The sequence below is a fragment of the Bacillus sp. 0909A genome (assembly GCF_036765115.1).
GTDB lineage: Bacteria > Bacillota > Bacilli > Bacillales > Bacillaceae > Bacillus > Bacillus mojavensis.
On record NZ_JBAIZU010000001.1, the window covers coordinates 230,687 to 346,029 of the forward strand.

Here is a 115,343-nt window from a genome sequence, read left to right on the forward strand (position 1 = left end):
GTCCGGAGAAGTTTTTTTCAAGTATGATGGAAACATATGTGAAGGTCTGGGGGTTATTCTATGCATAAAAAAGATATTATCCGGCTGCTGGAAACCATTGCAGTCTACATGGAACTGAAAGGGGACAACCCGTTTAAAGTTTCGGCATTCCGAAAAGCAGCGGCAGCCCTGGAACAGGACGACCGCAGTTTATCAGAAATGGACGACATGATGTCGCTGTCCGGTATCGGGAAAGGCACGTACAGCGTCATAAAAGAATATATAGATGAAGGAAAGTCAAGTATGCTCGAATCTCTGCAGCAGGAGGTGCCGGAAGGACTGGTGCCTTTATTGAAGCTGCCGGGGCTCGGTGGCAAAAAAATCGCAAAGCTGTATAAAGAGCTCGGCGTACATGATGCAGAATCATTGAAGGAAGCCTGCGAACAGCAGAAAGTCCAAGGGCTTGCGGGATTCGGCAAGAAATCAGAAGAAAAAATATTGCAGGCGCTCGGGGAAGCCGGAAAACAGCCTGAACGTTTTCCGATTGGCTATGCGCTCCGGGTCGCGCGGGAAATTGAAGAGCATCTTTCTCGATTGACAGACATCATCAAATATTCCCGTGCCGGAAGTCTCCGCAGAGCACGCGAAACCGTCAAAGATCTGGATTATATTATTGCGACTGATCATCCCGCTGAAGTAAGAGAGCAGCTGCTTGCGCTGCCAAACATCAAAAGCGTCATTGCCAGTGGAGACACGAAAGTATCCGTCATTCTTTCCTTTGAATATGAAACCAGTGTCGATTTCCGTCTCGTGACGGAAGAACAATTCCCGACAACTCTTCATCATTTTACGGGATCGAAGGACCACAATATCAAAATGCGGCAAATAGCAAAAGAACGCGGCGAACGGATCAGTGAGTACGGTGTCGAGACGGTTGAAACAGGAGAAATCAAAACCTTCCCGAGCGAACGGGAATTTTACGCACACTTCGGCTTGCCCCTGATTCCGCCGGAACTCCGTGAAAGCGGACAAGAGGTGGAAACCTACAATGACAGCATTGAACTCATAGAGCACGAGCAAATTAAAGGCGATCTTCACATGCACTCCACATGGAGCGATGGTGCCTTTTCGATCAGGGAAATGGCTGAAGCATGCATGAAAAAAGGCTATCAGTACATGGCCATCACTGATCACTCCCAATATTTAAAGGTCGCCAACGGGCTGACTGCTGAAAGGCTCAAGCAGCAGGCGAAAGAAATTGACGCGCTGAATGCTGAGTTTGAGAACTTCCGTATTTTTAAAGGCGTTGAGATGGATATTCTTCCTGACGGCACACTTGATTATGATGACGAAGTGCTGGCGGAAATGGATCTTGTCATTGCATCAATCCATTCAAGCTTTAATCAGCCGGAGCACGTCATTATGAAGCGGCTTGAGACGGCACTGACCAACAAGCATGTCGACATTATCGCACATCCGACCGGACGCCTCATCGGCAGACGTGCCGGTTACGAAATCGATATCGACAAACTGATTGAGCTCGCGAAGAAAACAAATACGGCGCTTGAACTCAACTCTAACCCTGCGCGTCTTGACCTGCGGACAGAGCATTTAATCAAAGCAAATGAACAAGGGGTTACATTGGTCATTAATACCGATGCCCATAACATCGAGATGTTAAACGACATGAAAACCGGCGTCACTGCCGCGCGCAAAGGCTGGACGGAAACGAAAAACGTCCTGAATGCCCAATCGCTTGAAGACGTACAGGCATTCCTGAAGCGCAACGATTAAGTAAGGAGGCTCACACAACCGTGCAGCAAAAAGTATTATCATCTCTTGAATTCCAAAAAGTGAAAGAACAGGTAATCGAGCACGCCGCTTCTTCGCTCGGAAAAGAAATGCTTCTCCAGCTAAAGCCTTCTGCTTCGATTGACGAAATCAAAAAACAGCTGGATGAGGTAGATGAAGCCTCTGCGATCATCCGGCTGCGAGGCCAGGCGCCGTTTGGCGGTCTTACCGATATCAGAGGGGCATTAAGACGGGCAGAAATCGGCAGCGTTCTTAGTCCCTCGGAATTCACTGAAATATCAGGGCTGCTTTACGCAGTCAAACAAATGAAACATTTTCTCGGACAAATGGCTGAAGACGGAGTCGACATTCCGCTGATGCAGCAATATACTGAACAGCTCATTACACTGCCCGATTTAGAACGAGAAATCAATTCCTGCATAGATGATCACGGCGAAGTGCTTGACCACGCGTCAGAAACGTTAAGAGGTATCCGCACGCAGCTCAGAACGCTCGAATCGAGAATCAGAGACCGGTTAGAGTCAATTCTGCGTTCCTCTTCCGCTTCAAAAATGCTGTCTGATACGATTGTTACCATCCGAAATGACCGCTTTGTTATCCCGGTCAAACAAGAGTACAGATCGAGCTACGGAGGCATTGTGCATGACACCTCTTCTTCTGGCGCAACCCTGTTCATTGAACCTCAGGCGATTGTAGATATGAACAACTCGCTTCAGCAGGCGAAAGTGAAAGAAAAACAAGAAATTGAACGGATTTTACGCGTGCTGACAGAGCATACGGCAGAGCACACAGAGGAGCTTTTTCAAGATTTGCAAGTCCTGCAGACGCTAGACTTCATTTTTGCAAAAGCGAGATACGCAAAAGCGGTCAAAGCAACAAAACCGACCATGAATGACAGCGGCTTTGTCCGTCTGAAAAAAGCGCGCCATCCGTTGCTTCCGCCTGATCAAGTGGTCGCCAATGATATCGAGCTGGGCGGCGATTTTTCAACGATCGTGATTACAGGGCCGAATACCGGGGGGAAAACAGTTACCTTAAAAACACTGGGGCTGTTAACCTTAATGGCGCAATCGGGCCTTCATATTCCGGCAGATGAAGGATCGGAAGCCGCTGTATTTGAGCATGTGTTTGCTGATATCGGCGATGAACAGTCGATCGAGCAAAGCTTAAGTACATTTTCTTCCCATATGGTGAACATTGTCGGCATTTTAAAGCAAGTCAACGAAAACAGCCTTGTGCTCTTTGATGAACTGGGCGCGGGTACAGACCCGCAAGAAGGCGCGGCACTCGCCATGAGCATCTTGGATGAAGTCCACCGCACCAATGCCAGAGTGTTAGCGACGACGCATTATCCAGAGCTAAAGGCGTATGGCTATAATAGAGAAGGCGTCATGAATGCCAGTGTCGAATTTGACATTGAGACCCTTTCACCAACCTATAAGCTCTTAATCGGTGTACCGGGACGAAGCAACGCCTTTGAAATTTCTAAACGGCTCGGGCTTCCGGACCATATTATCGGGCAGGCGAAATCAGAAATGACGGCCGAGCATAATGAGGTCGATACGATGATTGCGTCTCTTGAACAAAGCAAAAAACGGGCGGAAGAAGAGCTTTCTGAAACAGAGTCGATCAGAAGAGAGTCCGAAAAGCTGCATAAAGAGCTGCAGCAGCAAATCATCGAACTCAACAGCAAAAAAGACAAATTGATGGAAGAGGCCGAACTGCAAGCGGCTGAAAAAGTTAAAGCGGCCACAAAAGAAGCTGAAGACATCATTCACGAATTACGCTCGATTAAAGAAGAACACAAATCCTTCAAGGATCACGAACTAATCAACGCGAAGAAACGATTAGAAGACGCTATGCCGACCTTTGAAAAGTCCAAAAAACCGGAAAAACCGAAAACGCAGAAACGCGTCTTGAAGCCTGGGGATGAAGTAAAAGTCCTTACTTTCGGGCAGAAAGGTACATTACTTGAAAAAACCGGCGGCAATGAATGGAATGTTCAAATCGGCATTTTGAAAATGAAAGTGAAAGAAAAAGACTTGGAATTTATCAAATCGGCTCCGGAACCAAAAAAAGAAAAACACATTACAGCGGTTAAGGGCAAAGATTACCACGTTTCGCTTGAACTTGATCTTCGCGGCGAGCGGTATGAAAATGCACTCAGCCGTGTTGAAAAATACTTGGATGACGCGGTGTTAGCGGGATATCCAAGAGTGTCCATTATCCATGGCAAAGGTACCGGTGCTTTAAGAAAAGGCGTGCAGGATCTCCTGAAAAATCATCGCAGCGTTAAAAGCTCCCGCTTCGGTGAAGCTGGTGAGGGAGGATCAGGCGTTACAATTGTTGAACTAAAATAAAAGGGAGTATGGCCATGAGTGATTTTTGGGAAAACGAGCTTGTGGAAATCGCGGCGTATTACAGTGTCGCGGTTCTCTGCCTCGTCCTCTTTTTGACTGTGTTTGAGCTGGTGACAGCTTATAAAAACTGGGAAGAGATTCAAAATGGAAATCTCGCTGTGGCAATGGCGACCGGCGGGAAAATTCTAGGGATAGCAAATGTGTTCCAGCACTCCATCTCTCAGCACAATTCTCTGCTGCAAATGATCGGCTGGGGTGTGTACGGGTTTGTTATGCTTTTGATCAGCTACTTCATTTTTGAGTTTTTGACACCGCGGTTTAAAATTGATCAAGAAATTGAAAACGATAACCGGGCTGTCGGCTTTATCTCATTTGTCATTTCTGTCGGGCTTTCATTTGTTGTGGCAGCCGGAATATAAGGGGACGGAGAATAGATGGAAAAGCTTGCAAAAATACTGCTCGCCGCGGCGGGAATCTTTTTGTTGATTGGTCTTATATATCTGTTCATATTTTGAGAAAAAGAAAGATTTTCCTTTCTTTTTCTTTTTTTTGCCGTCCATCTGCTATAATAATAGGGTGAACTCTAAAACTGAAAGGGGAGGTTTTATGCAGTCTCAAAAGCCGTGGCTAGCCGAGTATCCCGAAGATATCCCGCATGAGCTTCCGTTGCCGACCCAAACCCTGCAATCCATCCTGACAGACTCCGCCGCACGATTCCCTGACAAAACAGCCGTATCTTTTTTCGGAAAAAAACTCACCTTTCATGACATTTTGACGGATGCTCTTAAACTCGCAGCTTTTCTGCAGCAAAATGGCCTGCAAAAAGGAGACAGAGTGGCTGTCATGCTGCCCAACTGTCCCCAATCCATCATTTCCTATTATGGGGTGCTGTTTGCCGGCGGTATTGTAGTGCAGACAAACCCGCTCTACACCGAGCATGAGCTCGAATATCAACTGAGAGACGCAGAGGCCAGCGTGATCATCACCTTAGATTTGCTCTTCCCGAAGGCAATAAAAATGAAAACGTTATCAATTGTGGACCAGATTTTGGTGACGAGTATAAAAGACTATTTGCCGTTTCCAAAAAATATTCTCTATCCGCTTACGCAAAAACAAAAAGTGCACATTGACTTTGATGAAAACGACAATATTCATACCTTTGCTTCGAGCATGAAGCGGGAAAAAACAGAGCTGATCACAATTCCGGACATTGATCCCGAGCATGATATCGCTGTTCTGCAATACACCGGAGGAACGACGGGAGCGCCAAAAGGAGTCATGCTTACGCACAGAAATATTTTAGCCAATACCGAAATGTGTGCGGCATGGATGTACAACGTAAAGGAAGGCGATGAAAAAGTGCTTGGCATAGTCCCGTTTTTTCATGTCTATGGGCTGACAGCAGTGATGAATTATTCGATTAAACAAGGTTTTGAAATGATCCTGCTTCCCAAGTTTGATCCGCTGCACACGCTCAAAATTATCGATAAACAAAAACCGACACTGTTCCCAGGCGCGCCGACAATTTACATTGGCCTCTTGCATCATCCGCAATTACAGCAATACGATCTGTCATCTATCAAAAGCTGCCTCAGCGGATCAGCCGCTCTCCCTGTTGAGGTGAAGCAGCAATTTGAAAAGGTGACTGGCGGAAATCTTGTGGAGGGATATGGTTTATCCGAGGCATCTCCGGTGACACACGCTAATTTTATCTGGGGGAAAAACAAACCCGGCAGTATCGGCTGTCCCTGGCCGAATACAGACGCAGCCATTTACTCTGAGGAGACTGGCCATTTTGCCGCTCCGTATGAGCATGGTGAGATCATCGTAAAAGGCCCGCAGGTCATGAAGGGATACTGGAACAAGCCGGAGGAAACGGCTGCAGTCTTAAGGGACGGATGGCTCTTCACTGGGGACATGGGCTATATGGATGAAGAAGGATTTTTCTATATAGCCGACCGGAAGAAGGACATTATTATCGCAGGCGGCTACAATATTTACCCGCGTGAAGTTGAAGAAGCGCTGTACGAACATGAAGCGATTCAGGAAATTGTCGTTGCAGGCGTGCCTGATTCGTACAGAGGGGAAACGGTAAAAGCGTTTGTCGTGTTAAAGAAAGGCGCACAAGCCGATGCAGCAGAGCTGGACGCTTTCGCCAGAGCCCGTCTTGCACCCTATAAAGTGCCGAAAGCCTATGAATTCAGAAAAGAGCTCCCGAAAACAGCGGTTGGGAAAATTTTAAGAAGGCGTTTACTTGAAGAAGAAACCGAAAATCATCATATCAAGTAACAAATAGAGCCATGAAAAAGAGAACATTAATGAATAAACTTGACAAAGCGGAAAATCCTTCTTATCATAAAATTATGAATGAATAGTCATTCATTTATATGGGAAGGAACGATGAAAATTGAAGCAAAAACGGCCAAAGTATATGCAGATTATTGATGCAGCAGTTGAAGTCATTGCGGAAAACGGCTACCACCAGTCACAGGTATCTAAAATTGCCAAACAAGCCGGAGTAGCGGACGGCACCATCTATCTTTATTTTAAAAATAAAGAAGACATCTTAATTTCTCTGTTTAAAGAAAAAATGGGCCAATTCATTGAGCGGATGGAAGAGGACATAAAAGAAAAGGCAACAGCAAAAGAGAAATTGGCGCTCGTGATTTCAAAACACTTCTCACTTTTGGCGGGCGACCATAACCTCGCTATTGTCACTCAGCTTGAGCTCCGCCAATCCAATTTGGAGCTCCGGCAGAAAATTAATGAAATATTAAAAGGCTACTTAAATATTTTAGACAGCATTTTGACGGAAGGAATACAATCAGGCGAGTTAAAAAAAGGCCTTGATGTCCGTCTCGCCCGGCAGATGATTTTTGGAACGATTGACGAAACCGTGACGACCTGGGTGATGAATGATCAAAAGTATGATCTGGCTGCTTTGTCAGACAGTGTTTTAGAATTACTGGTATCCGGAATTCACAATAAGTAAAGGAGTTCTGTCCTATGAATGCAATATCACTCGCAGTTGATCAATTTGTTGCAGTTATGACCATTCACAATCCGCCGGCAAACGCGCTTTCCAGCCGTATATTAGAAGAACTGTCCTCCTGTCTTGATCAGTGTGAAACAGATGCCGGCGTGCGATGCATTGTTATTCACGGTGAGGGAAGGTTTTTCTCCGCCGGCGCTGATATCAAAGAATTTACATCACTGAGAAACAGTGAGGATTCCTCACTGCTAGCTGAACGAGGGCAGCAGCTGATGGAGAGAATTGAGAGCTTTCCAAAACCAATTATCGCGGCGATTCACGGAGCTGCCCTCGGCGGCGGGCTGGAACTTGCAATGTCCTGCCATATCAGAATCGCGGCGGAAGATGCCAAGCTGGGGCTTCCGGAGCTTAACCTCGGCATTATTCCCGGTTTTGCGGGAACACAGCGGCTCCCGCAATACATTGGTACAGCAAAAGCATTGGAACTCATTGGATCAGGAGAACCGATATCGGGAAAAGAAGCGCTTGACCTTGGACTTGTGACAATTGGAGCAAAAGATGAAGCAGAAGTGCTTGAAAAAGCGAAAACGCTTGCCGCCAAATTTGCAGAAAAAAGCCCGCAAACGATGGCGTCTCTGCTTGAGCTTCTCTATACAAACAAGGTGTATTCCTATGAAGGCAGCTTAAAGCTTGAAGCAAAGCGGTTTGGAGAAGCGTTTGAGTCGGAGGACGCCAAGGAAGGCATTCAGGCATTTCTCGAAAAAAGAAAGCCTCAGTTCAAAGGCGAATAAAAGGGGATATGATCATGAATCTATTTGTACTGATGAAACGGACGTTTGACACAGAAGAAAAAATTGTCATTGACGCGGGAAAGATCCAGGATGACGGAGCTGAATGGATTATCAATCCGTACGATGAGTATGCGATTGAAGAAGCTATTCAGCTGAAGGAAAAACACGGCGGCACCATCACTGTTGTCACTGTCGGCGGCGAAGAAGCCGAAAAGGAGCTACGTACAGCGCTTGCCATGGGATGTGACCAAGCCGTTTTAATCAACATAGAAGATGATCTCGAAGAACCCGACCAGTATTCCATTTCTCAAGTTTTATACCACTATATGAAGGATCAGGAGTTTGACCTCATTCTCGGCGGAAATGTCGCGATCGATGGAGGCTCAGGACAAGTGGCGCCACGTCTGGCTGAGCTTCTGGACATTCCGTGCATCACGACGATTACTAAACTCGACATCAATGGAAGTGACGCAGAAGCGGAAAGGGACGTTGAAGGGGATGTTGAAAAAATCAAAACGACTCTCCCTTTGCTTGTCACAGCTCAGCAAGGCTTAAATGAACCTCGCTACCCATCGCTTCCGGGAATCATGAAAGCCAAGAAAAAACCGCTTGAAGAGCTTGAACTGGATGATCTTGACTTGGATGAAGAAGATGCTGAACCAAAAATGAAAACAATTGAACGTTTTCTGCCGCCGAAAAAAGAAGCCGGGAAGCTTCTGCAGGGTGAGCCTGCCGAACAGGCAAAAGAGCTCGTATCATTGCTCCGCAGCGAGGCGAAAGTCATTTAGCGCTTGCACATTCAAAGAAACAGGGGGATGTTAGGATGGGAAAAAAAGTGATCGTACTCGGAGAAATGCGTGACGGAGAACTGCGGAATGTCACCTTTGAAGCGCTCTCCGCTGGAAGAACCATTTCAGGTGATGGAGAAGTAATCGGTGTTCTTATAGGAGAAAACGTATCACAGCATGCAGAGGAGCTTATCCACTACGGCGCAGACAAAGTTCTCACAGCTGAGGACCCAAAGCTCAAGGCATATACGGCAGACGGATACAGCCAAGTGATGCGAACCATTATTGAAAAGGAAACACCTGATGCAGTCGTATGCGGGCACACTGCAATGGGGAAGGATCTGTTGCCGAAGCTTGCAGCCCGGCTCCAAACAGGATTGATTTCTGACGCTACAGATGTAAGCGTTACCGGAGAAAACGTCGTTTTTACAAGACCGATTTACTCAGGGAAGGCATTTGAACGCGTCATTTCAACGGATCCGATGACGCTTGTGACGATTCGCCCCAACAACATTCAAGCGTTAGAAAAAGACACCAGCCGGGCAGGCAGCATTGAAAGCATCGAAGTTTCCCTTACAGATCTCCGTACCGTCATACAAGAGATCGTCAAAAAAACAGCGGACGGCGTTGATCTCTCTGAAGCGAAAATCATTGTGGCGGGCGGCCGCGGAGTAAAAAGCAAGGAAGGCTTTCAGCCGTTGCAGGAGCTTGCCGAGGTGCTGGGCGCAGCAGTCGGCGCTTCACGCGGGGCGTGTGACGCTGATTATTGTGACTATGCTCTCCAAATCGGACAGACCGGAAAAGTAGTCACTCCCGATTTGTATATCGCCTGCGGAATTTCGGGTGCTATCCAGCATTTGGCGGGTATGTCCAACAGCAAGGTGATTGTCGCCATCAATAAAGATCCAGAAGCCGATATTTTTAAAATAGCTGATTACGGTATCGTAGGCGATTTATTTGAAGTCGTCCCACTACTGACGGAAGAATTCAAACAGCTGAATATTCATTCATAAAGGGAAGCCCCGGACTGCAGAAGTTCGGGGTTTTTGAATACATACGTACAAATCATTATTAATAAAAAAAGTCGTTGACATGTACGGACATATATAATAAGGTTACTTTAAAAGCGCTTACATTCATGCTGACTCCTCAGTCCAAACACAAATCCTATATTTGACTGTGGTGCTTTTCATATTTGTATGAAAGGAATGATCAAGCATGTCTGAACATACAGCAGTGATACAAACGGATATTGTAAAAGGAACCATCAACAAAAATATATACGGTCATTTTGCTGAGCATTTAGGAAGAGGGATTTATGAAGGGATTTGGGTCGGAACGGAATCAAGCATTCCTAATATAAACGGTATAAGAAAAGATGTGTTAGAAGCGCTGAAACAGCTGCGTATTCCTGTCCTTCGATGGCCGGGCGGCTGCTTTGCAGATGAATATCATTGGGCCAACGGTGTGGGTGACCGCAAGACGATGCTCAACACTCACTGGGGCGGCACAGTTGAATCAAATGAATTCGGGACACATGAATTTATGATGCTGTGCGAGCTGCTTGAATGCGAACCTTACATTTGCGGCAATGTAGGGAGCGGAACAGTTCAGGAAATGGCGGAATGGATCGAATATATGACCTTTAAAGAAGGCACGCCAATGTCAGATTGGAGAAAACAAAACGGAAAAGAAGAGCCTTGGAAGCTGAAATATTTTGGAGTGGGCAATGAAAATTGGGGCTGCGGCGGCAACATGCACCCAGAGTACTATGCCGATCTATACCGCCGTTTTCAAACGTATGTCCTCAATTACAGCGGCAATGAAATTTATAAAATTGCCGGCGGAGCAAACGTTGATGATTTTAATTGGACGGACGTGCTCATGAAAAAAGCAGCTGGCCTGATGGACGGGCTAAGTCTTCACTACTACACGATTCCGGGAGATTTTTGGAAGGGCAAAGGATCGGCCACAGAATTTACGGAGGACGAATGGTTCATCACAATGAAAAAGGCCAAATACATTGATGAATTGATTCAAAAACACGGCACAATTATGGACCGGTACGATCCGGAGCAGCGGGTCGGACTGATTATTGACGAATGGGGCACATGGTTTGATCCTGAGCCAGGCACGAACCCAGGCTTTTTATATCAGCAGAACACCATTCGTGACGCGCTGGTCGCAGCTTCTCACTTTCACATTTTCCATCAGCATTGCCGCCGGGTGCAAATGACCAACATCGCGCAGACGGTAAACGTTCTTCAAGCTATGATTCTGACTGAGGGAGAACGGATGCTATTAACGCCGACATACCATGTGTTTGATATGTTTAAGGTACATCAGGATGCCTCTCTTTTAGATACTGAAACAACGTCCGCTGACTATGAATGGAAGGGAGAAACGCTGCCTCAAATCAGTGTTTCGGCATCAAGAAATGCGGAAGGCAATATAAACGTCAGCATCTGTAACATTGATCATCAAAATAAAGCAGAGGTGGAGATTGAGCTGAGAGGTCTTCACAAGACTTTGGATCATTCTGGCGTTATCTTGACTGCGGAGAAGATGAACGCCCATAACACGTTTGATGACCCGGAGCACGTAAAACCTGAATCGTTCAGCCGTTATTCTGTAAATAAAAACAAATTGAAAGCAAAGCTGCCGCCAATGGCAGTTGTCTTACTCACATTACGGACTAATTCTTAACCAAAAAAAGGAGCGCCGATCCATTAGAGGACAGCGCTCTTTTTTTGTTTTGAAACAGCTCCGAAAGGGCATGGTAAAGTATATGACGGTTATAGAAGGGATGTTGTCCTATGCTTCGTACAATCTTAATGATCATCGGCGCAATTGTGGTGATCGGAGCGATTATCAGATTCGTGTTTTAATTTCGAAATGCCCCATTCTATGAGTAAACCGATTGTGATCAGGAAAAAATAATTTATAAGCATTTAAATAGCGTGAACGAATGGGAGATGCTATACTAAAAATCATCATTTCACAATTGGAGGAATTCAATAATGGCTATCGTAAAAGCAACTGATCAATCTTTCTCAGCTGAAACAAGCGAAGGCGTCGTACTGGCTGATTTCTGGGCCCCTTGGTGCGGACCTTGTAAAATGATTGCACCTGTTCTTGAAGAATTGGATCAAGAAATGGGCGACAAACTAAAAATCGTGAAAATCGATGTGGATGAGAACCAAGAAACAGCCGGCAAATACGGCGTTATGAGCATCCCGACACTTCTTGTCTTAAAAGACGGAGAAGTTGTTGAAACATCTGTCGGCTTCAAACCGAAAGAAGCGCTTCAAGAGCTTGTAAACAAACATCTTTAATTTTCGGCTGCTTACATGCCAGAGCGATTCCAATTGAGGGATCGCTTTTTTTATTCGCCAATCGTGAATCATGGAGAAAAACACCTGTTCGTGTTAAACTGGAAAAAAAGGACTAAATATAAGGAAGGGTAACATATGAACAAACAACTGAAAGAAAAACTCGCCCTCCTTCCCGATCAGCCAGGGTGTTACTTAATGAAGGACCGTCAGCAGACAGTGATCTACGTAGGAAAAGCAAAAGTGCTGAAAAACAGAGTGCGCTCCTACTTTACCGGCTCTCATGACGCAAAAACACAGAGGCTTGTGACGGAAATCGAGGATTTTGAATATATCGTGACGTCCTCTAATCTTGAAGCGCTTATTTTAGAAATGAACTTGATTAAAAAGCATGATCCGAAATATAACGTCATGCTGAAAGACGATAAAACCTATCCTTTTATAAAACTCACCCATGAACGCCACCCAAGGCTGATTGTCACCCGCAACGTCAAAAAAGACAAAGGGCGCTATTTCGGACCGTATCCGAATGTGCAGGCCGCAAGGGAGACAAAAAAGCTGCTCGACCGTCTCTACCCTCTCAGAAAATGCTCCAAGCTCCCGGACAGAGTGTGCCTTTATTATCACCTCGGACAATGTCTCGCTCCGTGTGTAAAGGACATTTCAGAAGAGACAAACAGAGAACTGGTAGAGAGCATTACCCGTTTCTTAAGGGGCGGCTATAACGACGTCAAAAAAGAGCTTGAAGAGAAAATGCTTGAGGCGGCTGAGAACCTTGAGTTTGAACGGGCAAAGGAACTTCGTGACCAAATCGCTCATATCGATTCAACGATGGAAAAACAAAAAATGACCATGAACGACTTAGTCGACCGTGACGTATTCGCTTACGCTTATGATAAAGGCTGGATGTGCGTACAGGTCTTTTTCGTACGGCAAGGAAAGCTTATTGAACGTGACGTCAGCATGTTTCCGCTTTATCAGGAAGCAGATGAAGAGTTCCTTACCTTCATCGGGCAGTTCTATTCAAAAAACAACCATTTTCTGCCGAAGGAAATTTTAGTGCCGGACAGCGTTGATCAATCGATGATTGAGCAGCTGTTGGAAACAAACGTCCATCAGCCGAAAAAAGGGGCGAAGAAAGAATTGCTTATGCTGGCACATAAAAACGCAAAAATCGCGCTCAAAGAAAAATTCTCACTAATCGAACGTGACGAGGAGCGTTCATTCGGTGCTGTGCAGAAACTCGGAGACGCCTTAAATATTTATACCCCGCACAGAATCGAAGCGTTCGATAACTCGAATATACAAGGGACTAACCCGGTTTCGGCGATGATTGTGTTCATCGATGGCAAACCATACAAAAAGGAATACCGCAAGTACAAAATCAAAACTGTCACAGGGCCTGATGATTACGGCTCAATGAGAGAGGTTGTCAGACGAAGATATACGAGAGTGCTTCGTGAAAACCTGCCGCTGCCTGATCTGATCATTATAGACGGAGGGAAAGGCCAGATCAACGCGGCCCGTGATGTCGTTGAAAACGAACTCGGCCTGGACATCCCGATTGCCGGCTTGGCAAAGGATGATAAACACAGAACCTCCAATTTATTAATAGGTGATCCGCTTGAGGCGGTTTACCTTGAACGAAACAGCCAGGAATTTTACTTGCTTCAGCGCATTCAGGATGAGGTGCACCGGTTTGCGATCAGCTTCCACAGACAGATCCGCGGGAAAAGCGCATTTCAATCTGTTTTGGACGACATACCGGGTATCGGAGAAAAAAGAAAGAAAATGCTGTTAAAGCATTTCGGTTCCGTCAAAAAAATGAAGGAAGCAAGCCTTGAGGACATCAAAAAAGCAGGGGTTCCCGAAGCGCCGGCACAGCTGCTTTATGAAAAATTACAAAAATAATGTTGTCCTTTTGAAAAAGTTCTGATAAAATGTGAACTAATTTCATAATTAGATCGTGTAATATGGTGAAGATAGAGGTGCGAACTTCAAGAGTAAGCCTTTGGAGAAAGATGGATTCTGAGAAAAAGGCTGAAAGGGGAGCGTCGCCGAAGCAAATAAAACCCCATCGGTATTATTTGCTGGCCGTGCATTGAATAAATGTAAGGCTGTCAAGAAATCATTTTCTTGGAGGGCTATCTCGTTGTTCATAATCATCTTGATGATTAATTGATAAGCAATGAGAGCAATTCCTCTCATTGCTTTTTTTATTGTGGACAAAGCGCTCTTTCTCCTCACCCGCACGAACCAAAATGTAAAGGGTGGTTAACATGGGTCTCATTGTACAAAAATTCGGAGGTACTTCCGTCGGCTCAGTCGAAAAAATTCAAAATGCAGCAAATCGAGTCATTGCGGAAAAACAGAAGGGCCATCAAGTTGTCGTTGTCGTATCAGCTATGGGGAAATCCACTGATGCATTGGTCAGCCTTGCAAAAGACATCACTGATCAGCCGAGCAAACGTGAAATGGATATGCTGCTGGCAACAGGCGAGCAGGTCACCATTTCCCTGCTTTCCATGGCGCTGCAGGAAAAAGGCTATGACGCTGTTTCCTATACAGGATGGCAGGCGGGGATCCGTACCGAGGACGTCCATGGCAACGCCAGAATTACGGATATAAACACGTCTGTCTTAGAAAGCCAGCTTCAAAAGGGAAAAGTAGTTGTTGTGGCAGGATTTCAAGGCATGACAGACGACAGTGAAATCACGACTTTGGGCAGGGGCGGTTCAGACACAACAGCGGTGGCTTTGGCTGCCGCATTAAAAGCGGACAAATGTGATATTTATACGGACGTGCCCGGCGTGTTTACAACCGATCCGCGCTACGTGAAATCAGCGAGAAAGCTTGCTGGCATATCTTACGATGAAATGCTGGAGCTTGCCAATTTAGGCGCCAGTGTTCTTCATCCGAGAGCCGTTGAATTCGCGAAAAATTACCAAGTGCCGTTAGAAGTGCGTTCAAGTACAGAAACAGAAGCGGGAACATTAATTGAGGAGGAATCATCCATGGAGCAGAACCTTATCGTCAGAGGCATCGCGTTCGAAGATCAAATCACAAGGGTAACCATCTACGGGCTGACAAGCGGCCTGACCACTTTGTCTACCATTTTTACAACTCTTGCAAAACGAAACATTAATGTGGATATCATTATCCAAACGCAGGCGGGAGACCATGAGACCGGTATTTCCTTCTCTGTTAAATCAGAAGACGCGGACCAGGCTGTTGCCGTACTTGAAGAGTACAAAGACGCGCTTGAATTCGAAAAAATTGAGACAGAAAGCAAATTAGCCAAAGTATCCATTGTTGGATCAGGCATGGTATCAAATCCCGGTGTAGCGGCTGAAATGTTTGCTGTACTGGCGGAAAAAAACATATTAATCAAAATGGTCAGCACATCTGAAATCAAAGTTTCAACAGTAGTGAGCGAAAATGACATGGTAAAAGCGGTGGAAGCACTGCACGATGCGTTTGAACTCTCGAAACACCCTTCAGCTGTGTCATGACAACCAAAAAGGCGGGACTCATGCAGTCACCGCCTTTTTCATTAAACAGGGTCTTTCATATCCCATTTAACAGTCAGAACCACTTTATCGGCTCTCTTTTTTACTTGTTCGTATGATTCGGCAATCTGATCATTCATCAATTGAATTTGCTCGGCGATGAAGCCAGCTTCCAGCTGAAAGCAAGGTTCTTTCTGATATTTGAGCCGATTGGAAATGATCTGTCCTTCAAGCTCGAATTCTAGCTCCTGTTTCTTTGCGCTAACGTTTGTGAGGGTTCCCCAGCCTGCTTCTTCAAAGAAAGCCGGAAATTCCTCCCATGATTCAAGAGGAAACTTTCGGGCGAGATGTTTCCCTGCCCAATACATCATGGAAGAGTAATCTTGGCCAAGCATGTCTGGGAGAACAATCTCTCGTATCAGTTCATAGGCATAGGCGTTCATTTCAATTTCTTTTAGATTATGTATTGATGCTTCATATTTAGACTTCATATCTGTCTCCCCTCTCTCCTTCGTATATTATAGCCCAAACAGGGGGGAGGATTACAGAATGATCCTGTAATTCTCATGAAAAATTAAGAAAGAATTATATATTGATAAAATAAAATTTTTGAATCAACTAATCAATTCGGAAAATTAGAATTTATGTACGCGTTTTCTTGACGCCCTTTTGTGGTAGGAGTAAAATGAAATTGTCAATAAAACTTAATAAAGTGCTTACAATTGAAAGAAGTGGGGGAAGAGATTTAGCACATTTCGCACTTATCAAACAGGGGGTAAAGTAATGTCTGGGAACAGAGAGTTTTATTTTCGAAGATTGCATTCCTTGCTTGGCGTCATACCGGTCGGCATCTTTTTGATTCAGCATTTGGTCGTCAACCAGTTTGCCGCAAGGGGCGCGGAAGCATTCAATAATGCTGCTCATTTTATGGATAGTCTGCCTTTCAGGTATGCTCTGGAAATCTTTATTATTTTCTTACCTTTAATTTATCATGCAGTTTATGGTGTGTACATAGCGTTTACTGCGAAAAATAACGCAGGCCAATATAGCTATATGCGAAACTGGCTCTTTGTCCTGCAGCGTGTAACGGGTATCATCACCCTCATTTTTGTGAGCTGGCATGTGTGGGAAACACGCATTGCTGCACAGATGGGCGCTGAGGTTAATTTCGACATGATGGCGAATATCTTGAGCTCACCGGCTATGCTGGGCTTTTACATTGTAGGTGTACTATCAACCATTTTCCACTTCTCGAACGGTTTATGGTCTTTCGCTGTTACATGGGGCATCACGGTAACGCCTCGTTCTCAAAAAATTTCGACATACGTTACGCTGATTATTTTTGTTGCACTGTCTTACGTAGGCTTAAAAGCGATTTTTGCATTTGTATAAGAGAGTACTAGATTACTAGAGGGAGAGGGGCTATCATGAGTCAATCAAGCATTATCGTAGTCGGCGGGGGTCTTGCCGGCCTCATGGCGACAATTAAAGCAGCGGAATCAGGAATGGCGGTTAAGCTGTTTTCCATCGTTCCTGTGAAACGTTCTCATTCGGTTTGTGCCCAAGGCGGCATCAACGGAGCGGTCAATACAAAAGGGGAAGGTGACTCTCCGTGGGAACATTTTGACGATACTGTATACGGGGGAGACTTTCTTGCCAATCAGCCGCCGGTTAAGGCGATGTGTGAAGCGGCGCCGTCAATCATCCACTTATTAGACCGGATGGGCGTCATGTTTAACCGGACGCCTGAGGGGCTGCTTGATTTCCGCCGATTTGGGGGTACACAGCACCACAGAACAGCTTATGCAGGTGCGACGACTGGCCAGCAGCTGCTTTACGCTCTGGACGAGCAAGTGCGCAGATACGAGGTTGCAGGTCTGGTCACAAAATACGAAGGCTGGGAATTCCTTGGCGCTGTATTAGATGATGACAGAACCTGCCGCGGCATTGTCGCGCAAAACCTGACAAACATGCAAATTGAATCATTCCGTTCAGACGCTGTAATTATGGCGACGGGCGGACCGGGAATCATTTTCGGTAAATCCACAAACTCCATGATTAATACAGGGTCTGCTGCATCGATCGTTTATCAGCAGGGAGCGTATTATGCAAATGGAGAATTCATTCAGATCCACCCGACAGCCATACCGGGGGATGATAAATTAAGGCTGATGAGTGAATCTGCGCGCGGTGAAGGCGGACGTGTATGGACATACAAAGACGGTAAACCGTGGTATTTCCTTGAGGAAAAATACCCCGCTTATGGAAACTTGGTGCCGCGTGATATTGCGACACGCGAAATATTTGATGTGTGTGTGAATCAGAAACTCGGCATCAACGGCGAGAACATGGTATATCTCGATTTGTCTCATAAAGATCCAAAAGAGCTTGACATTAAGCTCGGCGGCATCATTGAAATTTATGAGAAGTTTATGGGAGACGATCCGCGCAAACTTCCGATGAAAATCTTCCCTGCGGTTCATTATTCAATGGGCGGCTTATGGGTTGATTACGATCAAATGACAAATATTCCGGGACTGTTTGCCGCTGGAGAATGTGATTACTCCATGCACGGCGGCAACCGCTTGGGAGCAAACTCCCTGCTCTCCGCGATTTACGGAGGAATGGTAGCCGGGCCGAATGCTGTTAAATATGTAAACGGCTTAGAATCTTCCGCAGAGGACATGTCTTCAGCGTTATTCGATGCCCACGTGAAAAAAGAAGAAGATAAATGGGCTGAGATTATGGATATGGACGGAAACGAAAATGCGTACGTCCTCCATAGAGAGCTCGGGGAATGGATGACGGCGAATGTGACGGTTGTCCGCCATAACGACAAGCTGTTGAAAACAGATGACAAAATTCAGGAGCTAATGGAGCGGTATAAAAAGATTAACATCAATGACACGACAAAATGGAGCAACCAGGGAGCTATGTTTACACGCCAGCTTTCAAACATGCTTCAGCTTGCCAGGGTGATTACACTGGGTGCATACAACCGTAATGAAAGCAGGGGCGCCCATTATAAACCGGATTTCCCTGAGCGTAATGACGATGAATGGCTCAAAACAACAATGGCTAAACATGTAAGCCCGTATGAAGCGCCGGAGTTTGAGTATCAGGATGTCGATGTATCACTGATAACGCCTCGGAAACGGGATTACTCGAAGAAGAAGGTGGCGAAATAATCATGAGTGAGAAAAAGACCATACGATTTATTATCACACGTCAAGATACACCCGACAGCACGCCTTACGATGAAGAATTTGAGATTCCATACCGCCCGAATCTGAACGTTATTTCCGCTCTAATGGAAATCCGCCGGAATCCGGTTAACGTGAAAGGTGAAAAGACGACTCCTGTTACTTGGGATATGAACTGTCTTGAAGAAGTATGCGGCGCATGTTCAATGGTCATAAACGGAAAGCCCCGCCAGTCGTGTACGGCGCTTGTTGACCAGCTTGAACAGCCGATCCGCTTAAAACCGATGAAAACATTCCCGGTCGTGCGTGATTTGCAGGTTGACCGCAGCAGAATGTTTAATTCGCTGAAAAAAGTAAAGGCGTGGATACCGATCGACGGCACGTATGATTTAGGGCCGGGACCGAGAATGCCGGAAAAACGCCGCCAGTGGGCATATGAATTATCAAAATGCATGACGTGCGGTGTCTGCCTGGAAGCCTGCCCGAATGTAAACAGCAAATCGAAATTCATGGGGCCTGCTCCGATGTCTCAGGTCCGTTTGTTTAACGCCCATCCGACAGGTGCCATGAACAAATCTGACCGGCTGGAAGCACTGATGGAAGAAGGGGGCCTTGCAGACTGCGGCAACTCGCAAAACTGCGTTCAATCCTGCCCGAAAGGCATTCCGCTGACCACTTCTATCGCTGCCTTAAACAGGGATACAAACTTACAAGCATTCCGCAATTTCTTCGGAAGCGACAGAGTATAAGAAGAAAAAACCTCTTCCGCATGGGAGAGGTTTTTTTAACAATAAGGAGATGAGTGAAATGAAGCTTCCTGCTTACATTGACATGCCGTTTCAAAAATGGAAAGAATCCTTTTCTTTTTTTAATGAAGTTTCTGTACGATTTTCTGAGACAGATATGTTTGGACATATGAATAATGTAATCCCTTTCATCTATTTTGAAGAAGCGAGGATATCTTATTTTAAACATTTGAATATGATGAAACAAAATAAGCAAACCATGACCGTCGTCGCCAGTCAGCAATGTGATTATCTGCGCCAAGTCATGCCTTATGAAGACTTGCGTATTTATGTGAAAACAAGCGCTGTCGGCAGTTCATCCCTCACCTTGCATTACCTCGGAGAAAATCGCGTAGGGGAGCCCTGCTTCACCGGAGCTGTTGTCATGGTTCAAGTGTCAAAGGAAAGCGGAAAGGCTGTCAGCTGGACGGATGAGGAGAAAGAAAAGCTTCTCCATACACCATAAACTAATTCTTCTGTAAACGTCACCTCCTGAGCCCTCCTGACATATGATATCTTGACTATATCAAAACCCATTCGTTTCAGATTCGCTCTCACCTTAGCAAGGAGGGTTACAATACTTGAAGGAGAAAGAATTTCAATCGAAGCCGCTGCTAACGAAAAGAGAAAGAGAAGTGTTCGAATTGCTCGTTCAAGATAAGACAACAAAGGAGATTGCAAGCGAGCTATTTATCAGTGAGAAAACCGTTCGAAACCATATTTCAAATGCCATGCAGAAATTGGGTGTGAAAGGGCGTTCGCAAGCCGTTGTTGAGCTTCTTAGAATGGGTGAGCTAGAGCTTTAATCCTTGCCGGTATTCCTTCTTTTCAGGAGGGAGCCGGTTATTGCTGTTTGTTTGAAAAGTTCCGAATTCCTATTTTAAACTAGGATGATACGACATAAAACGAGATTTCAATTTGCTTTCATTTGCCTAATGTCCCTCTATTTCTCGTCCCGCGAGTCTTGCATTTTCTATAAAAAAGAAGGAAAATAGACACGGAACGCTTTTGTGCGTAAGAGATCCTTGAGTGAGGGATGGACAAATGACATCAAAACCTTTGGAGCATGTTGCGGACATTGAAAAGTCGCTCCGCCACATTGCCGCGATCATTAAACAAAAAGGAAGAGAAATCCTAAACCAATACGCAATTACGCCGCCGCAATTTGTCGGTCTGCAATGGCTTTATGAATTAGGAGACATGACGATTGGCGAACTATCGGGGAAAATGTATCTGGCATGCAGCACGACGACGGATCTCATCGACCGTATGCAAAAAAATGAGCTTGTCGAGCGGGTAAAGGACCCGGCGGACAGACGTGTCGTCAGGATACACCTTCTGCCAGAAGGAGAACGCATTATCCAAGAAGTCATTACAAAAAGGCAGGAATACCTGCGTGATATGTTCGAAACGTTTACAGATGAAGAAATAGCCATCTTCGAAAAATCATTGATGAAACTGCAGCTAGAAATGAAGAGAAAATGAGGCGATTTTGTTGGAACAACCAATAGGAGTCATTGATTCCGGGGTTGGCGGTTTAACCGTTGCAAAGGAAATCATGAGACAGCTACCAAAAGAAAATATAATCTATGTAGGGGATACGAAACGGTGTCCGTACGGGCCGCGTCCTGAAGAAGAAGTGCTTCAATACACGCGGGAGCTGACAAATTATTTGTTGAAAAACCACCACATTAAGATGCTGGTGATCGCCTGCAACACCGCGACAGCAATTGCACTGGAAGACATCCAGCGCGACGTCGATATTCCGGTGGTCGGGGTGATTCAGCCTGGTGCGCGGGCAGCGATAAAAGTGACGGGAAATCAGCATATCGGTGTGATTGGCACAGAAAATACCATTAAGAGCAATGCTTATGAAGAAGCCCTTCTGGCATTAAATGCCGAACTGAAGGTTGAAAATCTTGCCTGTCCGCTGCTTGTGCCGTTTGTGGAGAGCGGAAAGTTTCTGGACAAAACAGCAGACGAGATTGTCAAAACATCACTATCTCCATTAAAAGATACATCGATTGACTCGCTGATTTTAGGCTGCACCCATTACCCTATTTTAAAAGACGCGATTCAAAGATATATGGGAGAGCATGTGAATATTATTTCGTCAGGCGATGAAACAGCCCGGGAAGTAAGTACGATTCTATCGTATAAAGGACTGCTGAATCAATCTTCGTTTACCCCGAATCATCAATTCCTGACTACAGGAGAACGGGATCAGTTTGCGAAAATAGCAGATGACTGGTTTGGCCATGAAGTAGGTCACGTAGAATGCATCTCTTTGCGAGAACCAATTAGAAGATAGTTTTGCCCCGCAACGGCGTGTTGCGGGTTTTTTGTGTTTTTAATGGAATTCATCGGTCTATTTCCCGCTGAGGCTCGTATACATAGTAGTACAAACAGCCTTAGGAGGGAAAAGTATGCTGAAAAAAGGACCTGCAGTCATTGGTGCCACTTGTCTCACCTCTGCCTTGCTTTTATCCGGGTGCGGTTTATTTCAATCCGATAAGACAGCTGAGGAAATCGATCCGCCTCAAGACGTTACATACGTAAATGATGAAGCGGGGACCGATTCAAATACAACAGCAGCCGAAAAAACAAAAAATGAAAAAAGTGATACCGAAAAAGCGAATCAGGACTCTTCTACAGTGATGAGGGAGCTTTATCTCATTGATAAAAACGGTTATGTCGTTGCGCAAACGATGCCTCTTCCGAAAAGTGAAGGAACGGCTAAGCAGGCGCTTGAATACCTTGTGCAGGGCGGGCCTGTGTCAGAGATTCTGCCGAATGGCTTCAGAGCCGTTTTGCCGGCTGACACAACTGTTAACGTAGACATCAAAAAAGATGGCACTGCTATAGCGGACTTCTCGAAAGAATTTAAAAACTATAAGAAGGAAGATGAACAGAAAATCGTCCAATCGGTGACGTGGACGCTGACTCAATTCAGTTCAATTGATAAAGTGAAGCTGAGAATCAACGGCCATGAACTGAAGGAAATGCCTGTAGGCGATACGCCGATCTCAGACGATTTAAGCCGTAAGGACGGGATTAATTTGGAAACTGCCGGCGTCAATGATCTCACTGCTACACATCCGCTGACTGTCTATTATTTAGCGGAAAACGATGACAGTGAATATTACGTGCCGGTAACAAAACGAATTGACAATTCCAAAACAGACGACATTACAGCGGCTATTAATGAACTGGCTGAGGGCCCGAGCAAGGCGAGCGGCCTGTTGACGGATTTCAGCGAAGATGTGAAGCTGGTCAGTAAGCCGAAAATCAAAGATGGACGTGTAACGCTAGATTTTAATCAATCCATTTTCGGAAGCGCCGATGAAAAGACGAAAATGATTTCTTCAGAAGTGCTCAACAGCATTGTGCTGACTTTAACAGAGCAGCCGGATGTAAAAAGCGTATCCGTTAAAGTGAACGGGAAAGCCGAGCTCGTGAACGAAAAAGGCGAAAAACTTTCAGAAGCGGTATCCAGACCGTCTCAAGTGAATACGGGTAGTTTTTAAATTGGGATTTTTGATATACTAGAAAGAAAGAGGTTAGCGTTCCGGCTGCCTCTTTCTTTATTCAATTCCGGGACAAAAATGGTTTATGTACATACAATCGGAGGTAAAACATGAGACATGACGGAAGACAACATGATGAGCTGCGTCCAATTACATTTGATTTGGACTTTATCAGCCATCCGGAAGGGTCTGTTCTAATAACAGCGGGAAATACAAAAGTAATCTGCAACGCATCTGTAGAGGATCGCGTACCACCGTTTTTGCGGGGCGGAGGCAAAGGGTGGATTACAGCTGAGTACAGCATGCTGCCGCGGGCTACAAATCAAAGAACGATCAGAGAATCTTCCAAAGGGAAAATTTCCGGCAGAACGATGGAAATTCAGCGTTTGATCGGCCGCGCGCTTCGGGCAGTCGTTGATTTAGAGAAACTGGGTGAACGTACGATTTGGATTGACTGTGATGTCATTCAGGCGGACGGAGGAACAAGAACGGCTTCCATTACCGGAGCATATCTTGCCATGGCAATCGCAATTGGCAAGCTGCTCAAAGCGCGAACGATTAAAACAAACCCGCTCACTGATTTCCTGGCAGCAATTTCTGTCGGAATTGATAAAGAGCAGGGAATTTTGTTAGATTTAAATTATGAAGAAGATTCTGCTGCTGAAGTTGATATGAATGTCATCATGACAGGCAGCGGCCGCTTTGTGGAGCTTCAGGGAACAGGGGAAGAGGCAACCTTTTCACGTGAGGATCTGAATGGGCTTCTCGGTCTTGCAGAAAAAGGCATTCAGGAACTGATTGACAAGCAAAAAGAAGTGCTGGGCGATTCTCTTCCAGAGCTGAAATAATGACAGAAAGGCTTGATCATCATGAAAGAAGCAATTATTGCGACTCACAATCCGGGAAAAGTGAAGGAATTTAAAGAAATCCTCGAGCCTAGAGGGTACGAGGTAAAATCATTAGCTGAAATCGGATTTACAGAAGAGATAGAAGAAACAGGCCATACGTTTGAAGAAAATGCGATTCTAAAAGCGGAAGCGGTGGCAAAAGCAGTGAACAAAATGGTCATTGCAGACGACTCGGGTTTGTCCGTTGATAATTTAGGAGGCCGCCCCGGCGTCTATTCAGCACGATATGCAGGGGAACAGAAAGATGACCAGGCGAATATCGATAAAGTGCTGAGCGAGCTGAAAGGCATCGAAAAAGAGCAGCGTACGGCCCGTTTTCGCTGCGCGCTTGCCGTGAGTATTCCGGGAGAGGAAACAAAAACGGTTGAGGGGCATGTTGAAGGGTATATTGCCGAGGAGCCGAAAGGAGAATACGGCTTTGGCTATGACCCCATCTTTATCGTCAAAGATAAAGATAAGACAATGGCAGAGCTGACAAGTGATGAAAAAAATAAAATCAGCCACAGGGCTGACGCACTTAAAAAGCTGTCGAAGCTGTTGGAGGCATAAGGGGGAGCGTATATATGAACGTGCTGATTATCAGTGACAGCCATGGGCTTGAAGAAGAACTCCAAACCATAGCGAAACGTCATGAAGCGGATGTTGATCTCATGATTCATTGCGGAGACTCCGAGCTTGAAACCGGCCATCCGGCGTTAGAGCCTTATTCCGTTGTAAAAGGCAATTGTGATTTTATAAGCGATTTTAAGGACGAGCTCCTGCTGACGGCCGGTTCCAAAAAAATATTGGTTACGCACGGGCACCTTCATGGTATTAAACAGACCTTGCTAAACGTATACTATCGTGCAGAGGAGCTTGGAGCGGAAATCATTTGCTTCGGGCATTCACACATCGCAGGAAGCGAAATGCTGCGCGGAAAACTGATGATTAATCCAGGCAGCATCCGCCTTCCAAGGGTGCGCAGCACAGAAAGCTATGCTATACTGTCTTTAGAAAATGATACAGCAACCGTGCGTTTTTATAACCAAGCAGGCGATGAAATCATTGATTTGCAACACCGTGTAACCCTATGAAATATCACATGAGGAAGAAAATTTTCTTCCTCATGAAAAAAATTCTAAAAAACCGTTGACTTATCATTGCAACCCATATATAATAAATCTTGTCGCTGATAGTTAAAGCGAAAACAAAAAAACAAACCGTGTCCCAGTAGCTCAGCTGGATAGAGCAACGGCCTTCTAAGCCGTCGGTCGGGAGTTCGAATCTCTCCTGGGACGTACCAAGAAAAAACCTCAAATCCTTTAAGGATTTGAGGTTTTTGTTTATGATGCTTATTTGTTATTTAACGTATCATCATCCAGGTCGCGGACATTTCCTTCTTTATTCAGACGAGGTTCTTCTTTTTTTACAGTTTCAGAAATATGCTCATTTTCTTCGACAGTCCGTTTCCCGATAACCACTTCATCCGTAACAACGGGTTTTTTGGTCACTTCAAGCTTTTCCTCAACGATAGGAACTCTGACCGTTTCTGAGTCATTTACGGGAGAAGCGTCTGCCGTGTTTTCATCCACCGGACGGCGTTCAACGTAAATTTCATCATGTCTTACCGGAACGTCTATATCTCTTTGTTCTGTTTTGACTTCTTTTCCGATTTCCACTTCACCGGTTTGGATATCTTCTTTATCCACTTTCAGCTGTTCTTCTCGAAGCGGCAGGGTCTTTTCTTCTTTTGTTGTATAATCCACTGTCTCATTTGCATTTGCAAAGCCGCCTGAAAGGGCATTGCCGTTATCAATAGGCGTATCTAAGTCTGCGTCTGTATCAACGGCTACGAGAAGTTTTCCGTCATCCAGGTCCTCTTGGTACTTGTCTATTTCGTCATTTGAGATATCCAGGTCTGATAATACTTTGCTGTGTGCGCCTGTATCATCCATTGTGAAATAATCTTTCAGTTTATCGAAAAAGGATTCAGAATCACTATCATTTGCTTCAAGGGCTTGATTTACTTCTGTCCCTGTACGAGATTCGAGATAATCGGTATCCCGGCGATTTGTGACAACAGAAATATCGTCAGAATCATACCCCTTTGTTAGTAAGCCTTCAATCACTGCAATGGTCTCTTGTGGAGTTTCGTATACACCAACTACACTTTTTGTCATATTAATCTCCTCCTTTATGAATTTGCATTATATCGTTCATGTCGTTTGTAATTCCCGCTGTTCTTTAAAATAAACAAGATTGAAAACATCCGAGTTTTTTTAGAGAAAACTCGTATTATAATTTCCTGAAAAATGAATATACAGGAAAAGATATGAAAGAAATCGTAGTCTTGCCGATATTTGTTATGTGAAACAATTAAATAAAGGAGTGTTTTCTTTTGAAAAAATGGTTCATTGTTTTTTTCTTATTCATGATTACGCTGTTTCAATCGCTCCAAACAGTTAGCGCGGAAACAGTTGAATGGAAAGAAAGAGCAGATTTGCCTGAGCCGCGTGTCGGCGCAAGCAGCGGTGTAGTTGATGGAAAGATATATGTGATAGGTGGCGGAACTGTAAAACCAGGTACTTATGGGAATCAAACGTTTGTCTATGATCCTAAAACAAATGAATGGACAAGAAAAGCCGACATGCCCACAGCGAGGGGGGGAGCTGCATCAGTTACTGTAGATGGGAAAATTTATGTCTTGGGCGGAATGTCAAACGATGGAGCTGTCAACACAATAGAAGTATATGATCCAAAAAAAGACACGTGGGAAAAATTAGATGATCTTCCTTTTGAAAGAAAGGTTCCAGCCTATCAAATATACGCTGAAGTTATAGGAAAGAAAATTTACGTGGTAGGCTTCGAAAATAGGTTTGATGGAACCACTTACAGTTATGATCTCGAAACGAAGAAATGGGAGAAAAAACAGATATTGAAAAATTATGAAGTAACTGGAGCTTCTACAGCAGTAATTGATAATAAACTATATTTACTTGGCGGAACGCATTATAATCCCCAAATCGTTTATGTTTATGATCCAGAAAAAGATACGTGGGTAAAAAATGGTACCGGATTCACAGCAGGGTATTATTCTGCTCTTGCTTACAAAGGAAAAATTCTGATGACAGGAGGTGTAAGCCGAATTAGAGTGTACGATCCTAAAAGTCAATCAGTTACATCAGTGACAAATCCGAAAGCTTTATACAGAATGGCGCATTCTTCTGCCATTATTGATGATACGCTTTACGTAATTGGTGGAAGAGAAGAAAACTCCAGTTTTGGTGGAAGTTTTGGTGATAATGCAAATTCTAACATTAAATCAGTTATATCTATTTCGTTAAAAGATTTAAACATACCATCCGATTCAGAGGAAACTCCGAGAGATAAGGATAAAGGATCAACAACAACACCTTCTGAGGATAATTCAGCAGAAGACGGAGACGCCCTCCTTGTTGTCACCATGGTAAACGGTTTGCAAAAAGAATATCAGCTGTCCATGAAAGAAGTGAACGGTTTCCTCAAATGGTATAAGCAGCGTGATGCTGGAGAGGGACCGGGCTTTTATGAAATTGATGAGCATGACAACAACAAAGGGCCTTTTGAAAGTAAAAAGGATTATGTTGTGTTTAAAAATATTTTGATGTACGAAGTGAATAAATATAAATAATAATTCAATCATCCAGTACAATGCTGGATGGTTTTTTTGTGTGATAAGCAATCGAGAAAGTTGTCTAGAGGAAAAACGTAGCAGATTGCTAATGTAGAATGCTGCCTAGATAGCAGAAGATGAATTGTAACCACAAAAAAAGACAGATAAGACAGAAACATAGTCCCGCACTTATCTATCCTTTATATTTCACAATTCCTTTGTCATAAACACGCTGTTCGGATCTTCCGTGTAGTCTGCAAACGGCTGGCAATACCGGAAACTGAAGCTTTCATAAAGTTTTCTTGCCGGCTCGAAAGAAGCCATCGACCCCGTTTCCAAACTCAAGCGCTGATAGCCGCGCCGCTTGGCTTCTTCTATAATGTGCTGAAGAACCTTGCTGGCGACGCCCTTTCTTAAATGGGAAGAAGAGGTTCGCATCGACTTAATTTCTCCATGCCGGCGGTCCAGTTCTTTTAGTGCTCCGCAGCCGGCCAATTCATTGTCGTCCCATGCGCTCCAAAATGTAATCTCAGGTTTTTTCAGCCTCTCTATGTCCAGGGCATGAATACTTTCAGCCGGAGACATGAGAGTCATGCTATGTAAATGCTCACTTACTAATTCGATCACTTGATGTCCGGTCAAATCATCTACTTTAATATGCAAAATGAATTCCTCCTCAAAAACCGTCACTCTGAACATACTTATCCTTTATCTTAAAATATATCCTTTTTGCTTCCAAATAGTAAGATAGGAAACCTCACATTCTATTAGCTTTATGTAAAGATGAATAAATTAATAAGTGCCGAACATAGATGTTCGGCACCTGATGATATTTAATATCGAAATCCTCCGTGTACACCAGATGCTCCGCTGAACCCTCCGGCGTGCGTCGCCGGGATACTAAAACCGCCGCCATGGCCACTATAGCCGGCACCTGAAAATTGCTGCCCGTAAAATCCTGAAGCATATGGAAATGAAGAGTACATAGCAGATGGGGTGCTTAGCGGGCTGTATGTCTGACTGAACGGCTGTCCGTATCCAAAGCCTCCAAACGGCTGGTGGCCTTGCTGATAAAAGCTAGGGGCTGCGGGATAAAATGGCTGGGGAAAGCTTGGAAAACCCACGGGAAATCCTTGGATGTCTGCAAATGATTTATTCATCGTATCACCTTTTCTTTGCAAGATAACACCAGTGTATGACGGAAAATAATGAAAGAGCCTATCCGAACTGAAATTGTTTTTTTGCGAGAAGATCTTTCATATAGACGTCTCATCGAAACAATAACACGTTATATTATGTGACATATTTATATGAAATTGAAAAATTCGAGTGTAAACTTGATAGATTAATAAAAAAATTACAAAAACTTTTATCTTTTGAAATGCCTTATATACCAATAATGAAAGCGTATACAGTATAGTTTGATTAATCTAAATTGTCTAATAATTTTAAAAAAGGCTGTTGACACTGCGTCCAAAGCGGCGTAATATGAGTTCAACAAAAGATAAACGCAAGTTTCACAAGCACAAATGATTGCAATAGGATACTAAAAAAATGAAAAAAAAACGATCTTCTTGGACGGCAGAATAGATGTTCAAGGGACTGAATATGAAAAGCGCAGATGAGGATAAGTAGCCTTGAAAAAGCTTTCCACAGAGAACCGGATTAGCTGAGAACCGGCGAAGCTTTACAAGGTGAACTCGCCTCAGAGTGCCAGTCTGAAATCACAGTAGGACTTGGCCGGGTGAACGATGATGTTTACTCGTTATTAAAACGGATAGGAATATCCATGAGACGGCCGTATCAAAGGCCGTAAACAAGGGTGGTACCGCGGAAAGAAGAGCCTTTTCGCCCCTTTTGGCTATCGCATTCACTGCGCAGCTGATTGTGGGCGGAAGGGCTTTTTTTATTGAATATTCAGCTATAAAGCTAATAATTGATGATCTTTAGAGGATGAAAATCCAAAAGGAGGAACTAAAAATGGGGACTAATGTACAGGTGGATTCAGCATCTGCCAAATGTACACAGACGATGAGCGGAGCGTTAATGCTGATTGAATCATTAAAGAAAGAAAAAGTAGAAATGATATTCGGCTATCCGGGCGGAGCTGTACTTCCGATCTACGATAAGCTGTACAATTCGGGAATGGTACATATCCTTCCCCGACACGAGCAAGGCGCTATTCATGCAGCGGAAGGATACGCGAGAGTTTCTGGAAAACCAGGGGTCGTTATTGCGACATCAGGCCCGGGAGCGACAAACCTTGTTACTGGACTTGCGGATGCTATGATTGATTCGCTGCCTTTAGTCGTCTTTACAGGACAGGTGGCAACCTCCGTTATCGGCACCGACGCTTTTCAGGAAGCGGACATTCTAGGAATTACAATGCCGGTTACAAAACACAGCTATCAGGTCCGCCAGCCGGAAGATCTGCCGCGCATCATTAAAGAAGCATTCCATATTGCAACAACGGGAAGACCGGGACCAGTACTAATCGATATTCCGAAAGATGTTGCAACAATTGAAGGGGAATTCAGCTATGATCACGAGATGAATCTCCCGGGATATCAGCCGACAACGGAGCCGAATTATTTGCAGATTCGCAAGCTTGTGGAAGCCGTAAGCAGCGCAAAGAAACCGGTTATCCTAGCGGGCGCGGGCGTATTGCACGGAAAAGCGTCAGAAGAATTAAAAAATTATGCCGAGCAGCAGCAAATTCCGGTTGTACACACGCTTTTAGGGCTCGGGGGGTTCCCGGCAGACCATCCGCTTTTCTTAGGAATGGCGGGTATGCACGGCACTTATACAGCGAACATGGCTCTTCATGACTGTGATCTTTTAATCAGTATCGGCGCCCGTTTTGATGACCGTGTCACCGGAAACCTGAAGCATTTTGCGAGAAACGCAAAGATTGCCCACATTGATATTGATCCGGCTGAAATCGGAAAAATCATGAAAACACAGATTCCGGTTGTCGGCGACAGCAAAGTTGTCCTGCAAGAGCTGATCAAACAAAACGGCAAACAAGGCGATTCAAGCGAATGGAAAAAACAGCTTGCCGAGTGGAAAGAAGAGTATCCGCTCTGGTATGTAGACAATGAAGAAGAAGGCTTTAAACCTCAGAAACTGATTGAGTACATTCATCAATTTACAAAGGGCGAAGCCATTGTCGCAACGGATGTCGGCCAGCATCAAATGTGGTCAGCACAATTTTATCCGTTCCAAAAGGCAGATAAATGGGTGACATCAGGCGGTCTTGGAACGATGGGTTTCGGCCTTCCGGCAGCGATTGGCGCACAGCTGGCCGATAAAGATGCAACCGTGGTGGCGGTGCTTGGAGACGGCGGTTTTCAAATGACGCTTCAGGAACTTGATGTTATTCGCGAATTGAATCTGCCGGTTAAAGTTGTGATCTTGAATAACGCTTGTCTCGGAATGGTAAGACAGTGGCAGGAAATTTTCTATGAAGAGCGTTATTCAGAATCTAAATTCGCTTCACAGCCTGACTTTGTCAAATTGTCAGAAGCATACGGCATTAAAGGCATCAGAATCTCCTCTGATGCAGAAGCGAAGGAAAAGCTGGAAGAGGCATTAACATCAAAAGAACCGGTTGTCATTGACGTTCGGGTTGCCAGTGAAGAAAAAGTATTCCCGATGGTGGCTCCGGGGAAAGGGCTGCATGAAATGGTGGGGGTGAAACCTTGAAAAGAATTATCACATTGACTGTGGTGAACCGCTCCGGCGTGTTAAACCGGATCACCGGTCTATTCACAAAAAGACACTACAACATTGAAAGCATTACAGTTGGACACACAGAAACAACCGGCGTTTCCAGAATCACCTTTGTTGTTCACGTTGAAGGAGAAAATGATGTTGAACAGCTGACAAAACAGCTCAACAAACAGATTGATGTGCTGAAAGTCACAGACATCACTAATCAATCGATTGTCCAGAGGGAACTGGCCTTAATTAAGGTCGTTTCCGCACCGTCAACGAGAACAGAGATTAATGGAATCATAGAGCCGTTCAGAGCCTCTGTCGTTGATGTCAGCAGAGACAGCATCGTTGTTCAGGTGACAGGCGAATCTAACAAAATCGAAGCGCTTATTGAACTGTTAAAACCTTATGGCATTAAAGAAATCGCGAGAACAGGTACAACGGCTTTTGCGAGGGGAACCCAGCAAAAGGCGTCATCCAATAAAACAATATCTATTGTATAAAACATAACAAGGGAGAGATTGAAATGGTAAAAGTATATTATAACGGTGATATCAAAGAAAACGTATTGGCTGGGAAAACAGTAGCGATTATCGGCTATGGCTCACAAGGGCATGCACATGCGCTGAACCTAAAAGAAAGCGGAATTGACGTGATTGTCGGTGTCAGACAAGGAAAATCTTTCACTCAGGCGCAAGAAGACGGACATCGAGTATTTTCAGTAAAAGAAGCTGCGGCTCAAGCTGAAATCATTATGGTTCTTCTTCCGGATGAACAGCAGCAAAAAGTATATGAAGCTGAAATCAAAGATGAGCTGACTGCAGGCAAATCATTGGTCTTCGCTCACGGATTTAACGTTCATTTCCACCAAATTGTTCCTCCGGCAGATGTTGACGTATTCTTGGTAGCGCCTAAAGGTCCTGGACATTTGGTTAGAAGAACATATGAGCAGGGAGCAGGCGTACCGGCGTTGTTCGCGATCTATCAGGATGTGACAGGTGAAGCGAAAGATAAAGCTTTGGCATATGCAAAAGGAATCGGCGGAGCAAGAGCAGGCGTTTTGGAAACGACATTTAAAGAAGAAACAGAAACGGATCTGTTCGGTGAGCAAGCTGTACTTTGCGGAGGATTAACGTCCCTAGTAAAAGCTGGTTTTGAAACATTAACTGAAGCTGGTTATCAGCCGGAACTTGCATACTTTGAATGTCTTCATGAGCTGAAATTGATCGTTGACCTTATGTATGAAGAAGGATTGGCAGGCATGAGATACTCTATTTCTGATACTGCTCAATGGGGAGACTTCGTATCCGGGCCGCGTGTTGTAGACGCAAAAGTAAAAGAATCAATGAAAGAAGTCTTAAAAGATATCCAAGACGGAACATTTGCAAAAGAGTGGATCGTAGAAAACCAAGTAAACCGTCCTCGTTTCAACGCAATCAATACGAGCGAAAACGAACATCAAATCGAAGTGGTGGGAAGAAAGCTTCGTGAAATGATGCCGTTTGTCAAACAAGGCAAGAAGAAGGAAGCGGTGGTCTCCGTTGCGCAAAATTAATTTTTTCGATACGACGCTTCGTGATGGTGAACAGTCCCCTGGAGTAAACTTAAATACACAGGAGAAACTTGCCATAGCAAAGCAGCTCGAAAGACTCGGGGCGGATATCATTGAAGCGGGATTTCCCGCTTCGTCCCGAGGTGACTTTTTAGCTGTGCAGGAAATCGCAAGAACCATTAAAAATTGTTCTGTGACAGGTCTTGCCCGCTGTGTAAAAGGTGATATTGATGCTGCGTGGGAAGCGTTAAAAGACGGTGCTCAGCCAAGAATTCACGTGTTCATTGCCACATCGGACATTCATTTAAAACACAAGCTGAAAATGACGCGTGAACAGGTCATTGAAAGAGCGGTTGAGATGGTGAAATACGCAAAAGAGCGTTTCCCGATTGTTCAATGGTCTGCTGAGGATGCCTGCCGAACTGAACTGCCGTTTTTAGCAGAAATCGTAGAAAAAGTGATCGATGCAGGGGCTACTGTCATCAACCTTCCGGATACAGTCGGCTATTTGGCTCCGGCTGAGTACGGGAATATCTTTAAATATATGAAAGAGAACGTTCCAAACATACATCAAGCAAAGCTGTCAGCTCACTGCCACGATGATTTGGGAATGGCAGTCGCCAATTCTCTCTCAGCGATCGAAAATGGAGCTGATCAAATTGAATGTGCGATTAACGGAATTGGTGAAAGAGCCGGAAACGCTGCCTTAGAGGAAATCGCAGTTGCCCTTCATACCAGAAAGGATTTCTATCAAGTCGAAACAGGCATTACGCTAAATGAAATAAAACGCACTAGTGATTTAGTAAGTAAGTTCACAGGTATGGTTGTTCCGCGAAATAAAGCGGTAGTGGGCGACAATGCATTTGCTCATGAATCAGGCATCCACCAGGACGGCTTCTTAAAAGAAAAATCAACATACGAAATTATTTCACCAGAGCTTGTCGGTGTAACGGCAGATGCGCTTGTCCTAGGCAAGCATTCAGGACGCCATGCATTTAAAGACCGGCTGACGGCATTGGGATTCCAATTTGATAGTGAAGAGATTAATAAGTTCTTTACGATGTTTAAAGAGTTGACTGAGAAGAAAAAAGAAATCACTGATGAGGATCTTGTCTCTCTTATTTTAGAAGAAAAAGTAACAGACCGCAAGATTGGGTATGAATTTCTTTCTCTGCAAGTCCATTATGGAACATCTCAGGTTCCTACGGCTACGGTTTCTTTGAAAAACCAAGAAAACGCCCAGCTTATTCAGGAAGCGGCTACAGGAGCCGGAAGCGTGGAAGCGATATACAATACCCTTGAACGCTGTATCGATAAAGATGTGGAGCTCTTAGACTACCGCATTCAGTCCAATAGAAAAGGCGAAGACGCATTTGCCCAGGTTTATGTAAGAGTAGTAGTAAACGGAAAAGAATCAGCAGGGCGGGGCATAGCGCAAGACGTATTAGAAGCTTCGGCGAAAGCCTATCTGAACGCAGTCAACCGTCAATTGGTTTTCCAGTCTAATATGAACGGACTGCAAAACCATACAGCTGTCGGATCATAAAAGAAAGGAGAACGGTTAATTTGAAGAAACGGATTGCTCTATTGCCCGGAGACGGGATCGGCCCTGAAGTATTAGAATCAGCGATAGACGTGCTGAAAAGTGTTGCCGAACGCTTCAGCCATGAATTTGAATTTGAATACGGCCTTATTGGAGGAGCGGCAATTGACGAACACAACAACCCTCTCCCAGAGGAAACCATTGCGATTTGTAAAAAGGCTGATGCTATTTTGCTTGGTGCTGTCGGCGGCCCGAAATGGGATCAAAACCCTTCGGAGCTGAGGCCCGAAAAAGGGCTGCTCGGCATTAGAAAACAGCTTGACCTGTTTGCGAATTTACGGCCTGTGAAAGTGTTTGAAAGCCTTTCTGACGCTTCGCCTTTGAAAAAAGAATATATTGATAACGTTGATTTCGTTATCGTTCGTGAACTGACAGGCGGTTTGTATTTCGGCCAGCCGAGCAAACGCTATGTAAACAGTGAAGGTGAGCAAGAAGCGGTAGACACACTGTTTTATAAGAGGGAAGAAATTGAACGCGTGATCAGAGAGGGCTTTAAAATGGCGGCTGCCAGAAAAGGCAAGGTTACCTCTGTTGATAAAGCGAACGTGCTTGAATCAAGCAGGCTGTGGCGCGAAGTGGCTGAAGACGTCGCAAAAGACTTTCCTGATGTGAAACTTGAGCATATGCTCGTTGATAACGCGGCTATGCAGCTGATTTATGCACCGAATCAATTTGATGTCGTGGTGACTGAAAATATGTTTGGTGACATTTTAAGCGACGAAGCGTCCATGCTAACAGGTTCTCTCGGAATGCTTCCGTCAGCCAGCCTATCAAGCTCAGGACTCCATTTGTTCGAGCCTGTACATGGCTCTGCACCTGACATAGCAGGGAAAGGAATGGCAAATCCATTTGCGGCTATATTGTCAGCGGCAATGCTTTTGAGAACATCTTTCGGGCTTGAAGAAGAAGCGAAAGCTGTAGAAGATGCGGTCAATCAGGTTCTTACCTCTGGAAAAAGAACAAGAGACTTGGCAAGAGGTGAAGAATACAGCAGCACTCAGGCCATTACAGGGGAAGTTAAGACAGCATTGATGAGTGAAAATACAATTTCTAACGTGTGACAGCTTATGGTGTAAGCGGTCTTAGTTCATAGGTAGAGGGAGGAAATAAAGATGATGCCTCGAACGATCATCGAAAAGATTTGGGATCAGCATATTGTAAAACATGGTGAGGGAAAACCGGATCTTCTCTATATTGATTTGCATCTCATCCATGAGGTGACATCCCCTCAGGCATTTGAAGGGTTGAGACAAAAGGGAAGAAAGGTCAGAAAACCGCAAAATACTTTCGCGACGATGGATCACAACATTCCAACCGTCAATCGCTTTGAGATAACGGATGAAGTTGCGAAACGACAAGTGACAGCGCTTGAGCGGAACTGCGAAGAGTTTGGCGTACGCCTTGCCGATCTTCACAGTGTAGATCAGGGGATTGTCCATGTAGTCGGGCCTGAGCTTGGCTTAACGCTTCCGGGAAAAACGATCGTATGCGGCGACAGTCATACTTCAACTCACGGTGCATTCGGCTCCCTGGCATTTGGAATTGGAACGAGTGAGGTTGAACATGTTCTTTCTACACAGACACTCTGGCAGCAGCGTCCGAAAACGCTTGAGGTGCGTGTAGACGGGACACTGCAAAAAGGGGTAACCGCAAAGGATGTCATTCTTGCTGTTATCGGTAAATACGGCGTAAAATTCGGCACCGGTTACGTCATTGAATACACTGGGGAAGTATTCAGAAACATGACGATGGATGAGCGGATGACCGTTTGCAACATGTCAATTGAAGCCGGAGCAAGAGCAGGTTTGATTGCGCCTGACGAAGTGACATTTGAATATTGCAAAAATCGCAAGTATTCGCCAAAAGGAGAAGAATTTGATAAAGCCGTAGAAGAATGGAAAGCGCTGCGCACTGATCCAGGCGCTGTTTACGATAAATCAATAGTGCTTGACGGCAATGACATTTCTCCTATGGTGACATGGGGTATCAACCCGGGAATGGTTCTTCCTGTCGATTCTGAAGTTCCGGCACCGGAAAGCTTTTCAGCGGAAGATGACAAAAAAGAAGCGATTCGCGCTTATGAATATATGGGGCTGACACCTCATCAGAAAATTGAAGACATCAAAGTGGAGCACGTATTTATCGGTTCCTGTACAAATTCACGCATGACTGACCTCCGCCAGGCTGCCGATATGATCAAAGGAAAAAAGGTAGCTGAAAGTGTTAGAGCAATCGTCGTGCCTGGATCTCAGAGCATAAAACTTCAGGCTGAAAAGGAAGGGCTTCATCAGATCTTCTTAGACGCTGGATTTGAATGGAGAGAATCAGGCTGCAGCATGTGTTTGAGCATGAATAATGACGTTGTTCCTGAAGGAGAGCGCTGTGCGTCAACCTCTAACCGCAACTTTGAGGGGAGACAAGGAAAAGGCGCAAAAACACATCTCGTCAGCCCTGCGATGGCTGCGATGGCCGCCATTCACGGCCATTTCGTGGATGTCAGGAAGTTTTATCAGGAAAAAACAGTTGTGTAAGGAGTGCACGAGATGGAACCTTTGAAAACACATACGGGGAAAGCGGCCGTATTAAATCGTATTAATGTTGATACAGATCAGATCATTCCGAAACAATTTCTGAAGAGAATAGAAAGAACGGGCTACGGCCGTTTTGCATTCTTTGACTGGAGATACGATGCGAATGGTGAACCGAACCCAGAATTTGAACTGAACCAGCCGGCTTATGAAGGGGCATCCATTTTAATAGCGGGAGAAAACTTCGGCTGCGGGTCATCGCGTGAACACGCTCCGTGGGCGCTTGATGATTACGGCTTTAAAATCATTATCGCACCGTCATTTGCCGATATATTTCACCAAAACTGCTTTAAAAACGGTATGCTGCCGATTCGCATGCCGTATGACAATTGGAAAAAGCTTGTCGGACAATACGAAAATCAGTCACTGCAAATGACAGTCGATCTTGAGAATCAGCTTATTCACGACAGCGAAGGCAATCAGATTACATTCGAAGTCGATCCGCATTGGAAAGAAATGCTGATCAACGGCTATGATGAAATTTCTTTAACGCTTTTACTTGAAGATGAAATCAAGCAATTTGAGTCGCAGAGAAGCTCTTGGCTTCAAGCTTAAAAAAGCTGCCCGGCAATTTGTCCGGCAGCTTTTTTTGCCTGGCAGAACCTTTCCTTTCTTGTTTTTGTGTACGGGTGTTGATACACTTGAACAAAATAAATGCCTGAAAGGAATATAGGTATGACGCATGACAAGAAAAACGCAAAAATTATTCCTTTTCCTCATTTGAAAGACCGTCTGGTGGAAAAAGGAATGTCCTCGCTGAAGGAGAAAAAGTATCAAGAGGCGCTGGAACTGTTTTCAGAAGCAATGAAATATGATGATACTGAATCAGATCTTCACTTGGGCATGGCCATTTGCTTTTTGGAGCTGGGCGAATTGGAAGAGGCAAAACGTGTATGCGAAAAGATGCTGAAAGAAGGATATGGCCAGTATTTTACGGTTTTACAAGTGTACATGACGATCTTAATACAGCTTAAGAAATACGAAGAAGTAAAACGCACGATTGAAGCCGTTCTTGAGGAAAATCAGCTGCCTGCGGAAAGCGCCGAGCAATTTTATAAACTGCTTGATTTCAGCCGTAAAATGACCGATCCAGAGCGAGAGGACGAGGCTTGGGCAGAAGAGTATGAAGATGTGATCGACACGGAGAAAGTGTTAGCCAGCCCAGAGGAACAAATGAATTTGATCCATTCATTGAAAGATCGCAATGTAGCGAAGTATACGGGGCTGTTAAAAACAATTCTTGAAGATCCCGCTGCTCACCCGATTATCAAGACGATGATCGTGATGTTAATGGCGGAACACGACTACAGCAAACCGGTCCACATTACAAAATTCGGAGACTCTATGACAATCGAGCCGAGCGAGACTGTCCCGCCTGATGCCTCCCCGATTTTGCACCGCGTTCTCCGGGTGCTGGATGAAACGCTTGGGAATGAAAATCCAACCCTGTATGCAGCGGTAGAAGAACTGTGGAGAAGACATTTGTACGTTTTATATCCATTTCAGCCTAAATTGCTGTCTGCTGATCTTTGGGCGGCGGCCCTGCATAAAGTCGGCTATGAAATGCATGGGATTGAGATTGAAAGCGAAGAGCTGCATATGATGTATGAATTTACCGACAGAGAACTTGATGAAGCGTGCACAATGATTAAAGATATTGAAGAAATTTCTTATTTGTAAATCACGCCATATAGTTGAAAGCGGTATGTGTTATGTTATAATATAATGGTTGTATTTGTGTATAACGGGTTATCAGAAATACGGTTGGACAGGCTTTACAGTTCATTATTAAAATGTATACATAATGATTCTGATCTTTGGCAGCTTCGTTTTTGTTGGACGAAGCCGAATGATTGCTTTAGAATGGAAGACCGACACAACCTGAATAGATTTTTGGAGGGAAACACATGTCTGTAAAATGGGAAAAACAAGAAGGCAACGAAGGCGTTTTAACTGTTGAAGTTGATGCTGAAACATTTAAAACGGCACTTGATGATGCATTTAAAAAAGTAGTTAAGCAAGTTTCAATTCCTGGATTCCGTAAAGGGAAAATTCCTCGCGGTTTATTCGAACAGCGCTTTGGCGTAGAAGCTCTTTACCAAGATGCTTTGGATATTCTTCTTCCTGTAGAATACCCTAAAGCGGTTGAAGAAGCTGGAATCGAGCCTGTAGACCGTCCTGAAATCGATGTTGAAAAAATCGAAAAAGGCGAAAGCTTAATCTTCACTGCAAAAGTAACAGTGAAACCTGAAGTGAAGCTTGGCGAATACAAAGGCTTAGGCATCGAAAAAGACGACACAGCTGTAACTGACGAAGATGTTCAAAACGAACTAAAAGCGCTTCAAGAGCGTCAAGCTGAGCTTGTTGTAAAAGAAGAAGGCGCTATTGAAGAAGGAAACACTGTTGTTCTTGACTTCGAAGGATTTGTTGACGGCGAAGCATTCGAAGGCGGAAAAGCTGAAAACTATTCACTTGAAGTGGGTTCTGGTTCATTCATTCCTGGCTTCGAAGATCAGTTAGTCGGCCTTGAAGCAGGTGCTGAGAAGGATGTTGAAGTAACATTCCCTGAAGAGTACCACGCTGAAGATCTTGCCGGCAAACCAGCTGTCTTCAAAGTGAAAATTCACGAAATCAAAGCGAAAGAGCTTCCTGAGCTTGACGATGAATTCGCAAAAGATATCGATGAAGAAGTGGAAACACTTGCTGAATTGACTGAAAAAACGAAGAAACGCTTAGAAGAAGCAAAAGAAAACGAAGCTGACGCTAAATTGCGTGAAGAACTTGTTCTGAAAGCTTCTGAAAACGCTGAAATCGATGTTCCTCAAGCGATGATCGACACTGAGCTTGACCGCATGCTAAAAGAATTCGAACAGCGTCTTCAAATGCAAGGCATGAACCTTGAGCTTTACACTCAATTCTCAGGTCAAGACGAAGCTGCGTTAAAAGAGCAAATGAAAGAAGATGCTGCAAAACGCGTTAAATCTAACCTGACTCTTGAGGCGATTGCGAAAGCGGAAAACCTTGAAGTAACAGATGAGGAAGTTGATGCTGAGCTTTCTAAAATGGCTGAAGCATACAACATGCCTGTTGAAAACATCAAACAAGCCATCGGTTCTACTGACGCGATGAAAGAAGATTTAAAAGTTCGCAAAGCAATTGATTTTCTTGTAGAAAACCGTTAATATGGTGCATAATAATAGTAATAATAAAACAGGGCGCGAATCATTCGTGCCTTGTTTTGTACAATTATGATATATCTCTTTTTCTTGGGGCAAGATAGTTAATGCAGGGCTGTTTTTTGTCATACATATAGAATGTGCAAGTCAGAAACACAATGTTACCGTCTTTTTGGAAAGTATGGTAAAATGCAATACATACTCGTTCGTTTCAAGAATCATTTTCTTTTGCTCTGCCGGTAAAAGAAAAAGTGAGACAAGATTAAGGGGTGAAAGAATGTTTAAATTCAACGAGGAAAAAGGACAATTAAAATGCTCGTTCTGTGGAAAAACACAAGATCAGGTTCGTAAGCTTGTAGCTGGACCTGGTGTATATATATGTGACGAATGTATCGAACTCTGCACTGAAATTGTGGAGGAAGAACTCGGAACAGAAGAAGAAGTAGAATTTAAAGATGTGCCGAAGCCGCAGGAAATCCGCGAAATTCTGAATGAATATGTCATCGGCCAGGATCAAGCAAAGAAATCACTCGCTGTTGCTGTGTATAACCACTATAAGCGCATTAACTCCAACAGCAAAGTGGACGATGTCGAGCTTTCGAAAAGTAACATTTCATTAATCGGCCCGACAGGAAGCGGTAAAACCCTTCTTGCCCAAACGTTAGCCCGTATTTTAAATGTGCCGTTTGCGATTGCTGACGCTACGTCCCTGACAGAAGCTGGATATGTGGGTGAAGATGTAGAGAATATTCTCTTGAAACTCATCCAAGCTGCTGACTACGACGTGGAAAAAGCGGAAAAAGGCATTATTTATATTGATGAAATCGATAAAGTGGCAAGAAAGTCTGAAAACCCGTCTATCACACGTGATGTGTCAGGTGAAGGTGTGCAGCAGGCATTGCTGAAAATTCTTGAAGGAACTGTGGCGAGTGTGCCGCCTCAAGGTGGACGTAAGCACCCTCATCAAGAGTTTATTCAAATTGACACAACAAACATTTTGTTCATTTGCGGCGGTGCCTTCGATGGTATCGAACAAATCATCAAACGCCGTTTAGGACAAAAAGTGATTGGCTTTGGTTCTGATAATAAGGTTGCAGATCTGGAGAAAGAAGACCTTCTTTCAAAAGTGCTTCCAGAAGACTTGCTCCGTTTCGGATTAATTCCGGAGTTCATCGGACGTCTTCCTGTGATTGCAAGCCTTGAAAAGCTTGATGAAGAAGCATTGGTTGCGATCTTAACAAAACCGAAAAACGCTCTTGTGAAGCAATTTAAGAAAATGCTTGAGCTGGATAATGTTGAGCTTGAGTTTGAAGAAGAAGCGCTGTCTGAAATTGCTAAGAAAGCAATTGAGCGTAAGACTGGAGCACGCGGACTCCGTTCTATCATTGAAGGTATTATGCTTGATGTGATGTTTGACCTGCCTTCCCGTGATGACATTGAAAAATGTGTGATTACTGGAGCGACTGTAACGCATGGAGAACCGCCTCGCCTTTTGTTAAAGGACGGTACTGAGGTTAGCCAAGATAAAACGTCTGCTTAAAAATGAAAAAAACCTCCTGAGTGGTAACATTCAGGAGGTTTTTTTGTTGTGTAAACTCTTCCGGAAAACGTTTATTCCCCTCTTCTGTGGGAGATACTAGCAATCAGAGGAATGAATTGGATACATAAATTGTTTTTCAGGAGGGACCACCATGAGTTGGACAGGGATCGCATTATTTATTCAGCTGTTTTTTGGGATCATCATTGGTTTGTATTTTTGGAATTTGCTTAAAAATCAGAGGACACAAAAAGTCACGATAGATAAGGAATCAAAGAAGGAGATGGAGCAGCTTCGCAAAATGAGGGCTATCAGCTTGTCCGAACCGTTATCTGAAAAGGTGCGCCCCAAAAGCTTTCAAGATATCGTCGGCCAGGAAGACGGGATTAAAGCGTTAAAAGCGGCGTTGTGCGGACCGAATCCCCAGCACGTCATTGTCTATGGACCGCCGGGAGTCGGAAAAACAGCTGCTGCACGGCTTGTGTTAGAGGAAGCCAAAAAACATAAGCAATCACCTTTTAAGGAGCAGGCTGTTTTTGTGGAACTCGATGCGACAACGGCTCGATTTGATGAAAGAGGAATTGCGGATCCGCTTATTGGATCTGTACATGATCCGATATACCAAGGCGCCGGAGCGATGGGACAGGCGGGTATTCCGCAGCCGAAGCAGGGGGCTGTCACTCATGCCCACGGCGGTGTATTGTTTATTGATGAAATTGGGGAGCTGCATCCTATTCAAATGAATAAAATGCTGAAGGTGCTTGAGGACCGGAAAGTCTTTTTAGACAGTGCTTATTACAGCGAAGAAAATACACAAATACCGAACCATATTCACGATATTTTTCAAAATGGGCTTCCAGCAGATTTTCGTCTGATCGGTGCGACAACAAGAATGCCAAATGAAATCCCTCCAGCAATTCGATCCCGCTGTCTAGAAGTGTTTTTCCGCGAGCTTGAGAAAGATGAGCTGAAATCAGTTGCCAAAACAGCAGTGGATAAGATTGAAAAGAATATTTCTGAAGAGGGGCTTGATTTGCTGACCAGCTATACACGGAACGGCCGGGAAGCAGTCAATATGATTCAAATTGCGGCGGGAATGGCGGTGACCGAGGACCGGAAGGACATCACCATTGAGGATATAGAATGGGTGATTCATTCCAGTCAGCTTACCCCTAAGCACGAGCAGAAAATCGGCTCTTCACCGCAAATCGGCATTGTAAATGGACTCGCAGTGTATGGCCCTAACAGCGGTTCGCTGCTGGAAATCGAAGTGAACGTAACACCGGCTCAGGATAAAGGTTCAATTAACATTACCGGAATAGCAGAAGAAGAAAGCATCGGCAGCCAATCAAAATCAATTCGCCGGAAAAGCATGGCAAAGGGCTCGGTTGAAAATGTGCTAACCGTACTGCGTACAATGGGAATGAAGCCTTCTGACTACGATATCCACATTAATTTTCCGGGCGGCATACCGATTGACGGGCCGTCAGCAGGTATTGCCATGGCGGCGGGAATTTTTTCAGCCGTTCATAAAATTCCGATTGACAACACGGTAGCTATGACAGGCGAGATCAGTCTAAACGGACTTGTAAAACCGATTGGAGGCGTTATTCCGAAAATTAAAGCCGCAAAACAGTCCGGTGCCAAAAAAGTCATTATCCCGTATGAAAATCAGCAATCAATTTTAAAACAGATTGAAGGAATCAAAATTGTGGCGGTGAAAACGTTCCAGGAAGTGCTTGATGAAATTTTAGTGAATCCGCCTACTGAACAAAAACCGTTAAACATGCAAATGAATAAAGAATCGGTCTGACCCTATTTTTAAAATAGGGTTTTTTTTATGAAGGACATCTTTTCCTTTTTCAGATCAGAAAGAAAGGGTATACTACGAGGAGACTGTGTTATAGAAAATCTGAACCATGCCGTTTATTGTACAAGGATGAAAAAGTTGTATTATAATGGTTCATACTAAAGTCACGGAGGTGTCAGTCACATGGCAGAAGAATTAAAACGCAGCATCCCGCTCCTCCCTTTAAGAGGTTTATTAGTGTACCCGACAATGGTTTTGCACTTAGATGTAGGACGTGACAAGTCGGTTCAGGCCCTTGAACAGGCAATGATGCATGATCATATGATATTTTTAGCCACTCAGCAGGATATTTCGATAGACGAACCGGGTGAAGACGAAATTTTTACTGTCGGCACCTATACGAAAATTAAACAAATGCTGAAGCTTCCGAACGGTACGATTCGTGTGCTGGTGGAAGGTATACAGCGCGCCCAGATCATTGAATACAATGAGCATGAGGATTATACGTCGGTGGACATTCAGCTGATCCATGAAGATGATTCAAAAGATACAGAAGACGAAGCGCTGATGCGGACTTTGTTGGACCACTTTGATCAGTACATAAAAATTTCTAAAAAAATCTCAGCCGAAACGTACGCCGCGGTTACTGATATCGAAGAGCCGGGCAGAATGGCAGACATTGTTGCTTCTCACCTGCCTCTTAAACTAAAGGATAAGCAGGATATTTTAGAAACGGCCGATGTCAAAGACAGACTGAATAAGGTCATTGATTTTATCAACAATGAAAAAGAAGTGCTTGAGATCGAGAAAAAAATCGGCCAGCGTGTCAAACGTTCAATGGAGCGTACGCAAAAGGAATATTATTTGCGCGAACAGATGAAGGCGATCCAAAAAGAGCTAGGCGATAAAGAAGGCAAAACAGGTGAAGTTCAATCGCTGACCGAAAAAATCGAAGAAGCGGGTATGCCTGACCATGTGAAGGAAACGGCTCTTAAAGAATTAAACAGATATGAAAAAATTCCGTCCAGTTCTGCCGAAAGTTCTGTTATCCGCAATTATATAGACTGGCTGGTTGCTCTCCCATGGACGGATGAGACAGAAGATAAGCTTGATTTAAAAGAGGCTGAACATCTTTTGGACAAAGAACATCATGGACTTGAAAAAGTGAAAGAACGTATTTTAGAGTATTTGGCGGTTCAGAAGCTGACAAAATCCTTAAAAGGCCCGATTCTCTGTTTGGCAGGACCTCCGGGGGTCGGAAAAACGTCCTTAGCCAAATCGATTGCTAAAAGTATGGATCGGAAGTTTGTCAGAATTTCACTTGGCGGGGTGCGCGACGAATCAGAAATTCGCGGGCACAGACGGACATATGTTGGGGCAATGCCGGGACGTATTATTCAAGGCATGAAAAAAGCCGGCAAGCTGAATCCGGTATTCTTACTGGATGAAATTGATAAAATGTCTTCTGATTTCAGAGGCGATCCGTCATCCGCAATGCTTGAAGTGCTTGATCCAGAGCAAAACAGCACCTTCAGCGACCACTACATTGAGGAGACCTTTGATCTGTCAAAAGTGCTCTTTATCGCTACGGCTAACAATTTGGCGACAATCCCAGGACCGCTTAGAGATAGAATGGAAATCATTAATATTGCGGGCTACACGGAAGTGGAAAAACTTGAAATTGTGAAAGATCACCTTCTTCCGAAGCAGATCAAGGAGCATGGGCTCAAAAAGAGCAACCTGCAGCTGCGTGATCAGGCCATTCTTGATATTATCCGTTATTATACGAGAGAAGCAGGTGTGAGAAATCTCGAGCGCCAGCTTGCTGCCATCTGCCGCAAGGCTGCAAAAGCCATTGTTTCTGAAGATAGAAAACGGATTACAGTTACAGAGAAAAATCTTCATGACTTTATCGGAAAACGAATGTTCAGATACGGACAAGCAGAAACGGAAGATCAGGTGGGCGTAGTCACGGGGCTGGCTTATACAACTGTCGGCGGAGATACGCTGTCGATCGAAGTATCGCTTTCTCCAGGGAAAGGCAAACTGATCCTGACAGGTAAGCTTGGCGATGTCATGAGAGAGTCTGCTCAGGCGGCTTTCAGCTACGTGCGTTCAAAAACAGAAGAACTTGGCATTGAACCTGACTTTCATGAGAAGTATGATATTCATATACATGTTCCTGAGGGTGCGGTGCCTAAAGATGGTCCGTCTGCCGGTATAACAATGGCGACTGCGCTTGTTTCTGCTTTAACAGGGCGGGCGGTATCGCGTAAAGTCGGAATGACTGGCGAAATTACACTTCGCGGGCGCGTGCTGCCGATCGGCGGACTGAAAGAAAAAGCGCTCGGGGCACATAGAGCAGGATTGACGACGATTATTGCGCCAAAAGATAATGAAAAAGATATAGAGGATATTCCAGAAAGCGTCAGAGAGGGGCTCACATTTATATTGGCATCCCACTTAGACGAAGTTTTGGAACATGCCTTAGTAGGAGAGAAGAAATGAAAGTCACAAAGTCAGAAATCGTAATCAGTGCAGTTAAACCTGAACAGTACCCTGAGGGGGGGCTTCCGGAGATTGCATTGGCCGGAAGATCGAACGTAGGAAAGTCATCTTTTATCAATTCATTGATTAATCGTAAAAATCTTGCGAGAACATCATCAAAACCGGGAAAAACACAAACATTAAATTTCTATATTATTAATGACGAATTGCATTTTGTTGATGTACCGGGTTACGGTTTTGCCAAAGTGTCAAAATCCGAGCGTGAAGCTTGGGGCAGAATGATTGAAACCTACATCACGACACGCGAGGAATTGAAAGCAGTTGTGCAGATTGTTGATTTGCGGCATGCACCGTCTAATGATGATGTGCAGATGTATGAATTCTTAAAGTATTACGGCATTCCTGTTATTATTATCGCTACAAAAGCGGACAAGATTCCGAAAGGAAAATGGGACAAACACGCGAAGGTTGTCCGACAGACATTAAATATTGATCCGGAAGACGAGCTGATTCTCTACTCCTCAGAAACGAAAAAGGGGAAAGACGAAGCTTGGGGAGTGATCAAAAAAATGATAAACCGGTAGAGATTGATCTCTGCCGGTTTTTTATTTATCGTATAGATTTTTTTCGTTTTATCAATAATAACAATAAACTGATTCCGATAAACACAAACGGCCAATACTCTTTCAGCAGGGTCGTGGGAATATGCGCAGACTCAAGCCAAGCCAAGCCATAATCTGTTTGAAAAAGTAAAGAAACAGGGAAAAACAAATCATCGAAACAGCTTCATATACATATTCTTTTTTCTGAACGGTTGAAACGAGAAGCGAGAAGCCGATCAAGAAGAGGAGCATTTCAAAATCATCCGGCCACCAAGTCCACTTCGGCTTAGCGAAAAAGTGCAAACCGATTCCGAAGAGAAGCAAGCCGATAAAGAAATGCGGGGAAACTGCTTCTTTTTTTCCTTGGTATATAAAGGCTGCGCCTAACAGCATAAGAAGAACAGGCCATTGATCCTGTCCTGAAAACAGTTCGGCTTGGCCGCTTTCAAGCCATGCGTATACGGAAGCGGCGAGCAGCAGACAAGGAAATAAAATTGATTTTTGTTTCATGCATATCACCTTCTTGTTATCTAGAGCTGATTCTTAGTAAATTTCTGCTGTTTTTGTTATTGTCAATAGGAACATATTTTGTTCGTGAAGCTTTTTCTAATATAGCACAAGATTTTTGAAATCTGTTCACATTTTGCGAAAGAAACTATGTTATAATTATTATAAATAATGAATTCTATGTTAGAATGATTATAAATAAAGTTTGGGTGTTGGGGGTGTAATAAAAGCTATGCATATACTTGTTGTGGGAGTAGATTATAAATCCGCCCCTATTGAGATACGTGAAAAAGTAAGTTTTCAGCCGAATGAGCTTGCAGAAGCGATGGTGCAGCTAAAAGCAGAGAAAAGCATTCTCGAAAATATCATCGTATCAACCTGCAACCGCACCGAAATTTATGCGGTAGTCGACCAGCTCCATACCGGCCGTTATTATATAAAGAAATTTTTAGCTGACTGGTTTCACTTAAGCAAAGAAGACCTGTCTCCGTTTTTAAGATTTTATGAAAGCGATGCGGCAGTTGAGCATTTGTTCCGTGTAGCCTGCGGATTGGATTCTATGGTGATCGGTGAAACACAAATTCTCGGCCAGGTGCGCGATAGCTTCAAAACAGCTCAGCAAGAAAAAACGATCGGCACGATTTTTAATGAGTTGTTTAAGCAGGCAGTTACAGTTGGTAAACGGACTCACGCCGAAACAGACATTGGCTCTAATGCAGTGTCTGTTAGCTATGCGGCCGTTGAGCTTGCGAAAAAAATCTTCGGAAACCTTTCAAGTAAGCATATATTAATCCTCGGTGCGGGAAAGATGGGCGAGCTTGCAGCCGAAAATCTGCACGGACAGGGGATCGGGAAAGTGACCGTCATTAACAGAACATACTTGAAAGCGAAAGAACTTGCAGACCGTTTCTCCGGTGAAGCGCGAAGCTTAAATCAGCTTGAAAGCGCGCTTGCGGAAGCCGATATTTTAATCAGCTCTACCGGTGCGAGTGATTTTGTTGTGTCTAAAGATATGATGGAAAACGCGAATAAGCTTCGCAAGGGCCGTCCTTTATTTATGGTGGACATCGCCGTGCCAAGAGACTTGGATCCCGCTTTGAACGATCTTGAGGGCGTCTTCCTTTATGATATAGACGATCTTGAAGGGATCGTAGAAGCGAACCTGAAAGAGCGGAGAGAAACCGCTGAGAAGGTGGAATTGTTAATCGAAGAAACCATTGTGGAATTTAAACAATGGCTGAATACACTTGGTGTAGTGCCTGTGATTTCCGCATTGCGTGAAAAGGCGCTGGCAATCCAGTCTGAAACGATGGACAGCATCGAACGGAAGCTGCCACATTTGACGACAAGAGAGAAAAAACTTTTGAATAAACATACGAAAAGTATCATTAACCAAATGCTACGCGACCCAATATTAAAGGTGAAAGAACTTGCGGCAGAGGCTGATTCTGAAGAAAAGCTGGCTTTATTTATGCAGATTTTTGATATTGAAGAAGCTGCGGGCCGGCAAATGATCAAAAGCGTTGAAGGCAGCCAAGAGGTCCATTCTTATAAGAAGGCTGAATCAAAAGCGGGCTTTGCCCCACTTGTAAGTGAGTGAATGCTGAATGATTGATACTGCAATGGCAAGACTTAATGAGGGAACAATCGTCATTTATGCATTAAGTGTACTCTTTTATTTTATAGACTTTCTTCAACACAACCGGAAGGCTGGAAAAATGGCCTTCTGGTTGCTTTCTATTGTCTGGACTCTGCAAACCGTGTATTTGGCCTATTTTATGTGGGTGACGGGGAGGTTTCCGGTACTAAATGTGACGGAGGCGCTTTATTTTTATGCTTGGGTGCTTGTCACACTGTCACTTGTGCTGACAAAGCTGCTGCGTGTTGATTTTATTGTGTTTTTTACAAATGTAATAGGGTTTGCTATGATCGCCATTCATACATTTTCACCGACCGAGCAGCAGTCAGCGGCTTTTTCGGGTCAGCTCGTATCAGAGCTATTAGTGATTCATATTACAATGGCGATTCTTTCTTACGGCGCTTTTTCCCTTTCATTTGTATTTTCTGTGCTCTATTTGTTTCAATATCATTTGTTAAAAAAGAAAAAATGGGGAAAGTGGCTGTTGAGAATAGAAGATTTGTCTAAGCTTGATTATATGGCGTACGTACTGAATGTCATTGGCGTCCCGATGCTCTTGCTGAGTTTGATTCTCGGCGTCATTTGGGCGTATGTGTCACTAGAAACGCTGTATTGGTTCGACGCCAAAGTGCTTGGTTCGTTTGTCGTCCTGCTTCTGTACAGCTACTATCTCTATATCAGGCTGATTAAAGAGCTTCAGGGGAAGGTCGCCGCACTGTGGAATACGGCTTGTTTTCTCGTGCTGATGATCAATTATTTCTTGCTCGGAAGCCTGTCTCAATTCCATTGGTTCAGTTAAATAATGTGCCCAAGCAGATTCGGGAGGAAAGAAAAAATGAGAACGATAAAAGTAGGTTCCAGACGGAGCAAACTCGCTATGACCCAAACAAAATGGGTCATCCGCAAACTGAAGGAAATCAATCCTTCTTTTGCTTTTGACATAAAAGAAATTGTCACAAAGGGTGACCGGATTGTCGATGTTACCCTGTCAAAAGTGGGAGGAAAAGGGCTGTTTGTCAAAGAAATCGAACAAGCGCTTTTAAACGAAGACATTGATATGGCGGTTCACAGCATGAAGGATATGCCTGCCGTTTTGCCTGAAGGTCTTGTGATCGGCTGTATTCCTGAACGGGAAGATCCTCGTGACGCTCTTATTTCAAAGAATCGTGTAAAGCTTTCTGAATTGAAGGAAGGTGCTGTCATCGGCACAAGCAGTTTAAGAAGAAGCGCACAGCTTTTGATTGAGCGCCCTGACATTACAATTAAATGGATTAGAGGTAATATAGATACGAGACTTCAAAAGCTGGAAAACGAAGATTACGATGCAATTATTTTAGCTGCGGCAGGGCTTTCCAGAATGGGCTGGAAGCAGGATGTCGTAACTGAATTTCTTGAGCCTGAGCGCTGTCTTCCGGCTGTTGGCCAAGGCGCTCTTGCAATTGAGTGCCGTGAATCGGATCAAGAGCTTTTAGCGTTATTTTCTCAGTTTACGGATGAATACACAAAACGGACTGTACTGGCAGAGCGTGCCTACTTAAACGCGATGGAGGGCGGCTGTCAGGTGCCGATCGCCGGCTACTCGGTGATAAACGGCCAGGATGAAATTGAATTGACAGGGCTTGTGGCTTCACCAGATGGAAAAATGACTTTCAAAGAAACCGTCACCGGAAACGACCCGGTGGAAGTCGGTAAGCGCTGTGCCGCTCTCATGACTGATAAAGGCGCTAAAGCTTTAATCGATCGCGTAAAACGGGAGCTTGATGAGGATGGTAAATGATGTTCCTTTGAAAGGAAAAACAGTGCTTGTCACCCGCAATAAGACGCAGGCAAAATCGTTTCAGCAGAAAGTGGAGAAGCTTGGCGGAAAAGCGGTATTGACCTCGTTGATCACGTTTCGCCAAGCTCTGCCGAATGATCTGGCGGAACAGGTGCGAATTGATCTTGCCGTACCCGGCTGGCTTGTGTTTACGAGTGTAAATGGAGCGGATTTCTTTTTTTCTTATCTAAAAGAAAATCAGCTAATTGTTCCCGGTTATAAAAAAATTGCGGCTGTTGGTGAAAAAACCGCACGCCGTTTGGAATCGTATGACGTATCGGTTGATGTAATGCCTCATGACTATATTGCAGAACAATTGGCGGACGCTCTTAAGCAGCATGCCGAACCGTCAGAACGGATTACGGTCATAAAAGGCAATTTATCTCGCGATGTGATAAAAAAAGAGCTTACGCCTCTTGGCTTTGTTGTGAAGGAATGGGTCGTATATGAAACCATTCCTGATGAAGATGGCATCAAGGAATTAAAAAATGCCGCGAATCAGCATTCATTTGATTTTGTGACATTTACAAGCTCATCAACCGTACATACATTTATGCATGTTCTGGGAGAAGGATTAAAAAAATGGCAGGCGCACCAAACGGCCTGCATCAGCATCGGACCATTAACGAGGGACGCTCTGCTGTCGTACGGAATCACGTCGTATATGCCTGATACATTTACAATTGACGGTATGCTTGATTTAATGTGCCGCATGTCTAGAAAGGAAGATACAATATGAGTCAATTATTTAACAGACACCGCCGTTTGCGGTCATCAAAAGCAATGAGAGAGATGGTAAAAGAAACCCGTCTGCATCCATCTGATTTTATTTATCCGATCTTTGTCGTTGAAGGTTTAGAAGGAAAAAAAGCTGTTCCTTCAATGCCTGATGTTTATCATGTATCTTTAGATCTATTAAAGGATGAAGTGGCTGAGCTGGTCAGTCTCGGAATTCAATCCGTCATTGTTTTCGGCATACCTGAAGAAAAAGATGATTGCGGAACGCAAGCATACCATGATCATGGGATTGTGCAAGAAGCAATTGCGGAAATTAAAAAGCATTTCCCTGAGCTGGTTGTCGTCGCTGATACATGCCTATGTGAATATACAGATCACGGACATTGCGGTCTCGTCAAAGACGGACAGATTCTGAATGATGAATCCTTGGAGCTATTGGCGCAGACAGCTGTCAGCCAAGCGAAAGCCGGAGCGGATATCATTGCGCCTTCTAACATGATGGACGGATTTGTGACGGTTATCAGAGAAGCGTTAGATAAAGAAGGATTCATCAATATTCCGATCATGTCTTACGCTGTGAAATATTCAAGTGAGTTTTACGGTCCGTTCCGTGATGCAGCAAACAGCACGCCTCAATTTGGCGACCGCAAAACGTATCAAATGGATCCTGCCAACCGTCTGGAAGCACTCCGTGAAGCACAATCAGATGTTGAGGAAGGTGCGGACTTCCTGATTGTGAAACCTTCACTTTCTTATATGGATATCATGCGGGATGTGAAAAATGAGTTCACATTGCCGCTTGTGGCTTATAATGTAAGCGGAGAGTACTCTATGGTGAAGGCTGCAGCTCAGAACGGCTGGATCAAGGAAAAAGAGATTGTCTTAGAAATATTGACAAGTATGAAGCGTGCGGGTGCCGACCTGATTATCACGTATCATGCAAAAGACGCAGCAAAATGGCTTGCGGAGTAATCTTATTCAGTTGACAGGAGTTGAGGCAGATGAGAAGCTATGAAAAATCAAAAACGGCTTTTAAAGAAGCGCAAAAACTCATGCCGGGCGGTGTAAACAGCCCTGTTCGCGCCTTTAAATCGGTAGACATGGACCCGATTTTTATGGAGCGCGGAAAAGGCTCTAAAATCTATGATATTGATGGAAATGAGTATATTGATTACGTCTTGTCATGGGGGCCTTTAATCTTAGGACACACAAATGACCGTGTTGTAGAGAGCCTTAAAAAAGTGGCTGAATACGGGACGAGCTTCGGGGCTCCGACTGAGGTGGAAAATGAATTGGCGAAGCTCGTCATTGATCGAGTGCCGTCACTAGAAATTGTACGGATGGTCAGCTCGGGAACCGAGGCGACCATGAGCGCGCTTCGTCTGGCAAGAGGATATACAGGCCGCAATAAGATTTTAAAATTTGAGGGCTGCTACCATGGACACGGAGATTCTCTGCTGATTAAAGCGGGTTCAGGAGTGGCAACACTCGGTCTGCCTGACAGCCCGGGCGTACCTGAAGGCATTGCGAAAAACACCATCACTGTTCCGTACAATGATTTAGAAAGTGTAAAGCTTGCATTCCAACAGTTTGGTGAAGATATTGCAGGCGTCATCGTAGAACCGGTTGCCGGAAACATGGGTGTGGTTCCGCCGCAAGAAGGTTTCCTGCAAGGGCTGCGTGATATGACTGAACAGTACGGCACGCTGCTGATTTTTGATGAAGTCATGACTGGCTTCCGGGTCGATTACAGCTGCGCACAAGGATATTTCGGTGTTACGCCTGATCTGACTTGCTTAGGGAAAGTAATCGGGGGCGGACTTCCTGTCGGCGCTTATGGCGGTAAAGCCGAAATTATGGAGCAAATTGCCCCAAGCGGTCCGATTTACCAGGCTGGTACGCTGTCAGGCAACCCGCTTGCAATGACGGCTGGACTCGAAACATTAAAGCAGCTCACGCCTGAATCATACAAGACCTTTATGAAAAAAGGCGACAGACTGGAAGAAGGCATTTCAAAAGCGGCAGAGGCGCACGGTATTCCGCATACCTTTAACCGCGCAGGTTCAATGATCGGTTTCTTCTTTACAAATGAACCTGTCATCAATTATGAAACAGCCAAAGCATCAGATTTGAAGCTGTTTGCCAAGTATTATAAAGGAATGGCAAATGAAGGTGTGTTCCTTCCGCCATCTCAATTCGAAGGGCTCTTCCTCTCGACGGCTCATACTGATGAGGATATTGAAAAAACAATTCAGGCAGCTGAGAACGTATTCGCTGAGATCAGCCGCGGATAAGTACTATCAAAACCGGTATCAAGGATTTCCTTGTACCGGTTTTTTCTGTGCATCCCCATTCATATTTTCTCCATTTCATACATACACCTTTAGTGACATCTAATTTTAAGGATTAGATGAAAGGAGGATATGAACTTGCCGCAAAATCATCGATTGCAATTTTCTGTAGAAGAAACGATCTGTTTCCAAAAAGGACAGGAAGTTTCTGAACTGCTTTCCATTTCATTAGATCCTGATATTAGGGTTCAGGAAGTGAATGATTACGTTTCAATCAGAGGATCGCTTGAACTTACAGGTGAGTACAACATAGATCAAAGCAAAAATGCTGAAGAGTTTTATACTGATAAGCGGTTTGTCGAGGAGGTTAGAACGAGAGAAGATGGAACAGCGGAACTGACTCATTGTTTCCCTGTCGATATTACCATCCCGAAAAACAAAGTCAGTCATTTACATGAAGTTTTTGTGTTTATTGATGCATTTGACTATCAACTAACAGACTCGCGCATCCTTACGATCCAAGCTGATCTAGCAATAGAAGGCCTTCTTGATGACACAGCGGACAGGGAGCAGGACATTCCTCTCTATGAAGCTCCTAGTGAAGGTTTTTCTGAGCCGCCAGAGTTTCTCAGCGAAGATATAAAGACGGAAGAAGCGCCAGCCGAGGCGCCAGAGCTTCATGTCTCGGAAGCGGGGTTTCGTGAAGAGCAGGAAAATGAAGAGGAAGAAGCTGAGCGGTCAGAGCCATTTGCTTTAGAGGCAGAGGACAGCGAAGATATAAAGACGGAAGAAGCGCCAGCCGAGGCGCCAGAGCTTCATGTTTCGGAAGCGAGGCTTCGTGAAGAGCAGGAAAATGAAGAGGAAGAAGCTGAGCGGTCAGAGCCATTTGCTTTAGAGGCAGAGGACAGCGAAGAAATAAAAGCGAATGAAGCGCCAGCCGGGGCGCCAGAGCTTCATGTCTCGGAAGCGGGGCTTCGTGAAGAGCAGGAAAATGAAGAGGAAGAAGCTGAGCGGTCAGAGCCATTTGCTTTAGAAGCGGAGGACAGCGGCGGTATAAAAGCGGAAGAAACGCCAGCCGAGGTGCCAGAGCTTCATATCTCGGAAGCGGGGCTTCGTGAAGAGCAGGCGAGTGAAAAGAAAGAAACTGTACGATCAGAATCATCTGCTTTAGAACCTGAGGGCAGCGAAGATATAAATGCGGCAGAAGCGAAGCAGCCGGAACTCATTCTTTCAGAGGCAGGGCTTCGTGAGGAAGTGGAGACAATAGAAGCAGAATCCCCAAAGGCTGCTTCAGGAATAGAGATCCGCGAAAAAGCAGAGACGGAAGAAGAACAGGCTGAACTGTCAGAACCGCTTGTTTTAAAGACGGAAAATTCACCTGCTGCAGAAGCTGAGCGTGGAGAAGAAAAAATAGAAAAGCCAGATTCTCCTATTCTTGAGCATGACCTACGTCAAGAATCCCAAAAAACAGAATCGGAGCTATCGGATCACATAGAGCCTGCACTCCGGCAGGATGCAGAACAACTGGAGGAAGTCCGGGAAACTGTACCTGAAAACCCTGAAAACGTAGTTTCTTTAGAGGAAAGCAGAGAGCAGGAGAAAGTGCCAGCTGCACTTTTAAAGGAAGAAGCAGCAGCTCCAACCCTGCATTTTAATCAAAAGGTAAGTGCTGAAGAGGAATCTCAGGAAGAAGAGCTCACTCCGGCCTATCGTACCTTCTTGCCGGAACAAGATTCAGAAGAGCATTCCTTCTATTCAGCGCCTAAGCTGCTGGAGGAAGAAGAGCAGAAGGAAGAAAGCTTTGAAATTGAAGTGAGAAAAACACCTTCACCTGAAGAACCTGAGGAAGAGACGTCTTTTCATTCTTACCAGCTGCCTGACACTTCCGACCCTGAAAGGAAGAAAACAGATGCTGTTGCTAGGGATGTTCCTGCTGCTCAAACGAAGGAACCAGAAACTAAGGAAAATCATAATTCTCTTTATCTAACAAAACTCTTTACGAGAGAAGAGGATGAGTTTTCTAGAATGAAAATATGTATTGTTCAGCAGGAAGATACCATTGAACGTTTATGCGAACGGTACGACATTACCTCCCAGCAGCTGATCAGGATGAATTCTTTGGCGCTGGATGATGAATTGAAAGCAGGGCAGATTCTTTATATCCCTCAATACAAAAGCAGCCATGCGTAAGCCGTAAGCGATCGGAAAATGTGGTGAATGGAATGGAAGATGTCCAATCGGTTCTTCAGGAATACGGACTGACGGCTCAATTTATTGAGCCAGTCAGTCCTCGTGTGTGGAAAGTGTATTCAGATTATGGGGTATTTGCGCTGAAAAAAATGAAATCGGTTCGCGGCAGACATTTTACAGATCAAATGGTAGCAATTGAGGAAAAAGGCTTTCATTCATTTGTGCCTATTTACAGAACAAATGGGGGGGAGTTTTTCTCCGGGGGCGTACAAACTGGAGACTTCTATTACTTAATGCCTTGGCTCCAATTTGACCAAGAGGAAGAGCGGGATCAGAAACATGGCTATCTATTTAGAGAAACAGCCCGCCTCCACGAAAGAACTGCGCAGGAAATCAAGGTCAGGCGTGAAGACATTGAACGCCACTATGAACAAACGAGAAAAAAGTGGGAAAATGAAAAGATCATTTATGAACAGTTTGTAGATAGAGCGGAGAAAGAATGGTACCTTTCTCCCTTTGAATTGCAGGCTGTAACCTATTTTTCAGAAACCATTTCCGCTGTAAACTTTGCGCTTGAGCGGATTAAGGATTGGTATGAAGCGGCAAAAGAAAAAGGTACCTCAAGGGTTGTCATTAACCACGGCAGCCTGTCTATTCACCATTTTCTGTACAATGATGCAGGAACCGGATATTTTACGAATTTTGAGAGAGCATCTGTGGGGCCGCCGCAAAACGACTTGCTCGGCTTTTATACACGAATGTTCAGCGGTTTTCCAAAAGCTTGTCCTGAGTGTGTCGATTGGTTTTATGCATATACGAAAGCATTTCCTCTGCATGAAGCTGAAATCAGTCTTTTTCTCAGTTACATGGCTTATCCGGCAGCAGTGTCCAAAGTGCTGAACCGCTATCAGACCGGGAAAAGGCAGCGTGAAAAAGATGAATGTATACACTTATTAAAGGCATACTGGCAAATGAAAAATATAGAGCCGTTTGTGATGAAAATTCATCAAATTGAACAAGAGAAAAAATTTCAGGCGGAAAACGAGTCCACGTCTTAATTGGCGCGGACTTGTTTGTTTATATCCATTCCAAATGAAGCGCACAGGCTAAAAAAATCAATAGTGCGAGCAGCAAGACATCAAAGGTTGTTGGAAAGAAAATGGTTCTGATACCTTGGAAAATCGTAATCGGAATAATCACTTGCGCGGATACAAGCCGAATTTGCCTGACCCACGGCGGCAGGGAATAAGAGCTGAAACGTTTCTTCACGGTGCATCCTCCTCTACGCATTTACAAGCATCATATGTATACTTGGTCAATAGGTGCCTGCCCATCTTGTATAAGAAGCAGTATTTTTGGAAAAGATGATTGACGAATCAAAAACACTTTTACTATAATAAAGAACATAAATAAAGAATATAATGAGCTGATAGATACACCTGCTTAGAACGGGAAGAGTACAAGAAAGACGCATGCAGAGAGAGAAGCCGCTTGCTGAAAGGCTTCTTATGTTGTCTGATTGGAAGGTCGCCCGGGAGCACAATTTCTTGAAAGAAGAGTAGAGAAATTCGGGAGACCCCCGTTATCCGTTGAAGCGCATGAACTGACAAGGTTCATGAAAAAAGGTGGTACCGCGAAAGAGCTTTTCGTCCTTTTCCCAAGGATGAAGGGCTCTTTTTTCGTTCTCAGCCATTTTACACATGCTGGAGGGTTATGATGGAAACGAATGAACAAACAATGCCGACAAAATACGATCCGGCTGCGGTTGAAAAAGACCGATATGATTTTTGGCTAAAAGGTAAGTTTTTTGAAGCGGGCAGTGACCAGACGAAAGAGCCGTACTCTGTCGTTATTCCGCCGCCAAACGTAACAGGAAGGCTTCACCTTGGCCACGCGTGGGATACAACGCTGCAAGACATTGTAACAAGAATGAAACGCATGCAGGGCTATGATGTGCTGTGGCTTCCGGGTATGGACCACGCCGGTATCGCGACACAGGCTAAAGTTGAAGCGAAACTTCGTGAAGAAGGCACAAGCCGCTACGATTTAGGCCGTGAGAAATTCCTTGAAGAAACGTGGAAGTGGAAGGAAGAGTATGCTGACTTCATTCGCAGCCAGTGGGCGAAATTAGGGCTTGGCCTTGATTATTCCCGTGAGCGCTTTACGCTTGATGAAGGCTTAAACCGAGCGGTTCGCGAAGTATTCGTTAAACTTTATGAAAAAGGCTTGATCTACAGAGGGGAATACATTATAAACTGGGACCCTGCAACAAAAACAGCTTTATCCGACATTGAGGTCATTTACAAGGACGTTCAAGGCGCATTCTATCACATGAGCTATCCGCTTGCTGACGGATCAGGTTCAATTGAAATCGCGACGACACGTCCAGAAACAATGCTTGGTGATTCAGCCGTTGCGGTACACCCTGAGGATGAGCGCTACAAGCACCTGATCGGGAAAACGGTTATTCTGCCTATCACAAATCGTGAAATCCCGATTGTCGGCGATGACTACGTTGATATGGAATTTGGTTCAGGTGCGGTGAAAATTACGCCTGCCCATGATCCGAACGACTTCGAGCTTGGCAACCGCCATAACTTAGAGCGCATTCTTGTCATGAATGAAGACGGCACGATGAATGAAAATGCGCTGCAATATCAAGGCATGGATCGCTTCGAATGCCGCAAAAAGCTCGTCAAAGATTTACAGGAGGCAGGCGTTCTCTTCAAAATCGAGGACCATCTGCACTCTGTCGGGCATAGTGAACGAAGCGGAGCGGTTGTTGAACCTTATCTTTCTACCCAATGGTTTGTGCGCATGCAGCCGCTTGCTGATGCAGCAATAGAATTGCAAGAGAAAGAAGAAAAAGTCAACTTTGTTCCTGACCGCTTCGAAAAAACGTATTTGCATTGGATGGAAAATATCCGCGACTGGTGTATTTCCCGTCAATTATGGTGGGGCCACCGCATTCCTGCCTGGTATCATAAAGAAACCGGCGAGTTATATGTCGGTCTTGAAGCGCCGGATGACAGCGAAAATTGGGAGCAGGATACAGACGTGCTGGATACATGGTTCAGTTCTGCGCTCTGGCCGTTCTCCACTATGGGCTGGCCTGATCTGACAGCTGAAGATTTTAAACGCTATTATCCGACTGACGTTCTCGTTACAGGCTACGACATCATTTTCTTCTGGGTGTCACGCATGATTTTCCAAGGAATTGAATTTACTGGAGAACGTCCGTTTAAAGATGTTTTAATCCATGGTTTAATCCGTGATGAGCAGGGCAGAAAAATGAGTAAATCTCTTGGCAACGGTGTCGATCCGATGGACGTGATTGACAAGTACGGAGCCGATTCCCTTCGCTATTTCCTGGCGACTGGAAGCTCTCCTGGCCAAGATCTTCGCTTCAGCTATGAAAAAGTGGAATCAACTTGGAATTTCGCCAATAAAATTTGGAACGCTTCTCGTTTTGCGTTAATGAACATGGACGGCATGACATATGATGAGCTTGACCTTACAGGTGAGAAATCAGTAGCTGACAAGTGGATTTTAACGCGTTTAAATGAAACGATCGAAAGCGTGACACAGCTCGCTGATAAATATGAATTTGGTGAAGTCGGCCGCCATTTATATAACTTTATTTGGGACGATTTCTGTGATTGGTATATTGAAATGGCGAAGCTTCCTCTATACGGAGAAGATGAAGCGGCTAAGAAAACAACCCGTTCCATCCTTGCTTATGTTCTGAATCAAACGATGCGCCTGCTCCATCCGTTTATGCCATTCTTAACGGAGGAAATTTGGCAGCACCTGCCTCACCAAGGAGATTCCATTACTGTGAGCACATGGCCTGTTGTTGTGCCTGAGCATACAGACACTGAAGCTGCTGCTGACATGAAGCTTCTCGTTGAACTGATCCGTTCTGTGCGTAATATCCGCAGCGAAGTAAACACACCGATGAGCAAGCAAGTTGAACTGTACATTAAAGCGAGCACGGACGAGGTCGCAGCCCGTCTCGAAGCAAACCGTTCATATGTTGAACGCTTTACAAATCCGAGCGTACTGAAAATCGGTACAGATATCGAGGCTGTTGATAAAGCAATGACGGCAGTTGTCACAGGTGCAGAGGTTATACTTCCGCTTGAAGGTTTAATTAATATCGATGAAGAAATCGCCCGACTGCAAAAAGAATTCGATAAGCTGACGAAAGAAGTCGAACGTGTTCAAAAGAAACTTGGAAACGAAGGATTTATAAAAAAAGCGCCTGCGCACGTAATTGATGAAGAGCGTGAGAAAGAAAAAGATTACGTGGCGAAGCGTGACGCTGTTCAAAAACGAATGGCTGAGCTTAAGGGCTAATGAAAAGCCAAGGCGGTTTCTTGAGAAACCGCCTTGGCTTATAAAAGAGGGGATTATCATTGTTTACTGCATATGAAGAAGCGCGCAGCTGGATTCACAGCCGTCTAAAATTCGGAGTGAAGCCCGGTCTTGATCGAATGAAGCAGCTGATGGAGCGATTGGACCATCCTGAAAAGAAAATCCGCGCGCTCCACGTGGCGGGAACAAACGGCAAAGGATCAACTGTCGCTTTTATCCGTTCTATGCTGCAAGAAGCGGGATACACTGTCGGTACGTTTACGTCACCTTATATCATTACATTTAATGAGCGCATCAGCGTAAACGGCACACCTATTACAGACGAGGAGTGGGTCACACTCGTCAATCAGGTGAAACCGATCGTTGAAGAGCTTGACCAAACTGAACACGGTCAGCCGACAGAATTTGAAATTATGACGGCTTGTGCATTTTTATATTTTGCTGCGTATCATCAGGTCGATTTTGTTATTTTTGAAACAGGTCTCGGCGGAAGGTACGATTCTACTAATGTTGTCGAACCGCTTTTAACTGTCATCACAAGCATCGGTCACGACCATATGAACATTTTAGGAAACACCATTGCAGAAATCGCAGGAGAAAAAGCCGGGATTATTAAAGATGGCATTCCGATGGTGACAGCCGTTACCCAGCCGGAAGCCTTACAGGTAATCCGACATGAAGCTGAACGAAAATCTGCTCCTTTTCAGTCATTGCATGATACATGCAGGATTTATAATGAAGAGGCTCTTCCAGCGGGAGAACAGTTTTCTTTAAAAACAGGAGAAAAGTGTTATGAAGATATTCGAACATCTCTCATCGGCACGCATCAAAGACAAAATGCGGCTTTGTCCATTTTGGCTGCCGAGTGGCTTAACAGGGAAAACATTGCTGAAATTAGTAAAGCTGCTATAAGAAGCGGGCTCGTTAAGGCTGCTTGGCCGGGCAGATTAGAGTTGGTTCAAGAACATCCGCGGGTATACTTAGACGGCGCCCATAATGAAGAAGGGATCGATAAGCTGACTGAAACAATGAAGCAGCGTTTCCCGGATTCCGACATTTGTGTGGTGTTCAGCGCGTTAAAGGACAAGCCGTATCATGACATGATTAAGAAACTGGAAACCATCGCGCACTCGATTCATTTTGCTTCTTTTGATTTTCCGCGTGCTTCACTTGCGAAAGACCTGTATGATGCTAGTGAAATCGGCAGCAAAAGCTGGAGTGAAGATCCGGAGCAAGTGATCAAATTAATAGAAAGCAAAAAAGGCTCAAATGATATCGTGCTCATTACGGGATCACTATATTTTATTTCTGACATTCGAAAAAGAATGCTGTAATGATGTTGTCCCGGCAGAATCAATAATGATATTCTGCCGGGATTTTTTCTGTCAAAATCTAAAATTGCTTATTATAGTTCAATATGCTAACCGTGCTACAATCCATGGCATAATCTAAAGAGAGTAAAGGTGTGTTGTCTATGATTCCGATTCTTTTTGTCCTCGGCCTTATCCTCGGTTCATTTTATTACACGGCAGGATGCCGTATCCCCTTACACATGTCCATCATAAACCCGCGTTCGGCCTGTTCTTTTTGCCGGAGAACCTTAACCCCGGCAGAATTAATCCCTGTTTTATCTTTTACTCTGCTAAAAGGCAAATGCAAAAGCTGCGGCCAAAAGCTCTCTCTTATGTATCCAGCGGCAGAGCTTACGACAGCGAGTTTATTTGCAGCCGCGGGATTTCGTTTTGGTTTGTCTTGGGAATTGATTGTTGCGTTGCTGTTTCTTTCTCTTCTTATCATTGTTTCTGTGACAGATATTCACTTTATGCTGATTCCAAATCGCATATTGCTATTCTTTCTTCCCTTTCTGGCGGCTGGCAGAATCATTTCTCCGCTTTATTCATGGTATGAAGGCTTCATAGGAGCTGCTGCCGGTTTTCTTTTGCTGTCCTTTATTGCCGTCATCACTCATGGAGGAATAGGAGGAGGGGATATTAAATTACTTGCCGTCATCGGCCTTGTGCTTGGTGTGAAAATGCTTGCTATCGCGTTTTTCTTTTCCGTACTTATAGGAGCATTGTACGGAACTGCCGCTGTACTGTTCGGAAGGCTGGGCAGAAAACAGCCGATTCCCTTTGCACCGGCAATTGCGGCAGGAAGCATTTTCGCTTATTTATACGGTGACGCTATCATTTCCTTTTATGTCAAAATGGCGTTAGGTGACTGATGAAAAATTTGACGAACGTTTTTTGGACAAGACGACAAAAGTCTTGTTCTTTTTTTTTTCGCCTGTGCTAAAGTGTGTAGCATGAAAAGCCACAAGAACGGTCACACAAATGAAGGGAGGAAGCAGAATTGAAAAAAAGGAAGCAAAAAAAAATCAGTAAAGCGGAAGAAAAAGCCCTTAAGGTGACGATTAATGGAAAAGAAGAAACCGTTTACGAGCAGGAGACACCGAAGACAGAGCAAGAAAAAAACATGACGTTTTCAAATTGGGAGGAAAAGAGAAAGGCGGAGCAGGAGGTTGCAGCATCCCATGAACATCCTGATGAAGATGAATTTAACTGGGATTCAGAGGAGGATAAGGTGTTTAAAGATGATCCCAAAGTTGTTCCGCCCTATCAAAAGAAAAAATCGAAGCTCTATTCAAAAGGAAAGACAGGGTCGGCAAAGCCGGTAAAAAGAGTGGCGGCAACGATCGCCTTTGCAGCGGTTTTAGGCACCGGCTTAGGGTTATTTGCATTAAATATATCAGGCAATAAAGAAGCGTCGGCGCCAGCCTCTTTAGATGACTCTTTAGGCAGCCAGACGGCAAAAGCAGGAGATACAGCTGCGGAGAAACAAAGCACCGCCGGAGAAAAACAAGCGGCACAAACGGAAGGTACATATAAAACATATGCAATACAAGCAGGAAAGTTTTCAAATGAAAAGGGTGCAGAGACGTTAACTGAACAGCTGACTGAAAAAGGATATTCCGCCGTTTCCCTGTCAAAGGATGACGGGTACACGTATGTCATCGCGGGCCTGGCAAGTGATAAGGCTGTATCACAGCAGGTAGGTCAGCTTTTAATCGACAGCGATTTTGAAGCCTGGGGGGGCAAGGAACTATCCTTATCAATAGAGTCAGATATGACAGGTCCTTTCAAGAAAACAGCGGAGCTCTCAGCGAAGGCGATCCTCGGAGAAGATATCACAAAAGCGAGTGTTGAAAAAATAAAAAATTCGCTCGGTGAAACAGAAGCAGCTGAAACGGGAGAGAAAAAAGCCATTTTGCAGGCGTTAAAGGAATTAGAGGACCCAAGTGCTGAAGCCGGATGGAAGGCTCAGCAGCAGCTTTTAGCCGTAATTAAATAATAGAAAGTGCCTGAGCCTTCGTCCTTAGTGACGGGCTTTTTTTATTTTGTCATGAAAAAGTTATTTTTCTGAAATTGTGGCGAGCCTCGTGATTTGGTAGGATAAATGAGTATCTTTTTTTCTTAAGCAAACCCTGAAAGGATGACGAACATGGCTAAGCCGCTTATACTTGCATCACAATCTCCGCGAAGAAAAGAACTCCTCGATCTGCTTCAGATTCCCTACACCATTATTGTCAGTGAAGTAGAGGAAAAATTAAATCGAAACTTTTCACCTGAAGAAAACGTCCAATGGTTGGCAAAACAAAAAGCTAAGGCTGTGGCCGATCTCAATCCGGACGCAATCGTAATCGGTGCTGATACAATGGTATGTCTTGACGGTGAGTGTCTTGGCAAACCGCAAGATCAAGAAGAAGCCGCTGCTATGCTCCGCAGGCTTTCCGGCCGGAGTCATACCGTGATAACCGCTGTCAGTGTTCAAACCGCAAATCACAGCGAAACGTTCTATGAAAAGACAGAAGTTGTGTTTTGGCCCCTCAGTGAAGAAGATATTTGGACTTATATTGAAACGAAAGAGCCGATGGATAAAGCAGGTGCTTACGGCATCCAAGGAAAAGGCGCACTTTTTGTAAAGAAAATAGACGGAGATTATTATTCAGTCGTAGGGCTCCCTATATCAAAAACAATGAGAGTTCTGAAGGATTTTGATATAGAAGCCTGACGGTTTTATAAACGGGAAGGGAAAGAAAAGGAGGGCTTGATCATACACGATCTGCCATTAAAACTCAAAGATTTCCCAAAGAAAGAAAAGCCTAGAGAACGGCTGCTGAAAGTCGGAGCCGAGAACTTAGCAAACAACGAACTTTTGGCTATTTTATTGCGGACAGGCACAAAGAACGAATCTGTTATGAACCTTTCAAACCGGCTTCTGCGCTCGTTTGACGGGCTGCGCCTGCTGAAAGAAGCTTCAGTTGAGGAACTGTCCAGCATCCCGGGAATCGGTCTGGTGAAGGCTGTGCAAATACTGGCAGCAGTTGAACTGGGAAGCCGTATTCATAAATTAGCCAATGAAGAACATTTTGTAATCCGCTCCCCGGAAGACGGCGCAAATCTGGTCATGGAGGATATGCGCTTTTTAACCCAGGAGCATTTTGTCTGTTTATATTTAAATACAAAAAACCAAGTCATCCATAAACGCACTGTTTTTATCGGAAGTCTGAATTCATCCATTGTCCACCCCCGGGAGGTGTTTAAAGAAGCGTTCAAACGATCTGCCGCTTCCTTTATTTGTATCCATAATCATCCTTCGGGGGATCCGACGCCGAGCAGGGAAGATATTGAAGTGACAAGACGGCTGTTTGAATGCGGAAACCTGATTGGCATCGAGCTGCTTGACCATTTGGTGATTGGCGACAAAAAATTTGTGAGTTTAAAGGAAAAAGGATATTTGTAACACTTTTTTTTTCGTCGAATTAAGCTATAATAGAGTTTATGAGTTTTTCCCTTTAGGGTATTTTTGCTTTAAGAAAGGAAGATACATACATATGTTTGGAATTGGTACAAGAGACCTTGGTATAGATCTTGGAACTGCGAATACGCTTGTTTTTGTAAAAGGTAAAGGAATTGTTGTGAGGGAGCCGTCAGTCGTCGCTCTGCAAACGGATACGAAATCGATTGTTGCTGTCGGAAATGATGCGAAAAATATGATCGGACGGACGCCTGGAAACGTAGTGGCTCTTCGCCCGATGAAAGACGGCGTTATTGCTGATTATGAAACAACGGCTACCATGATGAAATATTACATCAATCAGGCCATTAAAAATAAAGGCATGTTTGCCAGAAAACCTTATGTGATGGTTTGTGTGCCATCCGGCATTACTGCGGTTGAAGAGCGTGCTGTTATCGATGCGACAAGACAAGCCGGAGCGCGTGACGCGTATCCGATCGAAGAGCCGTTTGCTGCGGCTATCGGCGCCAATCTCCCAGTTTGGGAACCGACTGGAAGCATGGTTGTTGATATCGGGGGCGGAACGACAGAAGTTGCAATTATTTCCCTCGGAGGTATTGTAACATCTCAATCCATCCGCGTTGCCGGTGATGAAATGGACGATGCGATTATCAACTACATCAGAAAAACATACAACCTGATGATCGGGGACCGCACTGCTGAAGCGATTAAAATGGATATTGGCTCTGCTGAATCCGCAGAAGAATCCGATAAAATGGAAATCCGCGGCCGTGACTTGCTGACAGGTCTGCCGAAAACGATCGAAATTACCGGGAAAGAAATTTCTAATGCTTTGCGTGACACGGTGTCAACCATTGTAGAGGCAGTGAAAAGCACACTTGAAAAAACACCGCCTGAGCTTGCAGCAGATATCATGGACAGAGGTATTGTGTTAACCGGCGGCGGAGCGCTTCTTCGTAATTTGGACAAAGTCATCAGCGAAGAAACAAAAATGCCGGTCCTTATCGCTGAAGACCCGCTTGATTGTGTAGCGATCGGGACAGGAAAAGCACTGGAGCACATCCATCTTTTCAAAGGAAAAACTAGATAATCGGGAGTTCAATAGAAGAGGTGTAACACGATGCCGAATAAACGGTTAATGCTATTACTTCTGTGTATTATCATATTGGTGGCTATGATTGGATTTTCGCTGAAGGACGGCCGTAATACCACCTGGCCTGAGAAACTGATCGGTGATACGACGGGAGTATTTCAAAACATTTTTCATACGCCTGCCGAATTTTTTGCAGGGATATTTGAGAACATTAGTGATTTAAAAAACACATACGAAGAAAATGAGCGTCTGAGAGAAAAGCTTGACGGACAGACAAAATATGAAGCCAAGCTCCAAGAACTTGAAGACGAAAATAAATCCCTGCGTGACGAACTCGGCCATGTGAAATCAATAAAAGATTACAAGCCGATTTTGGCGACAGTCATTGCCAGAAGCCCCGATAACTGGGCGAAACAAGTGACCATTAACAAAGGGACACAGCAAAACGTAGCGAAAGATATGGCGGTAACGAACGAAAAAGGCGCATTAATCGGGAAGATTAAAAGCTCAGGCCTTAATAACTTTACGTCTACGGTCCAGCTTTTAAGCGATACTGACCGTAATAACAGAGTCGCAACAACCATTTCCGGGAAAAAAGGCAGCAAAGGCTACGGTTTAATCGAAGGCTATGATAAAGACAAAAAACGGCTTAAGATGACCATAATCGAACGCAAGGATAAACAAGACGTGAAAAAAGGCGATCTGATTGAAACGTCAGGCACAGGAGGCGTATTTCCAGAAGGGCTGACAATCGGTGAAGTGACTGAGATCGAGTCTGATTCTTATGGATTAACGAAAGTTGCCTATGTAAAACCTGCGGCTGATCTTTCAGATTTAAATAATGTGATCGTTGTTAATCGTGATGTGCCGACTGTCGATACAGAGGAGGAAGGATCGTGAAACGTTTCCTTCTCCCTTTCGTTATGATGTTGGTTTTTTCGGCGGAAAGCATCTTTACTGATCTGGTGCATTTCCCGTTTGTTACGGATGACCAGGTGCTCGTCCCGCGTTTTCTGATGCTTGTGCTGATTTTTATGTCGGCTTTTATCAATCAAAAACACGCGGTGATCTACGGTTTTATTTTCGGCTTTCTATATGATATGAATTATACAAGTCTATTAGGTGTTTATATGTTTGGCTTTGCGGGGCTAAGCTATTTGGCGTCAAAAGCGTTTAAAGTGCTGCACACAAACGCATTTGTCGTCATTCTGATTGCTGTTCTCGCTGTTTGTCTGCTAGAATTTTATGTGTTCGGTATTCAGTCGCTGATTCACAAAGACATTATGACGTTTAATGGGTTTGTGCTAGACCGGTTTATACCGACAGTTTTATTAAATATGATAAGCGCACTCATCCTGGTTCTCCCATTTAGATTATTTTTTATGAGTCTAAAGAAAGAATTGAGAGATGAGTAAAAAGGATTTTATCTTTTTTTGACGAAATGAGTATGTTGTTGAGGTGAATATTGTGAAGACCAAAAAGCAGCAATATGTAACGATAAAAGGAACAAAGAATGGTTTGACATTGCATCTTGACGATGCATGTTCTTTTGATGAGCTTCTCGATGGTCTTCAGAATATGCTGTCAATTGAACAATATACAGATGGAAAAGGCCAGAAAATCAGCGTTCACATTAAGCTGGGCAATCGATGCTTATATCAGGAGCAAGAGGAACAGCTGACCGAAATAATTGCGTCAAAAAAAGATTTGTTTGTTCATTCTATTGAGAGTGAAGTCATTACTAAAAAAGAAGCACAGCGTATGAAAGAGGAAGCGGAAATTATTTCTGTCTCAAAAATTGTCCGTTCAGGCCAAGTGCTCGAGGTGAAGGGCGATTTGCTTCTAATCGGAGATGTGAATCCGGGCGGGACAGTCAGAGCCGGCGGAAACATTTTTGTTCTGGGTTCGCTGAAAGGGATTGCCCATGCCGGATTTAACGGAAATAATCATGCGGTTATTGCTGCCTCTGAAATGCTGCCGACACAGTTAAGAATCAATCACGTGTTAAATCGCTCCCCAGACCACATTCAAAAAGGGAACGAAATGGAATGTGCTTATTTAGATACAGACGGAAATATGGTCATTGAACGCCTTCAACATTTGGCTCATTTAAGACCTGATCTAACAAGGCTTGAGGGAGGAATGTGAATTGGGTGAGGCTATCGTAATAACTTCGGGAAAAGGCGGAGTAGGTAAAACAACAACATCTGCTAACCTCGGTACCGCCTTAGCCATTTTAGGGAAGCGTGTATGTTTAGTAGATACTGATATAGGACTGCGCAACCTGGATGTAGTAATGGGTCTTGAAAATAGAATTATTTATGATCTCGTAGACGTTGTAGAGGGCAGATGTAAAATGCATCAGGCGCTCGTAAAGGATAAACGTTTTGATGATTTGCTCTATTTAATGCCCGCTGCTCAAACGAGCGATAAAACGGCTGTTGTTCCTGAACAAATCAAAACTATGGTCCAAGAGCTCAAGCAGGAATTTGATTATGTCATCATAGACTGCCCCGCAGGAATTGAGCAAGGATACAAAAACGCCGTTTCCGGGGCTGACAAGGCGGTAGTGGTCACAACGCCTGAGATTTCAGCTGTGCGAGATGCTGATCGCATTATAGGGCTATTGGAAAAAGAAGAAAATATTGAACCGCCGCGGCTCGTTGTAAACAGAATCAGAAATCACCTGATGAAAAACGGTGACACGATGGATATCGATGAAATCGTACAGCATTTGTCGATTGAATTGCTCGGTATCGTTGCCGATGATGATGAAGTGATTAAGGCATCTAACCATGGCGAACCAATTGCAATGGATCCGAAAAACCGCGCTTCCATCGCTTATCGCAATATTGCCCGCCGCATTTTAGGCGAATCTGTTCCTTTGCAGGTGCTTGAAGAGCAAAACAAGGGAATGATGGCTAAGATTAAGTCATTTTTCGGAGTACGATCTTAATTTCATAGAATAAAAGAGAAGAATCTGACAAAGCAAATGCTGTGTCAGGTTTTTTTGTTTCTGACTGCTCTGTGCTGAAGGTAAATCGAATAATTGCCGTGGACAAGACATATGATGTACAAACCCAACGAATGCAAAGGATGATGGCAATGAGTCACAGAGCAGATGAAATCAGAAAACGATTAGAGAAAAGAAGGAAACAGGTTTCCGGCTCAAAACGTTTCCCTACTCAGACAGGTTCCGAAAAGCAAAAACCGCCGTCTTGGGTCATGGTATCTGATCAGGAAAAACATGGGGCTATCCCGGTATATGAAGATGGCAATTCGAATTTCAGCGGAAGACACCCTTTGGTGAAAACAGACTCAATTATTCTGAAATGCCTTCTATCGGCCTGCCTTGTTCTGGTTTCTGCCATAGCCTATAAAACAAACATTGGACCCATCAGCCAGATCAAGCCGGTCGTTGCACAAACCTTCGAAACAGAATTTCAATTTGCTTCAGCAAGCCATTGGTTTGAAACGAAATTTGGCAGCCCGCTTGCATTTCTCGCTCCTGAAAAGAAAAATATGGAACAGCAGGTTGAAGTGAGTCATGATCTTGTTGCACCCGCATCTGGTAAAGTTCAGCAGGATTTTCAGGACAACGGGGAAGGCATTAAAGTCGAAACAAGCAGTGATACAATCGATTGTATAAAAGAAGGCTATGTTGTTGAAGTCAGTAAAGACGGTGAGACGGGGCTGACAGTGAAAGTGCAGCATGCTGACAATACCTACAGCATTTATGGTGAACTGAAAGACGTGGATGTCGCTTTATATGATTTTGTAGATAAAGGCAAAAAGCTCGGTACGATTAAACTCGATGATCATAACAAAGGGCTCTATTATTTTGCCATGAAAGACGGCGACAAATTTATTGATCCGATTCAGGTGATCTCATTTGAATAAATGGCTTGACCTCATCTTGAAAATTCATGTTCATCCTTTTCTTTGGATTATCATGGCGCTGGGGCTGGTTACAGGGCATATGAAAGCATTGCTATGTTTGCTTGTGATTGTCCTGATCCATGAGCTGGGGCATGCCGCTCTGGCCGTGTTTTTTTCTTGGAGAATCAAGCGTGTTTTTTTGCTGCCATTTGGAGGAACGGTTGAAGTGGAAGAGCACGGAAATCGGCCGTTAAAGGAAGAGTTTGCGGTTATTATTGCCGGACCTCTTCAGCACATTTGGCTCCAGCTTGCGGCTTGGATGCTTGCAGGCCTCTCAATAATTAATCACGAGACCTTTGAACTGTTTACATTTTATAATCTATCTATTTTATTTGTGAATCTGCTGCCGATTTGGCCGCTTGACGGCGGCAAGCTGTTATTTTTATTTTTTTCAAAGCATCTGGCTTTTCAAAAAGCGCACCGGCTGAATCTAAAGACATCACTTGTGTGCTGCCTGCTTCTCGCATGCTGGGTTTTATTTGCGGTTCCTCTGCAAATCAGCGCATGGGTTTTGTTTGTCTTTCTGGCTGTTTCTTTGTTTGAGGAGTACAGGCAAAGACACTACATCCATGTGAGGTTTCTCTTGGAAAGATATTATGGGAAAAACCGCGAGCTTGAAAAATTGCTTCCGCTTACCGTTAATGCTGAGGATAAAGTCTATCATGTCATGGCGGAATTCAAACGAGGCTGTAAGCATCCCATTATTATAGAAAAGTCAGGAGAGAAGTTAAGCCAGCTGGATGAGAATGAAGTGCTGCATGCCTATTTTGCTGATAAACGGACAAATTCCTCCATGGAGGAACTGCTGCTGCCTTATTAAAATCGATTGACAAACGCCTTGTATTTTGATATATTTTTTAATGTTATGGATGTAGCACCAATGCTACAACCGCTCAGTACAGGTGTTAAGAGTTGTTTTACAGCCCCCTGGTATCTGGCGAGTCTTAGTCTAATAGGAGGTGCAGAGAATGTACGCAATCATTAAAACAGGCGGTAAACAAATTAAAGTTGAAGAAGGCCAAACTGTTTACATCGAGAAACTTGCTGCTGAAGCAGGTGAAACAGTTACTTTTGAAGACGTTTTGTTTGTTGGCGGAGACAATGTGAAAGTCGGCAACCCTACAGTTGAAGGCGCAACAGTAACGGCTAAAGTTGAAAAACAAGGCCGCGCGAAAAAAATCACTGTTTTCAGATACAAAGCAAAGAAAAACGTTCATAAAAAACAAGGTCATCGTCAGCCTTACACTAAAGTGACGATCGAAAAAATCAACGCGTAAGCCATGATTCAGGCAACAATCAGAAGGTCCCGTGCTGACAAAAGCGTATTGTCTTTTGAAATGACGGGCCACGCGAATTTTGCTGAACATGGACAAGATCTCGTTTGTGCCGGAGTGACAGCTGTTGTGTTTGGATCCGTTAACGCGGTCATCGCGCTGGCGGGCTTCGAGCCGCTTCTTGATATAGGAGAAGATGGGGGTTATTTTTACTTTGAATTCCCTGAATCTCTCGATCCGGAGGCGCGCCAAAAAGCTCAGCTGCTGATTGAAGGCATGATTGTTTCGTTAGAGACAATCGAACGGGATTACAAAGATCACTTGCGTGTGACCACAAACATAATATAGGAGGTGAGCTACATGCTTAGATTAGATCTTCAGTTTTTCGCTTCTAAAAAAGGAGTAGGTTCTACAAAGAACGGACGTGACTCTGAGGCTAAACGTTTAGGTGCTAAACGTGCTGACGGTCAATTCGTAACAGGCGGTTCTATCCTTTACCGTCAACGCGGAACAAAAATTTACCCAGGTGAAAACGTGGGCCGCGGCGGAGATGACACTCTTTTTGCGAAAATCGACGGAACTGTTAAATTCGAACGTTTCGGACGTGACCGCAAAAAAGTGAGCGTATATCCTGTAGCTCAATAATGATTCAAAAACTCCGGTCGATAATGACTGGAGTTTTTTTTGCAATATGCGGAGTAAGCATCAAGAATGTTATGCAGAGTATGTGCGAGCAGACCCCGCCAAGAATGAGAACGAATGTCTCAAACCCACTGGATATGTTCCCCAAGCAGTAATACATAAAATGTTCTGCCTGGCTGAAAATCAACCGAAGCCAGAAAAAAGGAACATGATATTTCTGGGAAAAACAATTGTTTTTCTATCAAAGCCTTCTCTGTTATAATTCATAATACACACTTATACAGACTCCTAAATAAGAAATCAAATGATTGGGAGTGCGAAAATGAAGGATGTTTCAAAAAATCAAGAAGAAAATATAAGCGATACAGCTTTAACAAATGAACTGATTCATCTTCTCAGCCATTCTCGGCATGATTGGATGAATAAGCTGCAGCTTATTAAAGGAAACTTAAGCTTGCAGAAGTATGACCGCGTCTTTGAAATCATTGAAGAAATGGTGATAGACGCTAAACACGAATCAAAGCTCTCAAACCTGAAAACACCGCATTTAGCGTTTGATTTTCTTACGTTTAATTGGAAAGCCCAATGTATGACGCTTGAATATGAAGTTCTCGGGGAAATTAAGGATTTGTCAGCTTATGATCAAAAATTGGCGAAACTGATGAGAAAGCTGTTTCATCTGTTTGAACAAGCAGTTACTAGAGGCAGTGAAAATCATTTAACCGTTTCGCTTCAAACCGATCATCCTGACAGACAGCTGATACTGTACCTTGATTTTCACGGCACTTTTGCCAATATATCTGCCTTTGATGATTTTCGGCAAAATGGATATGAGGACTTTGATATCATGCGTTTTGGGATCACAAGTCACGAATGTCTAATTGAAATTGGGTTGAACTAGCGGTGTTTTTTAACGGTTTAGAACGGAGGACATTATGTTTGTAGATCAGGTGAAAGTGTATGTAAAAGGCGGCGACGGAGGCAACGGGATGGTTGCGTTTCGCCGTGAAAAATATGTGCCGAAAGGCGGCCCTGCCGGCGGAGACGGCGGAAAGGGAGGAGACGTCGTTTTTGAAGTGGACGAAGGTCTCCGTACTCTTATGGATTTTAGATATAAAAAACACTTTAAAGCGATTCGCGGCGAACATGGCATGTCAAAAAACCAGCATGGACGAAATGCGGAGGATATGGTCATTAAAGTTCCGCCCGGCACAGTTGTGACAGACGATGATACAAAGCAGGTCATTGCCGATTTAACCGAGCATGGACAGCGGGCAGTCATCGCAATGGGCGGAAGAGGCGGAAGAGGAAACTCACGCTTTGCCACACCGGCAAACCCTGCACCTCAGCTCTCAGAAAACGGTGAACCGGGAAAAGAACGCTATGTTGTTCTTGAATTAAAAGTGCTTGCAGATGTCGGGCTTGTCGGGTTCCCAAGTGTAGGGAAATCGACTTTATTGTCCGTCGTTTCATCTGCCAAACCGAAAATTGCGGATTATCACTTTACGACACTTGTTCCGAATCTTGGCATGGTCGAAACAGATGACGGACGGAGCTTCGTTATGGCTGATTTGCCTGGACTGATTGAAGGGGCTCATCAAGGCGTCGGGCTTGGCCACCAATTTTTGCGCCATATTGAGCGGACCCGCGTTATCGTTCATGTCATTGATATGTCCGGCTTGGAAGGCCGCGATCCATATGAGGATTATGTGACGATTAATCAGGAATTGAGCGAGTACAATTTGCGTCTCACGGAGCGCCCGCAAATTATTGTCGCGAATAAAATGGACATGCCGCAGGCGGCTGAAAATCTTGAAGGGTTTAAAGAAAAGCTGAAGGATGATTATCCGGTGTTCCCAGTCAGTGCAGTGACAAGAGAAGGTCTTCGCGAGCTTTTGTACGAAGTCGCCAATCAGCTGGAAAACACTCCGGAATTCCCGCTGTATGACGAGGAAGAGCTTACGCAAAACCGTGTCATGTACACGATGGAGAATGAAGAAGTGCCATTTAACATTACGCGAGAACCTGACGGAGTCTTTGTGCTTTCAGGAGACAGTCTTGAGCGGTTATTCAAGATGACTGATTTCTCACGTGATGAATCTGTTAAACGATTTGCAAGACAGATGCGGGGGATGGGTGTTGACGAAGCACTCAGAGAACGCGGGGCCAAAGACGGAGACATTATCAGACTTCTTGAATTTGAATTTGAATTTATTGATTAATGATGGGTGAGAGCCTGGATATCAGGCTCTCTATTTTCAAAAGGGGGGATGCAAGTGAAAGAGGAGACGTTTTATCTTGTCCGTGAAGATGTGTTGCCTGATGCGATGAGAAAAACATTGGAAGTCAAAAAACTGCTGGATCGAAAAAAAGCAGAATCAGTGGCAGACGCCGTTCAAAAGGTAGATTTAAGCAGAAGCGCATTTTATAAATACAGAGATGCCGTTTTTCCTTTTTATACAATGGTTAAAGAACAAATTATCACACTTTTCTTTCATTTAGAGGATCGCTCAGGCGCGTTATCTCAGCTCCTTCAGGCGGTGGCTGACTCTGGAAGCAACGTTCTTTCCATTCACCAGACCATTCCGCTTCAAGGGAGAGCAAACGTAACGCTGTCTATCAGTACGTCTGCAATGGAAGAGGACATTCATACATTAATGAACAAGATGAGAAAGTTTGACTTTGTAGAAAAGGTTGAAATATTAGGTTCAGGAGCGTAAGGGGAGAGAATATCGTCATGAAAGTCGGTTACTTAGGTCCAGCAGCTACATTCACACATCTAGCAGTCAGTTCTTGTTTTCTAAATGGCGCCGAGCATGTTGCTTACCGCACGATACCGGAATGTATAGATGCGGCAGTTGCAGGTGAGGTTGATTTCGCTTTTGTACCTTTAGAGAACGCATTAGAAGGATCAGTAAACTTAACAATAGACTATTTAATACATGAACAGCCTCTGCCTATCGTAGGTGAAATGACATTGCCGATACATCAGCACTTACTCGTTCATCCTTCCAGAGAGAATGCGTGGAAAGACCTGAACAAAATTTATTCGCACTCACATGCGATTGCGCAGTGCCATAAGTTTCTCCATCGGCATTTTTCTTCCGTTCCGTATGAATACGCCAATTCAACTGGAGCGGCGGCAAAGTTTGTCAGTGACCATCCCGAGCTGAATATCGGGGTGATTGCCAATGAAATGGCGGCTTCTACATACGGATTAAAAATCGTAAAACGGGATATACAGGACTATAGAGACAATCATACGCGATTTGTTATTCTGTCTCCTGATGAAAATATAACCTTTGAAGTGAATTCAAAATTGAATTCAAGACCAAAAACAACATTGATGGTGATGCTTCCTCAGGATGATCAATCCGGAGCGCTGCATAGAGTGCTGTCTGCTTTTTCTTGGAGAAACTTAAACCTGTCAAAAATCGAATCCCGTCCGACCAAAACCGGGTTAGGGAATTATTTCTTTATTATTGATATTGAACAGGCGTTTGATGAAGTATTAATCCCTGGAGCTATGCAGGAGCTTGAAGCGCTCGGGTGCAAAGTAAAGCTGCTTGGTACATATCAATCTTATCAATTATAAAAAGCCCTAATAGGGCTTTTTTTAGTCTTCAATCAAAATGCCGGCTTCCTCGAGCGCTTGACAGGCTTGATCGATGCGATGTTCATCCGGCGCTGTCAGTGTATGGAGATGCACACCATCTGTCAGCTGTGATAAATAGGCGGCATTTGTGGAATTGATCTTTTTGATGAAATGTTTGACTTCTTTTCGCGTGCCGACTTGGATCGCTGCAGTTAAATCGCCGTATACAGGGTGCTCAATTTTTACGTCTTTTACAGTTACCCCTTCATCCACGATGAGCTGCAATTCCTCTTCTGTCCGTTCAGGTCCGTGCAAACACGCTATGATTCTTTCTGCCTGCTGATGCTTTTGAGCGGCGGCGTCCAGATAGACATACCCTTGGCTTGTGGCGATAATCGGCTCATTTTTCGCTTTTAAAAGCGAGATATCCTGAACGATCACCTGTCTTGAAACATTTGCTTTTTTGGCGAGCTCTCCTCCTGTCAGCGGCGATTGGGATTCCTTCAGCCACAAAAGAAGCTGCTCACGCCTATTGGCGCCCATGAGCTTTAATTCTTCGGTCAATATGATATTCTCCTTTCCTTTGTTCCAAAAGCGCTGTAAACGTATGTAATAACATATCCAGCTGTTCAGTGGTTGTGTTTCTTCCGAAAGAAATCCGGATAAATTGCAAGGCTTCCTGTTCTGTTTTTCTTAACGCTTTCATCGTTTCAGACGGCCCGTGATAACCTGCAGAACAAGCGCTTCCCGTTGAAATGCAAATATTATTCCGATTACATTCTAACATAACATATTGTCCTTCAAATGAGCCAAAAAAACACCCGATAATATGGGGCAGACATTCTGTGTTTGTACCATCTGCCGCAAGGGTTACAGGGAGAGACCGAATACCGATTTGGTCTAAAAAGTATTGTCTCAGCATTTGATTGTGGGATATCTGTTTTTCCATTTCATTTGTGATCAGCTCCGCTGCCGCTGTAAAGGCTCCGATACCCGGTACGTTTACCGTTCCTGCTCGAAATCCATTCTCGTGAGCGGTGTCAGGGTATACTGGTTTCCAATTTACGTCCGGTCGAATATAGACGGCTCCGACTCCTTTAGGGCCGTGGATTTTGTGACTGGATACAGATAGAGCATCCACCCCCATTTCCTCCGTATTGATGGGCAGTTTGCCGAATGTTTGAACCGCATCACAATGAAGAAGAATTTGCCTGTTGTGAAGAAACGACGCCAGGTGTTTAATGGGCTGAATAATTCCTGTTTCTGAATTGGCATGCTGAATAGAAACCAGGCCTGTGTCCGGTCGAATATGGGCTGCCAATATTTCCTCGGTAATAAGTCCATACTCATTAGGCTTAATGATTGTCACGTCAAAGCCATGATTATGCAGAAAAGCAGCACAGTTATGGATTGATTGATGTTCCATGGCCGTCGTAATAAAATGTCTTTTTGTTTTTGGCAGGCCGTTTAACAATGATTGAATGCCAAGAAAATTGGATTCAGTGCCGCCGCTTGTAAAATATATCCCATCTGTTTCTCCGCCGATTATGGCAGCTAGTTTCCCCCGGCAGTACTCCAGTATATGCTTTGCTTTTCCCCCAGCATCATGCAAACTGCTGGCATTTCCGTACATTTCAATGCTGAGCTTCTGAAAAACGTCCAGAGCTTCCTCGCAAATTGGCGTGGTTGCTGCATAATCTAAATAAATCATCCGGTCTTTCCCCCATATGTTCTTCATAAAAAACTCTTGAGTTTATTTTATCCTTGTGTAAATATAGGTGTCAAGACAGGTGTAAACAACAGGAGGTGGCATATGTCTATAAAGACGATTGCGGTCATTGGTTCAGGAGCGGCAGCACTTGCCCTGGCTTCTGCACTTCCGCCATCATACCAGGTGACTGTCATCACGAAAAAAGGCATAAAAAACAGCAATTCAAGACATGCACAGGGAGGAATTGCTGCGGCTTATGCAAAAGATGACTCTATTGCGGCTCATATGGAGGATACGTTATATGCAGGCTGCGGACATAACGATCTAAACATCGTATCAGACGTTTTACTTGAAGGAAAAACCATTATCGAGAATTTTCTGGAGAATGACTTTCCATTTGACCGGAATGAACAAGGCCACGTCAGCCTCGGCAGGGAAGGAGCCCATACGAACAACCGCATTTTTCATGCAGGCGGTGACGCTACAGGCAGCATGCTCATTGATTATTTGCTCAAACAAATCAAAAGCCAAATCGAAGTAATCGAGAATGAAACAGCGGTTGATATGCTGATGAAGAATGGGCGCTGTGTTGGTGTCGTAACGAAAGACAGCCGCGGTCGGATCAATTTTCGGCATGCAGATGAGATTGTGCTGGCAGCTGGCGGATGCGGAAGCTTGTTTCAGCACCATACGAACGATCCATCTGTCACAGGTGACGGTCTTTCACTTGCTTATCGGGCCGGAGCGGAATTAACTGATTTAGAGTTTGCCCAGTTTCACCCTACACTGCTTGTCAAAAATGGCGTCTCGTGTGGGCTTGTTTCTGAGGCAGTCAGAGGTGAGGGCGGTTTTTTAACAGACCAAAACGGCCGCCGCATTATGGCCGGACGGCACCCGCTGGAGGATTTAGCACCACGGGACGTCGTCTCGCGGATCATTCATGAAGAAATAGCAAAAGGAAAACGTGTGTATATCGATTGCAGTGCTATTTCTGACTTCGAAGTGCGTTTTCCCACAATCACCTCTATTTGTGAAAAGGCAGGAGTCGATATTCGTAAAAGAAAAATACCTGTTGCGCCGGGAATGCATTTTTTAATGGGTGGCGTTTCAGTCAATCGGTGGGGAGAAACAACTGTGCCCGGGCTTTACGCGATAGGGGAAACAGCATGCACCGGCTTACATGGAGCCAATCGTCTTGCGAGCAATTCCTTGCTGGAGGCACTTGTGTTTGGGAAACGAGCAGCAGAACACATCATGAGAAAACCGGTTGATAACAGGTATAGTCAATTCACCAGTGAAGCCAGAGGAGTTTATGAGGTGCCGAATATTGAGCTTTCTGAACTGCAAAACAGAATGACAAGCGATATGTCCATAATAAGAGAAAAAGACAGACTGATTGAGATGAGCAATTGGCTATATGGGCTCCCTTCTCAGACGTTAAATGTGAAGGATATCACAATTCCGCAGCTGGAGCTTTCTCACTTGTGGCAGGTTGCAAAGCTGATGACCTCGTCTGCTCTATTGCGGGAAGAAAGCAGGGGGGCGCATTTTCGAATTGATGTCCCTCAGGCTGATGCAGGCTGGCAAGGACTCCAAATTGTCCATACAAAAAAGGGAACAAGAATGAGAAAAAACGAAGGGATTTGGAAAAATGAATCTTTTACAGCTGAAAAAATTGCTGAATCACTTTTTTCATGAGGATATAGGGACGGGAGATCTTACATCACAGTCCATCTTTGAAGGACAGAACTGTGAGGCCTCAATTGTTGCAAAGTCAGACGGCATTTTCGCCGGAGCTGCGGTGATTAAAGAAGGCTTTGCTTTATTAGATGAAAAGGTTCAGGCGTGTTTGCACAAAAAAGATGGAGATCATTTGCAAAAGGGTGATGTGATTGCCGTCTTACGCGGGCCGGCGGCTGCTCTTCTTTCTGGAGAGAGGGTAGTATTAAATCTTATTCAAAGGATGTCGGGGATTGCGACGATGACAAGACATGCTGTTGCACGGCTTGATGATGATCAAATTAAGATTTGTGACACAAGGAAAACGACGCCGGGGTTAAGAATGCTCGAAAAATATGCGGTCAGGGTCGGAGGAGGATATAACCATCGATTCGGCCTATACGACGGAATCATGATCAAAGATAATCACATTGCAGCTTGCGGTTCCATTGTAAAGGCGTGTGAAAAAGCGCGACAGGCGGCAGGGCACATGGTGAATATTGAAGTGGAAATTGAATCTGAGGAGCAGCTCAGAGAAGCCATTCTTGCTGAAGCGGATGTCATTATGTTTGACAATTGTCCGCCTGATACTGTCCGCCATTTTGCAAATATCACACCGGATCACATTAAAACCGAAGCTTCCGGAGGCATTACATTAGAATCTCTTCCCACTTTTAGAGGAACAGGTGTGAATTATATTTCTTTGGGGTTTCTGACTCATTCGGTCAAAAGCTTAGATATCAGCATGGATGTGGCGTTAACAAATCAGCCAGTGGAGGAGTGCGATTATGTCAATTCTTGATGCAATGAAGCAATTTGAAATGATGCCTGATCATTATAAAGGTCTGTCAATGGGGGAGATGGAGAGACGTGTTGCCGCCATTAAGGAAAAGTTCGGGAGCAGGCTGCTTATTCCAGGCCATCATTATCAAAAGGATGAAGTGATTCAGTTTGCGGACCAAACGGGCGATTCTCTCCAGCTTGCCCAAATGGCCGAAAAAAATAAGAATGCGGAATATATTGTATTTTGCGGCGTACATTTTATGGCAGAGACCGCTGATATGCTGACGGGTGCGGACCAAACGGTCATCCTGCCAGATATGAGAGCGGGCTGTTCCATGGCTGATATGGCTGATATGCAGCAGACGAACAGGGCGTGGGAGAAACTTCAGCATATATTCGGCGACACGATCATACCATTAACCTATGTGAATTCCACTGCGGAGATCAAGGCATTTGTCGGAAAGCACGGTGGAGCGACTGTAACCTCATCGAATGCAAAAAAAGTGCTTGAGTGGGCGTTTACACAGAAAAAACGCATTTTATTTCTGCCTGATCAGCATTTAGGAAGAAACACCGCTTATGAACTGGGTATCCCGCTTGAAGACATGGCTGTCTGGGACCCGATTCAAGATCAATTGGAGAACGAAGCAGAACAAAACGATATCAAGGTTATACTTTGGAAAGGCCACTGCTCTGTTCATGAAAAATTCACTGTGAAAAATATAAATGATTTGAGAGAACGAGATTCTGACATCCGGATCATTGTTCATCCCGAGTGCTCTCATGAAGTTGTAATGCAAAGTGACGACAGCGGATCAACGAAATATATTATTGATACCATCAGCCACGCTCAGCCGGGAAGCAAGTGGGCAATCGGTACAGAAATGAATCTTGTTCAGCGACTGATACAAGAGTATCCCGACAAACAGATCGAATCATTGAATCCGGATATGTGTCCGTGTCTGACGATGAATCGAATTGACCTCCCGCATTTGCTCTGGTCTTTAGAACAAATAGAAAAAGGAGAACCAGCAGGCGTGATCAAAGTGCCGAAAGTCATTCAGGACGATGCCCTTCTTGCGCTGAATCGAATGCTTTCCATTACGTAAATCAGAAATATTTCCCCTCCTGTACTCATAACTTCTTTTGAGCAGGCATATGTTGTGAAGAAACATATTGTAATCACACAACTGAACTGTTCACGTTTTGCATAGGAGGGGAAAACGTTGAAAATCCATATCGTTCAAAAAGGCGATTCACTCTGGAAAATAGCTGAAAAGTACGGAGTTGATGTTGAGGAAGTGAAAAAACTCAATACGCAGCTCAGCAATCCAGATTTAATCATGCCTGGGATGAAAATAAAAGTGCCGTCTGGAGGTGTTCCGGTCAGAAAAGAGATAAAAGCTGGCAAAAGCCCGGCGGCATCCGGGAATGAGATGAAAGAACACCCATATTCCAAGGAGAAGCCTAAATCCGTTGTCGACGTAGAAGACACAAAACCGAAAGAAAAGCAGTCAGTTCCTTTTGTCCCGCCGATGCCGAATTTGCATGATAATGTGTATCCTGAAGCTGATGTAAACGATTATTATGATATGAATCAGCTTTTTCAGCCTTGGTCACCCCCTAAACCGGAGGAGCCTAAAAAGCATCATGACGGAAATATAGATCATATGTATCACATGCAAGATCAATTTCCACAACAGGAGGCAATGAGTAATATGGAAAATGCAAATTATCCGAATATGCCTAATACGCCTAAAGCGCCAGATGTAGGCGGTCTGGAAGAAGAAAACATCCACCACACTGTTCCGAATATGCCGGCAGTTCAGCCATATTATCCGTATCCAACCCATTTTGTACCATGTCCGGTTCCTGTCTCACCGGTTCTGCCTGGATCCGGCCTGTGCTACCCATACTATCCTGCACATGCATTTCCGATGCATCAGCCTTATGGCTACCAGCCAGGTTTTGTATCACCTTCGCAATATGATCCGGGTAAATATGATAACCAGCATCATGAAAACAGCCATCACGGGCATTACGGATATCAGCCTTCGCACGGCGCGCCTCAATATGCATCGCCGGCTTATGGATCTCCTTATGGGCATATGCCATATGGTCCTTATTATGGCGCTCCTCAAGTGATGGGTGCTTATCAGCCAAATATGGCGCATGGTTATATGCCGCCATTTAAGGATCATGATGATTGCGGGTGTGACGATGATCAGCAGCCATACTTCTCAGCACCTGGTTATCAGGGAGGCGCATATGGAACGCCTTATATGCCTTACGGAGGAGCAAATCCGAATCCGTATGGAGCCGGAACATCCATGCCAAATCAGCCTTCAACAAATCAGATGTTTGGACGGCCGGAAGAAGAAAGTGAATGATTGCTCGGGACGATGTAAATCGTTCCTTTTTTTGGTTATTGTTTTGTATATGACGAATGGTCATAACTGACACGCTTAACATATCTCCCTGATGCGCATGATAAAAACGAGCACAACATGCTCAATCAGTCCTCAGGGGGGTTTTTCCATTGGGTAGAAAGTTAACAATTGCAGGCCTCATTTTGATGACAGCCGGATTAACAGCATGCGGCGCAAATAATGATGCCCTTAATGATACGCGTAATAATGGTAATAACGGTAATACCCGTCCAATCGGATATTATACAAATGAGAACGACGCTGACAGACAGGGAGACGGGATGGATCACGATGGCCCGGTCTCTGAATTGATGGAAGACCAAAACGGCCAGAACGGCCGTGACCGAAACACAACCAATGTAAACGACCGTGTTACTGCCGATGATCGCGTCCCATTGACAACAGACGGAACATATAACAACACTAATAACAGAAACATGAACCGAAATGGGACGAACAACAACGGGTATGACAACCAAGAGAACAGAAGACTTGCCGCAAAAATCGCCAATCGTGTGAAACAAGTCAAAAACGTCAATGACACACAAGTCATGGTCACGGATGACAAAGTCGTCATCGCAGTCAGAAGCCACGCTGATTTCACAAAGTCTGACAGACAAAATGTCACAAAAGCCGCACGAAACTATGCGGATGGCCGTGACGTTCAAGTATCTACAGATAAAGGTCTGTTCACAAGACTTCATAAAATGAACAGACGCTAGGACTAAGAAGGCTGCCGGAGAGTGATTCCCGGCGGTCTTTTTCTTTACAACGGATTGCAATACCCATTAAAGTGTACATAGAAATATCAAGGAAGGTGAAAGCATGGCTGGCCATTCTAAATGGAAAAACATACAAAAAAGAAAAAATGCGCAAGATGCAAAGCGCGGTAAAATATTTATGAAGCTTGCTAAAGAAATTTATGTGGCTGCGAAGCAAGGCGGAGCCGATCCTGAAGCAAATTCAGCATTGCGGCTTGTGATTGAAAAAGCAAAAGGCGCCAATATGCCAAATGAAAATATAGACCGTGCCCTTAAAAAAGCCGCAGGAAACCAGGACGGAAGCAGCTATGAGGAAATCATCTATGAAGGCTACGGCCCATCAGGGGTTGCCGTCATGGTGGAGTGCTTAACTGATAATAAAAACCGTACGGCGACAAATGTGCGGACAGCTTTCAATAAAAACGGCGGAAGTCTGAGAAAGCGGATGTGTAGCATTTTTATTTGAACGGAAGGGATACATTGCAATTGACCGTACAGAGCGGCAAATAGAAGAGGATGAACTGATGCTTGATGTCATAGAAGCGGGCGGCGAAGAGCTGCGGACAGAGGATGAATACTTTGAAGTATTATCAGCGCCTGAACGTTTTGAAAAGGTAAAAGCAGCAATTGAAAGGGATTATCCTGTCGATTCAGCTGAGGTGACCATGATACCGAAAACATATGCAGGCGCTGATGACGAGGCTGTTGAAAAACTGGAAAAATTGATCGATGCGCTTGAAGACGATGATGATGTTCAGGCAGTGTATACCAATTACCAGTAATATGAAAAGACCGGCGCGAAGTGATCTCAGGCCGGTCTTTTTTCACTTAAGAGACGTGCTCTTTTTCGTGGATGTATTCTTTCTCCCAGAAATCAGCGTTTTTGATGCCGAGAGTTTTAGGATCAAAGACTGGGTCTAACCCTTGTTTCTTCTGTTGCTCATAATCCTTTAACGCAATAAGCGCTGGCTTGGCGAGCAAAACAATGGCAATGACGTTCAGCCAAACCATAATGCCAAGTCCCGCGTCACCTAGAGCCCAAGCGAGTGTAGCGGTTTTGACCGCACCGTAGAATGTCGCGGCTAAAATGATCAGTTTTAAGCCAAGCATAGCCCACTTGCTTTCTCTGCCTCTCGCTAAATACGCGATATTTGTTTCAGCGATGTAGTAATAAGCCATGATGGTTGTAAAAGCGAAGAAGAACAAAGCAATAGCGACAAAGCCTGCACCAAAGCCGGGCAGCACACTGTCAATGGCGGCCTGAGTGAAGCCGGGTCCAGCTTCTACGCCTTTCAGGTGATTGACAATAAATGATCCGTCGGCAGCCTGTGTATTGTACATACCCGTAAATAAAATCATGAATGCTGTAGCGGAACATACAAATAAAGTGTCGATATAAACAGAAAATGCCTGAACCAATCCCTGCTTTACTGGATGGGACACCTCTGCAGCTGCAGCGGGATGAGGACCTGTTCCTTGGCCGGCTTCGTTTGAATAAACGCCTCGTTTGACGCCCCATGAAATGGCCATGCCGATGAGACCGCCGAATGCGGAATCTAACGCAAATGCACTTCTGAAAATCAAAGATATGACAGCAGGCAGTTCAGAAATATTCATCACAATGATGATCAGGGATAGCAGAATGTATCCGACTGCCATAAACGGGACAATCATTTGTGCTGCACTGGCAATACGTTTTACACCTCCGAAAATGATAAAACCTAATAAGAGAACAAGAAAACAGCCAGTAATGGCAGGAGATATGCCGAATGCATTTTGGACGCCCGCTGCAATGGAGTTGGACTGGACCCCTGGCATAAGGAGAGCCATTGCAATCAGGGCCGCAACCGCAAATAAAACAGCAAACCATTTAATACCTAATCCTTTTTCTATATAATAAGCGGGTCCGCCTCGATATTGGCCGCCTTGTTTCACTTTATAAATTTGGGCAAGAGTAGATTCAACAAAGGCGCTCGAAGCACCGATAAAAGCAATGGCCCACATCCAGAACACCGCGCCGGGTCCGCCGAAGGCAATTGCTGTTGCCACCCCTGCAATGTTCCCGGTTCCCACCCTGCCGGACAGCGCGATTGATAATGCTTGAAAAGAAGATACCCCTGCCTCTGAGCTCTTTCCTTGAAACATCAGCACAATCATTTCTTTGATGTGTCTGACTTGTAAAAAACGGGTCACAATAGAAAAGATCAAACCAATTCCTAATAAAGTATAAATGACGGGTGTACTCCATAAGACCGCGTTTAAACTAGCAACAAAATCTGCCATCAAGCTTCCTCCTCATGTCGTTTCGATTTCATTTTATAAAGAGGATTTTGGGCTAATTGAACTATTTTTACAATCGATCTGTCACATTATATAACGTGTAAATGATCATAAGAGGGGAGAATGGGGTAAAAAAAGCGCAGCGTATGAAGTACGCCGCGTTTCTGTTTAAAAAGGCAGGTCACCAATTGTGAAACAGTCCTAGAGAAATAAATAGCCAAGCTCTGCCGTTGCGCATATAAAAGGTAAGGCGATAGGATCTTTCATCATCTTACCTCACTGATGCTTGCGGCGGTTCCTCACGAATCCAATGATCATCCTTTCGCCAATCATAAGTTTCATCGATATCAAGATGTAAAGTCTGGCCGCCGATTTTTACTGTATTGTTGTTCAACCATTTAACAGCTGGTCTGCTGTCAGGATAATTCCAGTAGATTGTTTTTTTGACAAGTGTTTTTTCATTCACGAGTTCGCCTCTGGCGGCATCTAAGCCTAAGGTATTTTTGGATACATAAGTGTTTAGCGTATAGCTTCCGTCCGGAGATGCCACTGATTGTACGAGGCTGCCTTTCGGAACGTTTTTGAGTGAAAAAAACATCCAATAAACGGCACCGCCGAAGAACAGAAGACATGAGAATATAATAAGAGGGACTTTACTGCGTGTTTTGATGTGACTCTCTCCCTTTTTTTCTCTCATTTTACCATATCACGGATTTTATACGATCTTTACATTTCTTTAAAATTTCCTCAATAAAGTGCAGGTATGATAAAGGAAAGTAGATAAAGGGTGGGGGAGACAGAAATGGAAAACACATATTGTCATTCCAGCGAAAAGAACTCAGAAGCGGTTTATTTGAGTGTGAGAGGATATCGCATCAAGCTGTCGCCTGAACAAATGAAATTGATTTCTGCTCTCAGAAAGTAAAAATAAAATGATAAAGGCAGCCGCTTATGCGGCTGCCTTTTCTATGAAGAATATTTTCTTTTCCGTTGTGCTACGTGCTTCTGAAACCAATCTTTTTTATATAAAAAAGCAATAAGCTCAAGCCAAAAGCCCGGGATTTTTTTCGGGAAAATCGGCTTTTTATAAAGCGTATGATACGCCGTTTTTAAATCATCCCACTGTGTGCACGTTTTCGTCTGTTCAAATCTCGCGACATCAATGACCCGCACTGCTCCGGATTCTGTCAGAATCAGATTGCGCAAATGAATGTCTGACGGGTTGAGACCGGCTGCACGGGCGTCAGAAAGTGCGTCCTCTACCTGCTGAATCATATCGTCGCTGATCGCGATGCCTTTTTTCAGGCAGTTATAAAACGTATCGCCTTTAATATATTCCATTAAAATAAATGAATCACCAGTTTCATAAATGTCAGGGTAGAATGCGGATCCGGCTAATTTTTCATAAATCGCTGCTTCTTTGACGGCTGTCGCTTGATACTCCGGAAAAAATACCTTCAGCGCCATTTTTCGGTCACCTTCTGTTATGGCAAACACATAGGCGCTTCGTCCCTTGCCGATTAATGTCAATTCCTCGGGTTTCTCTTTGACTTTATCAAATCTGCTGTTTTGGCGGTATATGACTGAATGGGCCAGTGCCTCTGCTTTTGTCAGCATTTCATTCACCTTCTTTGCTCTATTTTATGCAGTTGTTTATAGGAAAATCCAAAACTGTTCAGGAAAAAGAGCCTAAATATAGTGTATCTGGTCTTGGGAAAGAAGGCTACCTATAAGCTTTGATTGTGATAAAAGAGACATGAAAACGTTTATTCCACTCCTTGAAAAGCGCTTACAAATGGGATACTATTAATTTGAAATAAAGCGCTTTCGTAAACTTTCAAGGGGGAACACGCTATGACGAAACAGATGGTGACAGGAATTATCGGTGCAGGGCGCATCGGCAAACTTCATGTTCAAAATATACATCGGATTCCTCATATGAAAATAAAAGCGGTTTCTGATATTTCTGCAAGCTGTTTACAGGATTGGGCCGCCAGTCACCACATTGAATACATAACCGCTGACTATAGAGATTTATTGCTTGATCCTGATATTGACGCTGTTTTTATCTGTTCGCCAACAAACACACATATCCAAATCATCAGAGAAGCAGCTGAGGCGAAAAAACATATTTTTTGTGAAAAACCAATCAGTTTTTCTCCCGATGAAACGAAGGAGGCACTTGCGGCCGTCCGGAAACATGGGGTTAAGCTGCAAGTCGGGTTTAACCGCCGTTTCGACCCTCATTTTAGGAAAATCAAAACCATTGTCTCAAATGGTGAAATCGGCACGCCTCATTTATTAAAAATTACGTCACGGGACCCTGAACCGCCGAATGTTGATTATGTTCGCACATCAGGCGGCTTCTTTATCGATATGTCGATTCATGATTTTGATATGGCCAGATACATCATGGGAAGTGAAGTGACGGAAGTGTATGCAAAAGGAGCGGCTTTGGTGAATCCGTCCTTTGCAGAGCTGGGGGACATTGATACGGCTGTCATTACCCTGACATTTGCAAATGGTGCCATGGGTGTGATAGACAACAGCCGTCAAGCTGTATACGGATATGACCAGCGGGTCGAGGTTTTCGGCACGAAAGGCTCGGCAGCAGCGGACAATAGCAGGCCGACTACGGTAGAAGTGTCGACCGCTGACGCTGTCATGAAGGATAAACCGCATTTCTTTTTCCCCGAACGCTATAAGGAAGCCTATGTAGAGGAGATTCTTCAGTTTGCAGAAGCCATCCAAACAAATCGAGAGACTGCCTGCACCGGCGATGACGGCTTTCAGGCGGAACGAATAGCAAGGGCGGCTCAGCAGTCGCTCGCTTTAGGCATGCCTGTCACCATTGAACATACTGAAAAAATTGTTTTTTAATATTCAGAAAGAAAGGATTACAATACAGCAAGCTTGGGTATATACATTCCATTGATACTTTATAAAAAGTAGGCGGTGGAAATCATGAATACAGCACATGCTAAAGGAAATGCTCTAAACAAAATTGGGATTCCTTCTCACATGATTTGGGGTTATATTGGTGTGGTCATCTTTATGGTTGGAGACGGACTTGAGCAAGGATGGCTGTCTCCTTTTCTTGTTGATCACGGTCTCAGTATGCAGCAATCTGCTTCTCTATTTACGGTGTATGGCATTGCGGTCACGATTTCGGCTTGGCTATCAGGAACCTTTGTCCAGACTTGGGGGCCAAGGAAAACGATGACGGTCGGTTTACTAGCTTTTATCCTCGGTTCAGTTGCTTTTATCGGCTGGGCGATTCCTCATATGTACTATCCGGCTCTCTTGGGCAGCTACGCGCTCAGGGGCTTGGGATACCCGCTGTTTGCATACTCGTTTCTAGTATGGGTATCATACAGCACCTCTCAGCAAATCCTTGGTAAAGCCGTCGGATGGTTTTGGTTTATGTTCACGTGCGGCCTGAACGTGCTTGGGCCGTTTTATTCGAGCTATGCGGTTCCGGCAATTGGAGAAATCAATACGCTTTGGAGCGCTCTCTTATTTGTGGCAGCAGGCGGAGTTCTCGCATTATTTTTTAATAAAGATAAATTTATGCCTGTACAGAAACAAGATCAGCCGAAATGGAAAGAGCTGTCGAAGGCATTTACAATTATGTTTGAAAATCCTAAAGTCGGCATCGGCGGCGTGGTCAAGACAATTAATGCTCTCGGACAATTTGGATTTGCGATATTTCTTCCTACATATTTGGCGCGTTACGGCTATTCTGTTTCAGAGTGGCTGCAAATTTGGGGAACGCTGTTTTTTGTCAACATTGTATTTAACATCATTTTCGGCGCAGTCGGAGACAAACTGGGCTGGCGAAATACAGTCATGTGGTTCGGCGGTGTCGGCTGCGGCATTTTTACACTGGCGCTTTATTACACGCCGCAATTAATCGGCCATCAGTACTGGGTGCTGATGATCATTGCCTGCTGCTACGGTGCGGCACTGGCCGGATATGTTCCGTTAAGCGCGCTTTTGCCGACGCTTGCGCCTGCTAACAAAGGTGCTGCCATGTCCGTATTAAATCTGGGCTCGGGGCTATGCGCCTTTATTGCTCCCGGCATCGTGAGCCTTTTTATCGGACCGCTCGGCGCAGGCGGCGTGATATGGATTTTTGCGGCATTATATTTTCTCAGTGCTTTCCTGACACAGTTTCTGACGATTTCGGAACGACACGCCGATATGTATCCAGAAGAACGGCTTGTCAGGAAAAATGTGCAAACAAATTTTGAGAAAACGGTTAAGCAGTAGCCTCTTTGGTCAGACTAGTCATAAACGTGTGCAAAGAGGTGTAAAAGGTGAAACGGTTTAGCACTGCGTATCTGTTGCTGGGTTTTTTTTGCTCAGCCGCAGCTTTTGTAATGGGTGCTCCCAGCGCAATAGGGGCAGAAGTGGAGCACTATGAACCGCTGCAGGTACATGTGCAGCTTGAAAAAGTGTATTTGGATGGAGAGGTCAGCATCGAGCATAAGCGTGAAAAGGTGCTCTCCATGGATGACTTTTGGGCGGATTATGCGGGATGGACGCTTGTCGAACAAAAAAATGGGTACGTTCTATTTCGGAAGCAGGTGGACGATATTTCTCCGCTCAGCAAGGTGAATGGGTATATCGGCGTTTCTGACAGTGGAGTGATTTCCACCTTTCATGGACGGCCGGAGTCGGATTCTGAACCCATTCAATCTTTTTTTCAAATTGACTTAGAAAGACTGGAGAGCCATATGCAAAAAAATCTCGAAAAAGGCATTCCGTTTCGGACGAAAGCGGAGTTTAAAGATGTCATAGAACATATCAAGACGTACAGCGGGTGACCACTGCTGATTGAAGACATGTGCTCATGTCTTTTTTTTCGTGGAACAACGAAAGACAAGCGAACATATGTTAACTTTTCTTTAAGCCTTTTGCTGTTTTTATGGTACAATGAAGAACAGTCAAAGAGGTGAATGTTCGTGATCGAATTTGTTAAAGGGACGATTGATTATGTTTCTCCCCAATATATTGTGATAGAAAACGGCGGCATCGGCTATCAGATTTTTACGCCAAATCCGTTTATATATAAGGAGAGAAGTCAAGAAACCATTTTTACGTACCATCATGTAAGAGAGGATGCGTTTTTACTATACGGCTTTTCAACAAGGGAGGAAAAAGCGCTCTTTACAAAGCTGTTAAATGTGACCGGTATCGGTCCAAAAGGGGCACTCGCCATTCTGGGATCAGGTGACCCGGGAGCGGTCATTCAAGCAATTGAAAATGAAGATGAAGCCTTTTTAGTCAAGTTTCCGGGCGTCGGCAAAAAAACTGCGCGCCAGATTATCCTTGATTTAAAAGGAAAGCTGGCTGACGTCGTGCCTGAAATGATTGAGAACCTGTTCAATCATGAAGAAAGACTTGATAAACAAACGGCAGAAACGGCGCTTGAAGAAGCACTCGAGGCCCTCAGGGTACTCGGTTATGCCGAAAAAGAAATCAAAAAGGTACTTCCTCACTTAAAAGAGGATATTGGTCTGACAACAGACCAATACGTAAAAAAAGCATTACAAAAACTATTGAAGTAAGGTGATGTTCATGGATGAACGGCTCGTCTCAAGTGAAGCAGACAACCATGAATCAGTGATAGAGCAAAGCCTGAGGCCTCAGCGCCTGGTTCAATATATCGGGCAGCATAAGGTAAAAGAGAATTTGCGTGTTTTTATAGATGCCGCAAAAATGAGACAGGAAACGCTTGATCATGTTCTTTTGTACGGTCCGCCTGGGCTCGGAAAAACGACGCTTGCATCCATCGTCGCCAACGAAATGGGAGTGGAGTTGCGGACGACTTCGGGCCCTGCGATTGAAAGACCGGGTGATTTGGCTGCGATCTTAACGGCGCTCGAGCCGGGGGATGTATTATTTATCGATGAGATACATAGGCTGCACAGATCGATTGAAGAAGTGCTTTATCCGGCAATGGAAGATTTTTGTCTTGATATTGTCATTGGAAAAGGGCCTTCTGCCCGTTCAGTCCGTCTTGATCTTCCGCCTTTTACATTGATCGGCGCCACGACAAGAGTAGGGCTTTTGACGGCGCCGTTAAGAGATCGATTCGGCGTTATGTCGCGGCTTGAGTATTATACACAAGAAGAGCTGGCTGATATTGTTACGAGAACGGCTGATGTGTTTGAGGTTGAAATTGATCAGCCGTCAGCGCTTGAGATTGCCAGAAGATCAAGAGGAACGCCGCGGGTGGCGAACCGCCTGCTGAGAAGGGTCCGGGATTTTGCACAGGTGTTAGGCGACAGCCGGATTACAGAAGAGATATCTCAGGACGCTTTGGAGCGGCTTCAAGTTGACCGTCTCGGCTTGGATCACATTGATCACAAGCTGCTGATGGGAATGATCGAAAAATTTAACGGCGGTCCAGTGGGGCTAGATACAATTTCAGCCACGATTGGCGAAGAACCGCATACGATTGAAGATGTGTACGAACCGTATCTTCTGCAAATCGGTTTTATCCAGAGAACGCCGCGGGGAAGGATCGTCACACCGGCCGTTTATCATCATTTTCAAATGGAGGCCCCTCGATATGACTGAATTTCCTAAGATCATTATGATTCTTGGTGCTGTTTTGCTTATCATCGGAGCAATTTGGCATTTTGTTGGCAAGATGCCGGGAGATATTTTTGTGAAAAAAGGAAATGTCACGTTTTTCTTCCCGGTTGTCACTTGTATTATCATAAGTGTGGTATTATCAATCTTGCTTAATCTTTTCGGCAGAATGAAATAACAAAAGACTAGAATAAAGGTGAAATTATGAAAGTTGATTTATTTGATTTTGAACTTCCGGAACGTTTAATTGCACAGGTGCCATTGGAACAGCGTGATGCTTCAAGGCTGATGGTGCTTGATAAACATACAGGAGAGCTGACAGACAGCTCATTTAAACAGATTATCAGTTTCTTTAAAGAAGGGGATTGTCTCGTCCTGAACAATACCCGCGTTTTGCCTGCCCGGTTATTCGGAACAAAAGAGGATACAGGGGCAAAAGTAGAACTGCTTTTGCTGAAACAGGAAGCCGGTGACAGGTGGGAAACACTCGTCAAACCGGCAAAACGGGTAAAAAAAGGAACCGTTGTAACATTTGGAGACGGTAGATTAAAAGCTGTCTGCACGGAAGAGCTGGAGCATGGCGGTAGAAAAGTTGAGTTCCATTATGACGGTATTTTTTATGAGGTGCTGGAATCACTCGGAGAAATGCCGCTTCCGCCATATATTAAGGAACAGCTTGATGACAGAGAGCGCTACCAAACGGTGTTTTCAAAAGAAATCGGATCTGCCGCTGCTCCTACAGCCGGCCTTCATTTCACGGAAGACATTTTACAGCAGCTAAAGGACAAAGGCGTTCAAATTGAGTTCATCACACTGCATGTCGGTCTCGGAACGTTTCGTCCGGTCAGTGCCGATGAAGTGGAAGAGCATAATATGCATGCAGAGTTCTATCAAATGTCAGAAGAAACGGCCGCGGCTTTAAACAGCGTAAGGGAAAAGGGCGGACGGATTATTTCTGTCGGCACGACCTCAACCCGCACGCTTGAAACGATTGCCGGTGAACATGATGGGCGATTTAAAGCATCAAGCGGATGGACATCTATTTTTATTTATCCAGGCTATGAATTCAAAGGCATTGACGGAATGATTACAAACTTTCATTTGCCGAAATCGTCATTGATTATGCTGGTCAGTGCGCTTGCAGGCAGAGAAAACGTCCTGCGTGCGTATAACCATGCGGTTGAAGAGGAATACCGTTTCTTCAGCTTCGGCGACGCAATGCTGATTATATAACTTGAGAACAGGAGGCCTCATAAAAAGTGGCTGAACAACCAATACGCTATGAATTTATAAAAGAATGCAAACAAACAGGGGCGCGCCTGGGCAGAGTGCATACTCCCCATGGCTCCTTTGAAACGCCTGTTTTTATGCCGGTCGGCACACTGGCGACAGTTAAAACAATGGCGCCTGAAGAGCTAAAGGCAATGGACGCTGGCATCATTTTAAGCAACACATATCACTTATGGCTCCGCCCGGGGCACGATATTGTAAAAGAAGCGGGCGGACTCCATAAATTTATGAACTGGGACCGTGCAATTTTAACAGATTCAGGCGGTTTTCAGGTCTTTTCATTAAGCAAGTTTCGTAATATAGAGGAAGAGGGCGTTCACTTTCGCAATCACCTAAATGGAGATAAGCTGTTTTTATCCCCGGAAAAAGCGATGGAGATCCAAAACGCACTCGGCTCTGATATTATGATGGCATTTGACGAATGCCCTCCATATCCGGCAGAATACGATTACATGAAACGGTCAGTTGAGCGGACAAGCCGCTGGGCCGAACGTTGTCTGAATGCCCATGCCCGTCAGGACGAGCAAGGCCTGTTTGGTATTGTTCAAGGGGGAGAATACGAAGATTTGCGTACACAAAGCGCGAAAGACTTGATTTCCCTTGATTTTCCGGGATATGCTATAGGTGGATTGTCCGTGGGTGAACCGAAAGACGTTATGAACCGGGTGCTTGAATTTACGACTCCGCTTTTACCGAAGGATAAGCCGAGGTATCTGATGGGAGTTGGTTCTCCAGATGCTCTGATTGACGGAGCGATCCGCGGAGTAGACATGTTTGACTGTGTGCTGCCTACCCGTATTGCACGGAACGGCACGGTGTTTACTGCTGAAGGCCGGCTCAATATGAAAAACGCAAAATTTGAGCGAGACTTCCGTCCGATTGATGAAGAGTGTGATTGCTACACATGCAAAAATTACACACGGGCGTATATCAGACACTTGATTCGCTGCAATGAAACGTTTGGACTCCGATTAACAACTTACCATAACCTTCATTTTCTGTTACACTTAATGGAGCAGGTAAGACAGGCTATTCGCGAGGATCGTCTGGGTGATTTCAGAGAAGAGTTCTTTGAGCGTTACGGCTATAATAAGCCAAATGCGAAAAGCTTCTAATATAAAAAGCCGTAATGGCAAGTTTGTTTCAGAAAGGGGGGAAAAAGATGACAGGTACTTTAGGTACAATAGTTCCTATTATTTTAATGTTTGCGGTTCTTTATTTCTTGCTGATCCGTCCGCAGCAGAAGCAGCAAAAAGCTGTGCGTCAAATGCAGGAGGAACTGAAAAAAGGCGATTCAGTCGTGACAATCGGTGGATTGCACGGTACAGTTGACTCTATCGACGAAAGCAAAGTCGTCATTAAGACTGGTGATAACACACGTCTTACTTTCGACCGCCGCGCGATCAGAGAAACTTCTGCTGCTGAATAACAGCAGGAGTTCATACATAGCAAACAAAAAAGAGCGGGTAACCCCCGCTCTTTTTTTATGAGGAAGATCTGCTACCTCTTAAATTCACTCCGAAAATGCCGCCAAGCATACATACGCCTAAAAAGCCAAGATGGAAGAGCAATTGTTCTGCTGTAAATGTTTTTCCGAATCCTAAATATTGAAACAGTAAAATAATCAAGGAAAAGCTCAAAGCAGTCAATGCCCCAATCAGCCAGCCTCTTTCCTTCCCTTTTCCGCCAGATATGAATCCGCCGATAAATAAAGAAAGGAATGATACGGCGGTGATCAGCCAGTTGAATGATGATTCTTCAAGCGAGGTTGCTGTCAGTAAAAGTGAAACGGCTAAACTCGTTAGGAGCATGGCTGAAAATATGGCAATTAAGCCGTAGAGTATGCCTTTTCCAACTTGTTTCGTTTCCTCCATGAATTTCTCCTCCCTGCCTATCTATAAAGGCTTCTGTTCTTATTAAACAAAGCTTCAGACATGCTGATGGCTCGTCTTTGTAAAAATGTATTCCCTAGATCCGTGAATTAGACGTAAAAGCTTTATGAAATACGATCACTTTTTCTTACATAAATCGTTTGTTTTGTTGCATGCTATGATGAGTTGGAGGTGCATCATGGAAGAGCTTCTTACTATAACGTTTCGCACAGTCATATTATATTTTGTGATCCTGATTATTTTTCGTTTCATGGGCAAGCGGGAAATCGGAGAGCTTAGTATATTAGATCTCGTTGTCTTTATCATGATGGCTGAAATTGCCGTCCTGGCCATAGAAAACGTAGATGACCATCTGTTTCATACCATTTTGCCGATGCTTGTGCTAATGATGATCCAAGTGACATTTGCATACCTATCCTTAAAAAATCGGCGGATTCGTCAGCTGCTTGACGGCAAGCCGACCATTATTATTAAATACGGAAAAATTGACGAAGACGCTATGAAATCACAGCGTTATAATTTTGATGATTTGATGGTTCAGCTTAGAGAAAATAATGTCGAAAGAGTAGCTGATGTATCATTTGCTATATTAGAGCCGTCAGGCAAATTGACTGTCGTAAAAAAACAAAAAGATGATGAACATAGACAGTTGGAGATGCCGCTTATCATTGACGGTGACATTCAAACTGAGAACCTGGCTCGGATCGGCAAAGATAGCAAGTGGCTTGAGGAGAATTTATTGAAACAGGGATACACGAGTCCTTCAGGTATATCATTTTGTTCGTTTACTGACGGTGAATTTTTTATTGATGAAAAAGATGGGCACCGCCCCTGATCTTCATCGGACGATCAGACGTCCGATAATAGGGATGCGGCGTAGCTCATCTTTTTTGATTAAACGGAAAACGAGCAGCAAGATGATATAGAAAACAGCACTTATCGCAATCCATCCGGCAACATTCACAGCCTCCGACTCTCCGAAGCGCACATATTGTTTGACAGCAGAGCTCAGGAACCCGCATATAAAAATAACCGCGAAGCAGAGCACGTACTCTTTTATTTTGATGCTGATTGGCAGCACCTTGCTCACTGTCGCTGCATGCAAAAGGGTGACGAGCACCATGCCCGTTACAATCGCTAATGCGGCACCCATGATGCCGAGAGACGGTCTCGTGGCAAGGACGAAAATGAGGCCTGTTTTCACAAGAGCTCCGATCAAGCTGTTCATCATTGCGGCCCCTGCTAAATTGAGCGCCTGCAGCACAGCCTGAAGCGGACCCTGGAAATAATAAAGCAGAAAAAACGGAGCCATGACTTTTATAAACACGGCTGCGCCTGAGGACCCATACATCACGCTCATCAGCTCATCCGCAAACACATATAAAATCACAACTGAAATGCCCCCGCTAAGCAGGCACAGACGCATGGCCTGCTCCAATCGATATTCAACCACCTGAAGTTTTTTCTGTTCCATTCCTTCACTTATCGCAGGAACAAGCGCGGTCGACAAAGAATATGTAATAAAGCTGGGCAGAGTCAGCAGCGTCATGGCAAAGCCGGTCAGCTCCCCGTATTGCTTTGTTGCCGCAACTGTCGCCACTCCGGCAATTGCAAGGCTTTGTGCTACAACAATGGGTTCAAAAAACCATGAAAGGTTGCCGATAAAACGGCTGCCGGTTGTAGGAAGGGAGACACTCATTAATTGGGAAAAGGTTTCTTTTCCATTTTTAATCGATTGGAAAAAATGTTTTCTGATTTTAATTGTCTTTTTAAATTTAAAACAAATGAATAAATAAACGAGTGACGCCAGCTCTCCTGCAACTGAAGAAAGCATGGCTCCCGCTGCGGCATATTCAATTCCGTAAGGGAGAAAAATTGTCGTGCATACAGCCACGAGAGAAATGCGGATGACCTGTTCTAGGACTTGTGAAACGGCAAGCGGGTTCATATTTTGTTTTCCTTGAAAATACCCTCTCAGCACACTGGATATGGCGATAATCGGCACAACCGGAGTAATGGCCAAGAGGGGGTACAGCGTCCTCTGGTCTGTCAGCATGGTTTCCGCCATGACCGGGGCGAAAAATAAAAACAACGGTGTGAAAATCAAGCTGAGAATCCCAGTGATGGTAAGAGACATGACTAAAATATTTTTCGTTTTTTGATGATCTCCGCGTGCGCTGGCTTCAGCGACTAGCTTACTGATCGCGACGGGAAGACCGAATTGAGTTAATGTAGTGGCTAAGAAAAAGGTAGGAGCCGCCATCATATAGAGCCCGACCCCTTCTTCGCCTATAAAACGGGCGATGACCACCCGGTTGACAAAGCCGAGCATTCTTGTGATCATCCCTGCTGCGATAAGGATAAGAGTGCCCTTTAAAAACGTCTGTTTCGCCATTTTTACCCCCTGCCTTCTCAAACTACCTGGAATCATATACAATAAAGATATGCGTATATATCGTCCAAGCATGACAAGTCTTCTTGAAAAACAATAAAAAGGAGCGTGGAATTCGTGGATAAGCATCCAGCGGATCTATATAAGGACCACGTAAGGCCGTTTCTTTACAGCAAACTGGAAGAGTTTAAGATTCTGGGATATGATGATGTTGAACTCGATAGTTTGTGGTCATACTTAAAAAACAAGAAGTGGAAAAAGAAATCGGAATTGCACATCTATGAACTGACAAGGGATATTTTATCAGTGAAAATTGGAGAATTTATGAACTATGCAACTGTTGAGTCATTTAAAACGTCTAATTGGCTGGGCAGTGAAGAAGGTCAGGAAGCATTAGAAGAACTACTGAGGTAGCAGTTGATCTGCATAGGTTTAAGGGAGGATATACATAATGAAAAAAGGACGCTTGATTGCGTTTTTCCTTTTCGTTCTATTGATTGGCACGGGCCTAGGCTACTTTACGAAGCCTGCCGCAAACAATATTACGTTAGGATTGGATTTGCAAGGCGGATTTGAGGTGCTGTATGACGTACAGCCTGTAAAAAAAGGTGACAAAATCACAAAAGACGTTCTGGTCAGCACAGTAGAGGCTTTGAACCGCAGGGCGAATGTCCTCGGTGTCAGTGAACCGAACATCCAAATTGAAGGAAATAACCGGATTCGTGTTCAGCTCGCTGGTGTGACAAACCAAAACAGAGCGCGGGAAATTCTGGCGACTGAGGCTCAGCTTTCTTTCAGAGATGCAAATGATAAAGAATTGCTGAATGGTGCGGATCTTGTCGAAAACGGCGCACAACAAACTTATGATAGTACAACAAATGAACCGATTGTCACTATCAAATTGAAAGATGCTGATAAATTCGGAGAAGTGACGAAAAAGGTCATGAATATGGCGCCGAACAACCAGCTTGTTATTTGGCTGGATTACGAAAAAGGTGACTCCTTTAAAAAAGAAGTTCAGAAAGAGAACCCTAAATATGTTTCCGCTCCGAATGTAAGCCAGGAATTAAACACAAAAGATGTAAAAATCGAAGGGCATTTTAAAGTCCAGGAAGCGAAAGATTTAGCCAGCATTTTAAATGCCGGGGCGCTGCCTGTTAAACTGACTGAAAAATACTCAACATCAGTAGGCGCACAATTCGGACAGCAGGCGCTGCATGATACGGTACTTGCAGGTATTATCGGAATTGCTATTATTTTCCTATTTATGCTTTTTTATTACCGCCTGCCAGGATTGGTTGCGGTGATTACGCTATCAGTTTATGTTTACATTACACTCCAGATTTTTGACTGGATGAACGCTGTTCTCACTCTTCCGGGAATAGCCGCACTCATTTTAGGCGTCGGGATGGCTGTAGATGCCAACATCATCACCTATGAGCGGATTAAGGAAGAGCTTAAGCTAGGAAAATCCGTCCGTTCTGCCTTCCGCTCAGGAAACAGACGGTCATTTGCGACAATTTTTGACGCGAATATTACAACCATTATTGCAGCGGTTGTGCTTTTTGTCTTTGGGACAAGCTCTGTTAAAGGGTTTGCGACAATGCTGATTCTGTCAATTTTGACAAGCTTTATTACCGCAGTCTTCTTATCAAGATTTTTGCTCTCACTACTTGTGGAAAGCAGATGGTTAGACCGCAAAAAAGGCTGGTTTGGCGTCAAAAAGAAACATATTGTGGACATACAGGACACAGATGAAAATACAGAACCGCATACGCCGTTCCAAAAATGGGATTTTACGAGCAAGCGAAAATTATTCATTATTTTCTCAAGTGCAGTTACCATTGCCGGGATTATTATTCTGCTTGTGTTTAAACTGAATCTCGGCATTGACTTTGCGAGCGGCGCCCGGATTGAAGTGCAAAGTGACCATAAGCTGACGACAGAGCAGGTGGAGAAGGACTTTGCATCACTTGGCATGGAACCTGACACAGTTGTCTTGTCAGGGGAAAAGAGCAATATTGGTGTTGCCCGCTTTGTAGGGGTGCCTGATAAAGAAACCATTGCAAAAATAAAAAATTACTTTAAAGACAAGTACGGAGCCGAGCCGAATGTCAGCACGGTGTCACCTACTGTTGGTAAAGAGCTGGCGAGAAATGCATTGTACGCAGTAGCCATTGCTTCAATCGGAATCATTATTTACGTTTCCATCCGTTTCGAGTACAAAATGGCGATTGCTGCGATTGTTTCACTGCTTTATGATGCTTTCTTTATCGTTACATTTTTCAGCATTGCAAGGCTAGAGGTAGATGTTACCTTTATTGCGGCTGTCCTGACGATTGTCGGTTATTCGATAAACGATACAATCGTAACATTTGACAGGGTTCGCGAGCATATGAAAAAGCGCAAGCCGAAAACGTTTGCCGATTTGAACCATATCGTAAACCTAAGCTTGCAGCAGACCTTTACTAGATCCATTAATACTGTATTAACTGTAGTGATTGTTGTGATAACCCTGCTGATTTTTGGGGCATCTTCTATTACAAACTTCTCAATCGCCCTATTGGTTGGGCTGTTAACAGGTGTTTATTCATCCCTCTACATTGCCGCGCAAATTTGGCTTGTTTGGAAAGGGAAAGAATTAAAAAAAGGTACGGAACAATAGAGTAAATGATCAGGCTGTCCTTTATGGGCAGCCTGATTTTTTGGCGTTTAATTGATCTTAAAATAGACATTTGCTATAATGACATACGCTTACAATTAAACATATAAATGGTATGAAGAGGATTTATGACAGGTTTTCATATATGTGGGAGGGTTTGGCTATGAAGGTTCGCGAGTCGGAGCTGCCGGGTATCGGGCAAAAAGTTGAGATTGTCACGAGAAACCAAGATAAAATATCAATTATTATTCATGACGACGGCAGAAGAGAGCTATATTATTTTGATGAAAATGATCATGAAGAATGTGTGACATCCGTACAGTTTGATGATGCGGAAGCAAGGCAGATTTCTGCGATTCTGGGCGGGATGGCATATAAACCGAAAGCGTTAGAAACCGTGGAAGTAGCTCTTGACGATTTGATCATAGAATGGTTTAAAGCAGAAGCAGGAGCACCAGCCGTTCACAAGACCATCGGTGATTTGGACGTGCGGCAGGAATATCAAGCGACTGTCATTGCGATATTAAAAAAGAATCAGGCAAAGCAATTGAATCCAGGGTCTGAAACAGTGATAGAAGAAGGAGATACACTCGTCATCTCTGGAGAGAGAGAAGGACTGAAGAGGCTGATCCGTGAAAAGTTAACCGCATTGGGGGCTTGACCTCTCGTCAAGCCATGTTTAAAACGAATGTGAATAGGGAAACTAACCTCAATAAGTGAAGTTTGGGGGGGAATCGAATGAACAAACAATGGACGATTATATTTGCACTTATTTTTACATTGCTTGTCGCTGTTTTCGCAGTCATTAATGTAAGATCCGTAGAAGTTGATTACCTGTTTGGCAGATCAGAGTGGCCGCTTATTCTCGTCATTTTAGGTTCAGTACTGATGGGGGCGCTGATCGTTTTTTCTGCCGGGATTTTTCAAGTCATGAAATTAAAGAGAGAAATAAAAGCGTTGCGGAAAGAAAACAAAACCGCACAGGACGTGATACATAACAAAGAGGATGCTCATTTGAATGATGCCCAAGCCGACACACAGGATGCATCCGCCATTATTGAGAAAAAAGACTAGTTTTCGAATTATATTTGAAACCCCTCAGCCTGCTCTAGTATAATAGGGTGGTTGAGGGGTGAATTTATGTTAGCGTCAAAAATGCGATGGGAAATCCAGAGACCAGATCAGGAAAAGGTCAAATCACTCACAGAACAATTGGACATAACACCTCTTGTTGCGTCGCTGCTTGTAAAAAGAGGCTTTGATACGGCAGAAAGCGCGAGACTGTTTTTACATACAAAGGATGCCGAATTCTATGATCCCTATGAGATGAAGGGGATGAAAGAAGCGGTTGAACGAATAAAACAGGCGATTTCACAACAAGAACAGATTATGATATATGGCGATTATGATGCCGATGGAGTTACCAGTACGTCAGTGATGCTGCACACTTTGCAAAAGCTGTCGGCGCAAGTTGATTTTTATATACCTGACCGGTTTAAAGAAGGCTACGGCCCCAATGAACAGGCGTTTCGTTCGATTAAAGAACGAGGCTTCTCACTCATTATTACTGTTGATACGGGGATTGCCGCTGTCCATGAAGCGAAGGTAGCAAAGGAACTTGGCTTAGATGTTATCATTACCGACCACCATGAGCCTGGACCAGAGCTTCCGGATGTTCATGCGATCGTTCACCCGAAGCAGCCTGGCTGCACCTATCCTTTTAAGGAGCTTGCAGGAGTGGGAGTGGTGTTTAAGCTTGCCCACGCATTATTGGGCGGATGGCCAGATGAACTTCTTGACCTGGCGGCAATCGGCACCATTGCCGATCTAGTTCCGCTACATGATGAAAACAGATTAATTGCAACATTAGGCCTCGAAAAGCTCCGGCGGACGAACCGGCTTGGCTTAAAAGAGCTGATTAAGCTCTCAGGCGGAGACATCGGAGAAGCGAACGAAGAAACCGTCGGATTTCAGCTCGCACCGAGACTGAATGCAGTCGGAAGAATTGAACAGGCCGATCCTGCTGTTCATCTGTTGATGTCAGAGGATCCGTTTGAAGCCGAAGAGCTTGCCGCTGAAATTGATCAGCTTAATAAAGAACGGCAAAAGATGGTCAGCAAAATGACGGATGAAGCAATTGAAATGGTTGAACAAGATGGGCTTAATCAAACTGCGATTGTCGTGGCAAAAGCAGGGTGGAATCCCGGAGTCGTCGGAATTGTAGCTTCAAAGCTTGTAGACCGTTTTTACCGCCCGGCCATTGTCCTTGGAATTGATGAAGAAAAAGGGATCGCCAAAGGTTCGGCACGAAGCATCAGGGGATTTAATTTGTTTGAAAGCCTTTCTGAATGCAGAGATATTCTTCCGCACTTTGGAGGTCATCCAATGGCGGCTGGCATGACGCTGAATGCCGAGGATGTGCCGGAATTGCGGAACAGACTGAATGAGATAGCTGACAAAACGCTTACAGAAGAAGATTTTATTCCTGTACAGGAAGTAGACCTCGTATGCAGCGTGGAGGACATTACGGTTGAAAGCATCACAGAGATGAATCTGCTTTCTCCCTTCGGCATGCTGAACCCGAAACCGCATGTGATGGTAGAAAACGCAGTGCTGGAAGATGTCCGCAAAATCGGGGCGAATAAAAATCATGTCAAAATGACGATTAGAAACGATTCCTCCCAGCTTGACTGCGTCGGTTTCAATAAAGGCGAGCTTGAGGAAAATATTGTGCCCGGTTCAAAAATTTCAATTGTTGGTGAAATGTCGATCAACGAATGGAATAACAGAAAAAAACCTCAGCTGATGATCAAGGATGCGGCTGTTGCTGAATGGCAGCTGTTTGACTTAAGAGGAAAACGCACGTGGAAAGATACGGTTTCCGCCCTTCCGTCTGATAAACGAGTCATTGTCTCCTTCAAAGAAGAAACGAAAGTGCTTCTTCAGTCTGAAGATTTTCGCCATGACGTGCACGTTATCAGTTCTGAAGACCAAGCGAAGGCATGTGAACTTGACAATGCATATATTGTATTACTGGATTCTCCGCCTTCGCTGGACATGCTCGCACGTTTGCTGGAAGGCAAAACGCCTGAGCGGATTTACTTCATCTTTCTCAATCATGAGGAACACTTTTTATCATCTTTTCCGGCAAGAGACCACTTTAAATGGTATTATGCATTCTTGCTGAAAAGAGGCACTTTTGACTTGAATAAACACGGCTCAGAGCTTGCGAGGCATAAAGGCTGGTCCGTTGAAACAATCAATTTCATGACAAAGGTGTTTTTTGATCTCGGTTTTGTTAAAATAGAGAATGGTGTGCTGTCTGTAATAAGCGGAGCGAAAAAACGCGATTTAACAGACTCGCAAACATATCAAGCAAAACAGCAGCTGATGGAGCTGGATCAAAAGCTGAATTATTCTGCGGCTGAAGAGCTGAAGGAATGGCTGAATAAGCTGATGAAACAAGATTCAGAGGCTTATGAAAGTACGAGGAGGACATAAAACAGATGGATTTAAAACAATACGTAACAATTGTACCGGATTACCCGAAAGAGGGCGTGCAATTTAAAGATATTACGACACTGATGGATAAAGGCGATGTCTATCGCTATGCAACAGATCAAATTGTTGAATATGCGAAAGAAAAACAAATTGATTTGGTTGTCGGTCCAGAGGCACGCGGCTTTATTATCGGCTGTCCGGTTGCCTACGCGCTTGGCGTCGGTTTTGCACCGGTGCGCAAAGAAGGCAAATTGCCGCGTGAGGTCATCAAAGTGGATTACGGTTTGGAGTATGGAAAAGACGTATTAACGATCCACAAAGATGCGATTTTACCGGGCCAGCGTGTGCTTATTACAGATGACCTGCTTGCGACAGGCGGCACAATTGAAGCAACAATCAAACTTGTTGAGGAGCTTGGCGGCATTGTAGCTGGTATCGCTTTCTTAATCGAGCTTTCTTACCTTGATGGCAGAAATAAACTTGATAATTATGACATCTTAACATTAATGAAATACTAAAGTTAACCTCATAAAGGAAAAAGCACTCGATACAGGGTGCTTTTTTCCTATTGTTTTGCATTTATTTGATATATTATTTGGTGATTTGAACTTCTGCTCTTTACATCTATCGTTTTTTTCTTGATAATAAACTACAATACAGTTTACATTTTAAAAAAGGTGATTCCATGGCGAACGAACAAGTATTGACTGCCGAGCAAGTTATTGATAAAGCGCGCAGTTATCTATCCGATGAGCATATCGCATTTGTCGAAAAAGCATACCTGTACGCTGAAGATGCTCATCGCGAGCAATACCGCAAATCAGGTGAGCCTTACATTATTCATCCGATTCAAGTTGCGGGAATTCTCGTTGATCTTGAAATGGATCCATCCACAATCGCGGGCGGATTTCTGCATGATGTAGTGGAGGATACTGATGTGACGCTTGATGACCTGAAGGAAGCATTCTCCGAGGAAGTGGCAATGCTTGTGGACGGTGTAACGAAGCTCGGTAAAATTAAATATAAATCTCAAGAGGAACAGCAGGCGGAAAATCATCGCAAAATGTTTGTCGCTATGGCTCAAGATATACGGGTCATACTGATCAAGCTGGCGGATCGTCTTCACAATATGCGGACGCTGAAACATCTTCCCCAAGAAAAACAGCGGAGAATTTCTAATGAAACGCTGGAAATCTTTGCTCCTTTGGCTCATCGCCTCGGGATTTCAAAGATTAAATGGGAACTGGAAGATACAGCGCTCCGTTATTTGAATCCTCAGCAATATTACAGAATTGTCAACCTTATGAAGAAAAAACGCGCAGAACGCGAGCTTTATGTCGACGAGGTTGTCAATGAGGTGAAAAAACGCGTCGAAGAAGTCAACATTAAGGCTGACTTCTCAGGCCGGCCGAAGCATATTTACAGTATCTATAGAAAAATGGTGCTGCAAAATAAGCAATTCAACGAAATTTATGATCTGCTTGCTGTCCGGATTCTCGTGAACAGCATAAAGGACTGCTACGCGGTGCTCGGCATTATTCATACATGCTGGAAGCCGATGCCCGGCAGGTTCAAAGATTATATTGCAATGCCGAAGCCGAACATGTATCAATCGCTTCATACAACAGTTATAGGGCCTAAAGGCGACCCGCTGGAAGTGCAGATCCGCACCTTTGAAATGCATGAAATCGCGGAATACGGGGTTGCGGCTCACTGGGCTTATAAAGAAGGAAAAGCAGCGAGTGAAAGCGCAACATTTGAGAAAAAGCTTTCATGGTTCCGCGAAATTTTGGAATTCCAAAATGAATCAACAGATGCCGAAGAATTTATGGAATCGCTCAAAATCGATTTGTTCTCGGATATGGTGTACGTCTTTACGCCAAAAGGAGATGTCATCGAGCTTCCATCCGGTTCTGTCCCAATTGATTTCTCTTACCGGATTCACTCTGAAATCGGCAATAAAACAATCGGTGCGAAGGTCAACGGAAAAATGGTGACCCTTGACCATAAGCTCCGGACAGGTGATATCGTTGAAATTCTCACCTCCAAGCATTCCTATGGCCCGAGTCAGGATTGGGTGAAGCTTGCTCAAACCTCACAGGCGAAGCATAAAATCCGTCAATTCTTTAAGAAACAGCGGCGCGAAGAAAATGTCGAAAAAGGCCGTGAATTGGTTGAAAAAGAAATTAAAAATCTGGACTTTGAAGTGAAGGACGTCCTGACACCGGAGAACATCCAAAAAGTTGCAGATAAATTTAATTTCTCAAATGAAGAAGACATGTACGCAGCGGTCGGCTACAATGGCATCACAGCCCTGCAGGTGGCGAACCGGCTGACGGAAAAAGAAAGAAAACAGCGCGATCAGGAAGAACAAGAAAAAATTGTTCAGGATGTCACTGCTGAGACTAAACCGTATCCGCAAGGAAGAAAGCGTGAAGCTGGCGTTCGCGTCAAGGGGATTGACAATCTTCTTGTGCGTTTATCGAAATGCTGCAATCCTGTGCCTGGTGACCATATTGTCGGTTTCATTACAAAAGGCAGAGGGGTTTCCGTCCATCGCGACGACTGCCCGAATGTCAAAACGAATGAAGCGCAGGAGCGGCTGATTCCCGTAGAGTGGGAACATGAATCACAGGTGCAAAAACGCAAGGAATACAATGTTGAGATCGAGATTCTTGGGTATGACCGCCGCGGATTGCTTAACGAGGTGCTTCAGGCAGTGAATGAAACGAAAACAAATATTTCTTCTGTATCTGGCAAATCGGACCGCAACAAAGTGGCAACCATTCATATGGCTATTTTTATCCAAAACATCAATCATCTGCATAAAGTCGTCGAGCGCATTAAGCAAATAAGGGATATATATTCTGTGCGCCGCGTCATGAATTAAAGGAGTCAGAAAATGAAATTAGTCGTTCAGCGAGTAACAGAAGCAAGCGTAACCGTTGATGGAGATGTGATCGGCCAAATTGGACAAGGTATTATGGTTCTGGTTGGCATCACTCACGATGATACAGAAGAGGATGCCGTTTACTTAGCAGAAAAAATGGTGAATCTTCGCATTTTCGATGACAGTGATGGAAAAATGAATTTGTCGCTTCTGGATACAGGCGGAGAGGTTTTGTCTGTTTCACAGTTTACGCTTTACGGAGATACGAGAAAAGGACGGCGCCCGAACTACATGAACGCCGCAAAACCTGATAAGGCTTTGGGCCTTTATGAAAAATGGAATGACTTGCTTCGTGAAAAAGGAATCAAGGTAGAAACCGGAAAATTCGGCGCTATGATGGATGTAAAGCTCACAAACTCCGGACCGGTTACATTGATTATGGATTCAAAATAAAAAAAGCTGCCAAAAGGCAGCTTTTTTTATTGAAAATATTTCTCCAATCCGCTCTCGATTCCATCTGTTACTTTTTCTTGGTATGAATTGCTATGTACAATGGCTTCTTCTTGCGGATGGCTTACGTATCCTAGCTCGTACAACATAGCGGGCTGTTTGTTTTCGCGGAGCACATAATAATCTCCGAATAATACACCGCGGTCAGGAATTGAAGATCGCTTAACCACTTCAGAGTGTACATCGGATGCCAGTTCCTGATCCTTTGCAGGACTGTAGTAATAAGCTGTGCTGCCTCTTGTAGAAGTATCCGCAAAGCTGTCGTAATGAATGCTGATAAAGGCGTCTGCGTTGCGGTAATGAGACGTCGAGACTCGTGACTGTAAGCTGACAAATGTATCATCCTGCCGTGTCACATACACGTCTGCTCCTGCTGATCTAAGTTTGCTGGCCAGCAGTTGCGCCGTTTTGATCGTCAGTTTTTTCTCGAATTGGCCTGAATAGCCGATTGTTCCGCTGTCTTTTCCTCCATGCCCCGGATCGACAACAATCGCTTTATTTTTCAGCGACCCGCTTCCGGAAGCGGAATCAGCGACAGGCGGCTCCCCGGATTCTTCAGCGCTTTTAGACGTCTGTACCACCCAATTGGCGACATAAGCGGTCTGTCCATTGTCAAGTTTCACTTCATACCAGCTGCCCTTTGATCCGGTAATGGTGTACGCATCGCCTTTGGCTGTGCGTTTAACGATAGAAGCTGACGTTGAGGCATCGCTTCTTAAATTCGTACCTTCGTATACGATATAGGCTTTTTTGGTACTGTCTGAACTGCTGACATCAGCTGAATTTTCATCCGGGTGAGAACTGGTCACAATGTAATGGCTTGCGACCCAGCCTTTTAGCCCGTTCACTTCAATATGGAGCCAGCCGTTTTTCTCTTCGAGGATTGTAAGTTTCGTTCCTCGTGAAAGTTTTGTTATAATCGCTGCATCATGTGAATCGGAGCCTCTGACATTCAGTGAAGAAACGCCAACCGTTCCCGTTGTTGAACCAGATGATTCTGTCTGATCACTTTCCTTAGACGCTGAACTGCCGCTGCCTGATGTGACGTATTCGGAAGATACCCATCCGGTGGAATTTCGATATGAAATCTTGACCCAGCCGGAATCCTTTTCAATCACTGAGGCTTGGCTGCCCTGCGGGAATTTGCCGATGACTTCGTATGAAGTACCAGGGCCTGTTCTCATCCGTAAATCGGGATCTGTTGATGTAACAGTTTTACTGCTGTCAGTGGAGCTTGTGCCTGCCTGTTTTTCCTTAGTAATTAGCCAGGAGACAACCCACCCTTTATCTCCGGAACCAAGCTGTATTTGCACCCAGTCTCCGTCTTCCTTCAAGATGGGGTAGCGTTCTCCTTTTTTCACCTCCGCCATGATGCCGTAGCTAAGTCCCGGGCCGCTTCTGACGTTCATTTCATCTGTTGCGATGACCGCTTCTCCCTGAGCGGCTGTAACGGCAGAAAAAGGCGGAAAAAGCGCCCCGGTGACGATAATACATACAATAAGAACAAAGTGTTTCTTGCTCATTGTGTCCTCCTTTCTAATGATCTAAAAAAAAGCATTCTTTCTTAATATCGTAAAGTCCTTTCTGATTTTTAAATAAAAATAAAATGATTTGTTTATACTAGGCATAAATACAATGAAAAAGGTGTGCAAATCATGAAATATCATCCAAAAATGGGGCGTGCATTTCACGACGGCGAAGGAAACCTGCATTTCAGTGATCATGCCGATCCAGATACAATTGGTTATCTCACTGAAACGGCAACTGAATTTGGTCTTATGTCCAAAGAAGCATCACAGCAGAAAAACAACCGGAATAAAGCTTGACAGAGTACAGCAATGACATTATTATAATAGAAATCGAGTACATAATAAAAAATAATTAAACTGCTGAACCAATAATGGAGAAGAGTAGGTCAGATTGCATGGCTAGAGAGGAACCGCCCCAGGCTGAAAGCGGATCCCATTGCGTCTTTCTCGAAACAACACTCCGGAGGTTTCCTGCTGAACGCGTGATATCGTCATTAGGCAGTGAACGTGAACCTGCGTTAAAGGATCGAGCGGGAATACGAAAATATTCCAACTAGGGTGGCACCACGGGTATAACTCTCGTCCCTACTATAAGTGTATAGTAGGGGCGGGAGTTTTTTTCATTTTCATCATTGACGATAAATGTATATTTTATAAGGAATACATAGGAGGTCTACACATGGGATATAACATTCCAAGAGGAACACAAGATATTCTGCCTGGAGAATCAGAGCGCTGGCAGTATGTTGAACAAATCATGAGAGACACTTGCCGAACTTATCAATATAAAGAAATCCGCACGCCGATTTTTGAGCATACAGAACTGTTCGCCAGAGGCGTCGGGGAGTCTACGGATATTGTGCAAAAAGAAATGTACACCTTCCAGGACCGCAAAGGCAGAAGCCTGACGCTTCGCCCCGAGGGAACTGCTGCAACAGTTCGCGCTTTTAATGAAAATAAATTATTTGCAAATCCTGTTCAGCCGACAAAGCTGTATTATGTCGGGCCGATGTTCCGTTACGAACGTCCGCAGACGGGCCGTTACCGCCAGTTTTATCAGTTTGGAATCGAAGCGATTGGTTCGAAAGACCCTGCAATAGATGCTGAAGTAATGGCGCTGGCGATGGGTATTTACCAGAAGGCCGGCTTGAAAAACGTCAAGCTTGTGATAAACAGTCTTGGCGATCGGGACAGCCGCAAAAGCTACAGAGAAGCGCTCGTGAAACACTTTGAGCCGCGCATCGAGGAATTTTGTTCAGACTGTCAGTCACGCCTGCACACCAACCCGCTCAGAATTTTGGATTGCAAAAAGGACCGGGATCATGAGCTGATGAAATCGGCACCTTCTATTCTTACTTACTTAAATGAAGAATCAGCCGCTTATTTTGAAAAAGTGAAGCAATATTTAAACGATCTCGGCATTTCCTATGAAATTGATCCTAACCTTGTGAGAGGGCTGGATTATTATAACCATACCGCATTTGAAATCATGAGCAATGCGGAGGGCTTTGGTGCGATTACAACGCTTGCCGGCGGCGGACGCTATGACGGATTGGTCGAACAAATCGGCGGACCAGAGGCGCCCGGCATCGGATTTGCGATGAGCATTGAACGCCTGCTTGCCGCAATTGATGCTGAAAAAAGAGAACTGCCTGTTGACCAGGGAATTGACTGCTATATCGTGACGCTTGGCGAAAAAGCGAAGGATTATTCCGTTTCGCTGGTGTACAAACTGAGAGAGGCCGGCATTTCCAGTGAGATTGATTACGAAAATAAGAAAATGAAAGGCCAGTTTAAAACAGCTGACCGCCTCAATGCCAGATTTATTGCGATTTTGGGAGAGGATGAACTTGCTCAAAACAAAATCAATGTAAAGGATGCAAAAACAGGCGAACAGATTGAAGTGGCTCTTGATGAATTTATACATGTGATGAAAGCAAACCAAAAGGGATAAGGAGTGGAACGCATTGTTTGGAAGAACATATTATTGCGGCGAAATGACTGAAAAAGCAATTGGCGAATCTGTAACGCTGAAAGGCTGGGTCCAAAAAAGACGGGACCTCGGCGGATTGATTTTTATTGACTTGCGTGACCGTACGGGTATTGTTCAAGTCGTTTTTAACCCTGATGTATCAAAAGAAGCACTTGCTATTGCGGAAGGCATCAGAAACGAATACGTTCTAGATATTCAAGGAAAAGTGGTTGCGCGCGAAGAAGGCACAGTGAATCAGAATTTGAAAACAGGCGCGATTGAAATTCACGCTGATGCAGTGACTGTATTGAGTGCGGCGAAGACACCTCCGTTTGCTATTTCTGATCAAGCGGAAGACGTATCAGAGGATGTTCGTTTAAAACACCGTTACTTAGATTTGCGCAGACCGGCTATGTTTCAAACAATGCAGATGCGCCATAACGTGACAAGAGCTGCTCGGAGCTTTTTAGATGAAAACGGGTTTCTTGATATTGAAACGCCTATTTTAACCAAAAGCACACCTGAGGGCGCACGTGATTACTTGGTGCCGAGCCGTGTACATGAAGGTGAGTTCTATGCGCTGCCTCAATCTCCGCAGCTATTTAAACAGCTTCTGATGGTCTCAGGTGTGGAACGCTATTATCAAATTGCCCGCTGCTTCCGCGATGAGGACCTGCGTGCGGACCGCCAGCCTGAGTTTACGCAAATCGATATTGAAATGTCCTTTATGAGCCAGGAAGACATCATGTCATTGGCTGAGGATATGATGGCAAAGATTATGCGGGAAACGAAAGGTGTGGAACTCAAGCTTCCTCTTCCTCGAATGACGTATGACGAGGCGATGAACAAATACGGCTCTGATAAACCGGATACTCGCTTTGACATGCTTTTAACAGATGTGTCTGACATTGTAAAAGATACTGAATTTAAGGTGTTCTCATCAGCTGTGGCAAACGGCGGTGTAGTCAAAGCCATCAACGTAAAAGGCGGAGCCGGCGATTACTCAAGAAAAGACATTGATGCTCTAGGCGCGTTTGCCGCAAATTACGGAGCGAAAGGACTTGCTTGGGTGAAGGTCGAAGCGGACGGAGTGAAAGGCCCAATCGCCAAATTCTTTGATGATGAAAAGCAGTCTAAGCTAATTGAAGCGCTTGAAGCCGCTGAGGGTGACTTGCTGCTGTTCGGAGCGGATAAATTCGAAGTTGTTGCCGCATCACTCGGCGCCCTGCGCTTAAAGCTTGGGAAAGAACGCGGACTCATTGACGAAAACCTCTTCAATTTCTTATGGGTGATTGACTGGCCGCTTTTAGAGCATGATGCGGAGGAAGGCCGTTTTTACGCAGCGCACCATCCGTTTACAATGCCTGTCCGTGAAGACCTTGAGCTGATTGAAACAGCGCCTGAGGACATGAAAGCGCAAGCCTATGACCTCGTCTTAAACGGCTATGAGCTTGGCGGCGGATCGATCCGTATTTTTGAAAAGGATATTCAGGAAAAAATGTTTACACTGCTTGGTTTCACAAAAGAAGAAGCAGCCGAACAGTTTGGATTCCTTCTTGAGGCATTTGAATACGGCGCTCCTCCGCACGGCGGAATCGCGCTTGGCTTAGACCGTCTCGTCATGCTTCTTGCCGGCCGGACGAATTTGAGAGATACCATCGCCTTTCCGAAAACGGCAAGTGCAAGCTGTCTGATGACAGATGCGCCGGGAGAAGTAAGCGACGCACAGCTTGATGAGCTTCATCTTTCTATCAAATCAAAAGTAAAGAACTGAATGTGCAGTTCCATTCTTGAAAATCAAAATCGTCTGTGATATGATTTTGACAAGTTAAATAAAGTCCTGATGTGTTAGTTGTACACCTAGTTTTGACCGAACATTTTTTTGATTTGGGAGCCCGCATTTTTAAATGGCGTACATGCCTCTTTTTCATTCGGTAAAGAGGACTTACAAGATTTAAAAGAGGGCACCCACCTGCTGAGAGCGGGTTCAAAACAAAGGAAAGCTGCAACGGCACAATTGGGACTTTATTTTTTATGCGCAGAAAAAACGGCTGTCTGTGTAACAGCCATTGATCATATGAAAAACCAGATTACGAATGTGGAGTGAGGTTCTTGTTACACCAGTTTTCACGCAATGAATTAGCTATTGGAAAAGAAGGCCTTGAAACGCTGAAAAACAGCACAGTTGCTGTGCTCGGAGTTGGGGGCGTCGGATCGTTCGCAGCGGAGGCGCTTGCACGTTCAGGCGTCGGGCGCATCCTGCTTGTTGATAAGGATGACGTGGACATTACAAACGTAAACCGTCAGCTTCACGCTCTTCTTTCTACTGTCGGTCAGCCGAAAGTGGATTTAATGAAAGCGCGGATTGCGGACATTAACCCTGAGTGTGAAGTGATTTCTTTAAAAATGTTCTATACGGAAGAAACGTATGAGCAATTCTTTGAGTATAACCTTGACTATGTGATTGATGCGTCAGACACCATTCATTATAAAATCCATTTAATGAAAGAATGCCTGAAACGTGATATTCCGCTGATCTCCAGCATGGGTGCTGCGAACAAGACAGACCCGACACGTTTCCAAATCGCTGATATTTCTAAAACGCATACTGACCCGATCGCAAAGGTGGTTCGTACAAGACTCCGTAAAGAAGGCATCAAAAAGGGCGTTCAAGTCATTTTCTCCGATGAAAGCCCGATTGTGATTCGGGAAGACGTCAGAAAAGAAGTCGGAAATGACGATGCGAAAATTCGCAAAGCCAAAATGCCGCCGTCCTCTAATGCTTTTGTGCCGTCTGTTGCGGGATTGATTATGGGTGGTCATGTTGTCATGGATCTTTTGAAAGAGATTGAAATCAAACGCGTGAAGGATAAATAATGGAATAAAAAACAGCCTTGAAGCATATTCAAGGCTGTTTTTTTATTTTCTTTTTACTAATTTATCGTACACCTGCTTTAACGCAGCTTCAAATTTACCAGTCTGCTTCGGTTTGTAATATTGCTTGTTCTTTAAAGGATCAGGGAGGTACTGCTGTTCAACCCATCCATTTTCATAATTATGAGGGTATTTATAGTCGATGCCTCTTCCTAGTTCCTGTGCCCCTTTATAATGCGCGTCTTTTAAATGTTTTGGGACATCGCCGATTTTTCCTGCTCTGATGTCCGCGAGCGCTTCATCGATTGCTAAAATAGCTGAATTGGATTTCGGCGAGAGGCAGAGCTCAATGACCGCATTGGCCAGCGGTATGCGCGCTTCAGGGAACCCAATCCATTCGGCGGTCTGAACTGCGTGCAGCACCCTCGGCCCTGCTTGCGGGCTGGCTAAGCCGATATCTTCATAGGCGATAACCAACAGTCTTCTCGCGATGCTTTCCAAGTCCCCCGCTTCAATTAATCTAGCTAAATAATGAAGAGCGGCATTGGCATCAGAGCCGCGGATCGATTTTTGAAAGGCGGACAATACGTCATAATGCGCATCACCGTCTTTATCGTGAGAAAAACTCTTTTTCTGCAGGCATTCTTCCGCAGTCTCTAATGTAATGTGAATCACGCCGTCCGCAGACTCCTTGGTTGACAATACAGCAAGCTCAAGCGCATTTAAAGCGGAACGGACATCTCCCCCGCATCCTTGGGCAAAATGCTCCATCGCCTGATCATCAATAGAAACGGAGTATGTGCCAAGCCCCCGGTGCTCATCATGAAGAGCCCGCTCCAAAGCCTGTTTAATCAATTCAGGTGTTAATGGCTCAAGCTCAAAAATCTGCGTGCGGCTTCTGATGGCCGGATTAATGGCATGATATGGATTAGCTGTAGTGGCGCCGATTAAAATAATCATGCCATTTTCTAAATAAGGCAATAGAAAATCCTGTTTTCCTTTATCAAGTCTGTGGACTTCATCCAAAATCAAAATGACCTGGCCAGACATTTTGGCTTCTTGAGCTACGATCTCCATATCCTTTTTATTGTTAATAACGGCATTCAGCTTGCGGAAAGCAATACTTGTTGAACCGGCGATTGCCGTTGCGATTGAGGTTTTTCCAATTCCGGGCGGCCCGTACAAAATCATCGATGACAAATGTTTTGCCTGAACCATTCTGCCGATAATTTTATCTTCAGCCACCAGATGCTGCTGGCCGATAATATCCTCTATTTTCGTCGGACGCATCCGATACGCCAATGGCTTCATCATCATCTCTCCTTACTTAATTACAGGGTAACGGAAAACCGGAAATTAGAAAAGGGGGAAGCCGCGTTTCCGCCGGCTTCCATGAAAATTCGAACAAGGTATGCTATAATAGCAGTTGGTCTATTATTTAATAAACGGACGAATTATATAGAAATTACCATTATATATGTGGAAAATCATGAAATAACAGAGGTGTTCATGTTGAAAATATCAACTAAAGGAAGATACGGTCTCACCATTATGATTGAGCTCGCGAAAAAGCATGGTGAAGGCCCGACTTCATTAAAAAGCATCGCACAGACAAATAATCTGTCAGAGCATTATTTAGAGCAGCTGGTTTCACCGCTCAGAAATGCCGGCTTAGTCAAAAGCATCAGAGGCGCATACGGCGGATACGTATTAGGCAGTGAGCCGGATGCCATTACTGCTGGAGACATCATCCGCGTGCTTGAAGGTCCGATCAGCCCTGTGGAAGTGCTCGAAGACGAGGAGCCTGCCAAGCGGGAGCTGTGGATCCGCATTCGTGACGCTGTGAAAGAAGTGTTAGATAGCACAACATTAGAGGACCTTGCCAGCTACACAGATGGAGAGCAAGAAGCCTATAT

The 115,343-nt window shown here is 44.4% G+C and carries 109 protein-coding genes, 1 tRNA gene, 1 other RNA gene, 2 pseudogenes, 1 riboswitch and 4 other annotated features (1 of these 118 cut by a window edge); of the genes and pseudogenes, 97 read left to right on the forward strand and 16 right to left on the reverse strand.

Annotated elements, in window-relative coordinates; all coding sequences use genetic code 11:
- The first annotated feature begins 60 nt into the window (after positions 1-60).
- The 12 genes from polX to V6D42_RS01245 all read left to right on the forward strand — a co-directional run bounded on the left by polX (position 61) and on the right by V6D42_RS01245 (position 15,566).
- Positions 61-1,773 (forward strand): DNA polymerase/3'-5' exonuclease PolX, encoded by a 1,713-nt coding sequence (gene polX / locus V6D42_RS01190; RefSeq protein ID WP_333512141.1) that lies wholly within the window; start codon positions 61-63, stop codon positions 1,771-1,773.
- 20 nt (positions 1,774-1,793) lie between these two features.
- On the forward strand, positions 1,794-4,151 hold the full coding sequence (locus V6D42_RS01195; protein WP_333512142.1) for an endonuclease MutS2: 2,358 nt from the start codon (positions 1,794-1,796) through the stop codon (positions 4,149-4,151).
- 14 nt (positions 4,152-4,165) lie between these two features.
- Complete coding sequence (locus tag V6D42_RS01200; RefSeq protein WP_010335217.1) at positions 4,166-4,570, forward strand: DUF350 domain-containing protein; 405 nt, start codon at positions 4,166-4,168, stop codon at positions 4,568-4,570.
- 187 nt (positions 4,571-4,757) lie between these two features.
- Entirely contained in the window at positions 4,758-6,440 is a 1,683-nt protein-coding gene (locus tag V6D42_RS01205) for an AMP-binding protein (RefSeq protein ID WP_229146558.1), read from the forward strand.
- 118 nt (positions 6,441-6,558) lie between these two features.
- Positions 6,559-7,143, forward strand: a complete 585-nt coding sequence (fadR, locus tag V6D42_RS01210; RefSeq protein WP_326203197.1) for a fatty acid metabolism transcriptional regulator FadR — start codon at positions 6,559-6,561, stop codon at positions 7,141-7,143.
- Positions 7,144-7,157: 14 nt separating this feature from the next.
- Complete coding sequence (locus V6D42_RS01215) at positions 7,158-7,934, forward strand: enoyl-CoA hydratase (protein WP_333512143.1); 777 nt, start codon at positions 7,158-7,160, stop codon at positions 7,932-7,934.
- A 14-nt stretch (positions 7,935-7,948) separates the two neighbouring features.
- Positions 7,949-8,722, forward strand: coding sequence for an electron transfer flavoprotein subunit beta (gene etfB / locus V6D42_RS01220; RefSeq protein WP_024122404.1), 774 nt, complete (start codon positions 7,949-7,951; stop codon positions 8,720-8,722).
- Positions 8,723-8,757: 35 nt separating this feature from the next.
- Complete coding sequence (locus V6D42_RS01225) at positions 8,758-9,735, forward strand: electron transfer flavoprotein subunit alpha/FixB family protein (protein WP_333512144.1); 978 nt, start codon at positions 8,758-8,760, stop codon at positions 9,733-9,735.
- A 205-nt stretch (positions 9,736-9,940) separates the two neighbouring features.
- Positions 9,941-11,428: an alpha-N-arabinofuranosidase gene (locus V6D42_RS01230; protein WP_333512145.1), complete on the forward strand. Its 1,488-nt coding sequence runs from the start codon at positions 9,941-9,943 to the stop codon at positions 11,426-11,428.
- Positions 11,429-11,742: 314 nt separating this feature from the next.
- Positions 11,743-12,057: a thioredoxin gene (gene trxA / locus V6D42_RS01235; protein WP_003222500.1), complete on the forward strand. Its 315-nt coding sequence runs from the start codon at positions 11,743-11,745 to the stop codon at positions 12,055-12,057.
- A gap of 135 nt (positions 12,058-12,192) precedes the next feature.
- Complete coding sequence (uvrC, locus tag V6D42_RS01240; RefSeq protein WP_333512146.1) at positions 12,193-13,965, forward strand: excinuclease ABC subunit UvrC; 1,773 nt, start codon at positions 12,193-12,195, stop codon at positions 13,963-13,965.
- Between the two features lie 64 nt (positions 13,966-14,029).
- Positions 14,030-14,209, forward strand: a riboswitch (Lysine riboswitch).
- Positions 14,210-14,333: 124 nt separating this feature from the next.
- Positions 14,334-15,566 carry an aspartate kinase gene (locus V6D42_RS01245; RefSeq protein ID WP_333512147.1) on the forward strand — a complete coding sequence of 411 codons (1,233 nt, stop codon included), beginning with the start codon at positions 14,334-14,336 and terminating at the stop codon, positions 15,564-15,566.
- Between the two features lie 41 nt (positions 15,567-15,607).
- Here the strand turns inward: V6D42_RS01245 and V6D42_RS01250 are convergent, their stop codons facing one another.
- Positions 15,608-16,054, reverse strand: coding sequence for a YslB family protein (locus V6D42_RS01250; RefSeq protein ID WP_010335208.1), 447 nt, complete (start codon positions 16,052-16,054; stop codon positions 15,608-15,610).
- Positions 16,055-16,346: 292 nt separating this feature from the next.
- Here V6D42_RS01250 and sdhC point away from each other — a divergent pair, with 292 nt between their 5' ends.
- The 12 genes from sdhC to V6D42_RS01310 all read left to right on the forward strand — a co-directional run bounded on the left by sdhC (position 16,347) and on the right by V6D42_RS01310 (position 25,263).
- On the forward strand, positions 16,347-16,955 hold the full coding sequence (gene sdhC, locus V6D42_RS01255) for a succinate dehydrogenase cytochrome B558 (RefSeq protein WP_333512148.1): 609 nt from the start codon (positions 16,347-16,349) through the stop codon (positions 16,953-16,955).
- Positions 16,956-16,990: 35 nt separating this feature from the next.
- Entirely contained in the window at positions 16,991-18,751 is a 1,761-nt protein-coding gene (sdhA, locus tag V6D42_RS01260; RefSeq protein ID WP_333512149.1) for a succinate dehydrogenase flavoprotein subunit, read from the forward strand.
- Between the two features lie 2 nt (positions 18,752-18,753).
- Entirely contained in the window at positions 18,754-19,515 is a 762-nt protein-coding gene (gene sdhB / locus V6D42_RS01265) for a succinate dehydrogenase iron-sulfur subunit (RefSeq protein ID WP_010335203.1), read from the forward strand.
- Between the two features lie 58 nt (positions 19,516-19,573).
- Positions 19,574-20,017: an acyl-CoA thioesterase gene (locus V6D42_RS01270; RefSeq protein ID WP_333512150.1), complete on the forward strand. Its 444-nt coding sequence runs from the start codon at positions 19,574-19,576 to the stop codon at positions 20,015-20,017.
- A 115-nt stretch (positions 20,018-20,132) separates the two neighbouring features.
- Positions 20,133-20,357 carry a spore germination transcription factor GerE gene (gene gerE / locus V6D42_RS01275; RefSeq protein WP_003184172.1) on the forward strand — a complete coding sequence of 75 codons (225 nt, stop codon included), beginning with the start codon at positions 20,133-20,135 and terminating at the stop codon, positions 20,355-20,357.
- A 238-nt stretch (positions 20,358-20,595) separates the two neighbouring features.
- Complete coding sequence (locus tag V6D42_RS01280) at positions 20,596-21,036, forward strand: MarR family winged helix-turn-helix transcriptional regulator (protein WP_333512151.1); 441 nt, start codon at positions 20,596-20,598, stop codon at positions 21,034-21,036.
- A gap of 7 nt (positions 21,037-21,043) precedes the next feature.
- On the forward strand, positions 21,044-21,862 hold the full coding sequence (gene racE / locus V6D42_RS01285; protein ID WP_326128808.1) for a glutamate racemase: 819 nt from the start codon (positions 21,044-21,046) through the stop codon (positions 21,860-21,862).
- Positions 21,863-21,977: 115 nt separating this feature from the next.
- The gene (locus V6D42_RS01290; RefSeq protein ID WP_333512152.1) at positions 21,978-23,078 is read left to right on the forward strand and encodes a GerMN domain-containing protein; all 1,101 of its coding nucleotides are present in this window, start codon (positions 21,978-21,980) and stop codon (positions 23,076-23,078) included.
- 110 nt (positions 23,079-23,188) lie between these two features.
- Entirely contained in the window at positions 23,189-23,926 is a 738-nt protein-coding gene (rph, locus tag V6D42_RS01295; protein ID WP_333512153.1) for a ribonuclease PH, read from the forward strand.
- A gap of 12 nt (positions 23,927-23,938) precedes the next feature.
- Positions 23,939-24,535, forward strand: a complete 597-nt coding sequence (locus V6D42_RS01300; protein WP_168748466.1) for an XTP/dITP diphosphatase — start codon at positions 23,939-23,941, stop codon at positions 24,533-24,535.
- A gap of 14 nt (positions 24,536-24,549) precedes the next feature.
- Positions 24,550-25,059 carry a YfcE family phosphodiesterase gene (locus tag V6D42_RS01305; protein ID WP_333512154.1) on the forward strand — a complete coding sequence of 170 codons (510 nt, stop codon included), beginning with the start codon at positions 24,550-24,552 and terminating at the stop codon, positions 25,057-25,059.
- A gap of 130 nt (positions 25,060-25,189) precedes the next feature.
- Positions 25,190-25,263, forward strand: a tRNA-Arg gene (locus V6D42_RS01310).
- A gap of 54 nt (positions 25,264-25,317) precedes the next feature.
- On the opposite strand, the gene V6D42_RS01315 is transcribed toward V6D42_RS01310, so the two are convergent.
- On the reverse strand, positions 25,318-26,145 hold the full coding sequence (locus V6D42_RS01315) for a YsnF/AvaK domain-containing protein (protein WP_268505198.1): 828 nt from the start codon (positions 26,143-26,145) through the stop codon (positions 25,318-25,320).
- Positions 26,146-26,363: 218 nt separating this feature from the next.
- Between V6D42_RS01315 and V6D42_RS01320 the strand changes: the two genes are divergently transcribed.
- Complete coding sequence (locus V6D42_RS01320; RefSeq protein WP_333512155.1) at positions 26,364-27,635, forward strand: Kelch repeat-containing protein; 1,272 nt, start codon at positions 26,364-26,366, stop codon at positions 27,633-27,635.
- 189 nt (positions 27,636-27,824) lie between these two features.
- Here the strand turns inward: V6D42_RS01320 and V6D42_RS01325 are convergent, their stop codons facing one another.
- On the reverse strand, positions 27,825-28,280 hold the full coding sequence (locus V6D42_RS01325) for a GNAT family N-acetyltransferase (protein WP_333512156.1): 456 nt from the start codon (positions 28,278-28,280) through the stop codon (positions 27,825-27,827).
- A 170-nt stretch (positions 28,281-28,450) separates the two neighbouring features.
- On the reverse strand, positions 28,451-28,777 hold the full coding sequence (gene cotQ, locus V6D42_RS01330; protein ID WP_333512157.1) for an inner spore coat protein CotQ: 327 nt from the start codon (positions 28,775-28,777) through the stop codon (positions 28,451-28,453).
- 449 nt (positions 28,778-29,226) lie between these two features.
- Positions 29,227-29,476: a binding site (T-box leader), on the forward strand.
- Positions 29,477-29,597: 121 nt separating this feature from the next.
- Here cotQ and ilvB point away from each other — a divergent pair.
- The 13 genes from ilvB to yihA all read left to right on the forward strand — a co-directional run bounded on the left by ilvB (position 29,598) and on the right by yihA (position 46,692).
- A complete protein-coding gene (ilvB, locus tag V6D42_RS01335) occupies positions 29,598-31,322 on the forward strand; it encodes an acetolactate synthase large subunit (RefSeq protein WP_010335193.1) in 1,725 nt (574 codons plus the stop codon).
- A complete protein-coding gene (ilvN, locus tag V6D42_RS01340; RefSeq protein WP_003237622.1) occupies positions 31,319-31,837 on the forward strand; it encodes an acetolactate synthase small subunit in 519 nt (172 codons plus the stop codon). Before ilvB ends, ilvN begins: the two co-directional genes overlap by 4 nt.
- A 23-nt stretch (positions 31,838-31,860) precedes the next feature.
- Positions 31,861-32,889 (forward strand): ketol-acid reductoisomerase, encoded by a 1,029-nt coding sequence (gene ilvC / locus V6D42_RS01345; RefSeq protein WP_059352245.1) that lies wholly within the window; start codon positions 31,861-31,863, stop codon positions 32,887-32,889.
- Complete coding sequence (locus tag V6D42_RS01350; RefSeq protein ID WP_326205670.1) at positions 32,876-34,432, forward strand: 2-isopropylmalate synthase; 1,557 nt, start codon at positions 32,876-32,878, stop codon at positions 34,430-34,432. Before ilvC ends, V6D42_RS01350 begins: the two co-directional genes overlap by 14 nt.
- 20 nt (positions 34,433-34,452) lie before the next feature.
- Positions 34,453-35,550, forward strand: a complete 1,098-nt coding sequence (gene leuB / locus V6D42_RS01355; RefSeq protein WP_333512158.1) for a 3-isopropylmalate dehydrogenase — start codon at positions 34,453-34,455, stop codon at positions 35,548-35,550.
- Positions 35,551-35,601: 51 nt separating this feature from the next.
- A complete protein-coding gene (gene leuC, locus V6D42_RS01360) occupies positions 35,602-37,020 on the forward strand; it encodes a 3-isopropylmalate dehydratase large subunit (protein ID WP_333512159.1) in 1,419 nt (472 codons plus the stop codon).
- A gap of 12 nt (positions 37,021-37,032) precedes the next feature.
- On the forward strand, positions 37,033-37,632 hold the full coding sequence (gene leuD, locus V6D42_RS01365; RefSeq protein ID WP_333512160.1) for a 3-isopropylmalate dehydratase small subunit: 600 nt from the start codon (positions 37,033-37,035) through the stop codon (positions 37,630-37,632).
- A 120-nt stretch (positions 37,633-37,752) separates the two neighbouring features.
- Positions 37,753-38,757, forward strand: a complete 1,005-nt coding sequence (gene ddcA, locus V6D42_RS01370) for a DNA damage checkpoint antagonist DdcA (RefSeq protein ID WP_268445589.1) — start codon at positions 37,753-37,755, stop codon at positions 38,755-38,757.
- Between the two features lie 227 nt (positions 38,758-38,984).
- Positions 38,985-40,259 carry a trigger factor gene (gene tig / locus V6D42_RS01375; RefSeq protein WP_326332325.1) on the forward strand — a complete coding sequence of 425 codons (1,275 nt, stop codon included), beginning with the start codon at positions 38,985-38,987 and terminating at the stop codon, positions 40,257-40,259.
- A gap of 271 nt (positions 40,260-40,530) precedes the next feature.
- Positions 40,531-41,793, forward strand: a complete 1,263-nt coding sequence (clpX, locus tag V6D42_RS01380; protein ID WP_010335184.1) for an ATP-dependent protease ATP-binding subunit ClpX — start codon at positions 40,531-40,533, stop codon at positions 41,791-41,793.
- 151 nt (positions 41,794-41,944) lie between these two features.
- Positions 41,945-43,603, forward strand: coding sequence for an ATP-dependent protease LonB (gene lonB, locus V6D42_RS01385; protein WP_333512161.1), 1,659 nt, complete (start codon positions 41,945-41,947; stop codon positions 43,601-43,603).
- A gap of 180 nt (positions 43,604-43,783) precedes the next feature.
- Entirely contained in the window at positions 43,784-46,108 is a 2,325-nt protein-coding gene (gene lon / locus V6D42_RS01390; RefSeq protein WP_333512162.1) for an endopeptidase La, read from the forward strand.
- Entirely contained in the window at positions 46,105-46,692 is a 588-nt protein-coding gene (gene yihA / locus V6D42_RS01395; RefSeq protein WP_010335181.1) for a ribosome biogenesis GTP-binding protein YihA/YsxC, read from the forward strand. Before lon ends, yihA begins: the two co-directional genes overlap by 4 nt.
- A gap of 25 nt (positions 46,693-46,717) precedes the next feature.
- Here the strand turns inward: yihA and V6D42_RS01400 are convergent.
- A pseudogene (locus tag V6D42_RS01400) lies at positions 46,718-47,220 on the reverse strand (hypothetical protein).
- Positions 47,221-47,449: 229 nt separating this feature from the next.
- Between V6D42_RS01400 and hemA the strand changes: the two are divergent.
- The 8 genes from hemA to cotN all read left to right on the forward strand — a co-directional run bounded on the left by hemA (position 47,450) and on the right by cotN (position 56,949).
- A complete protein-coding gene (gene hemA / locus V6D42_RS01405; RefSeq protein ID WP_333512163.1) occupies positions 47,450-48,817 on the forward strand; it encodes a glutamyl-tRNA reductase in 1,368 nt (455 codons plus the stop codon).
- A gap of 7 nt (positions 48,818-48,824) precedes the next feature.
- Positions 48,825-49,655 (forward strand): cytochrome c biogenesis protein, encoded by an 831-nt coding sequence (locus V6D42_RS01410; protein ID WP_010335178.1) that lies wholly within the window; start codon positions 48,825-48,827, stop codon positions 49,653-49,655.
- A gap of 36 nt (positions 49,656-49,691) precedes the next feature.
- Entirely contained in the window at positions 49,692-50,633 is a 942-nt protein-coding gene (gene hemC, locus V6D42_RS01415) for a hydroxymethylbilane synthase (RefSeq protein WP_010335177.1), read from the forward strand.
- Positions 50,623-51,411: a uroporphyrinogen-III synthase gene (hemD, locus tag V6D42_RS01420; RefSeq protein WP_333512164.1), complete on the forward strand. Its 789-nt coding sequence runs from the start codon at positions 50,623-50,625 to the stop codon at positions 51,409-51,411. Before hemC ends, hemD begins: the two co-directional genes overlap by 11 nt.
- Entirely contained in the window at positions 51,408-52,382 is a 975-nt protein-coding gene (gene hemB, locus V6D42_RS01425; RefSeq protein WP_333512165.1) for a porphobilinogen synthase, read from the forward strand. The genes hemD and hemB overlap by 4 nt, the downstream gene beginning before the upstream one ends.
- A 29-nt stretch (positions 52,383-52,411) precedes the next feature.
- Positions 52,412-53,704, forward strand: a complete 1,293-nt coding sequence (gene hemL / locus V6D42_RS01430; RefSeq protein ID WP_333512166.1) for a glutamate-1-semialdehyde 2,1-aminomutase — start codon at positions 52,412-52,414, stop codon at positions 53,702-53,704.
- Positions 53,705-53,839: 135 nt separating this feature from the next.
- Positions 53,840-55,891 carry a LysM peptidoglycan-binding domain-containing protein gene (locus V6D42_RS01435; protein ID WP_333512167.1) on the forward strand — a complete coding sequence of 684 codons (2,052 nt, stop codon included), beginning with the start codon at positions 53,840-53,842 and terminating at the stop codon, positions 55,889-55,891.
- Positions 55,892-55,923: 32 nt separating this feature from the next.
- Complete coding sequence (gene cotN, locus V6D42_RS01440) at positions 55,924-56,949, forward strand: spore coat protein CotN (protein WP_333512168.1); 1,026 nt, start codon at positions 55,924-55,926, stop codon at positions 56,947-56,949.
- Between the two features lie 19 nt (positions 56,950-56,968).
- On the opposite strand, the gene V6D42_RS01445 is transcribed toward cotN, so the two are convergent.
- Positions 56,969-57,160 (reverse strand): hypothetical protein, encoded by a 192-nt coding sequence (locus tag V6D42_RS01445; RefSeq protein WP_010335171.1) that lies wholly within the window; start codon positions 57,158-57,160, stop codon positions 56,969-56,971.
- A 166-nt stretch (positions 57,161-57,326) separates the two neighbouring features.
- Positions 57,327-57,548, forward strand: a binding site (T-box leader).
- Between the two features lie 59 nt (positions 57,549-57,607).
- Here V6D42_RS01445 and valS point away from each other — a divergent pair.
- The 16 genes from valS (at position 57,608) to rpmA (ending at position 72,037) form a co-directional block, all read left to right on the forward strand.
- Entirely contained in the window at positions 57,608-60,250 is a 2,643-nt protein-coding gene (gene valS, locus V6D42_RS01450) for a valine--tRNA ligase (RefSeq protein WP_333512169.1), read from the forward strand.
- A gap of 59 nt (positions 60,251-60,309) precedes the next feature.
- Positions 60,310-61,602, forward strand: coding sequence for a bifunctional folylpolyglutamate synthase/dihydrofolate synthase (locus V6D42_RS01455; protein ID WP_333512170.1), 1,293 nt, complete (start codon positions 60,310-60,312; stop codon positions 61,600-61,602).
- A 140-nt stretch (positions 61,603-61,742) separates the two neighbouring features.
- Positions 61,743-62,492, forward strand: a complete 750-nt coding sequence (locus V6D42_RS01460) for a prepilin peptidase (RefSeq protein ID WP_333512171.1) — start codon at positions 61,743-61,745, stop codon at positions 62,490-62,492.
- A 128-nt stretch (positions 62,493-62,620) separates the two neighbouring features.
- Positions 62,621-63,619: an SPOR domain-containing protein gene (locus V6D42_RS01465; protein ID WP_333512172.1), complete on the forward strand. Its 999-nt coding sequence runs from the start codon at positions 62,621-62,623 to the stop codon at positions 63,617-63,619.
- A 150-nt stretch (positions 63,620-63,769) separates the two neighbouring features.
- Complete coding sequence (locus V6D42_RS01470) at positions 63,770-64,339, forward strand: Maf family nucleotide pyrophosphatase (protein WP_333512173.1); 570 nt, start codon at positions 63,770-63,772, stop codon at positions 64,337-64,339.
- A gap of 36 nt (positions 64,340-64,375) precedes the next feature.
- Positions 64,376-65,071, forward strand: coding sequence for a RadC family protein (gene radC / locus V6D42_RS01475; RefSeq protein WP_326128835.1), 696 nt, complete (start codon positions 64,376-64,378; stop codon positions 65,069-65,071).
- Positions 65,072-65,162: 91 nt separating this feature from the next.
- Complete coding sequence (mreB, locus tag V6D42_RS01480; protein WP_010335164.1) at positions 65,163-66,176, forward strand: cell shape-determining protein MreB; 1,014 nt, start codon at positions 65,163-65,165, stop codon at positions 66,174-66,176.
- Positions 66,177-66,206: 30 nt separating this feature from the next.
- Complete coding sequence (gene mreC / locus V6D42_RS01485) at positions 66,207-67,079, forward strand: rod shape-determining protein MreC (RefSeq protein ID WP_010335163.1); 873 nt, start codon at positions 66,207-66,209, stop codon at positions 67,077-67,079.
- Entirely contained in the window at positions 67,076-67,594 is a 519-nt protein-coding gene (mreD, locus tag V6D42_RS01490; protein WP_010335162.1) for a rod shape-determining protein MreD, read from the forward strand. The genes mreC and mreD overlap by 4 nt, the downstream gene beginning before the upstream one ends.
- A gap of 52 nt (positions 67,595-67,646) precedes the next feature.
- Positions 67,647-68,327, forward strand: a complete 681-nt coding sequence (minC, locus tag V6D42_RS01495) for a septum site-determining protein MinC (protein WP_168748367.1) — start codon at positions 67,647-67,649, stop codon at positions 68,325-68,327.
- A 1-nt stretch (position 68,328) separates the two neighbouring features.
- A complete protein-coding gene (gene minD, locus V6D42_RS01500; RefSeq protein ID WP_333512174.1) occupies positions 68,329-69,135 on the forward strand; it encodes a septum site-determining protein MinD in 807 nt (268 codons plus the stop codon).
- Positions 69,136-69,284: 149 nt separating this feature from the next.
- Complete coding sequence (locus tag V6D42_RS01505) at positions 69,285-70,079, forward strand: M23 family metallopeptidase (RefSeq protein ID WP_333512175.1); 795 nt, start codon at positions 69,285-69,287, stop codon at positions 70,077-70,079.
- A complete protein-coding gene (locus tag V6D42_RS01510; RefSeq protein ID WP_010335158.1) occupies positions 70,072-70,938 on the forward strand; it encodes a M50 family metallopeptidase in 867 nt (288 codons plus the stop codon). The genes V6D42_RS01505 and V6D42_RS01510 overlap by 8 nt, the downstream gene beginning before the upstream one ends.
- 57 nt (positions 70,939-70,995) lie before the next feature.
- Positions 70,996-71,073: a sequence feature (ribosomal protein L21 leader region), on the forward strand.
- Positions 71,074-71,086: 13 nt separating this feature from the next.
- Positions 71,087-71,395 carry a 50S ribosomal protein L21 gene (gene rplU, locus V6D42_RS01515; RefSeq protein ID WP_003222620.1) on the forward strand — a complete coding sequence of 103 codons (309 nt, stop codon included), beginning with the start codon at positions 71,087-71,089 and terminating at the stop codon, positions 71,393-71,395.
- Positions 71,396-71,398: 3 nt separating this feature from the next.
- On the forward strand, positions 71,399-71,740 hold the full coding sequence (locus V6D42_RS01520; RefSeq protein WP_026014751.1) for a ribosomal-processing cysteine protease Prp: 342 nt from the start codon (positions 71,399-71,401) through the stop codon (positions 71,738-71,740).
- 12 nt (positions 71,741-71,752) lie between these two features.
- Positions 71,753-72,037: a 50S ribosomal protein L27 gene (gene rpmA / locus V6D42_RS01525; protein WP_003222623.1), complete on the forward strand. Its 285-nt coding sequence runs from the start codon at positions 71,753-71,755 to the stop codon at positions 72,035-72,037.
- A gap of 119 nt (positions 72,038-72,156) precedes the next feature.
- Here rpmA and V6D42_RS01530 read toward each other — a convergent pair whose 3' ends face one another.
- The gene (locus tag V6D42_RS01530) at positions 72,157-72,279 is read right to left on the reverse strand and encodes a hypothetical protein (protein WP_125825434.1); all 123 of its coding nucleotides are present in this window, start codon (positions 72,277-72,279) and stop codon (positions 72,157-72,159) included.
- Positions 72,280-72,356: 77 nt separating this feature from the next.
- On the opposite strand from V6D42_RS01530, the gene V6D42_RS01535 reads away from it, so the two are divergent.
- The 4 genes from V6D42_RS01535 to pheA are packed head-to-tail and all read left to right on the forward strand — an operon-like array spanning position 72,357 to position 75,629.
- Entirely contained in the window at positions 72,357-72,935 is a 579-nt protein-coding gene (locus V6D42_RS01535) for a sporulation initiation phosphotransferase B (RefSeq protein ID WP_168748364.1), read from the forward strand.
- Positions 72,936-72,969: 34 nt separating this feature from the next.
- Complete coding sequence (obgE, locus tag V6D42_RS01540; RefSeq protein WP_333512176.1) at positions 72,970-74,256, forward strand: GTPase ObgE; 1,287 nt, start codon at positions 72,970-72,972, stop codon at positions 74,254-74,256.
- A gap of 54 nt (positions 74,257-74,310) precedes the next feature.
- Positions 74,311-74,754: a transcriptional regulator ThrR gene (gene thrR, locus V6D42_RS01545; RefSeq protein ID WP_010335153.1), complete on the forward strand. Its 444-nt coding sequence runs from the start codon at positions 74,311-74,313 to the stop codon at positions 74,752-74,754.
- Positions 74,755-74,771: 17 nt separating this feature from the next.
- Entirely contained in the window at positions 74,772-75,629 is an 858-nt protein-coding gene (pheA, locus tag V6D42_RS01550; RefSeq protein ID WP_010335152.1) for a prephenate dehydratase, read from the forward strand.
- Between the two features lie 21 nt (positions 75,630-75,650).
- Here pheA and V6D42_RS01555 read toward each other — a convergent pair whose 3' ends face one another.
- Both V6D42_RS01555 and V6D42_RS01560 read right to left on the reverse strand, forming a co-directional pair.
- On the reverse strand, positions 75,651-76,193 hold the full coding sequence (locus V6D42_RS01555; protein WP_010335151.1) for a transcription repressor NadR: 543 nt from the start codon (positions 76,191-76,193) through the stop codon (positions 75,651-75,653).
- Positions 76,159-77,340 carry an IscS subfamily cysteine desulfurase gene (locus tag V6D42_RS01560; RefSeq protein ID WP_333512571.1) on the reverse strand — a complete coding sequence of 394 codons (1,182 nt, stop codon included), beginning with the start codon at positions 77,338-77,340 and terminating at the stop codon, positions 76,159-76,161. Before V6D42_RS01560 ends, V6D42_RS01555 begins: the two co-directional genes overlap by 35 nt.
- A 102-nt stretch (positions 77,341-77,442) precedes the next feature.
- Here V6D42_RS01560 and nadB point away from each other — a divergent pair, with 102 nt between their 5' ends.
- The 6 genes and pseudogenes from nadB (at position 77,443) to V6D42_RS01590 (ending at position 83,814) form a co-directional block, all read left to right on the forward strand.
- The gene (gene nadB, locus V6D42_RS01565; protein WP_333512177.1) at positions 77,443-79,038 is read left to right on the forward strand and encodes an L-aspartate oxidase; all 1,596 of its coding nucleotides are present in this window, start codon (positions 77,443-77,445) and stop codon (positions 79,036-79,038) included.
- On the forward strand, positions 78,992-79,861 hold the full coding sequence (gene nadC, locus V6D42_RS01570) for a carboxylating nicotinate-nucleotide diphosphorylase (protein ID WP_333512178.1): 870 nt from the start codon (positions 78,992-78,994) through the stop codon (positions 79,859-79,861). Before nadB ends, nadC begins: the two co-directional genes overlap by 47 nt.
- The gene (nadA, locus tag V6D42_RS01575) at positions 79,848-80,951 is read left to right on the forward strand and encodes a quinolinate synthase NadA (RefSeq protein ID WP_333512179.1); all 1,104 of its coding nucleotides are present in this window, start codon (positions 79,848-79,850) and stop codon (positions 80,949-80,951) included. Before nadC ends, nadA begins: the two co-directional genes overlap by 14 nt.
- Positions 80,952-81,068: 117 nt before the next feature.
- On the forward strand, positions 81,069-82,232 hold the full coding sequence (gene safA / locus V6D42_RS01580) for a spore coat assembly protein SafA (protein ID WP_333512180.1): 1,164 nt from the start codon (positions 81,069-81,071) through the stop codon (positions 82,230-82,232).
- Between the two features lie 149 nt (positions 82,233-82,381).
- Complete coding sequence (locus V6D42_RS01585; protein ID WP_333512181.1) at positions 82,382-82,993, forward strand: YhcN/YlaJ family sporulation lipoprotein; 612 nt, start codon at positions 82,382-82,384, stop codon at positions 82,991-82,993.
- A gap of 103 nt (positions 82,994-83,096) precedes the next feature.
- A pseudogene (locus V6D42_RS01590) lies at positions 83,097-83,814 on the forward strand (YebC/PmpR family DNA-binding transcriptional regulator).
- Between the two features lie 46 nt (positions 83,815-83,860).
- On the opposite strand, the gene V6D42_RS01595 reads toward V6D42_RS01590, so the two are convergent.
- Together V6D42_RS01595 and V6D42_RS01600 are read right to left on the reverse strand one after the other, a co-directional pair.
- Positions 83,861-85,315, reverse strand: a complete 1,455-nt coding sequence (locus V6D42_RS01595; RefSeq protein ID WP_333512182.1) for an alanine/glycine:cation symporter family protein — start codon at positions 85,313-85,315, stop codon at positions 83,861-83,863.
- A gap of 268 nt (positions 85,316-85,583) precedes the next feature.
- The gene (locus tag V6D42_RS01600; protein WP_333512183.1) at positions 85,584-85,910 is read right to left on the reverse strand and encodes a DUF5412 family protein; all 327 of its coding nucleotides are present in this window, start codon (positions 85,908-85,910) and stop codon (positions 85,584-85,586) included.
- Positions 85,911-86,114: 204 nt separating this feature from the next.
- On the opposite strand from V6D42_RS01600, the gene V6D42_RS01605 reads away from it, so the two are divergent.
- A complete protein-coding gene (locus V6D42_RS01605; protein ID WP_010335141.1) occupies positions 86,115-86,237 on the forward strand; it encodes a hypothetical protein in 123 nt (40 codons plus the stop codon).
- A gap of 41 nt (positions 86,238-86,278) precedes the next feature.
- Here the strand turns inward: V6D42_RS01605 and V6D42_RS01610 are convergent, their stop codons facing one another.
- Complete coding sequence (locus V6D42_RS01610; protein ID WP_268544363.1) at positions 86,279-86,929, reverse strand: phosphotransferase; 651 nt, start codon at positions 86,927-86,929, stop codon at positions 86,279-86,281.
- 237 nt (positions 86,930-87,166) lie between these two features.
- Here V6D42_RS01610 and iolG point away from each other — a divergent pair, with 237 nt between their 5' ends.
- The 9 genes from iolG to yajC all read left to right on the forward strand — a co-directional run bounded on the left by iolG (position 87,167) and on the right by yajC (position 94,634).
- Complete coding sequence (gene iolG / locus V6D42_RS01615) at positions 87,167-88,192, forward strand: inositol 2-dehydrogenase (protein WP_333512184.1); 1,026 nt, start codon at positions 87,167-87,169, stop codon at positions 88,190-88,192.
- A gap of 84 nt (positions 88,193-88,276) precedes the next feature.
- On the forward strand, positions 88,277-89,584 hold the full coding sequence (locus V6D42_RS01620) for an MFS transporter (RefSeq protein WP_333512185.1): 1,308 nt from the start codon (positions 88,277-88,279) through the stop codon (positions 89,582-89,584).
- A gap of 47 nt (positions 89,585-89,631) precedes the next feature.
- Complete coding sequence (locus tag V6D42_RS01625; RefSeq protein WP_333512186.1) at positions 89,632-90,141, forward strand: intercompartmental signaling factor BofC; 510 nt, start codon at positions 89,632-89,634, stop codon at positions 90,139-90,141.
- 138 nt (positions 90,142-90,279) lie between these two features.
- Positions 90,280-90,885, forward strand: a complete 606-nt coding sequence (gene ruvA, locus V6D42_RS01630) for a Holliday junction branch migration protein RuvA (protein ID WP_010335136.1) — start codon at positions 90,280-90,282, stop codon at positions 90,883-90,885.
- A gap of 10 nt (positions 90,886-90,895) precedes the next feature.
- Positions 90,896-91,900: a Holliday junction branch migration DNA helicase RuvB gene (gene ruvB, locus V6D42_RS01635; RefSeq protein WP_010335135.1), complete on the forward strand. Its 1,005-nt coding sequence runs from the start codon at positions 90,896-90,898 to the stop codon at positions 91,898-91,900.
- Positions 91,893-92,093 carry a DUF2905 domain-containing protein gene (locus tag V6D42_RS01640; RefSeq protein ID WP_333512187.1) on the forward strand — a complete coding sequence of 67 codons (201 nt, stop codon included), beginning with the start codon at positions 91,893-91,895 and terminating at the stop codon, positions 92,091-92,093. The genes ruvB and V6D42_RS01640 overlap by 8 nt, the downstream gene beginning before the upstream one ends.
- Positions 92,094-92,119: 26 nt before the next feature.
- Positions 92,120-93,148 carry a tRNA preQ1(34) S-adenosylmethionine ribosyltransferase-isomerase QueA gene (gene queA / locus V6D42_RS01645; RefSeq protein ID WP_010335133.1) on the forward strand — a complete coding sequence of 343 codons (1,029 nt, stop codon included), beginning with the start codon at positions 92,120-92,122 and terminating at the stop codon, positions 93,146-93,148.
- Positions 93,149-93,174: 26 nt separating this feature from the next.
- Complete coding sequence (gene tgt / locus V6D42_RS01650; protein ID WP_168748352.1) at positions 93,175-94,320, forward strand: tRNA guanosine(34) transglycosylase Tgt; 1,146 nt, start codon at positions 93,175-93,177, stop codon at positions 94,318-94,320.
- Positions 94,321-94,367: 47 nt separating this feature from the next.
- Positions 94,368-94,634, forward strand: coding sequence for a preprotein translocase subunit YajC (yajC, locus tag V6D42_RS01655; protein WP_010335130.1), 267 nt, complete (start codon positions 94,368-94,370; stop codon positions 94,632-94,634).
- A gap of 55 nt (positions 94,635-94,689) precedes the next feature.
- Here the strand turns inward: yajC and V6D42_RS01660 are convergent, their stop codons facing one another.
- Positions 94,690-95,079 (reverse strand): TIGR04086 family membrane protein, encoded by a 390-nt coding sequence (locus V6D42_RS01660; protein WP_326051170.1) that lies wholly within the window; start codon positions 95,077-95,079, stop codon positions 94,690-94,692.
- Positions 95,080-95,275: 196 nt separating this feature from the next.
- Between V6D42_RS01660 and V6D42_RS01665 the strand changes: the two genes are divergently transcribed.
- The gene (locus V6D42_RS01665; RefSeq protein ID WP_333512188.1) at positions 95,276-95,932 is read left to right on the forward strand and encodes a DUF421 domain-containing protein; all 657 of its coding nucleotides are present in this window, start codon (positions 95,276-95,278) and stop codon (positions 95,930-95,932) included.
- Between the two features lie 3 nt (positions 95,933-95,935).
- On the opposite strand, the gene spoVB is transcribed toward V6D42_RS01665, so the two are convergent.
- The gene (gene spoVB, locus V6D42_RS01670) at positions 95,936-97,492 is read right to left on the reverse strand and encodes a stage V sporulation protein B (protein ID WP_333512189.1); all 1,557 of its coding nucleotides are present in this window, start codon (positions 97,490-97,492) and stop codon (positions 95,936-95,938) included.
- 114 nt (positions 97,493-97,606) lie between these two features.
- On the opposite strand from spoVB, the gene V6D42_RS01675 reads away from it, so the two are divergent.
- The 8 genes from V6D42_RS01675 (at position 97,607) to dtd (ending at position 106,995) form a co-directional block, all read left to right on the forward strand.
- Positions 97,607-97,903: a post-transcriptional regulator gene (locus tag V6D42_RS01675; protein ID WP_010335127.1), complete on the forward strand. Its 297-nt coding sequence runs from the start codon at positions 97,607-97,609 to the stop codon at positions 97,901-97,903.
- Positions 97,904-97,940: 37 nt separating this feature from the next.
- Positions 97,941-100,154 carry a protein translocase subunit SecDF gene (gene secDF / locus V6D42_RS01680; RefSeq protein WP_333512190.1) on the forward strand — a complete coding sequence of 738 codons (2,214 nt, stop codon included), beginning with the start codon at positions 97,941-97,943 and terminating at the stop codon, positions 100,152-100,154.
- 160 nt (positions 100,155-100,314) lie between these two features.
- Positions 100,315-100,812, forward strand: coding sequence for a cation:proton antiporter regulatory subunit (locus tag V6D42_RS01685; RefSeq protein WP_010335126.1), 498 nt, complete (start codon positions 100,315-100,317; stop codon positions 100,810-100,812).
- Positions 100,813-100,889: 77 nt separating this feature from the next.
- Positions 100,890-101,225, forward strand: coding sequence for a LapA family protein (locus tag V6D42_RS01690; RefSeq protein ID WP_333512191.1), 336 nt, complete (start codon positions 100,890-100,892; stop codon positions 101,223-101,225).
- A gap of 66 nt (positions 101,226-101,291) precedes the next feature.
- The gene (recJ, locus tag V6D42_RS01695; RefSeq protein ID WP_333512192.1) at positions 101,292-103,652 is read left to right on the forward strand and encodes a single-stranded-DNA-specific exonuclease RecJ; all 2,361 of its coding nucleotides are present in this window, start codon (positions 101,292-101,294) and stop codon (positions 103,650-103,652) included.
- 5 nt (positions 103,653-103,657) lie between these two features.
- Entirely contained in the window at positions 103,658-104,170 is a 513-nt protein-coding gene (locus V6D42_RS01700) for an adenine phosphoribosyltransferase (RefSeq protein ID WP_010335123.1), read from the forward strand.
- Positions 104,171-104,337: 167 nt separating this feature from the next.
- On the forward strand, positions 104,338-106,542 hold the full coding sequence (relA, locus tag V6D42_RS01705; RefSeq protein ID WP_333512193.1) for a GTP diphosphokinase: 2,205 nt from the start codon (positions 104,338-104,340) through the stop codon (positions 106,540-106,542).
- A 12-nt stretch (positions 106,543-106,554) separates the two neighbouring features.
- Entirely contained in the window at positions 106,555-106,995 is a 441-nt protein-coding gene (gene dtd, locus V6D42_RS01710; protein WP_333512194.1) for a D-aminoacyl-tRNA deacylase, read from the forward strand.
- A 26-nt stretch (positions 106,996-107,021) separates the two neighbouring features.
- Here dtd and V6D42_RS01715 read toward each other — a convergent pair whose 3' ends face one another.
- On the reverse strand, positions 107,022-108,575 hold the full coding sequence (locus tag V6D42_RS01715; protein WP_333512195.1) for an SH3 domain-containing protein: 1,554 nt from the start codon (positions 108,573-108,575) through the stop codon (positions 107,022-107,024).
- 132 nt (positions 108,576-108,707) lie between these two features.
- Between V6D42_RS01715 and V6D42_RS01720 the strand changes: the two genes are divergently transcribed.
- The 5 genes from V6D42_RS01720 to V6D42_RS01740 all read left to right on the forward strand — a co-directional run bounded on the left by V6D42_RS01720 (position 108,708) and on the right by V6D42_RS01740 (position 113,430).
- Complete coding sequence (locus tag V6D42_RS01720; protein WP_010335119.1) at positions 108,708-108,878, forward strand: YrzK family protein; 171 nt, start codon at positions 108,708-108,710, stop codon at positions 108,876-108,878.
- 62 nt (positions 108,879-108,940) lie between these two features.
- Positions 108,941-109,171: a binding site (T-box leader), on the forward strand.
- An 89-nt stretch (positions 109,172-109,260) separates the two neighbouring features.
- Positions 109,261-110,535: a histidine--tRNA ligase gene (hisS, locus tag V6D42_RS01725; protein ID WP_326191013.1), complete on the forward strand. Its 1,275-nt coding sequence runs from the start codon at positions 109,261-109,263 to the stop codon at positions 110,533-110,535.
- A 13-nt stretch (positions 110,536-110,548) separates the two neighbouring features.
- Complete coding sequence (gene aspS / locus V6D42_RS01730) at positions 110,549-112,327, forward strand: aspartate--tRNA ligase (RefSeq protein WP_229146651.1); 1,779 nt, start codon at positions 110,549-110,551, stop codon at positions 112,325-112,327.
- A gap of 60 nt (positions 112,328-112,387) precedes the next feature.
- A non-coding RNA gene (gene ssrS, locus V6D42_RS01735) (6S RNA) lies at positions 112,388-112,581 on the forward strand.
- An 84-nt stretch (positions 112,582-112,665) separates the two neighbouring features.
- A complete protein-coding gene (locus V6D42_RS01740) occupies positions 112,666-113,430 on the forward strand; it encodes a tRNA threonylcarbamoyladenosine dehydratase (RefSeq protein WP_229146653.1) in 765 nt (254 codons plus the stop codon).
- Between the two features lie 42 nt (positions 113,431-113,472).
- Here V6D42_RS01740 and V6D42_RS01745 read toward each other — a convergent pair whose 3' ends face one another.
- Positions 113,473-114,738, reverse strand: coding sequence for a replication-associated recombination protein A (locus V6D42_RS01745; RefSeq protein WP_333512196.1), 1,266 nt, complete (start codon positions 114,736-114,738; stop codon positions 113,473-113,475).
- A 201-nt stretch (positions 114,739-114,939) separates the two neighbouring features.
- Between V6D42_RS01745 and cymR the strand changes: the two genes are divergently transcribed.
- A protein-coding gene (gene cymR, locus V6D42_RS01750) for a cysteine metabolism transcriptional regulator CymR (RefSeq protein WP_003225879.1) crosses the window boundary here: on the forward strand, positions 114,940-115,343 show its 5' portion. It continues 13 nt past the right edge of the window; only the first 404 of its 417 coding nucleotides appear in the window; the start codon lies at positions 114,940-114,942; its stop codon lies beyond the right edge, outside the window.

Bases quoted from the DNA above. Each gene is read 5' to 3' on its own strand.
- polX (WP_333512141.1), top strand. From the start codon at position 61: ATGCATAAAAAAGATATTATCCGGCTGCTGGAAACCATTGCAGTCTAC.
- V6D42_RS01200 (WP_010335217.1), top strand. From the start codon at position 4,166: ATGAGTGATTTTTGGGAAAACGAGCTTGTGGAAATCGCGGCGTATTAC.
- V6D42_RS01205 (WP_229146558.1), top strand. From the start codon at position 4,758: ATGCAGTCTCAAAAGCCGTGGCTAGCCGAGTATCCCGAAGATATCCCG.
- V6D42_RS01215 (WP_333512143.1), top strand. From the start codon at position 7,158: ATGAATGCAATATCACTCGCAGTTGATCAATTTGTTGCAGTTATGACC.
- etfB (WP_024122404.1), top strand. From the start codon at position 7,949: ATGAATCTATTTGTACTGATGAAACGGACGTTTGACACAGAAGAAAAA.
- V6D42_RS01225 (WP_333512144.1), top strand. From the start codon at position 8,758: ATGGGAAAAAAAGTGATCGTACTCGGAGAAATGCGTGACGGAGAACTG.
- V6D42_RS01230 (WP_333512145.1), top strand. From the start codon at position 9,941: ATGTCTGAACATACAGCAGTGATACAAACGGATATTGTAAAAGGAACC.
- trxA (WP_003222500.1), top strand. From the start codon at position 11,743: ATGGCTATCGTAAAAGCAACTGATCAATCTTTCTCAGCTGAAACAAGC.
- uvrC (WP_333512146.1), top strand. From the start codon at position 12,193: ATGAACAAACAACTGAAAGAAAAACTCGCCCTCCTTCCCGATCAGCCA.
- V6D42_RS01245 (WP_333512147.1), top strand. From the start codon at position 14,334: ATGGGTCTCATTGTACAAAAATTCGGAGGTACTTCCGTCGGCTCAGTC.
- V6D42_RS01250 (WP_010335208.1), bottom strand. From the start codon at position 16,054: ATGAAGTCTAAATATGAAGCATCAATACATAATCTAAAAGAAATTGAA.
- sdhC (WP_333512148.1), top strand. From the start codon at position 16,347: ATGTCTGGGAACAGAGAGTTTTATTTTCGAAGATTGCATTCCTTGCTT.
- sdhA (WP_333512149.1), top strand. From the start codon at position 16,991: ATGAGTCAATCAAGCATTATCGTAGTCGGCGGGGGTCTTGCCGGCCTC.
- sdhB (WP_010335203.1), top strand. From the start codon at position 18,754: ATGAGTGAGAAAAAGACCATACGATTTATTATCACACGTCAAGATACA.
- V6D42_RS01270 (WP_333512150.1), top strand. From the start codon at position 19,574: ATGAAGCTTCCTGCTTACATTGACATGCCGTTTCAAAAATGGAAAGAA.
- V6D42_RS01280 (WP_333512151.1), top strand. From the start codon at position 20,596: ATGACATCAAAACCTTTGGAGCATGTTGCGGACATTGAAAAGTCGCTC.
- V6D42_RS01290 (WP_333512152.1), top strand. From the start codon at position 21,978: ATGCTGAAAAAAGGACCTGCAGTCATTGGTGCCACTTGTCTCACCTCT.
- rph (WP_333512153.1), top strand. From the start codon at position 23,189: ATGAGACATGACGGAAGACAACATGATGAGCTGCGTCCAATTACATTT.
- V6D42_RS01305 (WP_333512154.1), top strand. From the start codon at position 24,550: ATGAACGTGCTGATTATCAGTGACAGCCATGGGCTTGAAGAAGAACTC.
- V6D42_RS01315 (WP_268505198.1), bottom strand. From the start codon at position 26,145: ATGACAAAAAGTGTAGTTGGTGTATACGAAACTCCACAAGAGACCATT.
- cotQ (WP_333512157.1), bottom strand. From the start codon at position 28,777: ATGAATAAATCATTTGCAGACATCCAAGGATTTCCCGTGGGTTTTCCA.
- ilvB (WP_010335193.1), top strand. From the start codon at position 29,598: ATGGGGACTAATGTACAGGTGGATTCAGCATCTGCCAAATGTACACAG.
- ilvC (WP_059352245.1), top strand. From the start codon at position 31,861: ATGGTAAAAGTATATTATAACGGTGATATCAAAGAAAACGTATTGGCT.
- leuC (WP_333512159.1), top strand. From the start codon at position 35,602: ATGATGCCTCGAACGATCATCGAAAAGATTTGGGATCAGCATATTGTA.
- leuD (WP_333512160.1), top strand. From the start codon at position 37,033: ATGGAACCTTTGAAAACACATACGGGGAAAGCGGCCGTATTAAATCGT.
- ddcA (WP_268445589.1), top strand. From the start codon at position 37,753: ATGACGCATGACAAGAAAAACGCAAAAATTATTCCTTTTCCTCATTTG.
- tig (WP_326332325.1), top strand. From the start codon at position 38,985: ATGTCTGTAAAATGGGAAAAACAAGAAGGCAACGAAGGCGTTTTAACT.
- clpX (WP_010335184.1), top strand. From the start codon at position 40,531: ATGTTTAAATTCAACGAGGAAAAAGGACAATTAAAATGCTCGTTCTGT.
- lonB (WP_333512161.1), top strand. From the start codon at position 41,945: ATGAGTTGGACAGGGATCGCATTATTTATTCAGCTGTTTTTTGGGATC.
- lon (WP_333512162.1), top strand. From the start codon at position 43,784: ATGGCAGAAGAATTAAAACGCAGCATCCCGCTCCTCCCTTTAAGAGGT.
- yihA (WP_010335181.1), top strand. From the start codon at position 46,105: ATGAAAGTCACAAAGTCAGAAATCGTAATCAGTGCAGTTAAACCTGAA.
- hemA (WP_333512163.1), top strand. From the start codon at position 47,450: ATGCATATACTTGTTGTGGGAGTAGATTATAAATCCGCCCCTATTGAG.
- V6D42_RS01410 (WP_010335178.1), top strand. From the start codon at position 48,825: ATGATTGATACTGCAATGGCAAGACTTAATGAGGGAACAATCGTCATT.
- hemC (WP_010335177.1), top strand. From the start codon at position 49,692: ATGAGAACGATAAAAGTAGGTTCCAGACGGAGCAAACTCGCTATGACC.
- hemD (WP_333512164.1), top strand. From the start codon at position 50,623: ATGGTAAATGATGTTCCTTTGAAAGGAAAAACAGTGCTTGTCACCCGC.
- hemB (WP_333512165.1), top strand. From the start codon at position 51,408: ATGAGTCAATTATTTAACAGACACCGCCGTTTGCGGTCATCAAAAGCA.
- hemL (WP_333512166.1), top strand. From the start codon at position 52,412: ATGAGAAGCTATGAAAAATCAAAAACGGCTTTTAAAGAAGCGCAAAAA.
- cotN (WP_333512168.1), top strand. From the start codon at position 55,924: ATGGAAGATGTCCAATCGGTTCTTCAGGAATACGGACTGACGGCTCAA.
- valS (WP_333512169.1), top strand. From the start codon at position 57,608: ATGGAAACGAATGAACAAACAATGCCGACAAAATACGATCCGGCTGCG.
- V6D42_RS01460 (WP_333512171.1), top strand. From the start codon at position 61,743: ATGATTCCGATTCTTTTTGTCCTCGGCCTTATCCTCGGTTCATTTTAT.
- V6D42_RS01470 (WP_333512173.1), top strand. From the start codon at position 63,770: ATGGCTAAGCCGCTTATACTTGCATCACAATCTCCGCGAAGAAAAGAA.
- mreB (WP_010335164.1), top strand. From the start codon at position 65,163: ATGTTTGGAATTGGTACAAGAGACCTTGGTATAGATCTTGGAACTGCG.
- mreC (WP_010335163.1), top strand. From the start codon at position 66,207: ATGCCGAATAAACGGTTAATGCTATTACTTCTGTGTATTATCATATTG.
- V6D42_RS01505 (WP_333512175.1), top strand. From the start codon at position 69,285: ATGAGTCACAGAGCAGATGAAATCAGAAAACGATTAGAGAAAAGAAGG.
- rplU (WP_003222620.1), top strand. From the start codon at position 71,087: ATGTACGCAATCATTAAAACAGGCGGTAAACAAATTAAAGTTGAAGAA.
- V6D42_RS01520 (WP_026014751.1), top strand. From the start codon at position 71,399: ATGATTCAGGCAACAATCAGAAGGTCCCGTGCTGACAAAAGCGTATTG.
- rpmA (WP_003222623.1), top strand. From the start codon at position 71,753: ATGCTTAGATTAGATCTTCAGTTTTTCGCTTCTAAAAAAGGAGTAGGT.
- V6D42_RS01535 (WP_168748364.1), top strand. From the start codon at position 72,357: ATGAAGGATGTTTCAAAAAATCAAGAAGAAAATATAAGCGATACAGCT.
- obgE (WP_333512176.1), top strand. From the start codon at position 72,970: ATGTTTGTAGATCAGGTGAAAGTGTATGTAAAAGGCGGCGACGGAGGC.
- pheA (WP_010335152.1), top strand. From the start codon at position 74,772: ATGAAAGTCGGTTACTTAGGTCCAGCAGCTACATTCACACATCTAGCA.
- V6D42_RS01560 (WP_333512571.1), bottom strand. From the start codon at position 77,340: ATGATTTATTTAGATTATGCAGCAACCACGCCAATTTGCGAGGAAGCT.
- nadB (WP_333512177.1), top strand. From the start codon at position 77,443: ATGTCTATAAAGACGATTGCGGTCATTGGTTCAGGAGCGGCAGCACTT.
- nadC (WP_333512178.1), top strand. From the start codon at position 78,992: ATGAATCTTTTACAGCTGAAAAAATTGCTGAATCACTTTTTTCATGAG.
- nadA (WP_333512179.1), top strand. From the start codon at position 79,848: ATGTCAATTCTTGATGCAATGAAGCAATTTGAAATGATGCCTGATCAT.
- V6D42_RS01595 (WP_333512182.1), bottom strand. From the start codon at position 85,315: ATGGCAGATTTTGTTGCTAGTTTAAACGCGGTCTTATGGAGTACACCC.
- V6D42_RS01600 (WP_333512183.1), bottom strand. From the start codon at position 85,910: ATGTTTTTTTCACTCAAAAACGTTCCGAAAGGCAGCCTCGTACAATCA.
- V6D42_RS01605 (WP_010335141.1), top strand. From the start codon at position 86,115: ATGGAAAACACATATTGTCATTCCAGCGAAAAGAACTCAGAAGCGGTT.
- V6D42_RS01610 (WP_268544363.1), bottom strand. From the start codon at position 86,929: ATGCTGACAAAAGCAGAGGCACTGGCCCATTCAGTCATATACCGCCAA.
- iolG (WP_333512184.1), top strand. From the start codon at position 87,167: ATGACGAAACAGATGGTGACAGGAATTATCGGTGCAGGGCGCATCGGC.
- V6D42_RS01620 (WP_333512185.1), top strand. From the start codon at position 88,277: ATGAATACAGCACATGCTAAAGGAAATGCTCTAAACAAAATTGGGATT.
- ruvB (WP_010335135.1), top strand. From the start codon at position 90,896: ATGGATGAACGGCTCGTCTCAAGTGAAGCAGACAACCATGAATCAGTG.
- V6D42_RS01640 (WP_333512187.1), top strand. From the start codon at position 91,893: ATGACTGAATTTCCTAAGATCATTATGATTCTTGGTGCTGTTTTGCTT.
- queA (WP_010335133.1), top strand. From the start codon at position 92,120: ATGAAAGTTGATTTATTTGATTTTGAACTTCCGGAACGTTTAATTGCA.
- yajC (WP_010335130.1), top strand. From the start codon at position 94,368: ATGACAGGTACTTTAGGTACAATAGTTCCTATTATTTTAATGTTTGCG.
- V6D42_RS01660 (WP_326051170.1), bottom strand. From the start codon at position 95,079: ATGGAGGAAACGAAACAAGTTGGAAAAGGCATACTCTACGGCTTAATT.
- V6D42_RS01665 (WP_333512188.1), top strand. From the start codon at position 95,276: ATGGAAGAGCTTCTTACTATAACGTTTCGCACAGTCATATTATATTTT.
- spoVB (WP_333512189.1), bottom strand. From the start codon at position 97,492: ATGGCGAAACAGACGTTTTTAAAGGGCACTCTTATCCTTATCGCAGCA.
- secDF (WP_333512190.1), top strand. From the start codon at position 97,941: ATGAAAAAAGGACGCTTGATTGCGTTTTTCCTTTTCGTTCTATTGATT.
- V6D42_RS01685 (WP_010335126.1), top strand. From the start codon at position 100,315: ATGAAGGTTCGCGAGTCGGAGCTGCCGGGTATCGGGCAAAAAGTTGAG.
- V6D42_RS01690 (WP_333512191.1), top strand. From the start codon at position 100,890: ATGAACAAACAATGGACGATTATATTTGCACTTATTTTTACATTGCTT.
- recJ (WP_333512192.1), top strand. From the start codon at position 101,292: ATGTTAGCGTCAAAAATGCGATGGGAAATCCAGAGACCAGATCAGGAA.
- V6D42_RS01700 (WP_010335123.1), top strand. From the start codon at position 103,658: ATGGATTTAAAACAATACGTAACAATTGTACCGGATTACCCGAAAGAG.
- relA (WP_333512193.1), top strand. From the start codon at position 104,338: ATGGCGAACGAACAAGTATTGACTGCCGAGCAAGTTATTGATAAAGCG.
- dtd (WP_333512194.1), top strand. From the start codon at position 106,555: ATGAAATTAGTCGTTCAGCGAGTAACAGAAGCAAGCGTAACCGTTGAT.
- V6D42_RS01715 (WP_333512195.1), bottom strand. From the start codon at position 108,575: ATGAGCAAGAAACACTTTGTTCTTATTGTATGTATTATCGTCACCGGG.
- V6D42_RS01720 (WP_010335119.1), top strand. From the start codon at position 108,708: ATGAAATATCATCCAAAAATGGGGCGTGCATTTCACGACGGCGAAGGA.
- hisS (WP_326191013.1), top strand. From the start codon at position 109,261: ATGGGATATAACATTCCAAGAGGAACACAAGATATTCTGCCTGGAGAA.
- V6D42_RS01745 (WP_333512196.1), bottom strand. From the start codon at position 114,738: ATGAAGCCATTGGCGTATCGGATGCGTCCGACGAAAATAGAGGATATT.